The 115343-nt window shown below is 57.7% G+C and carries 100 protein-coding genes, 1 tRNA gene and 1 pseudogene (2 of these 102 only partly in view); 60 read left to right on the plus strand and 42 right to left on the minus strand.

Annotation, left to right across the window (positions count from 1 at the left end; translation table 11 throughout):
• From LKR43_RS10380 to LKR43_RS10410, 7 genes are all read right to left on the minus strand, one after another.
• Window positions 1-1867 carry the 5' portion of an ATP-binding cassette domain-containing protein gene (locus LKR43_RS10380; protein ID WP_227683987.1) on the minus strand. 68 nt of this gene lie to the left of the window's left edge, so only the first 1867 of its 1935 coding nucleotides appear in the window; it begins with the start codon at window positions 1865-1867; its stop codon lies beyond the left edge, outside the window.
• On the minus strand, window positions 1864-2760 hold the full coding sequence (gene prmB / locus LKR43_RS10385; RefSeq protein WP_227683988.1) for a 50S ribosomal protein L3 N(5)-glutamine methyltransferase: 897 nt from the start codon (window positions 2758-2760) through the stop codon (window positions 1864-1866). The genes LKR43_RS10380 and prmB overlap by 4 nt, the downstream gene beginning before the upstream one ends.
• A 12-nt stretch (window positions 2761-2772) precedes the next feature.
• Entirely contained in the window at window positions 2773-3909 is a 1137-nt protein-coding gene (gene dapE, locus LKR43_RS10390) for a succinyl-diaminopimelate desuccinylase (protein ID WP_227683989.1), read from the minus strand.
• A complete protein-coding gene (gene dapD, locus LKR43_RS10395; protein WP_227683990.1) occupies window positions 3909-4730 on the minus strand; it encodes a 2,3,4,5-tetrahydropyridine-2,6-dicarboxylate N-succinyltransferase in 822 nt (273 codons plus the stop codon). The genes dapE and dapD overlap by 1 nt, the downstream gene beginning before the upstream one ends.
• Window positions 4731-4760: 30 nt before the next feature.
• The gene (gene dapC / locus LKR43_RS10400) at window positions 4761-5957 is read right to left on the minus strand and encodes a succinyldiaminopimelate transaminase (RefSeq protein WP_227684108.1); all 1197 of its coding nucleotides are present in this window, start codon (window positions 5955-5957) and stop codon (window positions 4761-4763) included.
• 72 nt (window positions 5958-6029) lie between these two features.
• A tRNA-Leu gene (locus tag LKR43_RS10405) sits at window positions 6030-6114 on the minus strand.
• 83 nt (window positions 6115-6197) lie between these two features.
• A complete protein-coding gene (locus tag LKR43_RS10410) occupies window positions 6198-7820 on the minus strand; it encodes a PucR family transcriptional regulator (protein WP_227683991.1) in 1623 nt (540 codons plus the stop codon).
• Between the two features lie 147 nt (window positions 7821-7967).
• Here LKR43_RS10410 and LKR43_RS10415 point away from each other — a divergent pair, with 147 nt between their 5' ends.
• The 13 genes from LKR43_RS10415 (at window position 7968) to lon (ending at window position 22280) form a co-directional block, all read left to right on the plus strand.
• Entirely contained in the window at window positions 7968-9149 is a 1182-nt protein-coding gene (locus tag LKR43_RS10415) for a M20 family metallopeptidase (protein ID WP_227683992.1), read from the plus strand.
• Window positions 9150-9298: 149 nt separating this feature from the next.
• The gene (locus LKR43_RS10420; protein WP_227683993.1) at window positions 9299-10300 is read left to right on the plus strand and encodes a DctP family TRAP transporter solute-binding subunit; all 1002 of its coding nucleotides are present in this window, start codon (window positions 9299-9301) and stop codon (window positions 10298-10300) included.
• Window positions 10301-10363: 63 nt separating this feature from the next.
• Window positions 10364-10843 carry a TRAP transporter small permease gene (locus tag LKR43_RS10425; RefSeq protein ID WP_227683994.1) on the plus strand — a complete coding sequence of 160 codons (480 nt, stop codon included), beginning with the start codon at window positions 10364-10366 and terminating at the stop codon, window positions 10841-10843.
• 4 nt (window positions 10844-10847) lie between these two features.
• The gene (locus tag LKR43_RS10430) at window positions 10848-12122 is read left to right on the plus strand and encodes a TRAP transporter large permease (RefSeq protein ID WP_227683995.1); all 1275 of its coding nucleotides are present in this window, start codon (window positions 10848-10850) and stop codon (window positions 12120-12122) included.
• 19 nt (window positions 12123-12141) lie between these two features.
• On the plus strand, window positions 12142-12471 hold the full coding sequence (locus LKR43_RS10435) for a UxaA family hydrolase (RefSeq protein WP_227683996.1): 330 nt from the start codon (window positions 12142-12144) through the stop codon (window positions 12469-12471).
• Window positions 12464-13684 (plus strand): UxaA family hydrolase, encoded by a 1221-nt coding sequence (locus LKR43_RS10440; protein WP_227683997.1) that lies wholly within the window; start codon window positions 12464-12466, stop codon window positions 13682-13684. The genes LKR43_RS10435 and LKR43_RS10440 overlap by 8 nt, the downstream gene beginning before the upstream one ends.
• Window positions 13681-14499, plus strand: coding sequence for a sugar phosphate isomerase/epimerase (locus LKR43_RS10445; protein ID WP_227683998.1), 819 nt, complete (start codon window positions 13681-13683; stop codon window positions 14497-14499). The genes LKR43_RS10440 and LKR43_RS10445 overlap by 4 nt, the downstream gene beginning before the upstream one ends.
• Before the next feature lie 18 nt (window positions 14500-14517).
• Window positions 14518-15270: a fumarylacetoacetate hydrolase family protein gene (locus LKR43_RS10450; protein WP_227683999.1), complete on the plus strand. Its 753-nt coding sequence runs from the start codon at window positions 14518-14520 to the stop codon at window positions 15268-15270.
• 22 nt (window positions 15271-15292) lie between these two features.
• Window positions 15293-16150 (plus strand): alpha/beta hydrolase, encoded by an 858-nt coding sequence (locus tag LKR43_RS10455; RefSeq protein ID WP_227684000.1) that lies wholly within the window; start codon window positions 15293-15295, stop codon window positions 16148-16150.
• Between the two features lie 129 nt (window positions 16151-16279).
• On the plus strand, window positions 16280-17590 hold the full coding sequence (gene tig / locus LKR43_RS10460) for a trigger factor (protein WP_227684001.1): 1311 nt from the start codon (window positions 16280-16282) through the stop codon (window positions 17588-17590).
• Window positions 17591-18247, plus strand: coding sequence for an ATP-dependent Clp endopeptidase proteolytic subunit ClpP (clpP, locus tag LKR43_RS10465; protein WP_227684002.1), 657 nt, complete (start codon window positions 17591-17593; stop codon window positions 18245-18247).
• Between the two features lie 92 nt (window positions 18248-18339).
• The gene (gene clpX, locus LKR43_RS10470) at window positions 18340-19647 is read left to right on the plus strand and encodes an ATP-dependent Clp protease ATP-binding subunit ClpX (RefSeq protein ID WP_227684003.1); all 1308 of its coding nucleotides are present in this window, start codon (window positions 18340-18342) and stop codon (window positions 19645-19647) included.
• A gap of 155 nt (window positions 19648-19802) precedes the next feature.
• A complete protein-coding gene (gene lon / locus LKR43_RS10475; RefSeq protein ID WP_227684004.1) occupies window positions 19803-22280 on the plus strand; it encodes an endopeptidase La in 2478 nt (825 codons plus the stop codon).
• Window positions 22281-22382: 102 nt separating this feature from the next.
• Here lon and LKR43_RS10480 read toward each other — a convergent pair whose 3' ends face one another.
• The 3 genes from LKR43_RS10480 to LKR43_RS10490 all read right to left on the minus strand — a co-directional run bounded on the left by LKR43_RS10480 (window position 22383) and on the right by LKR43_RS10490 (window position 26099).
• The gene (locus LKR43_RS10480; RefSeq protein WP_227684005.1) at window positions 22383-23894 is read right to left on the minus strand and encodes a GGDEF domain-containing protein; all 1512 of its coding nucleotides are present in this window, start codon (window positions 23892-23894) and stop codon (window positions 22383-22385) included.
• A 213-nt stretch (window positions 23895-24107) separates the two neighbouring features.
• A complete protein-coding gene (gene lexA, locus LKR43_RS10485) occupies window positions 24108-24770 on the minus strand; it encodes a transcriptional repressor LexA (RefSeq protein WP_227684006.1) in 663 nt (220 codons plus the stop codon).
• A gap of 126 nt (window positions 24771-24896) precedes the next feature.
• Entirely contained in the window at window positions 24897-26099 is a 1203-nt protein-coding gene (locus LKR43_RS10490; protein WP_227684007.1) for an amino acid aminotransferase, read from the minus strand.
• A 75-nt stretch (window positions 26100-26174) separates the two neighbouring features.
• Here LKR43_RS10490 and uvrB point away from each other — a divergent pair, with 75 nt between their 5' ends.
• From uvrB to LKR43_RS10525, 7 genes are all read left to right on the plus strand, one after another.
• Window positions 26175-28199, plus strand: coding sequence for an excinuclease ABC subunit UvrB (gene uvrB / locus LKR43_RS10495; RefSeq protein WP_227684008.1), 2025 nt, complete (start codon window positions 26175-26177; stop codon window positions 28197-28199).
• Window positions 28200-28577: 378 nt separating this feature from the next.
• Window positions 28578-29069 (plus strand): low molecular weight protein-tyrosine-phosphatase, encoded by a 492-nt coding sequence (locus LKR43_RS10500; protein WP_227684009.1) that lies wholly within the window; start codon window positions 28578-28580, stop codon window positions 29067-29069.
• 228 nt (window positions 29070-29297) lie between these two features.
• Entirely contained in the window at window positions 29298-29813 is a 516-nt protein-coding gene (gene iscR, locus LKR43_RS10505) for a Fe-S cluster assembly transcriptional regulator IscR (RefSeq protein WP_227684010.1), read from the plus strand.
• Window positions 29814-29832: 19 nt separating this feature from the next.
• Window positions 29833-31044 (plus strand): IscS subfamily cysteine desulfurase, encoded by a 1212-nt coding sequence (locus tag LKR43_RS10510; RefSeq protein WP_227684011.1) that lies wholly within the window; start codon window positions 29833-29835, stop codon window positions 31042-31044.
• 19 nt (window positions 31045-31063) lie between these two features.
• On the plus strand, window positions 31064-31450 hold the full coding sequence (locus tag LKR43_RS10515) for an iron-sulfur cluster assembly scaffold protein (protein WP_227684012.1): 387 nt from the start codon (window positions 31064-31066) through the stop codon (window positions 31448-31450).
• Window positions 31451-31452: 2 nt separating this feature from the next.
• Window positions 31453-31776 (plus strand): iron-sulfur cluster assembly protein IscA, encoded by a 324-nt coding sequence (iscA, locus tag LKR43_RS10520; RefSeq protein WP_227684013.1) that lies wholly within the window; start codon window positions 31453-31455, stop codon window positions 31774-31776.
• A gap of 60 nt (window positions 31777-31836) precedes the next feature.
• Window positions 31837-32031 (plus strand): HigA family addiction module antitoxin, encoded by a 195-nt coding sequence (locus tag LKR43_RS10525; RefSeq protein ID WP_227684014.1) that lies wholly within the window; start codon window positions 31837-31839, stop codon window positions 32029-32031.
• Window positions 32032-32101: 70 nt separating this feature from the next.
• On the opposite strand, the gene LKR43_RS10530 is transcribed toward LKR43_RS10525, so the two are convergent.
• Window positions 32102-33070, minus strand: a complete 969-nt coding sequence (locus LKR43_RS10530) for a hypothetical protein (RefSeq protein WP_227684015.1) — start codon at window positions 33068-33070, stop codon at window positions 32102-32104.
• A gap of 176 nt (window positions 33071-33246) precedes the next feature.
• On the opposite strand from LKR43_RS10530, the gene LKR43_RS10535 reads away from it, so the two are divergent.
• Window positions 33247-34134: a methylglyoxal synthase gene (locus LKR43_RS10535; RefSeq protein WP_227684016.1), complete on the plus strand. Its 888-nt coding sequence runs from the start codon at window positions 33247-33249 to the stop codon at window positions 34132-34134.
• Window positions 34135-34160: 26 nt separating this feature from the next.
• On the opposite strand, the gene lysS is transcribed toward LKR43_RS10535, so the two are convergent.
• From lysS to prfB, 3 genes are all read right to left on the minus strand, one after another.
• Window positions 34161-35681 carry a lysine--tRNA ligase gene (gene lysS / locus LKR43_RS10540; protein ID WP_227684017.1) on the minus strand — a complete coding sequence of 507 codons (1521 nt, stop codon included), beginning with the start codon at window positions 35679-35681 and terminating at the stop codon, window positions 34161-34163.
• A gap of 12 nt (window positions 35682-35693) precedes the next feature.
• Complete coding sequence (locus LKR43_RS10545; RefSeq protein ID WP_227684018.1) at window positions 35694-36446, minus strand: SDR family oxidoreductase; 753 nt, start codon at window positions 36444-36446, stop codon at window positions 35694-35696.
• A 2-nt stretch (window positions 36447-36448) separates the two neighbouring features.
• Window positions 36449-37553 (minus strand): peptide chain release factor 2 gene (prfB, locus tag LKR43_RS10550; protein ID WP_227684019.1). Its coding sequence is split into 2 segments (ribosomal slippage): window positions 36449-37471 and window positions 37473-37553, totalling 1104 coding nucleotides; the frame shifts between segments, so codons are not numbered across the junction.
• A gap of 178 nt (window positions 37554-37731) precedes the next feature.
• On the opposite strand from prfB, the gene LKR43_RS10555 reads away from it, so the two are divergent.
• On the plus strand, window positions 37732-38805 hold the full coding sequence (locus LKR43_RS10555; protein WP_370632094.1) for a tellurite resistance/C4-dicarboxylate transporter family protein: 1074 nt from the start codon (window positions 37732-37734) through the stop codon (window positions 38803-38805).
• A 59-nt stretch (window positions 38806-38864) separates the two neighbouring features.
• Here LKR43_RS10555 and LKR43_RS10560 read toward each other — a convergent pair whose 3' ends face one another.
• The 7 genes from LKR43_RS10560 to LKR43_RS10590 all read right to left on the minus strand — a co-directional run bounded on the left by LKR43_RS10560 (window position 38865) and on the right by LKR43_RS10590 (window position 46172).
• Window positions 38865-40145, minus strand: coding sequence for a TRAP transporter large permease (locus LKR43_RS10560; protein WP_227684020.1), 1281 nt, complete (start codon window positions 40143-40145; stop codon window positions 38865-38867).
• On the minus strand, window positions 40142-40684 hold the full coding sequence (locus LKR43_RS10565; protein WP_227684021.1) for a TRAP transporter small permease: 543 nt from the start codon (window positions 40682-40684) through the stop codon (window positions 40142-40144). The genes LKR43_RS10560 and LKR43_RS10565 overlap by 4 nt, the downstream gene beginning before the upstream one ends.
• 54 nt (window positions 40685-40738) lie before the next feature.
• Entirely contained in the window at window positions 40739-41743 is a 1005-nt protein-coding gene (locus tag LKR43_RS10570) for a TRAP transporter substrate-binding protein (protein WP_227684022.1), read from the minus strand.
• 106 nt (window positions 41744-41849) lie between these two features.
• Window positions 41850-42710: an ABC transporter permease gene (locus LKR43_RS10575; protein WP_227684023.1), complete on the minus strand. Its 861-nt coding sequence runs from the start codon at window positions 42708-42710 to the stop codon at window positions 41850-41852.
• A 10-nt stretch (window positions 42711-42720) separates the two neighbouring features.
• Window positions 42721-43965 carry an ABC transporter permease gene (locus LKR43_RS10580; RefSeq protein ID WP_227684024.1) on the minus strand — a complete coding sequence of 415 codons (1245 nt, stop codon included), beginning with the start codon at window positions 43963-43965 and terminating at the stop codon, window positions 42721-42723.
• Window positions 43966-43983: 18 nt separating this feature from the next.
• On the minus strand, window positions 43984-45048 hold the full coding sequence (locus LKR43_RS10585; RefSeq protein ID WP_227684025.1) for an ABC transporter substrate-binding protein: 1065 nt from the start codon (window positions 45046-45048) through the stop codon (window positions 43984-43986).
• Between the two features lie 2 nt (window positions 45049-45050).
• Window positions 45051-46172, minus strand: a complete 1122-nt coding sequence (locus LKR43_RS10590) for an ABC transporter ATP-binding protein (RefSeq protein ID WP_227684026.1) — start codon at window positions 46170-46172, stop codon at window positions 45051-45053.
• Between the two features lie 104 nt (window positions 46173-46276).
• Between LKR43_RS10590 and LKR43_RS10595 the strand changes: the two genes are divergently transcribed.
• The gene (locus LKR43_RS10595) at window positions 46277-47533 is read left to right on the plus strand and encodes a DNA repair exonuclease (protein WP_227684027.1); all 1257 of its coding nucleotides are present in this window, start codon (window positions 46277-46279) and stop codon (window positions 47531-47533) included.
• A gap of 3 nt (window positions 47534-47536) precedes the next feature.
• Window positions 47537-51055, plus strand: coding sequence for a YhaN family protein (locus tag LKR43_RS10600; RefSeq protein WP_227684028.1), 3519 nt, complete (start codon window positions 47537-47539; stop codon window positions 51053-51055).
• Between the two features lie 15 nt (window positions 51056-51070).
• Here the strand turns inward: LKR43_RS10600 and LKR43_RS10605 are convergent, their stop codons facing one another.
• Window positions 51071-51634 (minus strand): hemerythrin domain-containing protein, encoded by a 564-nt coding sequence (locus LKR43_RS10605; RefSeq protein WP_227684029.1) that lies wholly within the window; start codon window positions 51632-51634, stop codon window positions 51071-51073.
• A 59-nt stretch (window positions 51635-51693) separates the two neighbouring features.
• Here LKR43_RS10605 and LKR43_RS10610 point away from each other — a divergent pair, with 59 nt between their 5' ends.
• From LKR43_RS10610 to LKR43_RS10635, 6 genes are all read left to right on the plus strand, one after another.
• Window positions 51694-52308 (plus strand): peroxidase-related enzyme, encoded by a 615-nt coding sequence (locus LKR43_RS10610; protein ID WP_227684030.1) that lies wholly within the window; start codon window positions 51694-51696, stop codon window positions 52306-52308.
• Window positions 52309-52491: 183 nt separating this feature from the next.
• Window positions 52492-53265, plus strand: coding sequence for an ABC transporter ATP-binding protein (locus LKR43_RS10615; protein WP_227684031.1), 774 nt, complete (start codon window positions 52492-52494; stop codon window positions 53263-53265).
• A complete protein-coding gene (locus tag LKR43_RS10620; protein ID WP_227684032.1) occupies window positions 53262-54257 on the plus strand; it encodes an ABC transporter substrate-binding protein in 996 nt (331 codons plus the stop codon). Before LKR43_RS10615 ends, LKR43_RS10620 begins: the two co-directional genes overlap by 4 nt.
• A gap of 110 nt (window positions 54258-54367) precedes the next feature.
• On the plus strand, window positions 54368-55141 hold the full coding sequence (locus LKR43_RS10625) for an ABC transporter permease (RefSeq protein WP_227684033.1): 774 nt from the start codon (window positions 54368-54370) through the stop codon (window positions 55139-55141).
• A gap of 2 nt (window positions 55142-55143) precedes the next feature.
• Entirely contained in the window at window positions 55144-55974 is an 831-nt protein-coding gene (locus LKR43_RS10630; RefSeq protein ID WP_227684034.1) for a transporter substrate-binding domain-containing protein, read from the plus strand.
• A gap of 86 nt (window positions 55975-56060) precedes the next feature.
• Window positions 56061-57434: a sodium-dependent transporter gene (locus LKR43_RS10635; RefSeq protein WP_227684035.1), complete on the plus strand. Its 1374-nt coding sequence runs from the start codon at window positions 56061-56063 to the stop codon at window positions 57432-57434.
• A gap of 26 nt (window positions 57435-57460) precedes the next feature.
• On the opposite strand, the gene epsC is transcribed toward LKR43_RS10635, so the two are convergent.
• Complete coding sequence (gene epsC / locus LKR43_RS10640; protein ID WP_227684036.1) at window positions 57461-58393, minus strand: serine O-acetyltransferase EpsC; 933 nt, start codon at window positions 58391-58393, stop codon at window positions 57461-57463.
• Window positions 58394-58501: 108 nt separating this feature from the next.
• Between epsC and LKR43_RS10645 the strand changes: the two genes are divergently transcribed.
• A complete protein-coding gene (locus LKR43_RS10645) occupies window positions 58502-58717 on the plus strand; it encodes a hypothetical protein (protein ID WP_227684037.1) in 216 nt (71 codons plus the stop codon).
• Between the two features lie 21 nt (window positions 58718-58738).
• Here LKR43_RS10645 and LKR43_RS10650 read toward each other — a convergent pair whose 3' ends face one another.
• Window positions 58739-59410: a helix-turn-helix domain-containing protein gene (locus LKR43_RS10650; protein ID WP_227684038.1), complete on the minus strand. Its 672-nt coding sequence runs from the start codon at window positions 59408-59410 to the stop codon at window positions 58739-58741.
• A 149-nt stretch (window positions 59411-59559) separates the two neighbouring features.
• On the opposite strand from LKR43_RS10650, the gene LKR43_RS16315 reads away from it, so the two are divergent.
• Window positions 59560-60501 carry a nuclear transport factor 2 family protein gene (locus LKR43_RS16315; protein WP_370632095.1) on the plus strand — a complete coding sequence of 314 codons (942 nt, stop codon included), beginning with the start codon at window positions 59560-59562 and terminating at the stop codon, window positions 60499-60501.
• An 8-nt stretch (window positions 60502-60509) separates the two neighbouring features.
• Here LKR43_RS16315 and LKR43_RS10665 read toward each other — a convergent pair whose 3' ends face one another.
• Window positions 60510-61490 carry a bile acid:sodium symporter family protein gene (locus LKR43_RS10665; RefSeq protein ID WP_227684039.1) on the minus strand — a complete coding sequence of 327 codons (981 nt, stop codon included), beginning with the start codon at window positions 61488-61490 and terminating at the stop codon, window positions 60510-60512.
• Between the two features lie 331 nt (window positions 61491-61821).
• Here LKR43_RS10665 and LKR43_RS10670 point away from each other — a divergent pair, with 331 nt between their 5' ends.
• Window positions 61822-62754, plus strand: a complete 933-nt coding sequence (locus tag LKR43_RS10670; RefSeq protein ID WP_227684040.1) for a DMT family transporter — start codon at window positions 61822-61824, stop codon at window positions 62752-62754.
• Here the strand turns inward: LKR43_RS10670 and recJ are convergent.
• Window positions 62723-64435, minus strand: a complete 1713-nt coding sequence (gene recJ / locus LKR43_RS10675) for a single-stranded-DNA-specific exonuclease RecJ (RefSeq protein ID WP_227684111.1) — start codon at window positions 64433-64435, stop codon at window positions 62723-62725. The two genes, LKR43_RS10670 and recJ, sit on opposite strands and share 32 nt — an antisense overlap.
• Window positions 64417-65358, minus strand: a complete 942-nt coding sequence (locus LKR43_RS10680; RefSeq protein ID WP_227684041.1) for a hypothetical protein — start codon at window positions 65356-65358, stop codon at window positions 64417-64419. The genes recJ and LKR43_RS10680 overlap by 19 nt, the downstream gene beginning before the upstream one ends.
• A 40-nt stretch (window positions 65359-65398) precedes the next feature.
• On the opposite strand from LKR43_RS10680, the gene LKR43_RS10685 reads away from it, so the two are divergent.
• The 3 genes from LKR43_RS10685 to LKR43_RS10695 are packed head-to-tail and all read left to right on the plus strand — an operon-like array spanning window position 65399 to window position 68248.
• On the plus strand, window positions 65399-66670 hold the full coding sequence (locus LKR43_RS10685) for a lipoprotein-releasing ABC transporter permease subunit (protein ID WP_227684042.1): 1272 nt from the start codon (window positions 65399-65401) through the stop codon (window positions 66668-66670).
• On the plus strand, window positions 66663-67379 hold the full coding sequence (gene lolD / locus LKR43_RS10690) for a lipoprotein-releasing ABC transporter ATP-binding protein LolD (RefSeq protein WP_227684043.1): 717 nt from the start codon (window positions 66663-66665) through the stop codon (window positions 67377-67379). Before LKR43_RS10685 ends, lolD begins: the two co-directional genes overlap by 8 nt.
• Window positions 67380-67426: 47 nt before the next feature.
• On the plus strand, window positions 67427-68248 hold the full coding sequence (locus LKR43_RS10695; RefSeq protein ID WP_227684044.1) for a TatD family hydrolase: 822 nt from the start codon (window positions 67427-67429) through the stop codon (window positions 68246-68248).
• A 6-nt stretch (window positions 68249-68254) separates the two neighbouring features.
• Here the strand turns inward: LKR43_RS10695 and LKR43_RS10700 are convergent, their stop codons facing one another.
• From LKR43_RS10700 to LKR43_RS10710, 3 genes are read right to left on the minus strand one after another with little or no spacing between them, the layout of a single operon-like run.
• Entirely contained in the window at window positions 68255-69226 is a 972-nt protein-coding gene (locus tag LKR43_RS10700; protein WP_227684045.1) for a tripartite tricarboxylate transporter substrate binding protein, read from the minus strand.
• 24 nt (window positions 69227-69250) lie between these two features.
• Entirely contained in the window at window positions 69251-69718 is a 468-nt protein-coding gene (locus LKR43_RS10705; protein ID WP_227684046.1) for a DUF3237 domain-containing protein, read from the minus strand.
• Window positions 69719-69752: 34 nt separating this feature from the next.
• A complete protein-coding gene (locus tag LKR43_RS10710; RefSeq protein ID WP_227684047.1) occupies window positions 69753-71006 on the minus strand; it encodes a flavin-dependent oxidoreductase in 1254 nt (417 codons plus the stop codon).
• Window positions 71007-71162: 156 nt separating this feature from the next.
• On the opposite strand from LKR43_RS10710, the gene LKR43_RS10715 reads away from it, so the two are divergent.
• Window positions 71163-71660, plus strand: a complete 498-nt coding sequence (locus LKR43_RS10715; RefSeq protein WP_227684048.1) for a MarR family winged helix-turn-helix transcriptional regulator — start codon at window positions 71163-71165, stop codon at window positions 71658-71660.
• A 35-nt stretch (window positions 71661-71695) separates the two neighbouring features.
• Here LKR43_RS10715 and LKR43_RS10720 read toward each other — a convergent pair whose 3' ends face one another.
• On the minus strand, window positions 71696-74194 hold the full coding sequence (locus tag LKR43_RS10720; protein WP_227684049.1) for a DNA internalization-related competence protein ComEC/Rec2: 2499 nt from the start codon (window positions 74192-74194) through the stop codon (window positions 71696-71698).
• Between the two features lie 209 nt (window positions 74195-74403).
• Here LKR43_RS10720 and LKR43_RS10725 point away from each other — a divergent pair, with 209 nt between their 5' ends.
• From LKR43_RS10725 to guaB, 18 genes are all read left to right on the plus strand, one after another.
• On the plus strand, window positions 74404-75672 hold the full coding sequence (locus tag LKR43_RS10725) for a nitrate/nitrite transporter (protein ID WP_227684050.1): 1269 nt from the start codon (window positions 74404-74406) through the stop codon (window positions 75670-75672).
• 54 nt (window positions 75673-75726) lie between these two features.
• Window positions 75727-77112, plus strand: coding sequence for a NarK family nitrate/nitrite MFS transporter (locus LKR43_RS10730; protein ID WP_227684051.1), 1386 nt, complete (start codon window positions 75727-75729; stop codon window positions 77110-77112).
• A gap of 158 nt (window positions 77113-77270) precedes the next feature.
• Window positions 77271-81014 carry a nitrate reductase subunit alpha gene (locus LKR43_RS10735; protein WP_227684052.1) on the plus strand — a complete coding sequence of 1248 codons (3744 nt, stop codon included), beginning with the start codon at window positions 77271-77273 and terminating at the stop codon, window positions 81012-81014.
• Window positions 81011-82582 (plus strand): nitrate reductase subunit beta, encoded by a 1572-nt coding sequence (gene narH / locus LKR43_RS10740; protein ID WP_227684053.1) that lies wholly within the window; start codon window positions 81011-81013, stop codon window positions 82580-82582. The genes LKR43_RS10735 and narH overlap by 4 nt, the downstream gene beginning before the upstream one ends.
• 9 nt (window positions 82583-82591) lie before the next feature.
• Complete coding sequence (narJ, locus tag LKR43_RS10745) at window positions 82592-83233, plus strand: nitrate reductase molybdenum cofactor assembly chaperone (RefSeq protein ID WP_227684054.1); 642 nt, start codon at window positions 82592-82594, stop codon at window positions 83231-83233.
• A gap of 17 nt (window positions 83234-83250) precedes the next feature.
• Window positions 83251-83934 carry a respiratory nitrate reductase subunit gamma gene (gene narI / locus LKR43_RS10750; protein ID WP_227684055.1) on the plus strand — a complete coding sequence of 228 codons (684 nt, stop codon included), beginning with the start codon at window positions 83251-83253 and terminating at the stop codon, window positions 83932-83934.
• A 25-nt stretch (window positions 83935-83959) separates the two neighbouring features.
• Window positions 83960-84706, plus strand: a complete 747-nt coding sequence (locus LKR43_RS10755; RefSeq protein ID WP_227684056.1) for a peptidylprolyl isomerase — start codon at window positions 83960-83962, stop codon at window positions 84704-84706.
• Window positions 84707-84796: 90 nt separating this feature from the next.
• Complete coding sequence (locus LKR43_RS10760; protein WP_227684057.1) at window positions 84797-86734, plus strand: type IV pili methyl-accepting chemotaxis transducer N-terminal domain-containing protein; 1938 nt, start codon at window positions 84797-84799, stop codon at window positions 86732-86734.
• 50 nt (window positions 86735-86784) lie between these two features.
• Window positions 86785-87444, plus strand: a complete 660-nt coding sequence (locus LKR43_RS10765; RefSeq protein WP_227684058.1) for a response regulator transcription factor — start codon at window positions 86785-86787, stop codon at window positions 87442-87444.
• Between the two features lie 144 nt (window positions 87445-87588).
• Entirely contained in the window at window positions 87589-88821 is a 1233-nt protein-coding gene (locus LKR43_RS10770) for a 3-methyl-2-oxobutanoate dehydrogenase (2-methylpropanoyl-transferring) subunit alpha (protein WP_227684059.1), read from the plus strand.
• A gap of 2 nt (window positions 88822-88823) precedes the next feature.
• The gene (locus LKR43_RS10775) at window positions 88824-89894 is read left to right on the plus strand and encodes an alpha-ketoacid dehydrogenase subunit beta (RefSeq protein ID WP_227684060.1); all 1071 of its coding nucleotides are present in this window, start codon (window positions 88824-88826) and stop codon (window positions 89892-89894) included.
• A gap of 2 nt (window positions 89895-89896) precedes the next feature.
• Complete coding sequence (locus LKR43_RS10780; RefSeq protein ID WP_227684061.1) at window positions 89897-91228, plus strand: dihydrolipoamide acetyltransferase family protein; 1332 nt, start codon at window positions 89897-89899, stop codon at window positions 91226-91228.
• A gap of 9 nt (window positions 91229-91237) precedes the next feature.
• A complete protein-coding gene (gene lpdA, locus LKR43_RS10785; protein ID WP_227684062.1) occupies window positions 91238-92653 on the plus strand; it encodes a dihydrolipoyl dehydrogenase in 1416 nt (471 codons plus the stop codon).
• Window positions 92654-92710: 57 nt separating this feature from the next.
• A complete protein-coding gene (locus tag LKR43_RS10790; RefSeq protein WP_370632096.1) occupies window positions 92711-93649 on the plus strand; it encodes an alpha/beta fold hydrolase in 939 nt (312 codons plus the stop codon).
• Window positions 93650-93766: 117 nt separating this feature from the next.
• The gene (locus LKR43_RS10795; protein ID WP_227684113.1) at window positions 93767-94597 is read left to right on the plus strand and encodes a 3',5'-nucleoside bisphosphate phosphatase; all 831 of its coding nucleotides are present in this window, start codon (window positions 93767-93769) and stop codon (window positions 94595-94597) included.
• 63 nt (window positions 94598-94660) lie between these two features.
• Window positions 94661-95221 (plus strand): transcription elongation factor GreB, encoded by a 561-nt coding sequence (gene greB / locus LKR43_RS10800; RefSeq protein WP_227684063.1) that lies wholly within the window; start codon window positions 94661-94663, stop codon window positions 95219-95221.
• A 75-nt stretch (window positions 95222-95296) separates the two neighbouring features.
• A complete protein-coding gene (purL, locus tag LKR43_RS10805) occupies window positions 95297-99370 on the plus strand; it encodes a phosphoribosylformylglycinamidine synthase (RefSeq protein WP_227684064.1) in 4074 nt (1357 codons plus the stop codon).
• A gap of 116 nt (window positions 99371-99486) precedes the next feature.
• A complete protein-coding gene (gene guaB, locus LKR43_RS10810) occupies window positions 99487-100947 on the plus strand; it encodes an IMP dehydrogenase (RefSeq protein WP_227684065.1) in 1461 nt (486 codons plus the stop codon).
• Between the two features lie 56 nt (window positions 100948-101003).
• On the opposite strand, the gene LKR43_RS10815 is transcribed toward guaB, so the two are convergent.
• A complete protein-coding gene (locus LKR43_RS10815) occupies window positions 101004-102161 on the minus strand; it encodes a YbfB/YjiJ family MFS transporter (protein ID WP_227684066.1) in 1158 nt (385 codons plus the stop codon).
• 107 nt (window positions 102162-102268) lie between these two features.
• On the opposite strand from LKR43_RS10815, the gene guaA reads away from it, so the two are divergent.
• The 3 genes from guaA (at window position 102269) to LKR43_RS10830 (ending at window position 105903) form a co-directional block, all read left to right on the plus strand.
• Complete coding sequence (gene guaA, locus LKR43_RS10820; protein WP_227684067.1) at window positions 102269-103855, plus strand: glutamine-hydrolyzing GMP synthase; 1587 nt, start codon at window positions 102269-102271, stop codon at window positions 103853-103855.
• A 295-nt stretch (window positions 103856-104150) separates the two neighbouring features.
• On the plus strand, window positions 104151-104972 hold the full coding sequence (locus LKR43_RS10825) for a type IV toxin-antitoxin system AbiEi family antitoxin domain-containing protein (RefSeq protein WP_227684068.1): 822 nt from the start codon (window positions 104151-104153) through the stop codon (window positions 104970-104972).
• Window positions 104956-105903 (plus strand): nucleotidyl transferase AbiEii/AbiGii toxin family protein, encoded by a 948-nt coding sequence (locus tag LKR43_RS10830; protein ID WP_227684069.1) that lies wholly within the window; start codon window positions 104956-104958, stop codon window positions 105901-105903. Before LKR43_RS10825 ends, LKR43_RS10830 begins: the two co-directional genes overlap by 17 nt.
• A gap of 16 nt (window positions 105904-105919) precedes the next feature.
• Here the strand turns inward: LKR43_RS10830 and LKR43_RS10835 are convergent, their stop codons facing one another.
• Window positions 105920-106546: a hypothetical protein gene (locus LKR43_RS10835; protein WP_227684116.1), complete on the minus strand. Its 627-nt coding sequence runs from the start codon at window positions 106544-106546 to the stop codon at window positions 105920-105922.
• On the opposite strand from LKR43_RS10835, the pseudogene LKR43_RS16320 reads away from it, so the two are divergent.
• Window positions 106517-106624, plus strand: a pseudogene (locus LKR43_RS16320) (PDDEXK nuclease domain-containing protein); the annotation flags it as partial. The gene LKR43_RS10835 and the pseudogene LKR43_RS16320 sit on opposite strands and share 30 nt — an antisense overlap.
• A 17-nt stretch (window positions 106625-106641) precedes the next feature.
• Here the strand turns inward: LKR43_RS16320 and LKR43_RS10845 are convergent.
• The 4 genes from LKR43_RS10845 to LKR43_RS10860 form a co-directional block, all read right to left on the minus strand.
• Window positions 106642-107148, minus strand: coding sequence for an arsenate reductase ArsC (locus LKR43_RS10845; RefSeq protein WP_227684070.1), 507 nt, complete (start codon window positions 107146-107148; stop codon window positions 106642-106644).
• Window positions 107145-107912, minus strand: a complete 768-nt coding sequence (arsH, locus tag LKR43_RS10850) for an arsenical resistance protein ArsH (protein WP_227684071.1) — start codon at window positions 107910-107912, stop codon at window positions 107145-107147. The genes LKR43_RS10845 and arsH overlap by 4 nt, the downstream gene beginning before the upstream one ends.
• 343 nt (window positions 107913-108255) lie before the next feature.
• Window positions 108256-108612 (minus strand): hypothetical protein, encoded by a 357-nt coding sequence (locus LKR43_RS10855; RefSeq protein WP_227684072.1) that lies wholly within the window; start codon window positions 108610-108612, stop codon window positions 108256-108258.
• A gap of 31 nt (window positions 108613-108643) precedes the next feature.
• Entirely contained in the window at window positions 108644-110371 is a 1728-nt protein-coding gene (locus tag LKR43_RS10860) for a M14 family zinc carboxypeptidase (protein ID WP_227684073.1), read from the minus strand.
• A 163-nt stretch (window positions 110372-110534) separates the two neighbouring features.
• Between LKR43_RS10860 and cadR the strand changes: the two genes are divergently transcribed.
• On the plus strand, window positions 110535-110963 hold the full coding sequence (cadR, locus tag LKR43_RS10865) for a Cd(II)/Pb(II)-responsive transcriptional regulator (RefSeq protein ID WP_255676034.1): 429 nt from the start codon (window positions 110535-110537) through the stop codon (window positions 110961-110963).
• A gap of 28 nt (window positions 110964-110991) precedes the next feature.
• On the opposite strand, the gene LKR43_RS10870 is transcribed toward cadR, so the two are convergent.
• The 5 genes from LKR43_RS10870 to LKR43_RS10890 form a co-directional block, all read right to left on the minus strand.
• A complete protein-coding gene (locus LKR43_RS10870) occupies window positions 110992-111888 on the minus strand; it encodes a sugar ABC transporter substrate-binding protein (RefSeq protein WP_227684074.1) in 897 nt (298 codons plus the stop codon).
• 61 nt (window positions 111889-111949) lie between these two features.
• Window positions 111950-113674 (minus strand): FAD-binding protein, encoded by a 1725-nt coding sequence (locus LKR43_RS10875; protein WP_227684075.1) that lies wholly within the window; start codon window positions 113672-113674, stop codon window positions 111950-111952.
• 35 nt (window positions 113675-113709) lie between these two features.
• Window positions 113710-114423 carry an SDR family oxidoreductase gene (locus tag LKR43_RS10880; protein WP_227684076.1) on the minus strand — a complete coding sequence of 238 codons (714 nt, stop codon included), beginning with the start codon at window positions 114421-114423 and terminating at the stop codon, window positions 113710-113712.
• A 65-nt stretch (window positions 114424-114488) separates the two neighbouring features.
• A complete protein-coding gene (locus tag LKR43_RS10885; RefSeq protein WP_227684077.1) occupies window positions 114489-114899 on the minus strand; it encodes a cupin domain-containing protein in 411 nt (136 codons plus the stop codon).
• Window positions 114900-114930: 31 nt separating this feature from the next.
• Window positions 114931-115343, minus strand: the final stretch of a protein-coding gene (locus tag LKR43_RS10890; RefSeq protein ID WP_227684078.1) for a thiamine pyrophosphate-binding protein. It continues 1366 nt past the right edge of the window; only the last 413 of its 1779 coding nucleotides appear in the window; its start codon lies off the right edge, out of view; it ends in the stop codon at window positions 114931-114933.

Here is a 115343-nt window from a genome sequence, read left to right on the forward strand (position 1 = left end):
TCTTGCTGAGGTCGCCGTGCTCTTCAAGCACCTTCAGGCGCTCATCACGGCGTGCGTCCGAATAGAAGTCCGGATCGGCAATCAAGGCATCAAGGGCCTGCAAACGCTGACCGGCGCGCTCCATGTCAGCTTCAACCTTCTTGAGCTTATTGTCCAGCGGTTTGCGCAGCGTAGCCAGGCGCTGCCGCTCCTCGGCCTCTTGGCGGCGCTGCGCCTTGCGATCAAGCACCGCCTCACCCGGACCGGCATCCTCAGTACTGCTGCGAGCGTCCGCCCGGGCCTGCGCTGTGCGCGCAGCCAGCCAGTCACGATAGTCTTCCAGATCACCGTCGAACTCCTGCACACGTCCGTCGGCCACAATCCAGAAACTATCCACCGTCGTGCGCAGCAGATGACGATCGTGTGAAACCAGCAACACACTGCCGGCAAACTCGGCCAGTGCGGTCGCCAGCGCTTCACGGGTGTCCACATCCAGGTGATTGCTGGGCTCATCCAGCAAGAGCAGATTCGGTTTTTGCCAGACGATCAGCGATAGCGCCAGACGTGCCTTTTCGCCGCCCGACATGGGTGCGATCTTGCTGATGACAGCGTCGCCACCAAAGCCAAAACCGCCCAGATAATTGCGTAATTCCTGCTCACGTGTTTGCGGTGACAGGCGCAGCAAATGCTGCAGTGGCGTGGCGTCCGGGTCCAGCATGTCCAGCTGATGCTGGGCAAAGTAGCCTATCTCCAGTCCCTTCGAGGCCTGGCGTTCGCCGGCCAGTGCGGGCAGTTCTTCGGCCAGTGTTTTGATCAGTGTACTTTTCCCGGCCCCGTTCACGCCCAGTACCCCGATACGGGCGCCGCCCCTGACCATCAGTTGTATGTTGCTGAGCACCGTGCGGGACTGGCCTTGTTCGTTGGTATAGCCGGTCGCGACGTTATCCAGAACCAGCAGGGGGTCAGGCATGCTGGTGGGTTCGGGGATACGTATGTCTATGCCTGATTCCACGTGCAGGGGAGCCAGGGTTTCCATTCGTGCGAGCGCCTTGACACGGCTTTGAGCCTGCTTGGCCTTGGTGGCCTTGGCCTTGAAGCGATCAATAAAGCTTTGCAGCCTGGCTGTTTCTCGTGTTTGCCTGTCCCAGGCCAGCCGGGTTTGACGCAGCCGCTCCGCCCGCTGGGTCAGGAAGTCCTCATAGCCGCCCCGATAGCGTACCAGTTTGGCGTGATCGAAATGCAGGATGATGGTTGCCACCGAATCCAGGAACTCGGTGTCGTGCGAAATGAGCAGCACAGTGCCCTGATAAGCGGCCAGCCAACGTTCCAGCCACAACATGGCATCAAGGTCCAGGTGGTTGGTCGGTTCGTCCAGCAACAGCAATTCGGATGGCGCCATCAAGGCCCGTGCCAGTGCCAGGCGCATCTGCCAGCCGCCCGAAAAACTGTTGACCGGGTTCATCCATTGGTCGGGCTTAAAGCCCAGGCCGGCCAGCAGTTGTTCCGCACGCGATGGCGCACTCCAGGCATCGGCCTCGACCAGCGCTGATTCAAGCTCGGCAATGCGGTGTCCGTCGGTCTCTGGTGTGGCGGCGCGTTGGGCCTGCAGGGCACGCAAATGCGTGTCTCCGTCAATGACGAATTCCCGGGCAGGCAGCTCGTTGTGGCTGATTTCCTGGTCGACGCTGGCAATGCGCCAGCCCGGCGGGATCAGCAGCGACCCCGCATCGATGTCCAGCCGGCCCTGCAAGGCGGCAAACAAGGTCGACTTGCCTGCACCGTTCTTGCCGACTATGCCGACACGCTCGCCGGGGTTAATAACAAAATCAGTGCCGTCGAGCAGCACCTTTGTGCCGCGACGGATCGTCAAACCAGTAGCACGAATCACGAAACCAGTTGCTCCCGTGTGAGCAGCAGGATTTGATCTTCGGTGTTCTCGGTGCTGAGCCAGACCGGTTCGAGGTCGGGAAAAGCGGCCAGGAAGTTCTGGTATTCGTGACCGATCTCGAGGACCAGAAGGCCTTCGGGTGCCATGAAAGCAGGTGCTTGCTGCAGCAGGCGGCGTACAAGATCCATACCGTCGTCACCGCCGGCCAGTGCCATGGTTGGTTCGTGGCGATACTCCTGGGGCAGATGCTCCATGGAGTGGTTGTTCACATAGGGCGGATTGCAAAGAATGACGTTGTACTCGCAACCGGGCAACTGTTCGAACAAGTCGCTGCAGTGCGTGGTGATGCGCCCGTCAAGACCCGAAAGTTCGATATTTTCATCGGCTACTTCCAAAGCATGCTCGGACAGGTCCACCGCGTCGACCTGGGCGTTCGGAAATGCCAGCGCGGCCAATACGGCCAGGCAGCCCGATCCGGTACACAAGTCGAGCACGAAATCGACGTCGTCGGGGTCGGCAACCCATGGGTTCAGGCTATCGGACAGCAGTTCGGATATGGGTGAGCGTGGAATAATGACGCGCTGATCGACTACAAAACGGTGGCCTTGCAGCCAGGCCTCGCCGGTGAGGTAGGCAGCCGGTACGTGCTCGGTAATGCGTCGCTCGAGCAGTTTCAGGTAGCGCTCGCGCTCGGCCGGCAGCACGCGCGCATCCAGAAATGGCTCGAGCATATCGAGCGGCAGGTGCAGGCTGTGCAGCAGCAAATAGACGGCTTCGTCCCAGGCATTATCGCTGCCGTGACCAAACGACAGTCGGGATGCGTTGAACTGGCTGACGGTGTAACGCAGCAAGTCGCGTACTGTACGCAGTTTTTTACTGGCGATGTGATGCATGGCAGCTCCTGGCTAGGCGGGTAAAAGCAATTCGAGCGTACGACGGTAGATGTTTTTCAGAGGCTCCAGTGTATCAAGTCGTATGTGCTCGTTCACTTGGTGGATGCTGGCATTGATGGGACCAAATTCCATGACCTGTGGGCATATTTTTGCAATGAAACGACCATCGGATGTGCCGCCGGTAGTGGAAAGCTGTGTGGTAACACCGGTTTCCTCGAGAATGGCTTGCGACAAGGCCGCACTGAGGGTGCCTTTGGGTGTCAGAAATGGCTCGCCACCTAGCGTCCACTCCAGATCATAGTCCAGGTTGTGCTTGTGCAATATGGTTGTGACACGCTCTTTCAATGTTGCGGGCGTGCTGGCGGTGGAAAAGCGGAAATTGAAGTCCAGCACTGCAGTGCCCGGCACGACATTGGTGGCGCCGGTTCCCGCATGCAGATTCGATATCTGAAAGGTGGTGGCCGGAAAGTACTCGTTGCCCTGGTCCCATTGCTCGGTGGTCAGGTCGACCACTGCAGGCGCCAGCAAATGTATGGGATTGCGCGCCAAGTGAGGGTAGGCCACATGGCCTTGCTTGCCCTTGATAGTGAGTTTGCCAGACAGGGAACCGCGTCGCCCGTTTTTTACGGTGTCGCCCAGACGGTCGGTTGAGGTCGGTTCACCCACAATGCAATAGTCCAGTTGTTCGCCACGCTCGGTCAGGGCCTGGCAGACCTTGACTGTGCCATCGACCGACGGACCCTCTTCATCGGCGGTAATCAGCAGGGCGATAGAGCCGGTGTGCTGCGGATGGCTGGCAGTGAACTCTTCAGCGGCAACCGTGAACGCACCAATCGAGCTTTTCATGTCGGCCGCGCCGCGGCCATACAGATTGCCGTCCCGCTCCGTCGGAGTAAAGGGTTCACTGTCCCAGCGCTCCAGCGGTCCTGTGGGCACGACATCGGTGTGTCCGGCAAATACCAGCAGGGGCGCGGTCGTGCCGCGCCGTGCCCATAAGTTCACGACATCACCGAAGACCAGGGTTTCGCACACGAAGCCTGCAGCTTCGAGTCGGTTGATCAGTGCTTGCTGACAGCCCTGGTCGTCGGGAGTTACCGATGGCCTGGCGATCAGGTCTTTGGTTAGCTGGAGCACACGGGAATCAGACATCAGGCTCTCAAAAGTTCGTTTATGCTGGTCTTCGAGCGCGTTTGCGCGTCGACACGTTTGACGATGACTGCGCAGGCCAGGCTGTGTGAGCCGTCGGCTGACGGCAGCGAGCCTGGCACCACCACGGAGCCGGACGGGATGCGCCCATAAGTGATGGTGCCGGTGATCCTGTCGTAGATTTTTGTGCTTTGTGACAGATACACGCCCATGGCCAGAACGGAGTTCTCTTCAACAATCACTCCTTCAACGACCTCAGAACGCGCACCAATGAAGCAGTTGTCTTCGATGATGGTGGGGTTGGCTTGCAGGGGTTCGAGCACACCGCCCAGGCCCACGCCGCCCGACAAGTGCACGTTCTTGCCAACTTGCGCGCACGAGCCCACTGTAGCCCAGGTGTCGACCATCGTGCCTTCGTCGACATAGGCGCCGACGTTTACATAAGAAGGCATCAGTACCACATTCTTTCCGATAAACGCGCCTTTTCGGGCAACGGCCGGAGGCACTACACGAAACCCGCCTTGCGCAAACGCGGCGGCATCATAACTCTGGAATTTGGTGTCGACCTTATCGTAGAACTGTAGCGGACCCTGGCCCTGTACCTTGTTGTCTTCCAGTCTGAACGAAAGCAGCACGGCCTTCTTGACCCACTGATGCACTACCCAGTCACCGGAAATTTTCTCGGCCACACGTAGCTGGCCGGCATCCAGTGCGGCCAGGGTTGCCTGTACTGCGTTGCGTACGGCGGTGTGTCCCGATGATGGGGAGAGGTCGGCACGGTTGTCCCATGCCTCCTCGATGGTGCTTTGCAGGTCTTTATTCATAGAAGTACTCGGTGAGGGTTGAGAAAAGCTTCAATACTTGTTTTTGACAAAATCGGCGATGCGCAAGGCCGCCTCGACGCATTGCTGCTTGGGTGCGACCAGGGCCAGGCGGATACGATTTGCACCCGGATTGACGCCATGGGCCTCGCGGGCCAGGAAGCTGCCCGGTAGCGCGGTGACGGCGGTGGCGCCGTACAGATCGCGTACAAAATCGGTATCGGGGCAGGGGGTTTGCGCCCAAAGATAGAATGAGGCGTCCGGACGAGCCACATCCAGAATCGGCTCCAGTATTGGCAGGACGGCGTCGAATTTCTCGCGATAAAGCTGCCGGTTCTCGAATACATGAGTTTCATCGTTCCAGGCGGCAATGCTGGTTTGCGATACCACCGGGCTCATGGCACTGCCGTGATAGGTTCGATACAGCAGGAACTGGGCAATCAGCTCGGCGTCGCCTGCGATAAAGCCCGAACGCAGGCCGGGCACATTCGATCGCTTGGACAGGCTGGAAAAGCATACCAGCCGGCGATAATCATCGCGCCCGAGCAGGCTGGCCGCTTGCAGTGCGCCCAGCGGCTTGTCGGCTTCATCGAAATAGATTTCTGAGTAACACTCATCAGAGGCGATGACGAAGCCGTGTTCGTCAGACAGTTCGAACAGCGTTTGCCATTCCTGCAGACCCATGACGTTGCCAGCCGGATTGCCGGGTGAGCATACAAACAGCAATTGCGTTCTGTGCCAGACATCTGCCGGTACGGCCGCCCAGTCATAGCCGAAATTGAGCTCGGCCTGAGAATTGATGTAATAGGGTTGCGCGCCTGCCAGCAAGCTTGCGCCTTCATAGATCTGATAAAACGGATTAGGGCAGACCGCGATGGCGTCGACCGTAGGATCGATGATGGTCTGGGCAAAGGAAAACAGCGCCTCGCGCGAACCCAGTGCCGGCAGTACCTGTGTCTCGGGATCGGGTGGTGTTATGCCGTAGCGCCGCGAAATCCAGTTTGAAATCGTTGATCGCAGCAGTGCATCACCCTTGGTGGGCGGGTAGACGGACAACCCTGCCATGGCATCTTGCATCGCCCGCGTGATCAGCGCAGGCGTGGCATGCTTGGGCTCGCCTATGGAAAGACTGATGGGAGTTAGTGCCGCTGGCGGAGAGCCGGACAGCGCGAGCAGCTGCCTTAACTTTTCAAAAGGGTAAGGATGCAGTGCGCTGAGTCGGGGGTTCATGTTTGCCGCAAGGTAGGGCAGCAGGCCGGCTGTATGGCGTGCTGCAATGCCGGCAAGCATGCATTGTAATGATGGTGCGAACGGAGAGACTCGAACTCTCACACCTCTCGGCGCCAGAACCTAAATCTGGTGCGTCTACCAATTCCGCCACGTTCGCAAAAGTAAGCCAAGCATTATAGCTTTTTTTTATGTATGCGCAATTTGGGTGAATGGCGCTGCCGCTTGTGACGGCAGGGAACATTACTGTGGATGGTGACGCTCGCTGGTCATATCGTGCAAAGCCAAGGCCAACTGGTACTGCAAACGGAGCCTTGGGTTGAGTATCTCGCGTCGCGTTAACGTGTATATTTGTGAGATTCGATAGCGTACAGTGTTGTGGTGCACATGCATCAGACGTGCGGTTTCACGATAATTCCCGTTGGTATCCAAAAAGGTGCGAAGCGTGTTTACCAGTCGGGCATTGCGTCGGGCATCATAAGACAGTAACGGTTCGAGCCAGTCGTCTACATAACGACCTACATCACTCTGCATGGCGGGATGCGACAGCAGGCGATAAAGTCCTGTTTCGTCATGCAGTTTGGCCTGGCATTTTTTTCCGGATTTCAGGCTATGATCCAGTGCGTATTCGGCTTGCTCGAACGCACGATCCAGATGAACGACCTCGGAAACCTGACTAATGCCGGCATTCCATTCCGGCGCTTCCTGGTGCATGCAGGCCTGGGCGATATAGTTTTCAAGATGACTGACGCCCCCGTCCAATTGAAAGTCAGACCCCATTGTCTCCGGTATAAGAAGCAGGAAACGGCTTCGGTCCAGGCCACTCACTAGCAAATGGTCAGTTTCCATTTTGGAGTGAAAGAAACTCGCAATGGCTCGAAATACGTGATCATTCAGATTATGAAACTTGATGATTGCAGCGATATACCTGTCATGTAAAGGTAAATCGCGCTCCCGCCCGCGCGCGATGTGGGCTTTACGTGCGACGCCTGACAGGTTTGAGTCGACCAATGTCAGCACGAACTCATTATGTTTTTCGCGAGCGATACTGATGTTGGCGCGTCGCTGCAATAGGCTCATCGATATAGCCTCACGTGCGTGGGTCAGGCAATACAGCAAAGATGGCTCAATGGGGCCGTCGGTTTCAACTGCGGCAATATAGGCTTGACTCTGGGGACTGTGGTCCAGCGCCGTGTACACGATACTGAAATCGGGAAAGCACCGCCGTATGACACCGGGGCATGGGCTGGTATGGTCGGTAGATGTAGTGGGTGCGTGCAGGGCTTGTATGACCTGGTCGGTTGCCAGTGCCGTATCGGGCAGCCAGAGTGTTAGCGCGTCGGCGGGGCTGGACAGCAGCACGGTATGCCCGATCATGGAATACAGCAAGGCCATCAGGCTGTCCAGACTGGCACCAGAGAATAACTGTGAGGTGAACTGACTACGGATCTCCTCCGAGCGGATCAACTGCCGGGCGTCGGTATCAAGGACGCGGGCAAATATGGGATTGATGACTTCGATCCAGGCAACGTGGTCCGGTACCTTGATGATGGGAAAGGCCAGTTCATTGGCACGCACGATCATGCTGTCGGGAAGCGTGGTCATGTATCGATGAAGCTTCACGCCAAGTCCCGCAACATTCCTGGCGACCAGTTCTTCAATCAGTGTCTTTAAGCCGTGACGTCGCTTGATCAGTGGGAAGGTCGAAGTCAGTGCCAGCTCTTGTCCTCGTAGCCATAGAGCCGCGTCAGGAGCGTCCAGTACCGTTACAGACTTGATGTTCCGGCCGAGTCCATCATGTCCTGCGATGATTTCGGCACCTCGTAATGCCTCTAATTCGAGAACGCTTTCAACAGTCAGCCACATGCCGGTGCCTCCAGAGACACAAAGGGAAGTTCAGTGATATTTTTGTACTCAGAGTACAAAAATATCATGTATTTCTATTTCATTGGCGAATAGTCCGCGAAGTATGGCGTCCCTATAATTTCTGTGATGGAGTGAGGGGACATAAAAATGAAAGCATTAGACATGCCGTCCTGCAACGCAGAGAGTGAAGAAGCCGTCAGGCTGCTGCAGGAAGCAGTACGCATTAATACAGTCAGCAAAGTGGGAGACGAGCATTCCCTCGCGCGCCTGCTGGCTGCAAGGCTGGAGCAGGACGGGATTTCGTATGAGATTCATGCGCTTGATGACCAACGGGCGAATCTGATCGCCCGGCTGCGGAGTGGCAGACCCGGGCCCTGTGTTGTACTGAGCGGGCATATGGACACGGTTCCGGTGGGTAGCGTACCGTGGCGACTCGGAGCGCTTGACGCTGTCATTGAAGACGGCAACATGTATGGCCGTGGCACGGTCGACATGAAAAGCGGACTTCTGGCGCTCACGTATGCCTTTCTGAGGTTTGCCCGACGTCCAGCTGACTCATGGTCCGGAGAATTGATACTCGCTGCAACGTCCACCGAGGAAACAGGCTCCGAAGGAGCCAAGGCGATGGTGGAGCAACAGCTTTTGCCGGCGTTCGATGCCATGATCATCGGCGAACCCACAGACTGCCGCCTGGTTGTTGCGCACAAGGGGGCACTATGGACCCGGGTTTGCAGCTGTGGCAAGGCATCGCACTCGTCCATGCCTGATAGGGGTATCAATGCTATCGACAAACTGTTTCCGTTTTATCAGCGCTTGTCAGAGGTGGATATGGAGAGCCGGCCACATGAGCTGCTGTCTCCGTCAACTTTGTCCGTAACGCTGATTAACGGTGGAAAGCAGGCGAATGTGATTCCCGATCGCTGTGAACTAACAATAGATATGCGGACCTTACCCGACCAAAGCCATGCAGGCCTGACCGGACAAATGAAAGCACTGGGCGAACGGATTATGGCAGAGGATGATACGACCGCACTGGAGTTCGAGACATTGCTCGATGTGCCCGCTGTATCTACCGATCCACAGGCTAGTATCGTATCCATTGCGAATAAGGTGCTTATCGAACAAGGCCTGGATCAGACTGAAGCAAAGCCTCGCGGTGCCCAGTACTTTACTGATGCCTCAGTATTGCAGGCGCTTGGAAAGAACATTATCGTGCTTGGTCCGGGCAAACCCGGGCTGGCGCACCAAGTGAACGAGCATGTCTCGATCGCCGATTATATTGCCTCGATCGATATCTACGAGAAGATACTTGACGATTATATGAAGTGAGCGTGAGCTTTCAGGTCAAATTTATGCCGAATATCTACGATTTTCGAGAATTGACCGGATTGAATTATTCCGTAAAGCGAGATGGCAGCATCAATGTGATGGTGTCAGAACTCGCTCAGTTGTTCTAACCATAGCTGGAGGAGATAACCATGCTACCAAAACGTATTTCGAAGTTAGTTCCCGGCATAACAGCCATGAGCCTGCTGGCCGTAAGCTGTGTATTTGCCTCAGCAGCCCAGGCGAAAATCACCTTGAAAGCTGGCCATATTTCTGCTGTCGACCATCCGTGGCATAAGGCGCTGGTTGGTATGGCAGAAGATGTCAAAACTGCGACAGATGGTGAAGTGATCATTCAGGTTTACCCAAGCTCGCAACTCGGAGGTGAACGTGAGATGGCCCAAGGCCTGGGGCTGGGTGTGCTCGAAATGGGATTATTCGGTACCGGCGCACTGCAAGCTCTTGATAAAAGGTTGATTATTGAAGAGCTGCCTTATGCCTGGCCAACTCGCGAACATGCTTATCGGGCACTGGATGGAAAGCTGGGCGATGCGTTGAGCGAAGTCCTTGCCGGCTTGAAGATCACAACCCTGAGCTGGTGGGAAAGCGGATATCGTCACATTACCAACTCGGTCCGACCCATCAATACGCCTGAAGATCTCAAGGGCATCAAGCTGCGTGTTCCCGAGGCGGAAATGCGTATTGACACATTCAAGGTTATGGGTGCTCTGCCTACCCCGATGCCATTTTCCGAAGTGTTTTCCGGTCTGCAGCAGAAAGTGGTAGATGGGCAGGAGAATCCGCTCGCCACCATATACGCATCCAAGTTCTATGAAGTGCAGGATCATCTGGCCTTATCGGGCCATATCTGGGGTTCTGCCGTGTTGACCATTTCCACCAGTGCCTGGAATCGTCTGTCTCCGGAGCAGCAGAAAATCATCCAGGACGCTGCTGAAAAATGGAAGCTGAAAGAGCGCGAGATGATTGCAAAAAGCGATGGCGAGGCACTTGAGAAGATCAAGGCAGCTGGCGTGGCAGTAACCGAGCCCGATCCCGTCCAATTCCAGCAAGCGGTACAGTCCGTTTGGGACAAATATGAAGATACCTTTGGCAAGGAGCTGATGGACTTGGTTCGCGAGTACGCCAAGTCCTGATGGGAAGGGGCGCGTCCGCAGGGTGCGCCTTTCTATCTTCACGAAACGAACTGAAGGATTGATATGCGTGCCTTGAGACTCGCGCTGTCGGGCCTGGTCAAATGGTTGCTGGTTGCCATGCTGATCGCCATGACAGTAGTGCTATTCGCTCAAATTGTTTTTCGCTATTTTTTCGAGATGCCATTGGTGTGGTCCGAGGAAATGGCATTGGTCCTGATGCTATGGATCACTTTTCTCGGTGCAGCATTGCTGTTGGAAAGCAAAGAGCACATCAGTATTGATTTTCTGGTGTATATGATGCCTGAGAGTCCAAGGCAGGTTATTGAAATTGTTGGCGCGGTTTTGATGCTGATACTCAATATCGCGCTCACGTATGGTTCGTATCTGGTCGTCGAGGCGACCGTGAATTCCATTACACCTGGAATGAAAATATCAGTGGGCTGGCATTACGGGGGCGCTATGGTGGGCGGTGCGCTGTTGACGCTGGTCTCAATAGAGCAGCTGTTTGCTAGTTTTTCGCGCCCTGCGCGTGCAGGGGTGTGATGCCATGGTTGCTGCAGTGCTTCTAATCACTTTGCTGATCCTGATCATGATGAACATACCGGTAGCCTTCGCTATCGGCATAACTTGTGTCGGCTACCTTCTGTTCAATGACATAAGCCTGGCCATTCTTGGTCAGAGGGTATCCCAGGGGATTTATTCCTATCCGTTCCTGGCGTTGCCCATGTTCGTGTTTGCCGGCGTATTGATGGAGTACGGGGGCATTACCCGGCGTCTGATGCGTCTGGCCAATGCAATGATCGGACATATTGCCGGTGGCCTTGCCGCCGTGACCGTACTGGGCAACGCCTTGTTTGGTACGTTGTGCGGCTCCGCAATCGGTGGGACGGCGGCTGTCGGTTCCATCATGATTCCGTCCATGAAGGAGAAAGGCTATCCCGCGTCTTTCTGTGCATCACTGCAGGGGTGCTGTGGCATTTTGTCATCGTTAATACCTCCCAGTCTGACGATGGTGATCATGGGCGTGACAGGCAATATCTCGATCGCTGACCTGCTCATCGGAGGTTTCCTTCCTGGCGTGCTTATGGCCGCCTTGCTAATGGCGGTTGCGGTCCTGATCAGCAAGAAGCGAGGGTACGGACAGGGTGGCCAGGTCCAGGTTGGGGAACTGGGCCGCGCCTTTGTGGGGGCGTTGCCACCACTCATGCTGCCTGTCATTATCCTGGGTGGCATATTTGGCGGAATTGTTACCGTTACCGAGGCCGCGGTGCTGGCAGTGGTCTATGCATTTTTCCTGTCTTGCGTTGTTTATCGCGAGATCCGTTTTATGGATTTGCCCAATGTGTGCATGAAAGTGCTGCGCATTGCTGTGCCCATTCAGTTGATTGTTGCGATTTCTGCGATGTTTGCCTGGATAGTCACGACCGAGCAGATCACGCAGAATTTTGTCACGCTGTTTACTCAGATGACGTCGGATCCGCTGATGTTCCTGATGCTGATCACGGTGTTTCTATTGCTGCTTGGTACCTTTATGGAGAGCAATGCGCTCATCATCATTCTGGTTCCTATTCTGATGCCTGTGGTAGAGCAATATGGCATAGACCCTGTGCACTTTGCCATTTTGTTTGTGACCAACCTGTGTGTAGGCGCGGTGACGCCACCATTGGGGGTAACCTTGATGACCGCATCGAAAATTGCTGGAATACGTTTGTCTGAAGCCTGCAGAAGCCTATGGCCGTTCCTGTTCTCCATGGTCGTTACGCTTATTCTGGTCATCTTGGTGCCTGGTTTATCGACCTGGTTGCCAGCACTAATGCATTAAGCAATGCAAGGAGACTACATTGAACTCGATTGACAAAGCTGCCATACAGATTCGTGATGTTGACCATGTCGCTACGGCGATTCACGAGCTGCTGCCTGGTGAGCTTGTAAAAATTCGTGGCGCCCTCGAAGAGTACGAGGTGCCTGTGCATGAGCTCATTCCGACAGGGCACAAGATCGCACTGCGTGACATTGCTTTAAACGAAGAAATTATCAAGTACGGCGAGGTTATCGGTTCGGCTACCTCTGCCATTGGCGCGGGACATCTGGTCCATGTGCATAACTGCCGCGGCTTGAAGGCCAGGCGCTTTTCAGGCCCTTCTCAGACGGGAGGCAAGCAAGATGGTTGATACTAAATTTATGGGATATCGCCGCAGCAACGGAGCCATAGGGATACGGAACCACGTGCTGATTATTCCCACCGTGTCATGCGTGAACCGGGTGGCCATGGACATTGCAAATAAGGCGGGTGGTGTTACTTTCATGCATCCATACGGCTGTACATTCGATGCCGAAGAAAATGCCATCACTGAGCATTCATATATAGGACACGGACTGCATCCCAACGTAGGTGCGGTGCTTGTGCTAAGTCTGGGCTGCGAGACAGCTTCTGCGTCACGAGTGGCCAGCGAAATTGCCAAGTCCGGCAAAAGGGTAGAAACGCTTATTGTCCAGCACGAGGGTGGCTCCCGCACAACCGGTGCGGCGGGGATAGCGCTGGTAAGGGAAATGCGTCGCGAGCTCGATGCCCAGCCTATGGAAGAAGGTGACCTGTCGGAGTTGTTGGTCGCGCTGGAATGCGGCTCATCCGATGCATTTTCAGGCTTGACGGCTAATCCTGCAGTGGGTGAAGCGGCTGACATCATAGTGTCTCATGGAGGGACAGTAATCCTGTCGGAAGTGACAGAAATGGTTGGGGCGGAGCAAGTGCTGGCGCGACGTGGAAAGTCTGATCAGATCAAACAAGAACTCCTCAGCCTGATTAAAAAATACGAGGTGGATCTGTCATTGTCCACTGAGGATGACAGCGGAATATTCATTTCCCCGGGTAATGTTGCCGGTGGCCTGACCACTATCGAAGAAAAGTCCCTGGGGTGTATCTACAAGGCGGGCACAAAAGCCATTACGCAGATCGTCGATTATGGCGAGGCTCCTACTGAAAGGGGCGTCATCATCATGGATACACCGGGATTTGATATTGCCTCGGTTACAGGAAAGGTGGCGGGTGGTGCGCACATGGTTCTGTTCACTACCGGAAAAGGAACTCCTACAGGCTCGTCCATTGCACCTGTCGTGAAGATCAGTTCAAACAATAAAACCTTCCGCCATTTGAGCGAAGACACCGATATTAGTGCGGGTGACGTACTTGAAGGTACCAAGACGCTCAAACAGGTGGGCGTCGAGATTGCAGACCTTGTGATGGAAATTGCCCGTGGCAAGGAGGCCAAGGGGGAGTATTTCAACATCCAGGAGTTTGCCATTCCCAATGTCAGCGTGGTCAAGAAGGAAGTGATCCATGCCAAGCTGGCTCAACAGAACGATTATCGATTTGTACAGTCATGAAACTTGCTTACATGTACGCGACACCAGATGTCCGGCACTCCAAAGTAACGGCGATCCAGGGTGATATCAAGCCCACGTTGGCAAAGATTCGTCAGGTGGGTTATGAAGGGGTGGAGCTTCTCGTCTGCGATCCTGCCCGCATTGATGCCAACGCACTCGAGGATGCCGCCAACCAAGAAGGTCTGGACGTGCCAGCCGTCTGTACGGGCGAGGTATATGGTGAGGCCGGCCTGTCGTTCGCTGATGCTGATCCTGAACGACGCCAGCGGGCTATCGACCGAATGAAGGCGGCGATGGCACTCGCCCAGCGTTTCGGTGCGGCGGTTAACGTCGGACGTTTGCGTGGGCGCTACCAGGACGGTGTTTCGCCTGAGCAGACTTTGGACTGGATCGCCCGGGCATTGGCTGAGTGCGCGCGCGAATACCCTGATACCCGCATCGTTATGGAGCCGGTGAATCACTTGTACGCTAATTGCCTTATGGGCACGAGTGACATGCTGGAATTTATCGACAGGGTGGCGTTGCCCAATGTGGGGATCATGCTGGATATGGTGCACATGCTGGTGGAGGGTGAAGATATAGAAAAATCCTTGCTCCAGGCGCAGCAACGCAACTGCCTTTGGCATTTTCACGTCAGTGATTCCGAACGTTTGCCGGTAGGTGACGGATCATACGATATTGCTGCGGTCTTCCAGGCACTTGAGAAGGCATCCTACGATCAGTACGTAACGGTCGAAACCTTCCAGATTCCCGATAGCGGGCATGCCATCCAGGCCAGTTTCAACGCCCTTCGTCCTTATTTCTATTCAACTTGATTTGCAAAAGGTATTTTCATGAAAGTCGCGCGGTTTTCTTCTATTGACGGTGTTGCCCATGGTGTTGTCGAAGGCGACAGTGTAAAAGTCTTGCGTGGAGGTCTGTTCGACGAGTTCGAATATACCGGAAAAGAATATCCGCTGGCCGATGTGCAGCTGTTAGCGCCGGTCGAGCCCGGCAAGCTAGTGTGTGTCGGGCTCAATTATCGGCTGCACGCCGAAGAGTCCGGTGTTCCCGTACCCGACGAGCCGATGCTGTTCATGTGCTCGCCCCAAGCTATTGTGGCCCAGGGAGACACTATTGTGCTGGACAATCATAGTGATCGCATCGACTTCGAGGCCGAGATTGCCATCGTGGTGGGGCGTGAAGGCAGGAACGTGCGTCGAAACGAGGCGAAAGACTATATTTTTGGATATACCTGCGCCAACGATGTATCGAACCGTGACCTTCAGCGTAAAGATGGCCAATTTACCCGGGCCAAGTCCTTCGATACATACAAACCTCTCGGACCCTGGATAGAAACCAGCCTTGATCCTGACAACGTTGCCATTCAGCTATGGCAAAACGGTGAACTGCGTCAGTCATCCAATACCAATGACATGATTTTCCCGATTGCGAGGATCGTGGAGTTCGTGTCGGGAATCATGACGCTAAAGCCCGGTGATGTCATCATCACCGGCACGCCGTCAGGCGTTGGTCCCATGAAAAAGGGCGACACTATCGAGCTCGAGATAGAAGGCATTGGTCGCCTAGTTAACAAAGTTGTCTGACTTCTAGCCAGAGAGGGTCAGCATGGTTGGACGTCGATTCGACGGCATGGATCGCGCCACCCTTGATCGTGAATACGACAACGTGGCGAAGATTGATCCGGACGCATTCAAGCGCGTGCTGGCCACTCTGGAGCAGAAAAGCGTCGCAGCGCGTGAGAGGTATGAAGCCGTGCTCGATGTGCCCTACGGCTCAGGCGAGCTGGAGCGCCTCGATATATTCCGTACCGGCCGTCAGGGCAGTAGGGTGAATGTCTTTTTTCACGGCGGCTATTGGCAAATGTTGGATAAGCAGGGTTTCAGCTATGTGGCCGATGGCCTGGTGCCACACGATATCGCCTCCGTCGTCGTTAACTATCCTTTGATGCCGCAGGCGAGTATGCATGATCTGGTTGCCGCCTGCGAGCGTGCGTTATGCTGGGTGCTGGGCAATATCGAACGCTTTGGCGGAGATCCGGAACGTGTCTCCATATCGGGACACTCAGCAGGAGCGCATTTGGTGGCGATGCTGCTGGCCGGAGGTGTTCAGGAGCCGAGATATGAACTCCCACGTCTGGCCAGCGCCTGCGCGATCAGCGGAATCTACGACCTTCAGCCAATACGGCTGTCCTTTGTCAACGACAATCTGGGGTTGACGAAGGAAGCTGCCAGGCAGTTCAGCCCGGTGCTGATGGATCGTCAGGTAAAGTGTCCTTTGTCCGTGCTGGTTGGTGGTGCAGAAGGCAGCGAATACCTGCGTCAATCGGTCGAGTTAGTCCAGGCATGGAGGCAATTGCCGAATATCCCTGCGCTGACGGTGCTCGAGGGCGAGAATCATTTCTCTCTCAGGTCGCAGCTGGGGGACGCCTCGAGCAGCGTGGTTGCGCGGCTGCTGGAGACCTGATATTTGCGCTTGCCGGGTATTCCAAATCTTTCCCGTTTTCTGGAAAATCACCCGTTTTTCGTGGTCAGGGCGAGTTTCCGGTAAAATGTCCTGTTCATTTCTTTAATTATTCATTTATATAGGTCCCTAATGCAGCCCGAGGTTGAAATTTTGTCTGGTCTGGAGCGCCGTGTAGATCTGGCCGTCTCGATCGCCGACGTAGAAAAAGAAGTCCAGGCGCAACTCAAACGCGTCGCTCGTACTGCCAAAGTTCAAGGTTTTCGCCCAGGCAAAGCTCCGCTTTCCCTGATCGAGCGTAGCCATGGGCCCGGCATCCGCTACGACGTAATCAATTCCGAAGTGGGTCGCTCGCTGGATAAGGTAATCGGTGAGTCCAAGTTGCGCGTGGCTGGTACGCCCAATCTGGAACCCAAGACCGAAGGCGTCGAAGAGGGCGTCATGGCTTTCACCGCCACCTTCGAGGTTTATCCCGAAGTGCAGGTGCCGGATCTGAAGGCTTTGAAGGTTACGCGTGCCAATGTGCAGGTCGGCGATGCCGAGGTTCAGCGCACCATCGATATCCTGCGCAAGCAGCGTGCCACCTACGAAGCACGTGAAGACCGCGCAGCGCAAGACGATGACCGCGTCACGCTGGACTTCACAGGTACTATCGACGGCGTTGCCTTCGAAGGCGGTTCCGCCGAGAAATTCCCCTTTGTCCTGGGTCAGGGCCGTATGTTGCCCGAGTTTGAAACCGCAGTGCGCGGCATGAAGGCCGGCGAATCCAAGACCTTCCCGCTGAACTTCCCTGAAGACTACGGCAGCAAGGAAGTGGCCGGTAAAACCGCCGAGTTCGCCATTACGGTTACTGAAGTGGCTGAGGCCATCCTGCCCGAACTCGACGCCGAGTTCGCAAAATCGCTGGGTCAGCCAGAAGGCGACATCGAAAAATTGCTGGCCGACGTGCGCAGCAACATCGAGCGTGAAGTCAAGGTACGCGCACAGGCCCGCAGCAAGGCCAGCGTCATGGATGCCCTGGTTGAAGCTTGCTCCTTTGATGTTCCCAAGGCTCTGGTCGATAACGACGCACAAGGTCGTGTTACTGCTGCCCGCGAAGAGCTCAAGCAGCGTGGCGTGCCCAATGCCGACTCCGTGCCAATTCCTGTCGAAGCCTTCACGGCCGAGTCCGAGCGTCGCGTGCGCCTGGGCTTGCTGGTGTCCGAACTGGTACAGGCTGCCGACCTTCAGGCCAAGCCCGAGCAGGTTCGCACCCGTATCGAAGAGTTCGCACAAAACTACGAGCAGCCTGCGCAAGTGGTCGCGTATTATCTGTCCGATCGTCAGCGTCGTGCCGAGATCGAAGCCATTGTGCTGGAAGACAACGTGGTCGAACACGTCATGTCCAATGCCCAGGTAACCGATGAAGATGTAGCTTTCGAAGAACTCATGGGGACTAACTAAATGTCACGTTTTACCGATTTTTACGCCTCAATGTACGGTGGTGACTCGGTGACCCCTACGGGGTTGGGCTACGTGCCCATTGTGATAGAGCAGTCCGGCCGCGGCGAGCGGTCTTACGATATCTACTCGCGCTTGTTGCGCGAGCGGGTCATTTTCTTTGTCGGGCCAGTTAACGACCACACCGCCAATCTGGTGGTGGCGCAGCTGTTGTTTCTCGAATCCGAGAACCCCGACAAGGACATTTCCCTGTATATCAACTCGCCCGGTGGCTCGGTGTATGCAGGCATGGCCATCTACGACACCATGCAGTTCATCAAACCCGAGATCTCCACCTTGTGCACCGGTATCGCGGCCAGTATGGGTGCATTCCTGCTGGCAGCCGGCACCAAGGGCAAGCGCTATACCTTGCCCAATTCGCGCATCATGATTCACCAGCCGTCTGGTGGTGCTCAGGGCCAGGCGTCCGATATCCAGATCCAGGCACGGGAAATTCTCGACCTGCGTGAACGGCTGAACGCAATTCTGGCCAAAAACACTGGCCAGTCCATCGAGCGCATAGCCGAGGACACCGAGCGTGATAATTTCATGTCGGCTGAAGATGCGGTATCGTATGGTTTGGTAGATAAAGTCCTGGTCTCACGCGCCGACGAGGCTTGATGCTGACAGGTGGCCGGTGAACGCTCCGGCGTTCACCGCTGATTATCCGGCAGGCAACATGGTTCTGCCAGCCGAACTTAACGAAGAGTTTTATGCCCGAAAAAAAAGGACCGACGGACGATAAAGCATTGCATTGCTCGTTCTGCAATAAAAGCCAGCACGAGGTACGCAAGCTTATCGCAGGGCCGTCGGTGTTCATTTGCGACGAATGTATCGACCTTTGCAACGATATCATTGTCGAAGAAAGCCAGGAAGCCGCTCGTGATGCGATCCGCAACGAGCTGCCTACACCTGAAGAGATCAAAGGTTTTCTTGACGGCTACGTCATTGGACAAGATAGCCCCAAGCGCACGCTGGCCGTGGCGGTCTACAACCACTACAAGCGTGTGCGTTATGGCGAGGTCAAGGGCGACGACGTCGAGCTCTCCAAAAGCAATATCCTGCTGATCGGCCCTACCGGCTCAGGCAAAACGCTGCTGGCCCAAACGCTGGCTCGCATGCTCGACGTACCCTTTGTCATGGCCGATGCCACGACGCTTACTGAAGCCGGGTATGTGGGTGAAGACGTCGAGAATATCGTTCAGAAGTTATTGCAGAACTGCAACTACGATGTCGACAAGGCGCAGCGCGCCATTATCTACATCGACGAAATCGACAAGATCTCTCGCAAAGCCGACAATCCGTCCATTACGCGCGATGTCTCGGGCGAGGGCGTGCAGCAGGCTTTGCTCAAGCTCATCGAAGGCACCGTGGCATCGGTGCCTCCACAGGGCGGGCGCAAGCATCCCAACCAGGACTTCGTTCAGGTCGACACGACCAATATTCTGTTCATTGTGGGCGGTGCCTTCGACGGACTCGACAAGGTCATCCGTGACCGCACCGAACGCTCGGGCATAGGTTTCTCGGCTTCCGTGCGTGCGAAAACAGAGCGTGGCGTGGGCGAGCTGTTCGCCGAAGTCGAGCCCGAAGACTTGATCAAGTTCGGACTTATTCCGGAACTGGTCGGTCGCTTGCCCGTGGTGGCCACGCTGGAAGAGCTGCAGGAAGAAACCCTGGTGCGTATTCTGACCGAACCGCGCAACTCGCTGATCAAGCAGTTTCAGAAACTGTTTGAAATGGAAGAGGTCGAGCTTGAAGTCCGGCCTGGCGCGCTCAAGGCCATTGCGCAGCGTGCCATCAAACGGCGCACGGGCGCGCGCGGGCTTCGTTCCATCGTCGAGCAGGCCTTGTTGGGCACCATGTATGAACTTCCTTCCAGGAAGAACGTCAAACGTGTTGTGCTCGACGAAAAGTCTATTACCGGCCAGGGTACGCCCATGCTGATTTACCAAGACGAAGCCGAAGCCGGCGACGAAAACAAGCAGAGTCCCGGTAAAAAATTAAAAAATGCCGCAGCCTAAGGGAGCTTGTAGATTACCCCTATGGAAAGCAGAGCAGGCGCTTTGTAGACTTGAAATACTGGCTATCGTCACTACATACATGCACAGGTAGTACTAAAAAAGGGAGGCCTAGGCTTCCCTTTTGCTAATTACAGGTCAACTTTAAGGAAATGACTATGTCTGCAAGCCAGATTCTTTCTTCGGAACCGACGGACTTGCCGCTGTTGCCTTTGCGCGACGTAGTGGTGTTTCCGCATATGGTGATTCCCCTGTTCGTAGGCCGTCCGCGTTCAATCAAGGCGCTGGAATTGGCCATGGAATCCGGCAATAACATCATGCTGGTGGCGCAGAAGTCGGCCAGCAAAGATGATCCCACCCCCGAGGATCTCTACAGCATTGGTTGCGTAGCCAGCATTCTGCAAATGCTCAAGCTGCCCGATGGCACCGTCAAGGTGTTGGTTGAAGGCTTGCAACGCGCAACCATACAATCTGTAACCGAGGCCGAAACTCATTTCACCGCCGTGGTTGTGCCGGTTGCACCCCCAGCCGATGAAACAGCCGAATCGGAAGCCTTGCGCCGCGCTGCGGTTGCTCAGTTCGAGCAGTACGTCAAGCTGAACAAGAAGATTCCCCAGGAAATTCTTACGTCGCTTACCGGCATCGACGATGCCGGCCGTCTGGCCGACACCATTTCTGCACACCTGCCGCTAAAGCTGGAACAGAAGCAGCAAATGCTCGAAGTCACCGGCACCTCAGAGCGGCTGGAAAACCTGCTGGCGCAGCTTGAGTCCGAAATCGACATCCTCCAGGTCGAAAAGCGCATACGCGGGCGCGTGAAGAAGCAAATGGAAAAGAGCCAGCGCGATTACTATCTGAATGAGCAGGTAAAAGCCATACAGAAAGAATTGGGCGAGGGCGAAGAGGGCGCCGACATCGAGGAACTCGAAAAGAAGATCGCCGCTGCCCAGTTGCCCAAGGAAGCTCAAAAGAAGGTCGATGCCGAGCTCAAGAAGCTGAAACTGATGTCGCCCATGTCGGCCGAAGCCACTGTCGTGCGCAACTACATCGACACGGTAATAGGGCTGCCTTGGCGCAAGAAAAGCCGCATCAACAATTCGATCTCGAACGCTGAAAGCGTACTGGATGCCGACCACTATGGCCTGGAGAAGGTCAAAGAGCGCATTATCGAGTATCTGGCCGTGCAGCAGCGGGTCGACAAGCTCAAGGCTCCCATCCTCTGCTTGGTCGGGCCTCCGGGCGTGGGCAAGACCTCGCTTGGGCAGTCCATCGCCCGTGCCACGAACCGCAAGTTCGTGCGCATGGCCCTGGGCGGTGTACGCGACGAAGCCGAGATCCGCGGGCATCGCCGTACCTACATAGGGTCCATGCCAGGCAAGATTCTGCAGAACATGAACAAGGTGGCTGTACGCAACCCCTTGTTCCTGCTCGATGAAATCGACAAGATGGGCGCCGACTTCCGGGGCGACCCCTCGTCGGCATTGCTCGAGGTGCTGGACCCCGAACAGAACCACACTTTCCAGGACCACTACATCGAAGTCGATTTCGACCTTTCCGATGTCATGTTCGTGGCGACCAGCAATACGCTGAACATTCCGCCGGCGCTGCTGGATCGCATGGAAGTGATTCGCCTGTCGGGCTACACCGAAGACGAAAAAGTGCATATTGCATTCGATCATCTGCTGCCCAAGCTCATGAAGAACAACGGTGTGCAGGAAGGCGAGATCACCATCGAAGAGTCGGCCATACGCGATATCGTGCGTTACTACACCCGTGAAGCAGGGGTGCGGGCGCTCGAGCGCGAAATCAGCAAGATCTGCCGCAAGGTCGTCAAGACGCTGCTGGCGGCCAATCCGTCCGCCACGAAGCTCAATCGCAACAAAGCGGCTGCTGCTGAACAGCCGGCCATACAGCGTATAACCGTCACTTCCGATAACCTCAGCGACTTCCTTGGCGTGCGCCGCTTCAATTTCGGCATGGCCGAGAAGGAAAACAAGGTCGGACAAGTCACAGGCCTGGCCTGGACCGAAGTGGGTGGCGATTTGCTTACCATCGAGGTCGCCGATATGCCGGGCAAGGGCGTAGTGCTGCGCACCGGATCGCTGGGCGATGTCATGAAGGAATCGGTCGAGGCTGCCCGCACCGTGGTTCGTGCGCGTGCCCAGAAATGGGGTATACCAAATACCGCATTTGAAAAACGCGATCTGCACGTGCACTTTCCTGAAGGCGCTACGCCCAAGGATGGCCCGTCAGCTGGCATTGCCATCACTACGGCCATGGTGTCTGCATTAACAGGTATTCCTGTGCGGGCCGACGTCGCCATGACGGGTGAAATTACTTTGCGTGGCGAGGTGCTCGGCATAGGCGGCCTCAAAGAGAAGCTGCTGGCTGCTCATCGCGGCGGGATCAAGGTTGTAATGATTCCCGAAGAGAACGTGAAAGATCTTGCCGATATCCCCGATAACGTCAAGAATCACCTGGAAATCATTCCAGTGCGCTGGATAGACCGTGTACTGGAAGTGGCCCTGCAGAGCCTGCCTACGCCGCTGTCAGACGAAGAAGTCGCCAGACTGGCAGCCGAGGCGGTCGCCAGTGCCAAGCCTGCAGAGTCTTCAGGTGGTCTGATGAAGCACTGATAATGCTGTAATGCTTACCTGGCTGGTCAGCCGGGTTGAAAGAGCCGGATACTGTGTTGCAGTATCCGGCTCTTCTTATTCCTGCCAGGCGCATGAATATGTCTAGATGACCGTGCTGCTTACCTGGTTCCTTCCCAGTTTCTTGGCGGTGTAAAGCTGAGCGTCTCCGTGGGCCATGAGTTTTTCTATTCCAGGATTCCCGCCGACTGTCGTTATTACACCAATGCTGACTGTCAATTGTGGCGGGTCGGTCCATGGATTGGGAAGCGCGAGCTCTGCGATGTTATGCGTGATGCGCTCTGCAACCTTTACGGCATTCTGGGCTGCGGTGTCCGGTAATAAACAGAGGAATTCGTCTCCACCATAACGAGCTGCCAGATCAGTAGCGCGGGTTGTGCTGTTATCCAAGACCTTGGCTACCGAGCATAAATATTTATCGCCAACGGTGTGTCCAAAGTGATCATTGATGCTTTTGAAATAATCGATATCGATGAAAAGCAGGCTGAGCGGAGAGGCTGTGCGTTGATTGCGTGCATATTCGTAGCTCAGCATCTGTTCAAAATGCCTGCGATTCGATAGCCCGGTCAAACTATCGGTAAGACTCAGGGCTTCCAGTTTCTCGTAAGCCGCCTGCAAAGCGTGTTGCTGCTGCCGGATGTGGCTGTTCTGGTCGGCCAGCAGGGCAGACAGCCGCCGATACCGAAGAAACGCTACATAAAAGCCGACTGCCAGTACAGCACCCGAGACGCTGGCCAGCTCCAACCAGAATTGTTGATCACGTTGTTGTTCATAGCGCTGAAAAAACTGGCGTTGTGCACCTTCGTGAATATGTATAGACGCCGATGCATCGATAACCGCCAGGTACTGGTCAGTTACCTGGACGAGCTGCTTGTGTTCCGCCGATGGGGAGAAATAGTAGCGATATGCCCTGGGGTTATTTTCAAGGGTGTATATGATCTCCAGGTCAAATAATTCCTGGTGGAATTGCTTTTCTATAAAAACAGTTTCGTTGTATACGGCAACGTCGATTGCCCCTTCCCGCAGTGCCTGGAACATCAGGTCACCGGTTGCTATGTCGTATGAATGAAGCTGAGACTCCGGCACGATCGCCTGGAGCGTGTGCTCGAGTGCAACTCCTTTAACTACCCCGACTTTGTAGTTGGCCAGATCATTAATGCTTTTTATGGAAAACGGTGATCCATGGCGTGCCAGGACTGCGTAATAGCTTTCATAATATGGTTCCGTAAACAGCCCGAGCTTCTCTCGCGCGGCTGTGCGGCTTATTGGCATAAAGACATCAACGTCTCCGGTTTGTACGTCCCGGATCTTTTCATGCACCGTTTTTGAATCGTTCACAAGCATCGTGAAGTCGATGCCAAGCTCATTGGCAATAAAGCAAAATATATCGGTGCTGATGCCACTGTAGCTTTGAGTGTCTTCATGGAATCGCGTAAGCGGCGGCGCACTCGCAGCGTATACCGTCAACTTAGGCATGGCGTGAAACTCAGCCAGTTGCTGTTCATCGACTGTTACGGGTTCCAGCAGCCGGATATTCTGCGCACCGTGGCAGGCAATCGCAGGGTTGGCAAACGCGACGGTGAACGCGACATTCAAGGCTGCAATGCCGCGCAACAGAGGGCGGGCCAGACTGTGTAAAGGCATAATGTTATAAAAACTAGCCTGGCGCTGTGTTGCGGAATCGGCGTAGTCGTACGGCGTGATCCGGACGAACCGCGCTCACGTTAAATCAATTTGGAAATTGATTTCAATTGTACATAATTAGCAACAACAGGGGGCCAATTGCCAATTGCCAATTACCAATTGCGATTAGTGCAGCGGTGTATTTCGAATCAGGCCGACCGCTATGCCTTCTATGGAAAATTCGTCGTTGGCGGTGACAATGATGGGCGCAAAGTCGGGATTTTCGGGCAGCAGTTCGATGTGGCTGCCGGCACGGGAAAAACGCTTGACGGTGACTTCTTCGCCTATGCGGGCGACGACGATCTGGCCATTGCGTGCATCGGGAGATTTTTTGACTGCGAGCAGGTCGCCATCGAGGATGCCGGCATTAAGCATGCTTAGGCCGCGCACGCGCAGGAGGTAGTCGGGGGTTTGACTGAACAGCGAGGGTTCTATGCCGATTTCGCGTTCGACGTGTTCGGCGGCAAGTATGGGGTTGCCGGCCGCGACCCGACCCACCAGGGGCACCAGCAACTGTGACAGTGCGGACGAAGCCTGCTGGATAAGGGTGGTGCCTGGCGAGGCGGGAATGAACGAATCGGTAAGGCGGATGCCGCGTGATGCACCTGCGGTCAGTTCAATGGCGCCTTTACGGGCCAGGGCCTTGATGTGGTCTTCAGCCGCATTGGCGGACTTGAACCCCAGCGCGCGGGCAATTTCGGCACGAGTGGGGGGAAAGCCGGTGCGCACGATTTCGCTGCGAATGAGTTCAAGAACTTGCTGCTGACGATCGGTAAGCTTGACGGCCATGGGTACCCTGACTGTGTTTATATACAGTCAGGATTTTGCAGTATTTCAGTGGAAAGATCAAGCGCCACACGAAGGCATGGGCTATTTGCCGGCACGCGGCGTGTGCGCACCGGCAGTAGTGCTGGTTCAGGCCAGCACTTTTGCGATGGCCGCGGCGACGTAGTCGATATTGCCGTTATTGAGCGCTGCGACGCAGATGCGGCCGCTGCTGACGGCGTAGACGCCATGCTCTTCGCGCAGGCGGTCGACCTGGTCTTTGGTGAGGCCCGAATAAGAGAACATACCGCGCTGGGCCAGCATGAAGTCAAAGTTCTGCGTGACTCCGTGGGCCTTGAGCTTTTCAACCATCTGTACGCGCATGGTGCGGATGCGTTCGCGCATGGTAGCCAGTTCCGTTGTCCAGAGGGTGTAGAGCTCGGGTGTGTTCAGAACCGTAGAAACCACTGTGCCACCGTGGGTGGGCGGGTTCGAGTAATTGGTGCGGATCACGCGCTTGAGCTGGCTGAGGACCCGGCCGCTTTCTTCGGTGCTGGAAGTGATCAGTGTAAGGGCGCCGACGCGCTCGCCATAGAGTGAGAACGATTTCGAGAATGACGAGCTGATGAGCATGGTCAGGTCAAGCTGGGCAAACAGGCGTACCACGGCAGCATCTTCTTCCAGGCCGTCGCCGAATCCCTGGTAGGCGATATCGAGAAACGGAACCAGGTTTCTGTTTTTGACGACTTCAGCGATTTGTTCCCATTGCTGGAAGGTGGGGTCAACGCCGGTGGGATTGTGGCAGCATGCGTGCAGGACGACGATGGTCTGTTCAGGCAAGGCTTGCAGCCCGGCCAGCATGCCTTCGAAGTTGAGCCCGCGGGTGGCTGCATCGTAGTAGGGGTAGGTTTCAACCACGAAGCCTGCGCGCTCGAACAGGGCGCGGTGGTTTTCCCAGCTGGGATCGCTGATGGCGACCTTGCTGTTGGGCAACAGCTGCCTGAGGAAGTCTGCACCAATTTTCAATGCGCCGGTACCACCCAGCGATTGGGCGGTCAGGACGCGGCCGCTGGCCAGCAAGGGCGAATCTTTGCCCAGCAGCAGGGTTTGAGCGCCTTTGTTGTAGCCCGGAATACCTTCGATAGGCAGGTAACCGCGGGCGGCGTGCGCCTGGATACGGGCCATTTCAGCCTGCTTGACGCACTCGAGCAACGGGAGGCGGCCCTCGTCGTCGTAGTAAACACCAACGCCGAGATTGACCTTCTGGGCGCGCGTATCGGCGTTATATTGTTCAACGAGACCAAGGATGGGGTCGCGCGGCGCAAGCTCGACCGATTCGAAAAGTGATTTCATTTGGGAGTTTGATGTGGGTAGAGAAAGAGGTAACAATAATGTGATAATAAGGGGTTTACCCTTAAAGTGTCCAGCATGATCGCAACAGCACCCGGTTTCGTCCAGTATCCAGACAGCCCGTTCCAGCTGTACCAGCCTTACCCGCCGGCCGGTGATCAGCCTGCGGCAATTGCAGCACTTACCGAGGGCATGAATGATGGTCTGATGTACCAGACGCTGCTGGGAGTGACTGGTTCCGGCAAGACCTACACCATGGCCAATGTCATTGCCCGCATGGGTCGTCCGGCCATCGTGCTGGCGCCCAACAAGACGCTGGCCGCACAGCTCTATGCAGAGATGCGGGAGTTTTTCCCCAACAATGCCGTTGAATATTTCGTGTCTTACTATGATTACTATCAGCCCGAGGCTTATGTCGCGGCGCGTGATTTGTTCATAGAAAAGGATTCGTCGATTAACGAGCACATCGAGCAAATGCGGCTTTCGGCCACCAAAAGCCTGCTCGAGCGGCGCGACACGGTCATTGTCGGTACGGTGTCCTGCATATATGGTATTGGCAATCCGGGCGATTACCACGCCATGGTGCTCACATTGCGTGCCGGCGACCGCATTGCGCGGCAAGAGCTACTGGGCCGGCTGGTTGCCATGCAATATGAGCGCAACGACGTCGAGTTCACCCGGGGGATTTTTCGGGCCCGTGGCGAAATCATTGATGTGTTCCCGGCCGAGCATGCCGAACTGGCCCTGCGTATTACTTTATTCGATGACGAGATCGAAACCTTGGAAATGTTCGATCCGCTGACCGGAAAAATCCGGCAGAAGGTACCGCGCTTTACGGTCTTTCCCAGTTCGCACTACGTTACGCCGCGTGAAACCGTGTTGCGGGCCATAGAAACCATCAAGCAGGAATTGCGCGAGCGCGCCGCCGAGCTGGTCGCAGATGGGAAGCTCGTTGAGGCACAGCGGCTTGAGCAACGTACCCGCTTTGACCTGGAAATGCTGCAGGAGCTTGGTTTTTGCAAGGGTATCGAAAATTACTCGCGTCACTTGTCAGGTGCGGCACCTGGCGAACCGCCGCCTACGCTGATCGATTATTTGCCCGCCGATGCCTTGATGTTCATCGATGAAAGCCATGTCACCATGGGGCAGCTCAGTGCCATGTATCGGGGCGACCGTTCACGCAAGTCGACACTGGTTCAGTTCGGTTTTCGCTTGCCTTCGGCCATGGACAACAGGCCTCTGAAGCTTGAGGAGTTCGAGCAGCGTATGCGCCAGTGTGTGTTCGTGTCGGCCACGCCGGCCGACTACGAAAAAGAGCACAGCGATAACGTTGTCGAACAGGTGGTCCGGCCCACCGGGCTGGTTGATCCGGTGGTGGAAGTGCGGCCGGCCCTGACGCAGGTCGACGATTTGCTGGGTGAAATCAAGCTGCGCGTTGCCGACCAGGAGAGGGTGCTGGTTACAACCCTGACCAAGCGCATGTCTGAAGACCTGACCGACTATCTGACGGAAAGTGGCCTGAAAGTTCGCTACCTGCATTCTGATATAGATACGGTCGAAAGGGTCGAAATCATACGCGACCTGCGCCTGGGCGTGTTCGACATCCTGGTGGGCATCAACTTGCTGCGTGAAGGGCTGGACATTCCCGAGGTTTCGCTGGTCGCCATTCTGGACGCGGACAAAGAAGGATTCCTGCGTTCGGAGCGCAGCCTTATCCAGACCATGGGCCGGGCGGCACGCAATCTGAATGGCAAGGCCATTCTGTATGCCGACCGTATTACCGACTCCATGCGTCGCGCCATGGACGAAACCGCCAGGCGCCGGGTCAAGCAACTGCAGTTCAACGAGGCTCATGGCATTACCGCACGCAGCGTCAGCAAGGCTGTGCGGGAAATGATCGATGGCGTCATGGCTGAACCAGAGCAGACCTCTGCCGCAGACCTGATTTCGCCCGACGTGCTGCGTGATGACAAGTCACTGGCCAGGGAAATCCGCCGTCTGGAAAAACTAATGATGGATCACGCCAGAAATCTGGAGTTTGAGCAGGCTGCTGCAGCGCGGGATGCCTTGAATCATCTTAAACAAAAAGCGCTGTTGTCCTGAGTGGGCGACGGCATGACGCGCCTGCAGCCTGGTTGGCCAGGCTATAAAAATGTTGGTATTCCCCAACATTTTTGAAGTTTTCATCATCCTGTCATCCGGCATATATTAGTTTGTCGGATGCAGATATTGCTTTTGCAATACCTAGGGTTTACCATTAATCCTTTATGGGATTTTTGCAAATCTTACATTCTTGTTGCACTGCATGAATATTGGCCTGACAGCCAGCCTGGCTTGGCGCACAGGCACATAAATATACAAAGAAAAACTGCTAAAGCCTTATGGTTTATAACTTTTTTTGCTTGTCAATATAGGCGGAAAAATATTGCGGTGCTGCAAAAATCCTTGCCTTACAACGGGTTTTCCCTCACACTCTCGGCTATGATGACTAAGGTACTTTTCGTTTGCATGGGTAATATCTGCCGCTCGCCGAGCGCAGAAGGTGTCTTTCGCCGTATGATCGACGAGGCGGGGCTCTCTGATGTGGTCGGCACCGATTCGGCTGGCACCCATAACTTTCACATTGGCGAAGCGCCTGATGCGCGCGCCCAGGCTGCTGCGCGCAAGCGCGGCTACGAGCTTTCGCATAGCGTCGCGCGCCAGATCTGTGCCGACGATTTTCGCGAGTTCGACCTGATCCTGTCTATGGATTGGGAAAATCTTTCCGCGCTGCAACAGCAGTGCCCCAAAGTATACCAGCACAAACTGATGCTGCTCATGCGCTTCGCCAACGAGTTCGAAGAGGCCACAGTGCCCGATCCCTACTATGGCGGCCCCGAGGGCTTTGGCAAGGTGCTGGATTATCTTGAAGATGCCTGTCAGGGCGTGCTCGAAATGGTGCGCAAGCGGGTCTTGCAGTATCAGGCAGCCTAAGCCTTTCTTGCATGCCATTCAAAAAACCGTGCTTCTTCGCACGGTTTTTTTTCGTCAGTTGTTTATGTACGCATCGGGTGCATATATCCGAGTGATTTGGTCGGAAATTTGTTATACTTGACCATATTGGTCGGATATAGGTCCGGCACCAATATCAGGTCAGACTGCAGGGCATGCCAGGGTGTGCGGCGGTTCAACCCAAACCAAGATTCAACCAAGGAAATCACCATGCGTTTAACAACCAAAGGACGTTTTGCGGTAACCGCCATGATAGACCTGGCGTTGCGGCAAAATAGCGGACCCGTCACATTGGCCGCCATCAGCGAGCGGCAAAATATCTCGCTGTCGTACCTGGAGCAATTGTTTGGCAAGCTGCGCCGGCACGAGCTGGTTGATAGCGTACGCGGCCCGGGTGGTGGCTATTCGCTAGCCACACTTGCGCGCAACATTACGGTGGCTGATATTATCTTCGCGGTCGATGAACCGCTCGATGCCACCAGTTGTGGCGGCAAGGAAAATTGCAATGTGGGCCGCAATGGCAGCAGCGGCAAATGCATGACCCACGAGCTTTGGTCCAATCTTAATCGTAAAATGATCGATTATCTTGATTCGGTCAGCCTGCAGGATCTGGCCGACCAGGAGCGCATGCGTCAGCTGCAGGAATCCTCGCGTTCAAAGTTGCCCCAATCCGCTACTATTCGAATTAACCGTTCACCCGACGCGCTCATCGCGTCCACCCAGTAACCTCATCAGGAATGACTCCATGGATACACGCCCCATTTATCTAGACTACTCGGCTACCACCCCGGTGGATCCTCGTGTTGTCCAGAAAATGGTGCCGTGGCTGTACGAGCGCTTCGGCAACGCGGCGTCCAACAGTCATGCTTACGGCTGGGATGCCGAAGAGGCCGTAGAGGCCGCCAGAAGCCAGGTCGCACAGCTGGTCAATGCCGATCCGCGTGAAATTGTCTGGACCTCCGGCGCCACCGAATCCAACAATCTGGCCATAAAGGGCACCGCGCAATTTCATGCCGGGCGCGGCAAGCACATCATCACGCTCAAAACCGAGCACAAGGCGGTGCTTGATACCTGCCGCGAGCTCGAGCGTGAAGGCTTCCAGGTCAGTTACCTCGACGTTCAGGAAAACGGCCTGCTGGATCTGAACGTACTGAAGTCAGCCTTGCAGGCCGACACCACACTGGTGTCCGTCATGCTGGTCAATAACGAAATCGGTGTCATTCAGGATATCGCTGCCATAGGTGACATTTGTCGCGAAAAGGGCGTCGTGTTTCATGTGGATGCGGCGCAGGCCACCGGTAAGGTTGCCATAGACCTGCAGGCACTCAATGTTGATCTTATGTCGTTTTCGGCGCACAAGACCTATGGTCCGAAAGGGGTGGGAGCCTTGTTCGTACGACGCAAGCCGCGCGCGCGTATTCAGGCCCAGATACACGGTGGCGGGCACGAACGCGGCATGCGTTCAGGCACTTTGCCTACGCACCAGATCGTCGGCATGGGCCATGCGTTCGTTCTCGCCGCCCTCGAGATGGCCACCGAGAACGAACGCATACGCGGTCTGCGTGACCGCTTGTGGGCAGGTTTGGCGCGCATTCCCGAAGTATTCCTGAATGGTGATCTTGAGCAGCGTGTACCGCATAACCTGAACGTCAGCTTCAGCCATATCGAAGGGGAAGCCCTGATCATGGGTCTCAAAGGCCTGGCCGTATCCAGCGGTTCGGCATGTACCTCGGCCAGCCTCGAACCGTCGCATGTCTTGCGAGCGCTGGGGCGCAGCGACGAGCTTGCTCACAGCTCCTTGCGTCTTTCGCTGGGGCGCTATACAACGGCTCAAGACATCGATGCAGCCATCGCACAAATTACGTCTCAGGTCGATCGCCTGCGCCAGTTGTCCCCGTTGTGGGAAATGGCCCAAGAGGGCGTAGACTTGAATTCGGTGCAATGGGCCTCATCTTAAAGTAAACGGGGTCAGCATCATGGCTTATAGCGACAAGGTTATCGATCATTACGAAAACCCCCGCAACGCGGGGGCATTTGCCATTACAGAGCCCCATGTGGGCACAGGAATGGTGGGGGCGCCCGCCAATGGCGAGGTCATGCGCTTGCAGATCAAGGTCGATCCCCAATCGGGTATCATTGATGATGCAAGGTTCAAGACCTACGGTTGTGGCTCGGCCATAGCGGCAACATCACTGGCCACCGTCTGGCTAAAGGGTAAAACACTAGACCAGGCGCTGGAAATCCGCCATGCGCAGATAGCACAAGAGCTGGCACTTCCGCCGGTAAAGATTCATTGTTCCATACTGGCGCAAGACGCCATCCAGGCAGCAGTACGGAACTACAGGGAAAAGTATCAGGAATAACTATGGGAATTACGCTTACACAACAAGCGGCTGACCATATCAGCCGTTATATCGAAAAACGCGGCAAAGGCCTGGGCCTGCGGCTGGGTGTCAAGACCACGGGTTGCTCGGGTCTGGCTTACAAGCTTGAATATGTCGATGAACCCAACTCTGAAGACATCCTTTGCGAGCAATTCGGCGTACGCGTTTATATCGATCCGAAAAGTTTGCCTTTCGTCGATGGAACACAGCTCGACTATGCCCGCGAAGGCCTGAACGAAGGGTTCAAGTTCATCAACCCCAACGAAAAAGCATCCTGCGGCTGCGGGGAATCGTTCACCGTTTAAAGCCGCCGGTCGGGGTGATTCCCTGGCGGTTCTGCAGCTGAAATACAACAAGGGTCGGCCATGCCGGCCCTTTTTCTTGTATGGGAAAGTCTGCGATTTACCTACATTTCAGCGGATATGGCGCTGCGGCTGGCTGCTGCCTTTGGAACCAGCGCCGAAATGTGGCTCAATATGCAAACCAAGTACGATCTCTGGCAGGCTGAGAGTGAGCCACGACCAGAGGTGCTGCCGTTTTGTGAGCCAGCTCACGCTTGATTTCAACTCGGCAATGATTTTTCCAGTATGGCGAAGTTACCCGCCGTTACGCTTCAATCCACGCCGGCCTCTATTTGAATACGTCTTCAATGCTCTGTGCATCAAGTACCTGTTCGGCCCAGCGGCTTAGTACGGCGTCGTCAGCCGCTACCAGCTTCACCTTTGCCCAGTCTGGCAATACCCCGAATTTGCGGGTGATCAGGGTGGATAGAAGCGCTGCAAAACCTTCTGCTTTGCCTTCCTGTCTTCCTTCCAGTTTCCCTTCTTCCCGCTCGCGCTTGAGGCGAACGCGTTCAATGCTGGTTACGTAGTTCATCCGGGTTTCCTCTTCAAGTTTTTGCACGGCGTCTTCAAAAGCCATTTCAAGCGGTTCGGGTAACGCCAGCATCGCATCGATGATGCGAAACAGCATGATCACATTATCGCGCTGATAGCCCCACAGGTACAGCCGTTTCACCAGTTCGGTCTTGCGCACAAGCCGATGTCGGTCGGCCCGCGTGGCATTTGCTTCCAGCTGGGTCAGCATCACGACGGCAAACGGGTTGGCCGGCGCCAGTCTGATCAGCTCATCCATGCGCGGACGCCAGTCTTCCAGGCGTGCGACCGGAAAGGTGAAGCGCAGACTGCAATCCCAGAATTGCTCCTGGTAGGACAGGTAAGGGGCTTGATCCTGTGCCGGGGCATCGGTCAGCACGGCCAGGCTGACCAGGTGCTCTGTGGGATACTTTTCATGCAGCCGGATGTAGTAGGTGTACATACGGTAGGAAAATGCTGGGTCGTTCCCCGCCTGGATTTCCACATGAATCCATAACAGGGTAGCCTGGCCATCAAGCAGTCGTACCGATACCAGTTTGTCGACATGGCGCCTGCCGCGCTTGGCGCTGCGCATCAGTGCCTGCAGTTCCTTGTCACGGAAAACAGGCGGTTCGCGCCAGTCGATTCGGGCATGCAGGTCGGGCCACAACAAGGCCATAAATTCTGGAAAATAGCCTTCGAGCGCTTCTTTCCAGGCGCTGTCGTAATCGGAAACCGTCGTCATGGCGTGCCTGCGGCAAAGTGGTGGAGCAACCACTATAGGCAGGGAATGCAGCGGAAAGTGGCCTGGGTGCAGGCTATGATCCCTTGCAGGAAGTACGTACCCATGTTCAGCGGCACCCTTGTCATCCCGGCAAGCTATGATAGTAATGCTTTCTTCATCTTCCACGAGCTTGCCACATGACTTCCATCCCTGTTTTGCGTTTCGGCCTGGCGGCCAATCGTTTGCATCATGAAACCTACGGTGCGGCACTGTTCCAGTGGCTGGAGCAGTCGGCGGCCGGCATACGCGAACTGGGTATGGAGTTCCATACCGTGGGGCGTACTTTCGACGCCATCGAGCGCTCGGGCCTGCTGGCCGGCCACCAGGGGCTGATTCGCTATCCTTTTGGCCGTGAAGGCGGCCTGATGAAGCTGGTGGCCAGGGTGACCGAGAGCCGGGACGACCAGGCGCCTTTTGACGGCGCAATCTATCTGATCGATCCGGTCGATCCTTCCTCCATATTCCCCGAGGCGCTGGCCTTAAAGCGTCAGTGCATTACGCATGGCCGGCCTTTTGTTTCCACGCTGATGGGTGCGATCGAGTGGGTGGAAATCGAACGTTTGTGCGCAGGCCTGACGCCAGATGCGGCCCTGAAGCCGCTATTCAATTTCTCAGACCAAACCCTGGCCCTGATTGCACACGATGCCCTGAAAGACGACATGGTTGCGTTTGCCGACCAGCACTTCCAGGTGTTGTCGCGTTTCGCCAGCAGGGTGGGTACGGGTACGACCAGCGGCCGCCTGAACGAGCTGGCCTGGTCGCGCGGCTGGCCCAAGGACACTCCGTGGGTGCAGCCTTATCTTAGCGGACCTTTGGGCGGAGACGCCCAGATTGCAGAGCTGGTGCTGGAGCGGCGCTGCCAGCGCGTGATCTTTTTTGAAGACCCGCACGTGGCGCGCCAGCACGAGGCCGATATTCAGCTGCTTGAACGCGCGGTGCGCGTGGTCACCGACAAGGCGGCCTGCATTGCCTCGCCGGCGGTGGCCCACAAGTGGGCCGGTGCTGTGCAGCCTTTGCAAGGCTAGCACGACGCACGGCAAAGGCGCCTGGTTTAGTCTTCGCGCCGCAGGTGTGGGAACAGGATGACGTCGCGTATGCTGGGGCTGTCGGTCAGCAGCATGACCAGACGGTCTATGCCTATGCCGCAGCCGCCTGTGGGGGGCATGCCGTATTCCAGCGCCCGTATATAGTCGGCGTCGTAATACATGGCTTCTTCATCGCCGGCATCCTTGGCTTCAACCTGGGCCAGAAAGCGTGCTGCCTGGTCTTCGGGGTCGTTCAGCTCTGAAAACCCGTTGGCGATTTCACGGCCGGTCATGAACAGTTCAAAACGTTCGGTGATGCCTTCCTGTGTATCGGAGGCGCGTGCCAGCGGTGACACTTCAACGGGGTAGTCGATGATGTAGGTGGGGTTCCACAGCTTGGCTTCGGCGGTTTCCTCGAACAGGGCCAGTTGCAGCGCGCCCACACCGGCGCGGGCCAGTACGGGGCCGTTCACGTCGGCACCCAGGCGTTTCAGCTCGGTGCGCAGGAAGTCAGTGTCGTGCAGTTGTTCCTGGGTGTAGCCCGGTGCGTACTTCATGATGGCCTGAACGATGGTCAGGCGGTCAAAGGGCTGGCTCAGGTCCAGTTCACGCTCCTGATAGGTCAGCACGGCACTGCCGCAGGCGGCAATGGCTGCTTCGCGGATCAATGTTTCGGTAAAGTCCATCAGCCAGCGGTAGTCGGTATAGGCTGCGTAGAACTCCATCATGGTGAATTCGGGGTTGTGACGCGGGCTGACGCCTTCGTTGCGGAAGTTGCGGTTCACTTCAAACACGCGGTCAAAGCCGCCCACCACCAGGCGCTTCAGGTAAAGCTCTGGTGCAATGCGCAGGAACATTTCCATGTCCAGGGCGTTGTGGTGGGTCACGAAGGGTTTGGCTGCCGCACCGCCGGGTATGGGATGCAGCATGGGGGTTTCGACCTCAAGAAAGCCGGCGTTGATCATGTGATGACGTATGCTGCCGATGGCCTTGCTGCGCGCAAGAAAGCTGCGGCGCGTTTCTTCGGTCATGATCAGGTCGACATAGCGCTGGCGATAGCGCAGTTCGGTATCGGCCACACCATGGAATTTGTCGGGCAGGGGTCGCAATGACTTGGTCAGCAGACGCACGGTGGTCGCGTGGACCGAAAGCTCGCCTTTGTTGGTCTTGAACATCTTGCCTTCGACCGCAATGATGTCGCCGATGTCCCAGGTTTTGAACTGGGCGTAGATGTCTTCGCCGATGGTGTTCCTGTCCAGAAAGATCTGGATGCGTCCCGAGCTGTCTTGCAGGGTGGCAAAACTGGCCTTGCCCATCACGCGCTTGAGCATCATGCGCCCGGCCACTTTCACTTGCTTATCAACCTCGGCCAGCGCTTCTTTTTCGAGCTCGTCGTAGGCGGCGTGCAGGGCGGCGGCCACGTTGTCGGGCTGGAAGTCGTTGGGGTAGGCCACGCCCTGTTCACGCAGTTTGGCCAGCTTGCTGCGGCGTTCGGCGATCAGGTGGTTTTCGTCAGTGGCGATGCTGGGTGGGGTTGGTTCGTTCATGATACTTATTAATTAGGCGTGATTTCTGATGTCGTCGAGCACGGTGGTGCCGAAGTCGTCGCTGGACAGGTAGCGCAAGATGCGGTCAGCCACGTCGCCGGGGGCGGCCAGTTGGCCCTGCTCATGCAATTGTGCAAAGCGCTCTACATTGGGGAAGTCGGTGCTGGCACTGCTGCGTATGGTTTCCTGCATGCCTGTGTCGATCACGCCAGGTGCCAGCGAAACGATACGTACACCATGATTCTCGGCGTCTATTACCCTGGTGTAGTGATCCAGCGCCGCCTTGGTGGCGCAATAAACGCCCCAGCCTGCGGTGGGATTGCGGCCGGCGCCCGATGAAATGTTGATGATGCGGCAGTCGGCCTGCAAAGGCTTGACGGCCTGCAGAAATGCCGCCGTAATCAGCATGACGCTGGTCACGTTCAGGCTGAAGGCCGCGGTAATGGCGGCGGCGCTGTCAAGATCGCCGGCCTGGTTGATGGGGTGTACGGTGCCCGCGTTGTTGATCAGTACATAACGCTGCGCGCCGGCAGGCAGGCCCGCCACCACTTGTTTGGCTACCCGCTCGGCAGCCGATGGGTTGGCCAGGTCGGATTGCACCTGCTGCAGTGTGCAGCCAATGGCAGCCGCTCGCTCGGCCAGCCTGGGGTCGTGGCTGCGGGCCACGGTGGTCAGGCGGGTGCCGTTCTGCATCAGGCCCAGGGCCAAAGCCTGGCCCAGCCCGCGCGAGGCGCCGGTTACGATGGCGACGGTGCTTGTTTCCATGGTTATACCCCTTGTTTCAGGCTGGCCTGTATGAATGGGTCAAGGTCGCCATCCAGCACTTTTTGCGTATTGGAAATTTCGACGTTGGTGCGCAAGTCTTTGATGCGGCTTTGGTCGAGCACATAAGAGCGAATCTGATGGCCCCAGCCCACATCGGTCTTGGCGTCTTCCATTTTCTGTTGTTCGGCCATGCGGTTGCGCATTTCAAGTTCGTAAAGGCGAGACTTCAGCATCTGCATGGCTTCGGCACGGTTGCGGTGCTGCGAGCGGTCGTTCTGGCACTGCACGACAATTCCGGTGGGCATGTGCGTAATGCGTACAGCCGAGTCGGTCTTGTTGATGTGCTGACCGCCGGCGCCGCTGGCGCGGTAGGTGTCTACGCGCAGGTCGGCCGGGTTGACCTCGATTTCAACCGAGTCGTCGACTTCGGGGTAGACGAACACGCTGGCAAATGAGGTGTGGCGGCCGTTGGCCGAGTCGAAGGGGCTTTTGCGCACCAGGCGATGCACGCCGGTTTCGGTACGCAGCAGGCCGAAGGCATATTCGCCTTCGATCTTGATGGTGGCCGATTTGATGCCGGCCACGTCGCCGTCAGACTCTTCCAGCACTTCGGTCTTGAAGTCTTTGTTTTCGCAGTAGCGCAAGTATTGGCGCAGCAAGATGGAAGCCCAGTCCTGGGCTTCGGTGCCGCCGGCGCCGGCTTGTATATCCATGAAGCAATTGAGTGGATCGGCCGGATTGGAAAACATGCGACGGAATTCCAGTTCTTCCAGGCGGGCGCCGATGGCGTCTGTGTCGTGTTCGACGGCAGCCAGGGTGGCGTCGTCGTCATCGTCGGCTGCCAGCTCGAACAGCTCTTGGGCGTCGGACAGGCCGGTGGCGATCTCGGTCAAGGTGTGGACGACGTTTTCCAGGCTTTTTTTCTCGCGCCCCAGATCCTGGGCGTGTTTGGGGTCGTTCCAGACGTCGGGATTTTCGAGTTCGGCGTTGACTACATGCAGGCGTTCAGCTTTGGCATCGTAGTCAAAGATACCTCCGGAGTGAGTCCTGACGCTCCGCGTAGTCTTCCAGGCGGGCGGCAAGTTGGTTCTGGCGTTCGGCTTCCATATTGATGATTCCTGATGGTGTGTTTGCGGGCTTTTGAGCGGCAATGTTTTTTATTAACCCGCTATTTTACCCTGTACTTGAGTGACAACACCGCGCGCCGGTTCTGGCCCTGTGCGGGCGGCGGCGATAGAATGCACCTTGGTCCAATACTATCGTGCCGCGAGGCACCCGCCTGTTCATGTCTACTCCGCCCACACAAAACCCGCCATTGGCGCCTAATGCCACGACAGACGGACGACCAACAGGGCTGGCAGGCATGTCGCCCGCCAATTTCGGCATGGTGATGGCAACGGGCATCGTTTCGCTGGCGGCCCACATGCTGGGGCACGAAAAATCGGCTCACGGGCTGTTCCTGCTGAATAACCTGCTGTTTGCGGCCTTGTGCGTGCTGACCGTGTTGCGCGCGTTGCGCCATACGCGTGTTTTTCTGGCCGACTTGTCAGATCATCTGCGTGGACCCGGTTTTTTCACCACGGTGGCTGCTTGCGCCGTGCTTGCTACGCAGTACATGGTACTGCTGGACGACAGTCATATCGGCATGCTGTTGTGGGCGGCGGCGCTGGTCATGTGGTTTGTGTTTACCTACGTTATTTTTACAGTGCTTACCGTCAAGCGTGACAAGCCTTCGCTTGACCGGGGCATCAACGGAGGCTGGTTGCTGGCGGTGGTGGCCACGCAGTCTATTGCGGTGTCCAGCATATTGCTGGGTGCCACCAGCCAGCAGCCTTACCGGCTTGAGCTGAACTTCCTGGCCTTGTCCATGTGGTTGTGGGGCGGCATGCTTTATATATGGCTGATGTCGCTCATTTTCTATCGCTACACGTATTTTCGGCTGGAACCCGACGACCTGACCCCACCGTACTGGATCAATATGGGCGCCATGGCCATTTCCACCCTGGCGGGCTCTTTACTGATAGAGCATTCGGCCGACGCGCCTTATTTGAGCACTCTGCGTCCGTTTATAAAAGGCTTTACGGTTTTCTATTGGGCGGCGGGCACTTGGTGGATACCCATGTTGCTGATCCTGGGCGTATGGCGCTATGTGTACCGGCGCTTTCCATTGCGTTACGACCCTTTGTACTGGGGTGCGGTGTTTCCGCTGGGCATGTATGCCGCCTGCACCTGGCATTTGAACCTGGCCATGGAGTTCGAGTTGCTGGCACGCTTGCCCGCCGTGTTCTTTACCCTGGCGTCGGTAGCCTGGGTATTGGCTTTTGTGGGCTTGTTGCGCAAGATAGCGCGGCGCGGGTGATGAGGCATCCGGTTGGTTTCAGGCCAGGCGGTCCTGGAGCCAACCGGATGGGATAGCGCTTAGAACAGTTTCAGTTCAGGCAGCCATAGCGAGATGGCCGGTATGTATGTAACCAGCCCCAGGAAGGACAGCAGGATCAGCAGCCATGGCGAAGCGGCGCGCACGACCTGGCCTATGGGCATCTTGGTGATGCCTGCGGTGACGAACAGGTTCAGGCCTATGGGCGGCGTGACCATGCCGATTTCCAGATTGACCACAATGATGATGCCCAGGTGGACCGGGTCTATGCCCAGCTGCATGGCGATGGGGAACAGAATCGGAGCCAGGATAAGGATGATGCCGGTAGGCTCCATGAACATGCCTGCGACCAGCAGCAGCAGGTTGACCACGATCAGGAACTGCCAGGCGGCCATGTCCCAGGCCACGATCTGTTCGGCGATGGCTTGCGGAATGCGCTCGGTGGTGAGCACGTGGGCAAACAGCAAGGCATTGACGATGATGAACATCAGCATGATGGTCACCTTCGACGCGTCGATCAGTACGTCGGGTACCTGGCGCATGCCAATGTCGCGATATACGAATACCGCAACAAAAAAGGCATAGACCGCCGAGACGGCCGCCGCTTCGGTGGGGGTGAAGATGCCACCGTAAATACCGCCAAGGATGATCACAATGAGCATCAGGCCCCAGAACGAATCGCGCGCAGCCACGGCGACTTCCTTGAGCGAGGCGCGTGGCTGGCGAGGCATGTTCTTGACGCGGGCGACGATATAAATGGCCAGCATCAGCAGGAAGCCCAACAGCAGGCCGGGTACGACGCCGGCCATGAAGAGCTTGCCGACAGAGGTTTCGGTGGCGGCGCCGTAGACCACCAAGACGATCGAGGGTGGAATAAGTATGCCCAGGGTGCCAGCGTTACAGATGACACCCGCGGCAAATGATTGTGTATAGCCGGAGCGAACCATGCCGGCAATCACGATGGAGCCGACTGCCACCACCGTGGCGGGCGAGGATCCTGAGACGGCAGCAAACAGGCAGCAGGCCAGGACTGATGCGATGGCCAGACCACCGTGCAGGTGACCCACTGCTGCGATGGCAAAGCGTATCATGCGCCGGGCCACACCACCGGTGGTCATGAATGCGCCGGCCAGCACGAAGAAGGGAATGGCCATGAGTGTGAAATGTTCTGAGGTTTCGAACATTTTCAGGGACAGCGAGGCCAGTGAATCGTGGCCGAACATCAGTATGGTGAGAATTGATGAAAGCCCCAGGGCCACGGCCACCGGCATGCCGATGAACATGAACACGAACAGCATGATGAAGAGCGCGCCGGTCGTCATGGTCTGGTCTCCGTGGAAGTGTCGTCGCTGGAATACTTGAGGGCGTCTTCAGCCTCGTCGCCCAGCAGATGCGCTTCTTTGCCTGTGGCCAGCTTGAACAGTATCTGGCCGAAACGGAACAGCAGCAGGACGAAGCCTATGGGCATGACCATGCGCGGTATCCATTGGTAGATGGGGATGTCTTGGGCCAGTATGCCGATGTCGTATATTTTTGAAACGTAGATCCAGCTACCGGTCAGGACAATGACGGTATACAGCAGGCACAGCGCGGTGGCGATAATGTTCAGGACATGGGCAACTGGCTTGGGCAGTACCTTGACCAGGGCATCGACCCCTATGTGGGTATTGACACGCACGCCATATGAAATGCCCAGGAAAATCAGGCCGGCGAACAGAAAAATGCTTAGTTCAAGCGCCCACACAAAGCTGTAGTTGAAGACGTACCGCGCGATGACCTGGACGAAGGTGACCAGGGTCATGGCGGCCAGAATCAGGCCGATAAGCCCTTCTTCCAGCCGCTCGTACCAGGCTGCTTTCATGTGTTTGCTCCGCACAAGGATGAAGGCCGCGCAAGCGCGGCCTTCAGGACTGTTTTATTGTTGATTGGACGACAGGGCAGACTTGATCAGGTCGGCACCGATGTCGCCTTCGAACTTTTTCCAGACGGGTTCCATGGCAGTACGCCATGCGGCAATGTCTTCCTTGCTGAGCGTTTGCACCTTGGCGGCGCCGGCTTCCTCGATGCGCTTGCGGTCGCGCTCGTTAAGCTGGGCAGCCAGGTCGTTCGCGTAGGTAGTGGCTTCTTCCATAGCCTGCGAAAGGCCTTTTTGAATGTCGTCGGGCAGGCCGTCCCACCATTTGGCGTTGGTGACCACCATGTAGTCGATCACGCCGTGGTTGGTATTGGCGATGGTTTTCTGGACTTCATGGAATTTTTGCGAATAGATATTGGACCAGGTGTTTTCCTGACCGTCGACCACACCGGTTTGCAAGGCTTGATAGACTTCGCTGAAAGCCAGTTTTTGAGGGTTGGCACCCAATTCGCGGAACTGTGCCTCGAGTACGTCGGAGTTCTGGATGCGGAACTTCAGACCCTTGATATCTTCGGGGCGCGTGAGTTTGTCTTGATTGGTGGACAACTGCTTCATGCCATTGTGCCAGTAGGCCAGGCCCTTCAGGCCACGATTGGTCATGGAGTTCAGCAGTGCCTTGCCGTCTTTGCTTTGCTGGAAGCGGTCAACTGCTGCCATGTCGTCGAACAGGAAGGGCAGGTCGAACAGCTGTACCTTCTTGGTGTAGCGGTCGAATTTTGAAAGGGACGGGGCGATGAACTGGACGTCGCCCAACAGTACGGCTTCCATTTCCTTGGCATCGCCGAACAGTTGTGAGCTGGGGAAGACTTGCACCGTGACTTTGCCAGGCAGGAGTTTTTCGGCGACTTCCTTGAACTTGATGGCTCCCTGGCCTTTGGGCGTTGCCTCGGCTACCACATGACTGAACTTGACGATAATGGGGTCCTGCGCCAGCGCCGATCCTGCAAAAGCCATGGCGAGGCATGCGCTGATGGTAGTTAGTACGCGTGTTGGGGTCTTGATCATTGTTTGTCTCCGTGTTGTGGTTGTCGCTCTGCAGGCCGACTAGATTGACACTTTAGACGCCTGTATCGTGGGTGTAAAGCTTGAGGTTTAAGGGTTTTACATAGGTTTATTCCGCGTCGTTACCCTTGCGAACACGCTCGGAGCGTCGGCGCAGGAGCTCCAGCGTGGCGAGAAACAATATAGATACGATGATCAGCAAGGTGGCCACGGCCAGGATGGTGGGGCTTATCTGTTCACGCAGGCCGGCGAACATCTGACGAGGTATGGTGCCCTGTTCAGGGCCGGCCAGAAACAGCACCAGCACAATCTCGTCGAATGACGTTACAAACGCAAAGAGCGCACCTGAAATGACGCCCGGCCGGATAAGCGGAATGATGACATCGCAGAAAACCCTGAACGGCGAGGCACCCATGCTTAGCCCGGCGTGGTACAAAGAACGGTCAAAGCCGCTGAGCGTGGCGGTGACTGTAATGATGACAAAGGGAACGCCCAGTGCGGCGTGGGCAATGATGATGCCGGTAAACGTGCCCACCAGGTTGAAACGCGTGTAGAAAAAGAACATGCCGGCGGCCACGATGATGAGCGGCACGATCATGGGCGAGAGCAGCAGTGCGGTAATCGTGCGCCGGAACGGCATGGTGTCGCTGGCCAGCCCCACAGCGGCCACCGTACCCAGCGTGGTGGCAATGATGGTGGCGCAAACTCCGATGAAGAAACTGTTGCGTATGGCCATAAGCCAGTTGTGGCTGTTGAAAATGGCTTCGTACCATTTCAGCGAGTAGGCTTCCGGATCAAGCCGCAGCATGCCAGGCGTAAAGCTGAAGAACGGTTCGGCGTTGAACGACAGCGGAATAATGACCAGTATGGGCAGCATCAGGAAGAACAGTACGGCCCAGGCGGTCAGCTTGAGCGCGTAGGCGCCGAGCTTGTGCCGCCAGGAGTAATAGGCCGGGTAGGTAGCGTCCATGGTGTATCCGTTAACCCAATTTGATGTTGCGCGCGCCTATCAGGCGATCGTAAGTCCAGTACAGCACCAGAATCAGCACCAGCAGCAGCGTGCCCAGCGCGGCGGCCAGGCCCCAGTTGTTCGAGCGCTGCATATGAAATGCGATGATGTTGGAAATCATTTGCCCGTCGGTGCCGCCGACCAGCGCGGGGGTTATGTAATAACCCACGGAAATGATGAAAACCAGCAGCGATCCGGCGCTCAGGCCGGGCAGCGTCAGGGGCAGGAAAATGCGTACGAAGGCCGAGAACGGCCGGCTGCCAAGCGATAGCGCAGCCCGCACAAAGCTTGGATCTATGCCTTTCATGACGCTGTACAGCGGCAGGATCATGAAGGGCAGCAAGATGTGCGTCATGGCAATGATGGTGGCAAAGCGCGTATACAGCATTTCAAGCGGGCTGTTGATCAGCCCGAGCGATTCGAATACGGAATTCAGCACACCGTTGGTCTGCAGCAGGGCTATCCACGACGTGGTACGCACCAGCAGCGAGGTCCAGAACGGCAACAGCACCAGGACCATCAGCATGCCGGCGATGCGTCGTGGCGCGTGGGCCAGGTAATAAGCCAGCGGATAGCCCAGGGCTATGCACAGCAGGGTAATAACCAAGGCTATACCCAGCGTCTTGGTGTATAGCTGTATATAGATGCTGGCAGATTCGCGCTGCTGGATTTCATTCTGCGCGTTGCGTTCAAGATCGAGAGCCGTCAGGTAATAGGTGTCGGTGTAGACCTGGCCCGTTACCTTTATGGCGCGCCATAGTTCGGGCTGGCCCCAACGTGGATCGGCCTCGGTAAGCAAGGTCTTGCCGTCCTTGATCAGCGTGTCGTCGGGCAACCTGCGAAACTTGCGCGCTGTGGAGTTGACCAGACTGGATGCGCCCGGATAGGCACGGTTGATGGCCGCAGCCAGCACGCCGGAGCGGCGCGATTCGGCCAGTTCCTTGAGTTCTTTTGCGAAGGTTGAAAAAACGACAGGATCGGGCAGTTCCGTTTTCTTCCAGCCCGATAGCTCTTGTACGGTTTTCGGGATGAGCTCGACCAGCGTGGGGTTATAGACACTGCGATACAGCATGGTGGCTATGGGTGCCACGAATGCAAAGAATATGAAAACGAGCAAGGGTACGACCAGCAACAGGCTGGCGCGCTTGCGGCGCTTCAAAGCCCGTATTTCAGCCCGGATTTCGTCGGCCGATAATGCTGCCTGCTGACTGGTCATACCCTGGATCCGCCTAACTTATTTCAATAGCCATTCGTTGAATTTTTCACCCAGCGATTCACCATAGTCGGCCCAGAAGATGCCGTCGGCCTTCAGACCTTTGTCGACGTGGGTGCTGGGCAGATGGTCGATTACGCTTTTATCAACCAGGGCCATGGATGATTTGCGGGGTGGGCCGTAAGCCACATCCTGGAAGCCTGCCAGAGCCTTGGTGCTGGTGGTGAAGCTGACGAAGTCAAGGGCCAGTTCAAGATTGGGTGTGCCTTTGACGATGCCCCAGGCGTCGAGATCGTACAGGTTGCCGTCCCAGACCATGGTGAAGGGCTTGCCTTCACGCTTGATGGCGTCAAAGAAGCGGCCATTGGCTGATTGCACCATGACGGCTCCACCGTCGTTCAGCAACTGAGGGGCTTGCGACCAGCTGTCGAACCAGACGATTTCGGACTTGATGGTGTCGAGCTTGGCAAAGGCCCGCTCCTGGCCTTCGGGGGTGGACAGGACCTTGTAGACGTCTTCTTCCTTGACGCCGTCGGCCAGCAGGGCCCATTCAAGATTGACCTGGGCACGCTTGCGCAACGCACGTTTGCCGGGGAATTTCTTCAGGTCGAACAGGTCTTCGATGGTGGAAGGAGCCTTGTCGCCTATGGTTTTGTTGTTATAGGCATAGACCGTGCTCCAGACGATTTCGCCCACACCGCACTCGTTCTCGAGGGCTGCAGGGATGAAGTCTTCCTCGGCCGGTGTGCCGTCGTCGCCCTTGAGCAGAATGTCGCGCGGGATGACCTCGAGCAGACCTTCAGCGCAGGCGCGCTCCAGATCGATGGTTTCGATGTCGACCACATCCCACTGGATCTTGCCGGCTTCGACCTGGGCCTTGATTTCAGCTACCCCGCCCGTGTAGTTCTCGAACAGGATCTGGGTGCCGGTCTTGGCCATATAGGGGTCGATCTGGTGCACCTTCTGTGCCGCGCCATAGGCACCGCCAAACGATACAACCGTCAGGCTTTTCTGCGCCTGCGCTGTGCCCCCGAACGCCAGGCCCAGCACCAGCGCCGGGCCCAACAGGGATGTGATTTTTTTCATGGCTATTCTCCTTGGACTGGGGATGAGTGGTTGCTGAAGGCGAAACAGTCGCTGGTCATCCAGGCCAGAACGGTTTCCTGGCCCTCGGTGAAATCGGGGGCCTTGGTATCGTTTAGTGTCTTGACGGTGACGTTGCTGCCGTCGGACAACTGAAAGTAATAGCGGATGAAGTCACCCACGTAATGGCGGGTGATGAATTTGGCTGAAATTTGATTGTCGTAGGTCTGATCGCTGGTTTTTATGACCAGCTTTTCGGGGCGTACCGAGATGATGCACTGGCTGTCGCCGGCCGTGCAGTTGCCGTTGCGCGCTTGCAGTGGTGTACCGCATTGCAGGGTTGCACCGACGGTTTCAGTGCCGGCGCCTTGCGACAGCGTGGCCGATATCAGGTTGTTCTCGCCGATGAAGCTGGCAACGAACGCGTTCGCGGGCCGTTCGTACAGGTCGTCGGGTGAGGCATATTGCTGGACCACGCCTTCGTTGAACACCGCAATGCGGCTGGACATGGTCAGTGCTTCGACCTGATCGTGCGTGACATAAATGACCGTGAAACCCAGTTTCTGATGCAGGCGGGTTATCTCGAACTGCATTTGCTCGCGCAGTTTTTTGTCGAGGGCGCCCAGGGGTTCGTCCATAAGGACCAGTGTGGGCTCGAAAATCAGCGCCCGGGCCAGTGCCACGCGCTGGCGCTGGCCGCCTGACAGCTGGCCGGGGTGACGGTCGCCAAAGTGGCTGAGTTCAATCAGCTTCAGGTAGTGTTCGACTTTTTCCTTGATCTCTTTTTTGGGCAGCTTGCGTACCGTTAGCGGGTAAGCCAGGTTCTGGGCAACCGTAAGATGAGGAAAGAGGGCATAGTTCTGGAAGACCATGCCGATATTGCGTTTGTAGGGAGCCGTATTGGTGATGGGCGTGCCGCCTACCGTTATAGTGCCGCTGGTGACGTTTTCAAAGCCCGCCAGCATCATGAGCACGGTGGTTTTGCCTGAACCTGAAGGGCCCAGCAGGGTGACAAATTCGCCTTGTTTGACGTCGAGGTTGAAATCCTTGACGACCAGTGTTTTCTGATCGTATGTCTTTTTGACGCCGGTAAATTTTAAAAATTCTTCCTGGCCTGCTTGTTCCATCGGCATTCCGGTTGTTCTTGCTGTGGTAAAGAGGGTTCACATTTAGAATAGCACCAGACCTAATAGTTTTAACCAAGGGTTTTCCCAGAAAAAAGGAATGTTTCGTGAGGTTTATCCATGCAGCCGACATCCATCTTGACAGTCCGCTGACCGGTCTGAGTGTTTATCAGGACGCACCGGCAGACAGGTTGCGCACGGCTACCCGCGAAGCGTTCACGCGTCTGGTTAGTCTGGCCATTGAAGCGTCGGTTGATTTCATGGTGATAGCCGGCGATCTTTATGATGGCAACTGGAAAGACCACAATACCGGCTTGTATTTCGTGGCCCAGATGGGCCGCCTTGAGCGGGCCGGCATCCCCGTCTATCTGCTTTACGGCAATCACGATGCTGAAAGCCAGATGACCCGCAAGCTGATGATGCCCGGCAATGTGCATGTGTTTCCCGCGAACAAGGCACACACGTATACGAACGATGAACTGAAGCTGGCGGTGCACGGGCGCAGCTTCAAGGTCGCAGCGACCACCGATAATCTGGCTGCGACGTATCCGCCGCCGGTGCCTGGCATGTTCAATATAGGTGTGCTGCATACCGCGCTCGAGGGCAATGCCGCCCATGCAAACTACGCGCCGTGCTCACTAGATGAGTTGCAGGCCAGGGGTTATCAGTATTGGGCCCTGGGCCATGTGCACGAGTACCGGATGTGGCCCGGCGACACCTGTGTCGTCTTTCCCGGCAATCTGCAGGGCCGCAATATTCGCGAAACCGGTCCGCGTGGTGCTGTCATGGTCAATGTCGATGCTCAGGGCCAGATCCAGGTCGAACGCCTGCTGGTCGATGTGCTGCGCTGGCACAGGCTCGAGGTCGATGTGTCGGCATGCGCATCGTTTGGGCAGGTAGTGCGCACCGTAGGCAGCTCCCTGCAAGATCTGCTCTTTGCTCACGACGCTGATTTGCTGCTGGTAGTTCGTGTTGTTATGCAGGGCGTCAGTGCCGTGCACGGCGAGCTGTTCGGCCAGGAAGGCCAGTTGCGTGCCGAAGTGCTGGGCCAGGTGGCGGCATTGGGACACGACCGCTTGTGGCTCGAGAAGGTCAAGCTGGCTACGCAAGCGCCGGCCGACGCCGATACCGGGCATGACCATATCGAAGCCCTTGCCGATTTACGTACGCTGCTGCTGCAGGCTGAATCCGATCCGGAATTTCTCGAAAGCCTGCAAAATGAACTTATGGGTCTGGTAGGCAAGGCGCCGCTGGAACTTCAAGACAGCGTGCCCTGGTTCGACGATATCCGTTCAGGCGACATGAGCCGCTTGCTGAAGGAAGTCGGCCCGGCCCTGATGGCTCATCTGAGCAAGGCGGAGTAGTACATGCGACTGCAAAACCTGGATCTGATCCGCTACGGAAAATTTACCGACCGCAGTCTTGAGCTGGCCAGGTCGTCTGATCATGACTTCCATTTGATACTGGGGCCGAACGAAGCAGGCAAGTCCACGCTGCGAGGGGCGATCCTGGACCTGTTGTTTGGCTTTCCGCCGCGCACACCACTGGACTTCGTGCATGCGAAGTCAGAACTGCGTTTGGGCGCTGTGCTGCAGCACGACGATCAAACCCTGGCCTTCATGCGGCTGAAGGGCAACAAGAATACTTTACGCGCACCCGACGAAACAATACTGCCGGACACCGCCTTGCAAGCCTTTCTGGGCGGCGCCAGCCGTGCTTTCTTTGACAAGATGTTCGGCCTGGATCACCCCAGGCTGGTTCAGGGCGGCAACAGCATCTTGAATGCCCAGGACGATGTAGGGCAGATTTTGTTCCAGTCAGCTGCCGGGCTGTCCAGCCTGGGGCGTGTGCGTGACGCGCTCGCCCAGGAAGCCGACAGTCTTTGGGCGCCTACCCGATCGGGCAAGCGCAGCTACTACGCCGCGCGTGCAGATATGGAAGCGGCGGTCGAGATACTGAAAAGTGCTACTGTGCATACCCGCAAGTGGGCCGACGCGCAAGAGCGTGTCCAGACTCTTGAGAAACAGCTGTTGACCCAGCGTGATTTGTTGATAAGCCAGCAGACCCGCCGCGACAGGCTTGAACGCATACGCCGGGTTAATCCGGTTATCCAGGAGCTGAACGACAGCATCGCACAACTGGCTGAGCTGGGTGATGTTGTGAGCTTGCCGGCCGATGCGGCCCGTATCCTGCTGGAGGCCGAGCGGGCCCAGGCCGTGGCACAGCAAGGGATTGAGTTCCGGCAGAAGGAGTTGCAGCGCCTCGAGGGCGCCATGCGTAATATCTACATTGAAGATACGTTGCTTGGGCTCGAAAAAGACATATCAGCCCTTGATGTCCTGCGTCACCAGTATGTCGGTCATCCTTCGGCCATGGCCCGGCAACAAGGACAGCTGCAACAGCTGGAGCAACAGGCTTTGCAGCAACTGGAAGCCCTGGGACTGCTGCAAGCGGGCGACCTGAAGGCCTTGACTGATGGATATGACCGAGAGCAGGCATTGCGCGCCGGCTTGCCTGCCTTGCCGTTGCGCAAGCATATGGAGCAGCTGCTGAGTGATCGGGCAAGCCTGGCCCAGGCGCTCGAAAACGCCAGTACTGTTCTGCGTGACCGCAAGGCAGATGTCGACACTATTCAAGCCAGGCTGGCCGGGCAGCCTGTGATCCAGGTCAGTACGGCGCTGCGCGAGGCGCTGGAGCGAGCCAAGGCGCTGGGTGATACCGATGCGGCCATTAAGAAGGCGATACGGCACACCCGGGAATGCCAGGCAGCGCTGGATCAAGCCATGGCCGGCCTGGGGCAGTGGACCAGATCGGCAGGAGAACTGGCGGCCATGGTCATGCCGTCGCCCCAGGTGCTGGCGGCGTGGCTGGCGGAGCGTCGCGATTTACAGGCCAAAGAAAGCTCGGCTGCAGATCGCCTGCGCGAACTGACCGCCGCAGCAGAAAAGTGCGAGTTACGCCTGAGCCAATACCGCGAGCAGCACAATCCCGCTACCCAGGAAGAGTTGATCCGGGCTCGTCGCCTGCGGGACGATACATGGCAGTCTATCAAGCAGGGCGCTGCGAGTCTGGCCGAGGCTGCTGAACCTTTCGAAGCCGCGCTGCGCGAAACCGACGATCTGGCTGATCGCCGCTACGGTAAGGCCCATGAGGTAGCGCAATTGCAAAGCCTTCAGCATCAATGGGAACAGGCCCGCCAGGATGAGCAGCAGGCACAATTGCGCCATACGCAAAATTGCCGGATGCTGGATGATTTCGATGAAAAATGGCGCGTCGCCAGTAGCGGGCTGGGTTTGTCGGGCCTGTCACTCGAGCAGGCGCCGGACTGGCAGTTGACACGGACCCGGGTACTTGAGGCCGGGCAGGCACTGGATCGCGCCTTGCACGATCAGCGCCTGCTGCAGGAAACGCAGCAGGCGGCGCAGGCTGAACTTACGCAAGCCTTGAACCAGTCTGACCAGACACCTGTGGTGGAGCCATCGTGCACTCTCGATGGCCTGCGCACGGCAGCAGAAGCCCGTATTCGCGAAGCAGATACCGTGGCGGCCCGGCATGAAGCCTGGCAAGCGCAGGTCATACAGGCCGGATTTGCGCTGGATGTCGCGCAGCAGACGCTTGATGAAACGCAGTCCCGCGATGAGCAGTGGAAACAGTCATGGACTGATGCCCTGTCCAAAGCAGGTTTGCCGGCTGATACGAGTCCGGGTGCGGCCCAAGGCGTGCTGTCCGTGATCACAGAGGTGGCTGGCCAGCTTGACCAGATGCGCAGGGTGCGCAGCGAAGGCCTGGAAGTCATGCAGGCAGCACTGCAGGATTTTGCCCGGGAAGCGGGCAGGCTGGCGCGGGCGGCAGGCCTGGAGCAGGCGCAGACTGAATCGGTGAGCCATACCCAGGCTTTTGAAATCAGCCAGGCGCTGAGCCACAGGCTGGCGCAAGCCAGCCGGGCACAGGAAGAATCGGCCAAGCTCGATCGTGCCATCCAGGCAGAGCGCGCCGAGATTCGTGCTGCTCAAGAGGCGCTGCTGCAATCGCAGGCCGCCGTTGCACCTATGCTTGAAAGGGCGGGGGTGGGCACGCTCGAGGCCCTGGGGCCGGTCATAGAAAAGGCCGACACGCATCGCCGTTTGCAGCAACGGGTCGAACAGGCGCGCGCCCGCTTGCTTCAAGAGGGTGACGGGTTGACGCCGGCACAGCTGCAGGCAGAGATCGACGATGTGGATGTGACCGATGTGGTCGGGCAATGGACGCTGCTGCAGGCCGATATCGAACAGGCAACTGCGGCCCGGAGCGATCTTGCCGTGCAGCTGGCCGAGGCCAAGCGTGTGCTGCACGCCATGACCGGTGCCGACGATGCAGCCAAGGCCGAGGCAGACCGCCAGGATGCGCTGGCCAGAATGAGCGACGCCGCCGAACGCTATGTCAAGGTGTATACCGCGACACGCCTGCTGCGCTGGTCCATAGACCGGTATCGCGAAGAAAAGCAAGGGCCCATGCTGGCGCGCGCCAGCGCGATATTTGCCCAGCTGACCCTGAATTCATTCGAGCGGCTTCGGGTTGATTTTGACCGTGATCCCATGGTGCTGGAGGGCCAGCGCAGCGACGGGCGTTGCGTGGGCATAGAAGGCCTGAGTGACGGCACGCGCGATCAGCTTTACCTGGCCTTGCGCCTGGCTGCACTGGAGCTGCATCTGGAGCAGGCACCTGCCTTGCCGTTCATCGCCGACGATCTTTTCATCAACTATGACGATGACCGAACCAAGGCCGGTTTGCGCGCCATGGCTGAACTGTCGCGGCATACCCAGGTGATTTTTCTTAGCCATCACGAAGCCTTGCTCGAGCCCGCGCGCCAGGTGTTCGGCGATCGGCTGAATGTAATCAGGCTATAGCCATTTCACGGTGCGTCAGCCGGGATGAATGTCGGCATCGCTGATGCCACGACGCCGGCGCATCGCCTGGCCTATGCGGGTGATGTCGGCGTCGCTGAGCAGGCGTGCCGCCATGGGCAGCAACTCTTCCTCTTCCAGCCTCATGTGCCGCTCGTACAGGTTGATGAAGGCTTCCAGCGTGTCGGCAGGCAGTTCGGCGGTCTGTCCGTCGGCTACTTGCAGCAGTATGGGGCGCAGCTTGCGCCAGCCCGCTTCCAGCTGGCGGTGGTCGTTGGTCAAACCTTCGGTCAGCCCTTTTATACAGACGGGATCGGAACCTGCCATGGATTCGAGCAGGGCGGGGAACAGGTCCTGTTCCTCGTCGGCGTGATGGTCCAGGGCGGATGTGTCGAAGTAGCGCATGATGCGGGCGGCGGCGTTGCGGGCGTCTTCATCGGCGCCGTGCTCACGCAGGTGAGGAGCGAGTCGCCGCAAGGTATTGCACTGCCGCTCTATTCGATGGTGGCAGGCACTGAGCATTTCCAGTGGTGCTTCCGTGCTGGCAGTGGGGCCCGAGAAACCGGGGAAGTCTGTGGCCATGGCATAGTCCCTGCATATGCATTAGTATCGTTCAATGATTATAAGGAATGGAGACCCTGATGCCGCAACCTGACCACGTGTCTGCCGTGGGCGTGCCTGATGCCGCCGGCCTTGATGAAGATATACAGACCGTTTTCGCCAAATGTACCGAGAAGCTGGGCCTGATCCCCAATGTGCTGGCGGCCTATAGTTTGCGGCCCAACAAGCTGCGTAATTTCATGGCGATGTATAACGAACTCATGCTGGCACCTTCAGGGCTGACCAAGCTTGAACGGGAAATGGTAGCGGTGGTCGTGTCCAGCGCTAATCATTGTTATTACTGCCTGGTTGCCCATGGGCAGGCGGTGCGCGCCTTGTCGGGTGACCCGCAGCTGGGCGAGATGCTGGTCATGAATTACCGGGTAGCCCCGCTGGATGCGCGCCAGCGTGCCATGCTGGATTTTGCCTGGAAACTTACCAAAACCCCTGAGCAGGTTATCGAGGCCGACAGGGCGGCACTGGTCGAGGTGGGCCTGAGCCCCGAAGACATATTCGATCTGGCCGACACCGTAGGTTTCTTCAATATGTCGAACCGCATGGCCATAGGCATAGACATGATTCCCAATCCCGAATACCACGGTATGGACCGGCCTGAGCCTTTCGCTGCGCCACCCCGAAAGCCCAAACCGGTGTGATTTGGCAACAGTAGGCCGGTCCCGGTTCCAAACCGCGATCGGGCTTGATTTCCGCAAATAGGCCTGTTGTCTGGGTCTGACCGCTATATATCCGGAAGATATAAGTAAAGACCATATAATTTCTTGTGATGCTGAAAGATGCTCAGTAAAGTTCGATATAACCAAATCGTAAATTGAGCACTTATGAAGCTGTCGTTTCAGAATATAGAAAAAGAATTCTCGGGCCTGCGGGTGATCGAGAATTTCAGCCGGGATATCGAATCCGGCGAGCTAGTCGCGCTGGTAGGCCCGTCAGGTTGCGGCAAATCCACGCTCTTGCACATCGCGGCAGGCCTGGAAACGCCCAGTGGCGGTGCAATACTGGCTGACGGCGCGCGAATTCAGGGGCCTCATCCCGAGCGCACGCTTATGTTCCAGGAAAACGCCCTGTATCCGTGGCTTACCCTGGCTCAGAACGTGGCACTGGCGCTCGAGTTCCAGAAAATGGACAAGAGCAAGGCATTTGTTCAGGCCGGCGAGTGGCTGGCCAAGGTCAATCTCAAGGGCTTCGAGAACTACTTCCCGCACCAGGTATCGGGTGGCATGCGCCAGCGCGCCGCCCTGGCTCGCGCCTTTATTTCTCATCCCAAAGCCTTGCTGCTGGACGAACCCTTTGGCGCTCTTGACGCGCTGACCCGCATGACTTTGCAAGACGCCTTGCGTCAGCTTATACGCGAAGCAGGGCCGACCGTGCTGTTGGTGACCCACGATGTGGACGAGGCCTTGTTCCTGGCCGACCGTATTCTGGTGTTCAGCCAGCGTCCGGCCACCGTGCTCAAGGAATTCAACCTGACCCAGCACGAAAAAACACATGATCTTTCGGAATTTGCCGCCATGCGCCGCGAAATTCTGGGCCTGCTGGGCATACATGCCGAGCACGAAGAAAACACTGCCATCCTAGAGGAAGTTGAAGCATGAAATTATCACGTCTGTTATTGCCCGTTCTTGCCGCGTTCGCGCTGGCATCGCCCGTCCTGGCTGCCGATAAGTTCAAGATCGGTTATTTGCGCGTCATGGACGATGCGCAAGCCATCGCTGCCTACGAGGGCGGCTTCTACAAGAAGCACGGTCTGGATGTCGAACTGGTCGAGTTCAAGTCCGGTACCGATCTGATCAAGGCCATCGTGGGCGGTCAGCTCGATACCGGCGTACTGGGCTTTACCAATGCGGCTTCCTGGTCGTCCAAGGGCGCTGATCTGAAAGTGGTCGGTGGTGCCCAGCATGGTTTCCACGCCATTGTCGTGCGTGACGACTCGGGTATCAAAGATGTTGCCGGCCTTAAAGGCCATACCCTGGCTTCCCAGAAAGAGGGCAGTACGGCCGATACCGTTCTTAAAGGTGTGGTGCTCAAGGAAGCGGGCCTGACGCCCGATGATCTGTCCATCATGGGCGTCAGCCCGCAGGTGGCTGTGCAATCGCTGGTAGGCAAGCGCGTCGATGCCGCTTTCCTGTTCGAGCCGCAGGCACGTATTGCGCAATTGGTTGCTCCCGTTACGCAAATCTACGAGGTCGGTGAGGTCTGGCCTTTTCCGTGCATGGTGGTGATTGCTTCGGGCGATACGGTCAAGAATCGCAAGGAAGAAGTCTGGAAATCGCTTGATGCCCAGCGTGAAGCCATTGAATTGCTGACCAACAATCCGGAAGAGGGCGCCAAGCTGATTGCCAGCTACTTCATTGCCGAGCCCACGCTCAAGACGCTTAAGCATGGCGACGTGCCCCGCAACGACATCATTCGTGATGCCATCAAGAGCCAGACTTTCAGCCCCAAGCTGACTGAAAAGGAACTGGATCGCATGCAGGAAATTGCCGATATCATGCAGGCCCAGGGTTCGCTGAAAACGCGTGATGGCAAGCCTTTCGACGTAAGCCAGATCATTGATCTGGAATGGCAGGAAGCACGCAAGCTGTAAAATTCCGCCTGCTCCGGCATCAGGCCGGAGCGCGGAACAGCGTCGTGCCGCTGTAGACATCCAGCCTATGATGGCCGGCCTGAACCGGCCATCATGTATTTTGAGCATTCATGAGTACACAGATTCGCCTTACCGGTTACAAGAAAAAACTAGCCATGGTGGTGGCCATTGCCGCTATTTTGCTGCTCTGGCAGATCGCCGCGTGGTCCTTGCCAGACTTTCTCATGCCGGGGGTGCCTTCCGTCCTGGTCCGCCTGTGGGAGGACATACAGTCATCAGATTTTCGCGCCGCCTTATCGGGCAGCCTGGTGCGCCTGGGTTTTGGCTATGGCTCTGCGTTGCTGTTCGGCGTAGGTTTCGGCCTGATAGGCGGTGTGCTGTTCTTCTTTCGTGAAGTGCTCAAGTCGGCCATCATTATCCTGCAGTCCATCCCGTCAATCGCATGGGTGCCGCTGTTCCTGATCATGATGGGATTTGGCAATATGCCCATTATCGTGGTCATTGCCCTGTCTGCATTTTTCCCGGCCGCCTTGTCGGTCATGAATGCCACGGAAAGCGTGCTTAATGTGCATGTGTCTGCTGCGCGGGTCATGGGCGCCAGCCGCTGGGACATGCTCAAGCGGGTTTATCTGCCGGCAGTCATGCCTGAATTGATCACGGGTGCACAACTGGCGTTTGGCAATGCCTGGCGTGCACTGATTTCGGCTGAAATGCTTATAGGCTTTGGCCAGGGGCTGGGCCGTTCGCTCGCCTATGCGGGTGAAACCGCCGACATGATGGGTGTGATGGCCAACATCCTGACCATCGCCATATTGGCCACCCTGATCGATCAGGTCATACTCGAAAACCTCAAGCGCAAGGTACTGCGCTACCAATACGTCTGACTATGAATACTCTGGCTGCCGCTAAACGCTCATTCTGTTCTGCTGCCACGCTGGCGCTGGGTGCGCTGGCCCTGCTGCCCATGCCGTCGCAGGCAGGCAATAGCGCGCAGCCGGGCCCTGCAGCTCCCACATTGCAGGTCGGCATGAGTTATGTCGTGCCACCTTTTGTGGGCGGGTCCAAGGTTCGTACTCCCGAAGCCATAGACACTGCGCTGGCGCAGGCGCTCGCCGGAAAGCTTGCGCTGGCCTTGCAGGCGGTACCGGCCCAGGCAGGCGGCAAAGAGATGCTGCTGGGTGAAGACCGACCCCGGGCGGTGCTGGTGCCGGCCTCCGACGTGCAATCCACCAGGCAGACAAGCGTGACAATTCCTACGGGCTACGAGCTTGCGCCCATGGCCATCATGCGTACCGATACCGATATCAAGTCCTGGAAGCAGCTGAAAGACCGCACTGTGTGCCTGTCAGAGGGCGGGCGGTATGTGGGCACGATGGCAGCGCGCTATGGTGCCCGCGAGATGATTTATCGTGCACCTGCCGACGCCTTGCTTGCATTGCGTACAGGCGAATGCGATGCTGCCGTGCACGACGAGACCATGCTCCGGTCTTTGCTGAAGCTGCCTGAATGGAAGAAGTTTTCCGCCAATCTCACGGTAAAGGACAAGGAGCCGCTGGTATTCGTGGCCGCAGCCGATGATCAGCCTGTGGTAAGCGCGCTCAAGCAATTGACCCGTGAATGGAAATCCCGGAAGGAACTCGCCGCACTGACCAAAACCAGAGCCAACGATATTGCCTTCGAAGTGTATCTGGATCAGGTCGTTGCCGACTGCCACTGAGCTATGCTCAGGATCTTGCTCGGGCTGGCGCTGCGCGGGCGTCCATTAAGTGCGAAAATTGCGCCTGAAACAAGCAAGCAGGCGTCATGAGTCAGAGCAATAATCGTATAAATTCAAAACGGGAAGGTTTTTCATCCAGCTTCGGGGTCCTGGCGGCAACGCTGGGGTCTGCCGTGGGGCTGGGCAATATCTGGAAGTTTCCTTCCCTGACTGGTGCCAATGGCGGCGCGAGTTTCCTGCTGATTTACCTGCTTTCCACGTTGATGATCGGATTGCCGGTCATGATTGCTGAAATCACGCTGGGCCGCAAGGCCAAGGCCAATCCCATCACTGCCTTGCGCACGCTGGCACCCGGCCGGCTACCCTGGTGGCTGATAGGCGTCTCCGGCATGGCGGCCGCATTTCTCATACTGTCGTTCTATTCCGAGGTCGTCGCCTGGGTCTTTGCCTATGTGCTCAAGGCCGTGAACGGATCCATCCTCAGCAGTGATCCCGCCGTAACGCTGGCTGCTTTCGACACCTTAAGTCGTGATCCTGTGCAGTCGCTGTTGTGGCAATGGGTGGTGCTGGTGTTCATTGGCGGTATTTTGCTGTGTGGCGTGACCAAGGGCATCGAGGCCATCACAAAGAAGCTCATGCCGCTGCTTTTTCTGTTGCTGCTGCTGTTGGGAGGCGCCAGCCTGACGCTGGACGGTGCCGCGCAAGGGCTGGGTTTCCTGTTCAATCCGGAATGGAGCAAGCTGAGCGCAAGCGTCGTGCTGACGGCCATGGGGCTCGCCTTCTTCAAGCTTTCGATCGGTATGGGCACCATGATGACCTACGGCAGCTATTTTCGGGACGATCAGAACATACCGGTCACGGCGTTTCGTGTCATGTGCGCAGATCTATGCGTTTCCTTGCTGGCAGGTATCGCGATTTTTCCCGCGGTATTCACTTTTGGTTTTGAGCCCTCGTCGGGTCCGTCACTGGTATTCATTACCATACCGGCAGTGTTTGCCCAGATGCCCATGGGGCACGTGCTGATGGTCATGTTCTTTGTGTTGACCGCAGTGGCAGCCACCGGCGCCATGCTCTCGTTGATGGAGGTTCCGGTCGTTATCCTGCATGAGCGGCTGGGCATATCACGCAGCAAAGCCATCATGGCAACACTGGTGTTGCTGATGGTGGCGGGCTCGGGTGCCGCGCTGTCGCACAGCACGCTGTCGGAATTCAAGGTGGCCGGCCTGACCATGTTTGATCTGGCCGACTATCTGTCTTCCAATATCTTGCTGCCCACAGGCGGCATTTTCATCGCTTTGTTCGTAGGCTGGTTTTGGGGCGTGGACCGCTTCATTCAGGCATTGTCCAACCAGGGGCAGCTGAGCAATGCCACAGTCGCCCGGGCCATTTTCTTTCTGTTGCGCTACGTATCGCCGGCTTTGATTCTGCTGGTAATGCTGCAGGGACTGGACCTGATCTGAAGGGGGTAACCCCCCTCGGGAGCCGGTTATTCGGCAGCGCCTTCGACAGCAGGATCGCAGGTGCGTGTGCCCTGGGACGCGGCCTGGGTTACATGGCTGCCTGCAGGCACGTCGTTAATCAGCCAGACGTTGCCACCTATGGTGCAACCCCGCCCAAGCGTGACCCTGCCCAATATGGTTGCGCCGGCATAGATAACGACATCGTCTTCGACGATGGGGTGACGGGGCAAGCCTTTCTCGATCTTGCCATTGGCGTCGGTGGGGAAGCGTTTGGCGCCCAGCGTGACGGCCTGATAAATACGCACACCCTTGCCAATGATGGCGGTTTCACCTATGACGACACCAGTGCCGTGATCGATGAAGAAACAGGGGCCGATCTGGGCTCCGGGGTGTATGTCGATGCCGGTTTTCGAATGGGCGAGCTCTGAGGTCATGCGAGCCAGCAAGGGCAGGTCTTGCTTGTAGAACTGGTGAGCGACCCGATGGTGGATCATGGCCAGGACACCCGGGTAGCACAACAGGACTTCATCAACACTGCGAGCGGCGGGGTCGCCCTGATAGGCGGCCAGTACATCGGAGTCGAGCAGGCGGCGCATTTCAGGCAAGGACGAGGCAAAAGCTTGTACCAGTGCAACGGCGCGGGTTTCAATCTCGTTATAGTCGAACTTTTCGTGACGCAGCTGATAACGCAGCTCAAGCCTTACTTGTGTCAGTAGTGCATGCAGCGCGGAGTCCAGCGTGTGGCCGATATAGAAGTCTTCGCTTTCCTGGCGCAGATCGAGTGGCCCCAGACGCATGGGAAACAGCACGCCCTTCAGGTCGTCAAGAATATTGCTGATGGCCTGCGGAGACGGAAACTCGCGACCGCCGGGTTCGCGTGAGCGCTGTTGGGATGCGCGCCATTCCTGACGAACTTCATTCAGGGAACTGACGATGGGGGTGATGTCGAAAACAGCCATAAAAACAGATTCTCCGGCCTGGATCGGTGGTTCGAGCTGCGCACGGGTATGACGCGTGAACATTAAACGCTAAGATCGCAGTAAGCGTTAGTGGGGGAGCAAACGATTATGATACCAATCTATTCGCCAAAATCAGAATCAGAAGCCGCAGTGATTGTTTCCTTGATGCAGGCTTACGAAATTCCCTTCCTGATGCAAGGGGGCGCTTTCAGTTCCATGTATCCGGGTCCGGTATCCAACAGTCTGAACGAGCAAATCCTGCTGGTGGATGAAGCCTATGCCGACATGGCAAGGCAGTTGCTGGAACCTTTTTTGCAGGCCTGAGCCAGGGCGGGCGGTTCGGTTTCAGGCACCGCTTTGCAGGGCCGGCGGCGGAAGCGCGAAAGCACAGAAAAAGGCGTCAAGCGCCGAGCGGTCGCCTGAATAATCGGCCATGCCTGCACTGACGACTTCGTCGATATCGGATTTGCCGTAGACCAGGCTCAGCATGCGCTGCGGACTGGTCGAGAGTGTGGCTGCAGGCCGCAAGGCGGGCCCACGCAATATTTCCAGCTCGCCATCCTTTATCGTGGCGCTGAATACTTCGTTGTCGAAATGCAATTGAATACACGCATCCACACCCGTTGCGGTGTCGGGCCTGAACATGGCCTTGAGCGATAGCACAACGGCGTCTATGCCCAGTGGAGCTCCGCGCACGAACGCAGGCGACCGCACACCCCAATGCGCCAGTTGCAGCAGGATGGGCTCAAGCGACTGACCCCACTCGGTCAATTCGTAAACCCATGCACTGGCGGGTTGTGGCAGTTTGCGTCGCTGCAGTACCTGGCCGGCTTCCAGTTCATTCAGGCGTTGCGTCAGGACGTTGGGACTGATGTTGGGCAGTCCGCTGCGCAAGCCCGAGAAACGTTTTGGCCCCAGCAGCAGCTCGCGCACAATCAGCAGTGCCCATCGATCGCCTATGAGATCGAGTGCATGGGCTGCGGCGCAGCCGTCGTCGTAGCTTCTTCTGGTTTGCATGGCAGCCATTCTACTATGTAAATCCTATTTACATTTTAGTTGGTTGTTTTTTAGGACTAACTAGTGATAAATTGCGGGCTTGGGCAGGCGCCAATGCAGGAATCACCGCAGACAGCAGCCACGCCTTGATCAGAACCAGGAGACTTATTATGGATGCAGCAGCAAATGCAGCACAGGCGCAGGTCAAGTCGGCAATATCCAGCTGGCTGACGGCAGTCCAGGCACGGGATGCCGATGCCATCATCGCGCACTACACACCCGATGTGGTCGCTTACGATGCGGTACTTCAACTTCAGTTCAAGGGGCAGCAAGCCTACAGGGATCACTGGAAACGCTGCTTTGAGATGTGCGGCGGATCCATGGTGTTTGAACCGGGGGAACTCGATATCCAGGTGTCGGGCGACCTGGCCAGCGTGCATGGCCTTATACGCTGTGGCGGCACAGATGAGCAGGGCAATGTACAGTCTTCCTGGATGCGCATGACCAGCAGCTATCGCAAGTCGAACGACCAGTGGCTGATAGCCCATGAACACTTTTCGGCACCCTTCGATATGATGAGCTGGAAAGCCTTGTTCGATCTGGATCCTGATGACCCGGACAAGATCAAGGTCGTTCCGGCCGGCATGAGTACAGTCACCCCGCATATGGTGTGTGCCAATGCGTCAGATGCCATTGATTTCTACAAACGGGCTTTTGGCGCCATCGAGATGGGCCGGATGGAAGGGCCCGATGGCAAGATTGCGCACGCCTATCTGCATATCGGCAATTCCGCCATCTTCCTGGTTGACGAGAACCCGCAGTGGGGAGCCCTGGGCCCGCAGACGCTCAAGGGTACACCCGTCAGCCTGCATCTCTATGTGCCGGATGCCGACGAGGCGGCAAAAAAGGCCGTGGCAGCGGGTGCCAGGCTGATTATGGACGTGCAGGATATGTTCTGGGGCGATCGCTATGGCATGCTGGAAGATCCGTTTGGTCATCGCTGGTCAGTTGCGACACATATTCAGGATCTCAGCCCTGAAGAGATCAAGAAGGCATCGGCTGTCATGATGACCGAAGGGGGGTGCGGGGGCGATGCCCCGCAGTCCGTGTAAGTGCCTGCCTATCGCGCTTGTGCTGCGCCCGTGACGGCGTCGTTGGCCTTTTCGTCGGAATCGTCATTTTTGAAGCGCTGAAACAGCGTTGCAACGAGTGGACCCGAGATGTTGTGCCATACGCTGAATATGGCGCTGGGCACGGCTGCCAACGGTGAAAAGTGTGCGTTGGCCAGTGCTGCGCCAAGGCCCGAGTTCTGCATGCCCACTTCTATCGACAGTGTCTTGCGCTGGGCAACCGACAACCCGGTCAGCTTGCCCAGCCAGTAGCCCAGCAACAAGCCCAGGCCATTATGCAGGACGACCACGGCAAAGATGATCAGGCCGGTGGTGGCGATTTTTTCCTGACTTACAGCTACCACGGCGGCGACGATAGCCACGATGGACACGACCGACACCAGAGGCAGCATGGCCACGCAAGCCTTGACCTTCTCGCGCAGCAGCGATTGGGCCACCAGGCCCAGCACGATGGGCAGAATTACAACCTGAACGATGGACCAGAACATGGCCGATGCGCTGACTTCCAGCCATTGGCTGGCCAGCAGATAGATCAGGGCAGGCGTAACGACCGGCGCCAGCAGGGTGGTGACTGAAGTGATGGCCACCGACAGAGCCACGTCGCCGCGCGCCAGGAAGGCCATGACGTTTGATGCCGTGCCGCCCGGGCAGCACCCGACAAGTATGACGCCTACCGCGATTTCAGGCGGCAGCTGCAGGGCGGTGCTGAGCAGCCAGGCCAGGCAGGGCATGATGATGAACTGGCCCAGTACGCCGATGGCGACGGTACCGGGGCGTTTGAAGGCTTCGGCAAAATCGCTTTTGGACAGAGTCAGCCCCATGCCGAACATGATGATTCCGAGCAGCGGGACGATATAGGGTGCGATCCAGGTGAATTGCTCGGAGGCGAAAAATGCAAGTATTGCAAAAAGCAATACCCAGATGGCGAATGTCTTGCCAACAAAAGCGCTCAGGCGGGCGATGGCCTGCATGGTTAATTTCCTTAACGGGTTTGGGCGGCCGTTCCACATCGCCTGCGATTCGCGCGGGAAATGCTTCAGGGCTGCCTGAAAAATAAATGGGGATACCGGTATGGTCGTTGCGGGGCAGACGCGAGGGGTGGAGCGTGCCGGCAAGTGCCGCGCAGATCATGCGCAGGGCAGAAATAACAAGGCCGGCAGTGTGTGCCGGCGTATAGCGGTAAACCCTGATTGTACTCGCATTTTGATACTGCTAAGTGGTTTCAGCGATGAGTCCTGCGTATCCAGGCCACGGTACAGGGCATAAGTCATAATACAGGGCCTGCTTGATTCCGAGTTTTTCATGAGCCTGTTGCCCAATCAGCTGAAAGCATACGCCTGCCTGGCGCTGTCCATGTCGCTGGTCGGCGCGTATGTGGCACTGACCAAACCCCTGGCGCTGGTGTTGCCGGTATTCCTGCTGGGCTGGCTGCGTTTTGGCATTGGTGCGGTTGCCATGCTGCGCTGGATACGCAAACCGGCCACTGAACCCGCCTTGTCTGCGCAAACGCGCTGGCTGATTTTTCTTGAATCGTTCCTGGGTAATTTCCTTTTTACGCTATGCATGGTGGTGGGGGTCAGCATGACCAGCGCCGTCTCGGCGGGTGTCATCATGTCTTGCATTCCCGCTACGGTTGCGGTGTTGAGTCGGGTGTTTTTGAAGGAAGCGATCAGCCCCAGAGTCTGGGCCGCCATAGCCTGCGGCGTGCTGGGAATTACTCTGTTGTCCTTCACTCAGGCTCCGCAAGAGCCCGGCGCCGATGCCGGTTTGCAACGTCAGTGGCTGGGTAATCTGCTGATTTTCGGGGCGGTGTTGTGCGAGGGTTCCTATGCCGTGATAGGCAAGAAGCTGACGGCTGTGCTCAGCCCCAAGCGCATCAGTGCGGTCATCAATTTATGGGGCTTTGCGCTGATGACGCCCATGGGCTTGTATACCGCGCTGCATTTTGACTTTACCGGCGTGGGGCTGGATATGTGGGTGCTGTTGCTGTTCTACGCGCTGGCCGCCAGCGTCTGGACGGTCTGGCTTTGGATGGTGGGCCTGAAATCCGTGCCGGCTTCCCAGGCCGGCGTCTTTACCGTCATGCTGCCCATCAGTGCCGCCATGGTCGGTGTTGTGTTTCTGGACGAAACTTTGGGCGGCATGCAGTTGCTGGCATTTGCCATTGCGCTGTTTGGCCTGCTGCTGGCTACCTTGCCAGCTTTCAGTATTCCGGCGCGCAGGCGTGTTCGATGATCAATTGTGCCGAGGTCACGCCGTTCCAGACATTCCGATCCAGCCTGTAGGCCACGTCGGCCTGCTCGGGCAGCATCTGGGCATGGTTGAACCAGATGGCATCAAAGCGCTGGTGGCCACGCTCGAGACTTAGCTTCAGGTGTTTTTCCTTGAGCAGACGCTGCTGGCGCACATAAAAGGTATCGCGAAAGATGGGCGCCGGAAAGCCGGCGCCCCAGACTTGTTGCTGAAGCAGGCCCGCGACCTCGGGATTGGCGTAGCCGGTTTCCAGTGAACCATCGGTTTCTATGATGGGGTCGAAGCTGGCCTTGCCGCTCATTTCCCTGACCGCGCTGTCGAATGACTGGATGAACAGATCATAGGCATCTTCCCGCAATGTCAGGCCGGCCGCCATGGCATGGCCGCCGAATTTCAGAATAATGCCCGGATTCCTTTTCGAAACCAGATCGAGCACATCGCGCAGGTGTACATCGGGTATCGACCGGCCCGAGCCGCGCAGTTCGCCCGTGTCGGAGCGGGCGAAGGCCAGGGTAGGGCGCCAATAGGTTTCCTTGAGCCGCGATGCCACCAGGCCCACCACGCCCTGATGCCAGTCGGGGTGGTAGACGCACACGCTGGCACCGATAACGGGATGGGCGCTTTCGACAGCGGCAAGGGCCTCTTCGCGCATGGTGGTTTCGATGCTGCGCCGCTCCTGGTTCATGGCTTCAAGCTGACGTGCAAGGTTCAGGGCTTCGCTTTCGTTGTCAGTGACCAGGCAATTGATGCCCAGGCTCATGTCTGCCAGACGGCCTGCCGCGTTGATGCGCGGTCCCAGGGCGAAGCCCAGATCAAAGCAACTGGCCTGGCGTGGTTCGCGTGCCGCTACGGCAAACAGCGCACGCATGCCGGCTTGCATGCGCCCGCTGCGCATTTTTTGCAGCCCTTGCGTTACCAGCAGGCGGTTGTTGGCGTCCAGCTTTACGACGTCAGCGACGGTGCCCAGGGCGACCAGGTCAGCCAGATTGTCCAGGCGCGGTCCACCATCGGCTGCGTAGACGCCTCGCTGCCTGAGTTCGGCGCGCAGGGCGAGCATCAGATAGAAGATCACGCCCACGCCGGCCAGATTCTTGGAAGGAAAGCCGCAGCCGGGCTGGTTGGGGTTAACAATGGCCAGTGCTTGCGGCAAGATGTCGCCGGGCAAGTGATGGTCGGTGATGACCACGTCCATACCAGCCTGCCTTGCTGCCTCGACGCCGTCCACGCTGGCGATACCGTTATCAACGGTAATCAGCATGTCGGGCTTGCCACCTGTGTGCTGAACGGCCAGCTCTACCACAGCGGGCGACAGGCCGTAGCCGGTTTCAAAACGATTGGGGACCAGGAAATCCACATTGGCACCCATGCTGCGCAGGGCGCGCAGTCCGACGGCACAAGCGGTGGCGCCATCGCAATCGTAGTCAGCCACGATAAGCAGCTTCTTTCCTGCCTGTATCGCGTCGGCCAATACTTTGGCCGCATGCTGTACTTGAGTGAGTTGGCCCGGAGGGATGAGTGCGCCCCAGGCCAGCCGTGTGTCGTCAGGATGCGATACGCCGCGGGCCGCCCAAAGACGCGAGAGCAAAGGATGTATGCCTGCGGCTTCCAGCGCCTTGGCTGCTGCAAAATTTGCCGGGCGCGTGCTTAGTTTTGGGGTGACCACCAGCGACTCCATGTGTTGCGGCTGCCAGGCAGCCATTGGGCCCATCGGCCCAGTGTTGTGGGGGGCGACAGTTCGACGATGCGATCTGCGCCGGTCAGAACCAGATCCGGCATTTTGCCGTTAGCCAGGGGGGCAAATACGCGCTTTTCCAGTTGCTCAAGGCTGGCCAGCCAGCCGCCCCAGTCCTGCTTTACGCTGAATTCCTGCAGATCGCCGTAATAGTGAGTGTCTGACAATGCCTGGGTGCCGGAAAGTTGCCGGGCTTGCGCGCCGCCGAACAGCCACAGACTGTTGATGGGAGCCAGACCTTGCTGGTAGCGCTGCTGGTTGACGGGGTGCTCGAACCACAGCATCTGGACTTCGTTGGACAGACGCCGCCAGGGGCGCGAGGCGATATCCTGCGGCCACCAGTCATTGACGGATGTGAGGGAAACCAGAGTAGGGCTGGCGCATGCCGGCGTATAGCCTTCCGGCAAGGTGATACGCCAATGGGAGGTGTCGGACGGGCTCAGGTGAAAGCCTGCTTCGGCAAACAGATCGAGCACGGATTCGTACAAGGCTACACTGTGTTCTGGTGTGACAGCCAGTTCGCTGGCGGGCAGCAAGGCCGCCCCATCGCGCGATGGCGATACATGAACCAGTTCGACGAGCCATACTGGCTGGTCTTGTTCTGCAACATCTTGCGCCCATAAAGGCCCCAGGCCTGTGGCAAAATTCTGCTCACCTTCGGCGCGAAAGCCGTGGGCCAGCAGTTGCCAATGTTCAAAGGGTGTGCAGCCGCTCTTGGCAGGGTCGGCCGGAATCATCCGCGCGCGCCCCTGCTGCAGCCAGCCCGACAGGGTGGGGGCACTGGTTTGCAGGTGGGAAGTCAGTTCGCGTGCTTCGCGAGGGTGGGGCAAAGCGCCAGGTAGTACGATACGCATTCCTGAATTGTAGTGTTTATGGGAAACGGTGACATTAAAGATGTCTTATGAATTATGGATAGGGGCCCGTTATGCCGGGCTGGCGCGTGCTGGACGACGTGGAGGGCGCGGCGACCGCTTCGTGTCGTTTATTGCCGCCAGTTCCATGGCAGGTATTGCGCTGGGTGTGGCGGCATTGATCGTGGTCTTGTCCGTCATGAATGGCTTTCAGACGCAGGTCAGGGATCGCATGCTGTCTGTGCTGCCCCACATAGAACTCTATGTGCCCCGCATGGCGCCCGACCAGGGCTTGTCCGACTGGCGTGAGATTGCCGCCACGGCCAGACAGAACCCTGAGGTTCAGGGGGCGGCGCCTTTTGTGGCGGCCCAGGGCATGATAGTACGTGGTTCGGCACTAAGCGGCGTACAGGTACGCGGCATAGATCCGGGGCTCGAGGGCGAAGTGTCCGATCTGGCAGGGCAGATGGTGTCGGGCAAGCTCGATACCCTCACGTCGGGCAGTTTTTCTGTGGTGCTCGGTAACCAGCTGGCCAGTACCCTGGGTGTAGCCGTGGGCGATACCGTGCTGATCATGGCGCCCCAGGGCTCTATTTCTCCGGCAGGATTCACACCGCGCATGCGGCAGTTCACTGTGACCGGTCTGTTTTCTTCCGGCCACTACGAGTACGATGCCTCGCTGGCCTTCATTCAGTATGAAGATGCCGCCAAGGTGTTTCGCGACAGTGGTGCCAGCGGCGTACGCTTGCGGATTGCCGACATGCACCAGGCTCCGCTGGTCGCCCAGCAGCTGCGCGATGTCCTGCCGTCATTTGTGCATGCACAAGACTGGACGCAGAACAACCGTACCTGGTTTGCAGCCGTGCAGACTGAAAAGCGCATGATGTTTCTGATCCTTGCTCTGATTGTTGCAGTCGCCGCGTTCAACTTGCTGTCGTCACTGGTGATGGCGGTCAAGGACAAGCGATCCGATATTGCGATATTGCGTACCCTGGGCGCCGGCCCCGGAGAAATCGCGCGTATCTTCCTGGTTCAGGGATCGCTCATCGGTGTGGTGGGAACCCTGCTGGGAGTCGGCTTTGGTGCCTTGCTTGCCTATAACATCGATGTCATTGTGCCGTTCATTGAACGCTTGCTGGGAATTCAGTTCCTTCCTCAGCAGATATATTTCATCAGCGAACTGCCGTCCAACCCGCAAATAACAGATATAGCGATTGTGGCAGCAACCTCTTTGGTGCTGTCCCTGCTGGCCACGCTGTACCCCAGCTGGCGTGCGTCCAGCCTGCAACCGGCACAGGTGCTGCGTCATGACTGATACCAAGGTAATTCACGCGCTCAGCGCACGCAATCTGGTCAAGACCTATCAAGAGGGCGGGCGGCAGGTACAGGTGCTGCGCGATGTCAGCCTGCATGTCGATCCGGGCGAAATGATCGCCATCGTCGGCGCGTCAGGGTCCGGCAAAAGCACCTTGCTGCACACACTGGGTTTGCTGGACGAAGCAACGTCGGGCACCGTGTTCATTAACGGCGAACCTGCTTCCGGCCTGAACGAAGCCCAGCGCAGCAAGTTGCGCAATCGCAGCCTCGGGTTTGTTTACCAGTTCCATCATCTGCTGCCTGAATTCAACGCACTCGATAATGTGGCGATGCCCCTGATCGTGCGTCGCGAGAGCCGAACCAAGGCCCGTGAGCAGGCACGAGTCGTGCTTGAGCAGGTGGGTCTGGCCGAACGGATCGATCACTATCCCGGGCAATTGTCAGGGGGTGAGCGTCAGCGCGTGGCGCTGGCACGGGCTTTGGTGACGCGCCCGACTTGTGTGCTGGCCGATGAGCCTACCGGCAACCTTGACCGATACACAGCGGAAAGCATGTTCGATTTGCTGGTCCGCGTCAATCGCGAGTTTGGAACCGCGTTTGTGATCGTGACGCATGATCCGGCGCTTGCCGCATTGGCGCACCGGCAGTTGAATATGGATAAAGGCCGTTTGGTTGATACGGAAACGCCGCCCATCACCGAGGCCTGAACAGCCACTGCGCCAGTGTTGCTCCGGGTGGCAGATAAAGGGGTTCTATGCTGATAGATACGCATTGCCATCTCGATGCTGCAGAGTTTTCCGAAGACCGACCGGCTGTCATCCAAAGGGCGCAGGAACAAGGAGTTAAGGCTATAGTCATCCCTGCTGTCTCGCGCTCCAATTTTGGTACCGTGCGTGACCTGGCCCATTCCTTCAGGGGCGGGGCGTACGCATTGGGCATACATCCGATATGCATACCGCAGGCGCAGGCATCCGATCTGGAAGTCCTGGAGTCGACGATTGTTCAGGCGATGGATGATCCACGCCTGGTCGCCATAGGAGAGATCGGTCTGGATTTTTTCCTGCCCCAGCTCAAGGAGCCCGCCGTGCGGGACAAGCAAGAGGTCTTCTATGCGGCCCAGCTGGATCTGGCGCAGCGCTATGGTTTGCCCGTGCTGCTGCATGTTCGACGCTCGCAAGATATCTTGCTCAAGCATTTGCGCAGGCGCGGGGCTATCGGCGGGATCGCACATGCCTTCAATGGCAGCTTCCAGCAGGCCGGTCAGTTCCTGGATCACGGGTTCGCACTGGGGTTTGGGGGCGCCATGACATTTACGCGGGCGCTGCAGATCAGGCGGCTGGCGGAACAATTGCCCCTTGAGGCTCTGGTGCTGGAAACCGATGCGCCGGATATTCCGCCTGCCTGGCTGGGCGGGCCCGGTCAGGCCACGGCCAGGAACGAGCCGGGCGAGGTGGCTGGTGTTGCCACCGAGATGGCCGGAATAAGAGGTCTGGCGCGTGCAGATCTGATCAAGGTTACGGCGGCGAATGCCAGGAGGGTGTTGCCGCGCCTGGGACTCGCCGCCATGAATGGCTGACGCAGGTTAGTTGATCTTGAAGCCGGTTTTCTTGACCACGTTGGCCCAGCGTTTTTGCTCGGAGACCAGCAGATCGCCCGTCGCCTTGCGATCAGAGGCCACAATCACGAATCCACTGCCCTCCAGCGTCTTGCGCACGCTGTCAGCCTGCAGTGCGGCAACAATTTTCTGGTTCAGTGTATCAAGGGCTGCATCGGGCGTGCCCTTGGGCGCGAAGAAGGCGAACCATGCGCCGAAATCAACGTCGGGCATGCCTTGCTCTTTGAACGTGGCTATGTCGCCCAGCATTTTGGTGCGCTCGGCACCGGTTATGGCCAGCGCGCCCATTTTTCCGCCTGCCAGCTGGGGCGCTGCCATGGCGGTGGTGACAAAAGCACCTTGTACCTGACCGCTGATGATGGCCGACACTGCATCGCCGGTAGAGCGGTAATGAACGGGTTCGATCTTGAAACCACCGGCTTCAGCCAGCATTTCCGCGCCGAAATGGCCGGGTGTGCCGGCGCCGAAGGTCGCAATGTTGAAGTGCTCTTTGCTGTTCTTGGCCGCTTCGACAAATTCCTTCAAGGTTTTGTACGGAGAGTCAGCGGGGGTGACCAGCACGAAGTTGGCACGTACGGCTTCGGTGATGGGATCGAATTGTTCCAAAGGCTTGTACGACAGCGTGGACGTGGTTTCGGGGGCGATACTGATGGAGCCGACTTCGCCCAACAGGATGTTGTAGCCGTTGGCAGGGCTGTTGGCCGCAGAGTAGGCGGCGATCTGCCCGCCTGCACCGGCCTTGTTCTCGACGACGACTGATTGGCCGATTTCCTTGGCCAATTGATCGCCTACAGTGCGTGCCACGATGTCTGGGCCGGTGCCGGCGGGAAACCCTACGGTCAGGCGGATGGGCTGCTCGGGGTAGGCAGCCAGGGTCGACGCGGAAAACAATGCGAGGCCGGCCGCTGCCAGCAGCTTGCCCAAGTGTAATGGTTTCATGGTGAGTCTCCTGTGTTTGTTTTATTAGCGAACAAGATAAAAATTCAGTTCCACCCGGTCGGGATAGCGTGCGCCGGTGCCCAGAAACAGATGGGTGTTGAGCCAATCCAGGCGTGGGGCCGCTGTTTCAAAGCGGGGATAGCTGCGAAAGTAAATGCGCGCCGGATCCACGGGTTTGCCGTGGGCCAGGGCCGCGATATCTTCGGCCGAACCTGTGCGTATACCCGTGTTTTCTACATAAACCGTCTCGCCCTGATCGGTTTCTATGACGTAACGGGCGTGAATATCGGTAAACGTGTGGGAACGTATGATCTGGAAATCGGCGCCGCCGGGCAGAATGCGCCCGGACAGCTTGCCGGTCACGACGCCACCGGTAATGGGAATGACGCGGCGTCTTCCGCCCGGCGTATGGCCCACTTCCTGCGGGGCAGCCACGTCAACAACAATGGTGGCCACATGCTCAAGCTCGGGGGGTAAGGCGGGAGTAGTCATTTGATTATTCCTTGCTGACAAGACTGGGGCGGCATCATTGCCGGGCTTTCAGCGCGGCCGGATCGAAACCGGCCAGGCGTTTGTAGCGTGCAGAGATCTCGTTGAGCTCGGCCTCGGAAACCACGTCGTGTATATGAGAGTAGCCTTCCGGCGCCCGTTCATGCGCCAGTTGCATCACTTGCTCAGGACCGTTCAGACGATTGCGCAAGACGATGCCGGCTGTGATGGGCAGGCGTTCGGCCTCGTATTCCTTAAGGGCCAGCTCAATGCTGGCTTTGCCCGGCGAGCGCAAGGTCTGCAGTCTGTCTGCCAGATAGCGCGCATCGAGTATGGCCTGCGCCGAGCCATTGGATCCTATGGGATACATGGGGTGAGCAGCATCGCCCAGCAAGGTAACGCGCTCATGTGTCCAGCGCGGCAGCGGGTCTTTGTCGACCAGCGGGAACTCGTAGATGGCTTCGGCACCGCTGATCACCGAGGGAATATCTATCCAGTCCCATTTCCAGGTGGCAAACCGGTCGGCGAACACGGAAGCGTCTACCACACGATTCCAGTCGGTGCTGGGCAGGTCGGGATCGGGTACGCGCAGCTCGGCAATCCAGTTGATGCGTGAGCGTCCCTGCTGGCGCATGGGTTCGGAAATGGGGTAGCAGACGAATTTCTGGTCCTGGTGGCCGGCCATGAACATGGTCTTGCCATCCAGATAGGGTTCGCTGTCGGTTACTGCACGCCATAGCATGCGTCCCGAAAAACGCAGGGCATCGCCTTGTGGATAAAAATGCCGGCGAACAGCCGAATGGATACCGTCTGCACCGATGAGCAGATCGCCGCGAACTTCAACCATATTGCCGGTGTTGCGATCGCGGAAGCCGGCGGTCACGCCGTCCGCATCCTGTTTGAGCGACTCAAAGGCCATGCCGGTATGGATACGGTCACTGCCCAGGCGCTGTATGGCGATGTCGGCCAACGACAGCTGAAGTTCGCCACGATGTATGGAAAGTTGCGGTACGGGATAGCCCGCTGCCAGGCCCCGTGGCTCTTTCCAGATAGGCTGGCCATGACGGTTGTAGTAGTGCAGGGCAGACGTGGTGATGGCTTTTGCAGCAAGCGTATCGAGCACGCCAAGCTGATTCAATTCATTGACGGCGTGGGGCAGCAGGTTGATACCAACGCCAAGCGGCTGCAAGCTGCGCACGCTTTCAAAGATATCGCACTCGATGCCACGTTGCTGCAGCATCAATCCCAGTGACAAGCCGCCTATGCCTGCGCCGACGATGATGACTTTCAAATCCACTCTCCTTTATTGTTATGTATCATAACAATGTGACAGGGGTTAACACCTATCAGGATTTACCCCTATTATTGATGCAGATTAAGGCGCAGAAACCCGAAGTTGATCCTATGCGTTTAAGCTGCACACCTTGCAACCCGATCAGGAACCGACTTGTCCAGAAAACCCAGTTCACGTCCCCAGCACAGACGGCCCGCACAGCGGGGCGAGTCCACCGGCGCCCAGGTTCCGGGAGTGGAGTACGGCTTGTTGGAAGATCTGATGGGCTATGCCTTGCGGCGTGCGCAAATTCGCATTTACCAGGACTTCCTGGACACGATGGAGTCGTGGTCCATTACACCGCCACGTTTTTCGGCCATGATCATCATCGACAACAACGCGGGAATGAAGTTGACCGAGCTGGCGGCAGCCATGGGCATTGCCCGGTCAGGTGCGGTTGAAGTGGTTAATTCGCTGGAGAAGCTGGGCTTCGTGAGCCGCACTGACTCAGAGGTGGACAAGCGTGCCCATGTGCTGGCCCTGACCAGCGTGGGGAAAAAGGCACTGACGGGCATTGCCCAGGCCATACAGGCGCACGATGCCAGGATCAGCGCCAGGCTGACGACCGCCGAGCAGACCGAGCTGCGGCGACTGCTGGGGCTGCTGGGCTGACTTTTTCGGGGCCCCGGTTTGGTCCGGCACGATTATTAATCGGCGGGAATCCGGCGCTGCCAATAACGGCGTGCCGCCATTCTTTCGCTGCGCACCTGCAAGCCTGCATGGCGTGAATACACGCTGACCGCGCCGTGTTGGTCGGTACGCCAGAACCGGGCACCGCCGGCTTCCCAGCGCGCTTGTATATCCTGGGCAGGATGGCCATAGCGATTCCACGCGCCGGCCTGCGCCACCACATGTGCCGGCAAGGTCTGCGCAATAAAAGCCGGGCTGGATGAGGTTTTGGACCCGTGATGCGCCGCCATGACGACATCGATTTGACCCAGACCCCTGTCGACCAGGGCTGATTCCTGCCGGCTGCCTATATCGCCGGTCAGCAAGGCGCTGTGGTGGCGGCCCCTTATGCGCAGTACACACGCCTGGGCATTGCGCGCCTGCTTCTGTGGTTTCGGCCTGGACCTCGCGCTATTGGCCGTGGGCCACAGAAATTCAAACGTTACACCATCAATATGCCAGTTCATGCCGTATTCGCATGCAGACATGGCAGGTGGCAGGGGCGGCAGCTGTCCGGGCATGCCCAGCAAGCCCGCCTCACGCTCCAGATAGTTCAGCAGGTCGAAGGAGCTGTAGGATTGGGCGACAGGCAGCGCTTCAAGTACGCTGCGCACACCGCCGGCATGATCGATATCGGCGTGTGAAACGATCAGCGCTCCCAGGCGACTGATGCCTTGCGAGCGCAGAAAGGGCCAGATCACACGCATGCCCGCATCAGAGCTGGTGCTGCTGCGCAAGCCCGTGTCGAACAACACGGCATGATGGCGGGTTTGCACCACGATGGCACTGCCTTGCCCGACGTCAAGGGCGTGCAGATTCCAGCCGCCCTCGGGCGGGCCGCCGGGTCGCCACAGCAATGCAGGCAGCATCAGCAGCCAGGCCATCCGCCGGCCTGGAAAGCCGTAGGGCAAGGTTGCCAGCATCAGGCCCAGTATGGCTACTAGCGTCAGCCACCAGGGCGTAGCCGCCACATTGAAGCTGGCCACCTTCAGTTCAGATAACCAGACCGTGGGAATCATGATGGCATGCAGTGCGGCGTGACCCAGCCAGGCGAAGGCAGATGCGACGGCCTCCAGCCCCGGTACTGCGGCTGCTCCTGCCAGCAGCAGGGCCAGCGGGGTGACCAGCAGGCTGATGACAGGAATGGCATAGGCGTTGACCAGCGGAGATGTCAGCGAAACCTCGTGGAAAATAATGGCCAGCAAAGGCATCAGCCCTGCGGTAATAGCAAGTTGCAAGCGGGATGCTGTCGACAGCATCCCGCGCAAGCGTTCGCGCTTGCCAGGGCGCGACCGGCCGACTGCGCTGCCGTACCAGCTGCTGCTGGCCATCAGTATGCAGACCGCGCCGAACGACAGCCAGAAGCCACTGGCACGCAATGCCCAGGGATCCAGCACTACCAGCACAAAGGCCACGACAGCCAGTAGCCTGAACGGCGTCATGTATATCCGTAAGAGATATGTTGCAGCGATCACGGCCAGCATGAAGAAGGTGCGTTGGGCGGGCACCCCCCAGCCCGCAAGCAGGCAGTACAGCCAGGCGATCAGCAAGGCAGCCATGGCCGCAGCCACCTGAGCGGGCAGGCGTTCGGCCAGGGCCGCACCACGCCAGCGCATGCGCCGCCACAGGAATAAGGTCGCCAAGCCGCCCAGGGCGGCAATCATGGTGATGTGCGAGCCGCTGATCGACACCAGATGCGTAATGCCAGTGCGGTTAAAGACTATCCAGTCGGAAGCCGGCACGCTGGCCTGGTCGCCTATGGCAAGCGCAAGCAGCACCGCGCCATAGCGCTTGTCCTGCAGATAGGGCTGCATGGCGGCGCGCACCCGGTATCTGGCCCTTTGCGCGACGACGGGCAAGCTTGCCCATGGCTCGTCATGCTGATATTTGGGTGTGCCACGCACATTGCCCAGGGCCCGGATGCCTTGGGCAAAGGCATGGGATTCATAGTCAAAGAGCTGCGGGTTTCGTGTGCCGTGCGGCGGCTTTAGCGTTAAGGCCATGCGCCATACCTGACCCGGAATCAGCTCGGGAAAATCGGCTGGTGTGCGATCGGCACGTCCATAGGGGCCAGCCCATTTTCCGGCGGACCACGACACCTGTATGCGTGACGGCACCCCGTCGGGTATGGAGGAAATCACTTCGGCTTCGAACTGGCGGCTGTCGGGCCCCAGCCTGGGCAGGCCGGCCACCCGCAGCACGACCCGCGAAACCTTGTTTTCATTATCGAAGTGCAGGGCATCGGCCAGACGGTGTTCAACGCGCACGATGGTCAGCAGCAAGCCTGCTATTGCCATCCAGAGCGGTGCCAGCAGTTGCCAGCGGCGCCGCACGGGCAAATACCTTCCCGCAAACGCCGTAAATACCGTTGCCGAGAAACACAGGCCCAGCAACCAGGCGCGGCCAGGCATCTGCGGCAGGCCATGCACAGCGCCGCTTGCCGCCACGAAGGCCAGCAGGCTCAGGCGTCCGGTCACAAGAAATTCCTTTAAATCTCACAGCGTAAGGGCGGTGGGGCGGGAAATTTGATCCGTGTGCCGTGCATAGCCATATCGGCTAGCACTCATGACAAATGACTAGTCCCATTGCTGCGGCGGCACTGTTCCACAGAGGAATAGTCCCGCAGGTCGCTGCCACCTATGCTTTAGTCATCTTCATCGTTGATTAGAAAAGGCAGCGCAAAACCATGAGCAGCGCGTCCAGTTCCGGCAAAGCAAATACCGTTCTGATTTCCAGCACCTTCGCCTTCACCGTCTGCTTTGCAGTGTGGATGATGTTTGCCGTGCTGGGTATTCCCATCAAAACCCAGCTGAATCTGTCCGAAACCCAGTTTGGTCTGCTGGCGGCCATGCCGGTACTGACTGGTTCGCTGGTGCGAGTACCTTTGGGTATCTGGACCGACCGCTATGGCGGGCGCATCGTATTTTTCCTGACCATGCTGGTGGCCGTGGTGCCGATATGGCTGATGGCTTATGCCACTGAATATTGGCAGTTCCTGGTGCTGGCCTTGTTCGTCGGTCTGGTCGGCGGGTCGTTCTCGGTCGGTACGCCTTATGTGGCGCGCTGGTTTCCCCGCAACAAGCAGGGCTTTGCCATGGGGGTGTTCGGGGCGGGGAACTCGGGTTCGGCCATTACCAAGTTTGTGGCGCCGGCGCTCATCATCGCCGCTGGCGGCGCCTGGACCATCGTTCCCAAGGTCTATGCGGCAGCACTGCTGGCAACGGCCTTGCTGTTCTGGGTGTTCTCGGCCACCTATCCCTCTCACAACATTGGCAAGAGCGTCGGCCTTAAAGAGCAGATGAAGGTGCTCAAAGACAGGCGGGTTTGGCGCTATTGCCAGTATTACTCGGTGGTGTTCGGCGGCTATGTCGCGCTGGCCCTGTGGATGACCAAGTACTACATCGGCGAGTACGGCTTCGATATTCAGGTCGCCGCCTTCCTGGCCGCCTGCTTCTCGTTGCCCGGTGGTGTGCTGCGCGCCCTGGGTGGCTGGATTTCCGACCGCTACGGGGCATACAAGACCACCTGGTGGGTCATGTGGGTGTGCTGGGTAGCGTTCTTTTTGCTCAGCTATCCCCAGACTGAATTCACGATACAGACGGCCACGGGGCCACAGACTTTCCATATTGCCCTGGGCCCTACATCCTTCACCGTGCTGATGTTTGTGGTGGGTATTGCCATGGCCATAGGCAAGGCGTCGGTGTTCAAGTTCATCTCTGATGAATTCACCGACAACATCGGCGCCGTCTCGGGCATTGTCGGCCTGGCGGGCGGCCTGGGCGGCTTTGTATTGCCGATTATGTTTGGCGCGCTGCTTGATATCACTGGCATTCGTTCCAGCAGCTTCATGTTGATGTACGGCACGGTTTGCGTGTCGCTGGTATGGATGCATTACAGCTTCCGGCCTTCACTGGGCCAGGGCAGCGAAGCCGGTGCACTGGGCAACACGGCCTGATTCTCCCGGGCGCCGCCTGGTGTCCGGCCTATTCTTTCTTCAGTGAGTGCAATCATGAGCAGTCAAGTCCTTACTCGTTGGGACCCCGAGAATGTGGTGTTCTGGAAATCTACCGGTTCACGGGTGGCGCACCGTAATCTGTGGATCTCGATCCCTGCGCTGATGCTGGCCTTCAGTATCTGGATGCTTTGGAGCGTGGTAGTGGTGAATCTGGACCGCGCCGGCTTCCAGTTTTCCAAGAATCAGCTGTTCTGGCTGACGGCGTTGCCAGCGCTGTCGGGCGCGACACTGCGCATCTTCTATTCCTTTCTGGTGCCCATCTTTGGTGGACGGCGCTGGACGGCTATTTCCACCGCGACCTTGCTGATACCCGCGCTGGGTATGGGTTTTGCGCTGCGCGACCCGTCCACGTCTTATCCCATGCTGCTGGCGCTTGCGCTGCTGTGCGGCCTGGGCGGCGGGAACTTCAGCTCCAGCATGGCCAACATCAGTTTCTTTTTTCCCAAGTCCAAGAAGGGGCTGGCCACTGGCCTGAATGCCGGCGTGGGTAATCTGGGTGTGTCGATTGCCCAGTTTGTCGTGCCGCTGGTCATTTCGGTGGGCGTGTTCGGCGCACTGGGTGGTGCGCCACAGACCTACACGGCCGATGGTGTCGAACATAGCCTCTGGCTGCAGAATGCCGGCTTTATCTGGGTGCCTGTCATATTGGCGGCGTCGATCGCAGCCTGGTTCGGCATGAATGATATTGCCGAGGCCAGGGCCTCGTTTGCCGATCAGGCGGTGATTTTCCGACGCAAGCACAATTGGCTGATGTGCTGGCTGTATGTGGGAACCTTCGGTTCATTCATCGGGTTTGCGGCAGGCTTTGCCATGCTGACCAAGACCCTGTTCCCCGCAGTCGATCCCATGGCCTACGCCTTCCTGGGCCCGCTGGTCGGCTCACTGACGCGTCCGCTGGGCGGCTGGGTATCCGACAAACTGGGCGGTGCGCGCGTTACCTATTACACCTTTCTGGGCATGATTGCTGCCGTCGTGGGTCTGCTGTTCTTTATTCCGGCCGATGGGCAGGCAGGTAATTTCTCCGGATTCCTGGCGCTCTTCGTCGTGCTGTTCGCCCTGACCGGCATAGGCAACGGCTCCGCTTTCCGCATGATACCGGTCATCTTCCTGACCGAGCGCCAGCGCGCCGCTCAGGGCCGGGGCGAAGAAGCAGCCCGGCAGGCCGTTATCGACGCCGGCAAGGAGTCGGCGGCCGTGCTGGGATTCTCCGGAGCCATAGGTGCCTATGGCGGCTTCTTCATCCCGAGAAGCTTTGGCACATCGATAGATCTTACCGGCGGGGTGTCTGCAGCCTTGTTCTGCTTCATTGCGTTTTATATCAGCTGCGTAGGCATTACCTGGTGGTTCTACTCACGCAAGAACGCTGCCATGCCATGCTGAAGGCCCGAGGTGACTAGTTCATATGGACTATGGCTGCTCGTCACTTTGCACTGGCCATATTCCCATACCGACGAATAGATCGTATCTCGATAAATAAATACAGTAACCACATACATAAAAGCTACAGCGCCGATCTCCTCGGCAGTACGGAGAAATGAATGAGCCACTTCCTCGACCGACTGAAATTCATGTCACGTGTCCAGTCCACCTTTTCGGGAGGGCATGGCGAAGTCGTCAATGAAGACCGCAAATGGGAAAACACCTATCGCAGCCGCTGGCAGCACGACAAAATCGTGCGTTCCACCCACGGTGTGAACTGCACGGGTTCCTGTTCCTGGAAAATCTATGTCAAGAACGGCCTGATTACCTGGGAAACGCAGCAAACCGACTATCCGCGCACCCGACCAGACCTTCCCAACCACGAACCCCGTGGTTGCCCGCGTGGCGCCTCGTACAGCTGGTATGTGTATTCGGCACAGCGCGTGAAATATCCCATGATACGCGGTCGCCTCATGGCCATGTGGCGCGAGGCGCGCAAAACCATGGACCCGGTCAGCGCGTGGGCATCGATCAGCCAAAACCCCGATAAGGCCAGGCACTACAAGTCCGTGCGTGGCCTGGGCGGCTTTGTGCGTGCCGACTGGGATACTGCCATGGAGATCGTCGCCGCCGCCAATGCCTACACCATAGACAAATTCGGCCCGGACCGCATCGTGGGCTTCTCTCCCATACCGGCCATGAGCATGGTCAGCTACGCCGCCGGTTCGCGTTACCTTAGCCTGATAGGCGGGGTATGCCTGAGCTTCTATGACTGGTATTGCGATCTGCCGCCCGCCAGCCCCCAGGTGTGGGGCGAGCAGACCGACGTTGCCGAATCGGCCGACTGGTACAACTCGACCTATCTGATGGTGTGGGGCTCTAACGTACCCCAGACGCGCACGCCCGATGCGCACTTCTATACCGAAGTCCGCTACAAGGGCACCAAAACGGTTGCGGTGTCCAGCGACTTTGGTGAAATGGTGAAGTTCGGCGATATATGGCTGGCGCCCAAGCAGGGTACCGATGCAGCGCTAGCCATGGCCATGGGTCACGTAATCCTGAAGGAATTCCACCTTTCCGGGCAGTCCGATTACTTCCGCGACTACGCTCGCCAGTACACCGACATGCCCATGCTGGTCATGCTCAGGCAGCACGAAGGCAAGCTCGTACCCGACCATTTCCTGCGGGCTTCGCACCTGAACAATGCGCTGGGCCAGGACAACAATCCTGAATGGAAGACCCTGCTGATAGACGAACTTACCGGTGAACTGGTGGTTCCCAACGGCACCATAGGCTTGCGCTGGGGCGAAGCAAGCGCCGGGTCGGGCGGCAAGGCAGGGCGCTGGAACCTCGAACTGAAGGATGCCGCCAGCGGTCAGGAAATCGTGCCCAGGCTCAGCCTGATCGACGGCTACGATTCCGTTGCCGATGTGGCCTTCCCGTATTTCGCGGGTGATCACGATGACGTCCTGATACGGCGTGTGCCGGTCAAAGAGCTGCTGCTGGCCGATGGCACCACCGCGCTGGTGGCCACGGTATACGATCTGCAAATGGCAAGCTACGGAGTCGATGCCGGCCTGGGCGGCCCGAACGTGGCCGCCGATTTCGATGACGACATCCCTTATACCCCTGCATGGCAGGAAAAATACACCACCGTCCCGCGCGAACGCGTGGTGCAGGTGGCCCGCGAGTTCGCCCAGAATGCCCACGACACCCACGGCAAATCCATGGTCATTGTCGGTGCCGGTCTTAACCACTGGTATCACATGGATATGGCGTATCGCGGCATCATCAATATGCTGGTCATGTGCGGTTGCGTGGGGCAAAGCGGAGGCGGCTGGGCCCACTATGTGGGGCAGGAGAAGCTGCGCCCGCAAACCGGCTGGGCACCGCTGGCATTTGCGCTTGACTGGTCCCGTCCGCCGCGCCAGATGAATGGCACATCTTTCTTCTACGCCCACAGCAATCAGTGGCGGCATGAAAAACTGGGGGTGGATGAGGTCCTGTCATCCACGGCCAATGCGGCTGACTATGACAAGCTCAGCATGATAGACCTGAACGCCAAATCCGAGCGCATGGGCTGGCTGCCTTCCGCACCCCAGCTGGAAACCAATCCGCTCGACGTTGTCGCTCAGGCGCAGGCACAGGGCGAAGACCCTGTAGCCTACACCGTCCAGGCCCTGAAAAGCGGCAAGCTCAACATGAGCTGCGACGATCCCGACAATCCGGCCAACTTTCCGCGCAATATGTTTGTATGGCGTTCGAACTTGCTGGGTTCCAGCGGCAAGGGGCACGAGTACCTGCTCAAGTACCTGCTTGGCACGCAGAATGCCGTATTCAGCGATGCAAGCCATGCCATCAAGCCTTCCGAGGTTCGTTTCCGTGAAGAGGGCGCACAGGGCAAGCTCGACCTGCTCACCGTGCTCGACTTTCGCATGAGTACCACCTGTCTTTATGGCGACATTGTTTTGCCTACGGCAACCTGGTACGAAAAAGACGACTTGAACACCTCCGACATGCATCCCTTCATTCACCCGCTCAGCGAGGCGGTGCAGCCTTTGTGGGAAAGCAAGAGCGACTGGGAAATCTACAAGCTGCTGGCGCAGAAATTCAGCGAGATCGGCGGCGAGCATCTGGGCACGCGCAACGATATCGTGCTGGCGCCGCTTATGCACGACACGCCCGGAGAGCTGGGCCAGCCATTTGAGCCGCAAGACTGGAAGCATGGCGAATGCGACCTTATCCCCGGCAAGACCGCGCCCACCATGACGGTTGTCGAGCGCAACTATCGGGACATCTATCGCAAGTTCACGTCGGTGGGTCCCTTGCTCGACAAGCTGGGCAACGGCGGCAAGGGTATAGGCTGGAACACCGGGCACGAGGTCAAGGAACTGGGCGGCATCAACAAGCTGGTGTCCGAGCCGGGCGTCAGCCTGGGCCGGCCCAGGCTGGATACAGCCATAGACGCGGCCGAAATGATCCTGACCTTTGCTCCCGAAACCAATGGTCATGTGTCGCTCAAGGCCTGGCGGGCCTTGTCCAAAATTACCGGTATTGATCACGATCACCTGGCACTGGGCCGCGAGCACGACAAGATCCGCTTTCGTGACATACAGGCGCAGCCGCGCAAGATTATTTCCTCGCCCACCTGGTCGGGTGTTGAAAGCGAAGAGGTCAGCTATAACGCGGGATACACCAATGTGCATGAGCTGATTCCCTGGCGCACGCTGACCGGTCGCCAGCAGTTCTACCAGGATCATCGCTGGATGCTGGATTTCGGCGAAGGCTTTTGCGTATACAAGCCCGCAGTCGACACCAAAACAGTGCAGCCCATGCTGAACCGCTATTCCAATGGCGAGCACGAACTGGTGCTGAACTGGATCACGCCGCACCAGAAGTGGGGCATACACAGCACCTATTCCGACAATCTGCGCATGCTCACGCTCAGTCGCGGCGGACCCCACGTCTGGGTTTCCGAGATCGAGGCGAAACAGGCTGGCCTGGTCGATAACGACTGGGTGGAAGTCTTCAACGTCAATGGTGTCGTGACTGCCAGGCTGGTGGTCAGTCAGCGCGTGCCGGTGGGCATGTGCCTGATGTACCACGCCCAGGAAAAAATCGTGAATGTGCCGGGTGCGCAAACCAGCGGCAAGCGTGGTGGCATACACAACTCGGTGACGCGTGCGGTGCTCAAGCCCACGCACATGATAGGAGGGTATGCCCAACAGGCCTACGGCTTTAATTACTACGGCACAGTGGGCAGCAATCGCGATGAGTTCGTGGTGCTCCGGAAAATGACAAAGATCGACTGGATGGAAGGTCCGCTCGAACAGGAAGCAATGGACGAAGGAGCAGAAAAATGAAGATCCGTGCACAAATCGGCATGGTGCTGAATCTGGACAAATGCATAGGCTGTCATACGTGCTCGGTCACGTGCAAGAATGTCTGGACCAGCCGCGACGGCGTTGAATATGCATGGTTCAACAATGTAGAAACCAAACCCGGTGTCGGCTATCCCAAGGAGTGGGAAAACCAGAAAAAATGGAAGGGCGGCTGGATCCGCAACGCTCAAGGCAAGCTGCAGCCGCGCCAGGGCGGCAAGCTGCGGATATTGGCCAACCTGTTCGCCAACCCGAATCTGCCCCAGGTCGACGATTACTACGAACCCTTCACTTACGACTACGAACATCTGCAGAACGCGCCGCTCAGCCAGACGCCTCCCACGGCGCGCCCCATCTCTGTACTTACGGGCCAGAAGATGGAAAAAATTACCTGGGGTCCCAACTGGGAGGATGATCTGGGCGGCGAGTTTGCCGAGCGCAGCAAGGATGCCTTGTTCGAGGGCGTGCAAAAGGAAATGTATTCCACGTTCGAGAATACCTTCATGATGTACCTGCCGCGCTTGTGCGAGCACTGTCTGAATCCGACCTGCGTGGCCAGCTGTCCTTCGGGCTCTATTTACAAGCGCGAAGACGACGGCATCGTCCTGGTCGACCAGGACAAGTGCCGGGGCTGGCGCATGTGCATTTCGGGCTGTCCTTATAAAAAGGTGTATTACAACTGGGAAAGCGGCAAGGCTGAAAAATGCACCTTCTGTTATCCGCGCATCGAGGCCGGGGAGCCCACGGTCTGCTCTGAAACCTGTGTAGGGCGCATCCGCTACCTGGGCGTGTTGCTGTACGACACCGATCAGATTGAGCGCGCGGCATCGACACCCGATGAGCAAGACCTTTACGAAGAGCAGCTGGGCGTCTTTCTTGATCCGCACTCGCCTGAAGTCATCGCCGAGGCCCGCAAGCAGGGCATACCCGAAAGCTGGCTTAAGGCCGCACGCAGTTCACCTGTGTACAAGATGGCGTGCGAATGGAAGGTGGCGTTTCCGCTGCACCCGGAATACCGTACGCTGCCCATGGTGTGGTATATCCCGCCGCTGTCGCCCATACAGTCGGCGGCTGAAGCCGGCCGCATGCCGCACACCACCTTCGGCGTCAATGGCGTGATCCCCGATGTGGACAGCCTGCGCATACCGGTGCGCTATCTGGCCAACCTGCTGACTGCCGGCAAAGAGGAACCCGTGGTGCATGCGCTCAAGCGGATGCTGGCCATGCGTGCCTACAAACGTTCCGAAACCGTGCATGGCGTAAGCGATACCTCGGTACTTGATGCCGTTGGGCTCGATGCCGCAACAGTCGAGGATATGTACCAGATCATGGCCATTGCCAACTACGAAGACCGGTTCGTCATTCCGACCAGCCACAAGGAAATGGTCGAAGACAGCTTTAACGAGAAAGGCAGCTGCGGTTTCACTTTCGGCAATGGCTGCTCCGGCGGCGTTTCCGAACCCGGTCTTTTCGGCCGCAAGCCGCAAGGCAGCAAGATCTTTACGGAAATGCCCAAGTCGCGCAAAAAGCCGACTGTGGTCGCCAGGTAGGAGTTCATCATGCTTCTTTATCGGATACTTTCCGCACTATTAGATTATCCGGAGCAGGACATGCTTGATGCCTTGCCCGAAATCGAAGAGGCACTGAAGGGCTGGCCCGACGCCGCCCGCCAGCTCAAACCCCTGATGCAATTCCTGGAGGCAGGCGACCTGATCGCCGTACAGGAAAACTATGTGGCTACCTTCGATCGCAGCCCGGCTCATTCCTTGCACTTGTTCGAGCATGTGCACGGCGAAAGCCGCGATCGCGGACAGGCCATGGTCGATCTGCTGCAGGAATATCGCAGCCACGGATTCGAGCCCGCAACCGCCGAGCTGCCTGATCATGTGCCGTTGTTTCTGGAGTACCTGAGCCTGCTTGAGCCCGAAGTGGCCGAACTGCTGCTGGGCGAAGCCATTCATGTGCTGGCCGCCATAGGCGACAGGCTGGGCCGCAATGACAGCCCCTACGCCGAGGTATTCACGGTGTTGCGCAGTCTGACCCAAGTCGAACCCCGGCCGCAGACTGAGCCGCCAGTGCGTGATATGGACGAAGCCATGGAAACCTTTGGCGTGGGCGCCGACGGCGTCGAACCCTTGCTGCGCCCATCGGTTACCGGTGAACACACCCTCAGATTCTATCCTCGCGCAGCAGCAGGCTGACTATTAAGGAATGCACCATGAATATGTTCAATCAATTCATTTTCGGTATTTATCCATATATAGCCCTGATCATATTCCTGTTGGGCAGCCTGCTGCGGTTTGAACGCGAGCAATACACCTGGAAAAGCGATAGCTCGCAACTGCTGTACCAGGGCAGGCTGCGCCAGGGCAGCGTGCTGTTCCATATTGGCATAATCGGCCTGTTCTTTGGCCATCTGGTGGGCCTGCTGACGCCGGTCATTGTCTGGGACACGCTGGGCGTGTCGCACAGCGTCAAGCAGATCGTTGCCATGGTTGCGGGCGGCGTTATGGGCACGATGTGTCTGATTGGCCTGCTTATTCTGCTGCACCGTCGCCTGACCGATCCGCGTATTGCTGCCGTTACCCGTACGGGCGACAAGATCCTGCTGGTCTGGATACTGCTTACGCTGCTGCTGGGCCTGTCCACAATAATCGTGTCGGCCGGCCACCTTGATGGCGACATGATGGTTCAGCTCATGCATTGGGCCCAGCATATTTTCACTTTCCGTGGCGATGCCGCTGCTTATGTCGCCGAAGCACCGGTACTGTTCAAGGCACATTTGTTCATGGGCATGACGCTGTTCGTGATCTTTCCGTTCACCCGCCTTGTTCACGTATGGAGCGGATTTGCCTCGGTGGGCTACCTGGGGCGCGCCTGGCAACTCGTTCGTCCACGCTAAGGCGGTTGCCAAACTGGAGTCCGGTATGACTGTAAAAGTAAATGGTATTGAACTGACCGATGCCCAGATGGAGCAGGAATTGCCACTGCATTCCGCAGCGGAGCATCCCGTGCAAAGCGCAATGACCGCCCTGGTGCTGAGCCGGGTGCTGCTCGACGAAGCCGCCAGGCTGGGCATAAGCGGTGCCGACGACGAGGCAACGATAGAAGCGTTGCTTGAACAGGAAACCAGTGCGCCGGTCGCCGACGAGGCGACCTGCCGGCGTTACTACGAACAGCATCCCGACCGGTACACGGTAGGGCGGTTGCTGGAAGTGGATCATATTCTGTTCCAGGTCACCCCCAGGGTCGACCTGAATGCCTTGCGCAGCCTGGCGCAAGACACCCTGAATCAGCTGATTGCCGAGCCTGCCCTGTTTGCCGAAAAGGCGCGGGCGCTGTCCAACTGTCCGTCTGGCGCGGTCGGCGGCAGTCTGGGCCAGCTGACGCGTGGCGATACCGTGCCAGAGTTCGAGCGCGTGGTATTTGCCATGCAGGAAAATCAGTTGTTGCCGCGCTTGCTGGAAACCCGTTACGGCCTTCATATCGTCAGGGTGAACCGGCGTGTCGAGGGCAGGCTGCAGCCTTACGATACCGTTGCGTCCGGCATTGCGCTTGCCCTGGCGGCGACCAGCCGCGACACCGCCTGGAAGCAGTATCTAAAGCTGCTGGTGGGCCGGGCTCATATCGAGGGCATGGATCTGCTAGGTGCCGACAGCCTGCTGGTGCAATAGACCATTTTGCGTGCAGTTTGTTGCGTTTGGTCAATACTTTCGAACATATCAGGTCGCCGATGCAGTCGCTGATGATGTAATGCCAATGAAATGAACGACACGACAGTGCTTTCCAATCAGCCTGCGCTACGCGACCGGCTCTCTACACGCATCATCGCCAGTTCGGCGGTTGCGCTGGTCGTCGTGTTGTCCATGATTGCCTGGACACTATGGCTGTCATGGCAAATGGAAGGCGCCGGCGCAGCCATCAACGATGCGGGCAGTCTGCGCATGCGTGCCAACCTGGTGGCGGTGGAACTTGCCAAAGCGCGTGAGGCGCCGGTCGGCAGCCATGGCGGGCACCTGCACGAACAAATCACGATTCAAGAGGGCATTCTGACGCAGTTGGTACGCGGGAACCCGGCCCGGCCGTTGTTTCTTCCGGAAGATCCTGCCGTGCTTGCGCAAATGGACAAGGTAGCGCATATGTGGGAGCAAGACATGGTGCCCGCAGCGCTGCAGTCTTTGAACCAGGTCAGCAGTTCCACCTATTTGCAGATCTTGCCCGACTTTGTCATGCAGGCCGATAAGCTGGTCAGCATGTTAGAGGCCGATAGCTCCAGCAAGCTGTCGCTGCTGCGCCTGACGCAAGGCATACTGAGCGTGATTGCAGGTATCGGCACGCTGACCATGATCTATCTGCTGTACTTGTGGATCATCTTTCCCATTCTCAGGCTGGGCGATGGCCTGCGCAGTATGGCGGCGCGCCAGTTCGGCGTGAGGCTGCCCGTTGAAACTCAGGACGAGTTCGGTGTTCTGGCCAGTGGCTTCAATCGTATGGCCGATGAGCTTGAAGACCTGTATGGCGATCTTGAAGCACGGGTGCTCGAGAAAACGGCGCAGCTTGCCGAACAGAACCAGGAGCTCGGAGCCCTATACGATATCACCGCCTTTCTGAACCAGCCCAACGAAATCGAAGATATGTGCGGGGGATTCCTGGATCGGGTCATCCAGCAGTTCGGAGCCGGCGGCGGCACCATACGTACCCTTGATCCCAAGGGGGAGCACCTTACCATGGTGGTTTCGCGCGGCCTGTCCGACGCGCACGATCGATCCGAGCATTGCATGAAGGTCGGCGGATGCTTCTGTGGAACAGCCACCCGCAACGGAATACTGTTTGTCGATGACATACAGAAAGCCCAGGTTCCCACAAACTTTCAATGCGCCAAAGAAGGCTTCCGCAGCCTGGCGGTCTTTCGCATACAGGCGCAAAAAGAAGTGCTGGGCTCATTTTCATTGCATTTCCGGGACACCCTTGCACTGAGCAATGCAGAGCGGCATCTGCTCGAAACGCTGGGCCAGCACTTGGGTGTTGCCCTGGAGAACCGCCGCTTGAGCGCCGTGGCCCGCAAGCTCGCCATGGTGCACGAACGTAACCTCATGGCACAGGGTCTGCACGACAGCATCGCGCAAGGCCTGAATTTTCTTAACCTGCAGCTGCAGTTGCTTGATCAGGCCGCCGGCCGCGGCGACCTGGTCGAGATCAACGACATCGTGCCTTTGCTGCGTGCCGGGGTCGATGAAAGCTACCAGGATGTACGCGAGTTGCTGGGTAATTTTCGCAGCCGGCTTGAACAGGGTGATTTGCTTACCGCCGTCGAGGCCACGGTTGTACGCTTCAGGCGTCAGAGCGGCATAGAGGTAGTACTGAACGCCGACGATCTGGCCGGCCCGCCGCTGCCTCCCGAGCAGCAGCTGCAGGTTATCTTCATACTGCAGGAAGCCTTGTCGAACGTGCGCAAGCACGCCCACGCGACCAAGGTGGAAATCAAGATTCAGAATCGGCACGACTTCGAACTATCGGTTTCTGATAACGGGGTTGGCTATGACCCCGAGGAAGTAGACCAACGAGCCGACGAACACTTTGGGCGGCGCATCATGCAAGAGCGGGCCAAGCGCATGAAGGCCGTACTTGAGCTGCACTCCAGTCCAGGCCAGGGTGCTTCCATCAGACTTTTGTTACGCGCCGAGGCAAGGCAGGCAGCCTGACCAGATGAATATTTTCCTGATTACATGAACCGCCATGTACATGAACCGCCATGACTATCCGCATACTGCTTATCGATGATCACAGTCTGTTCCGTTCCGGCGTACGCCTGTTGCTGCAACGCCAGTCAGACTTTGATATTGTGGGCGAGGCCTCCGACGGCCTCGAAGGCGTCAAGCGGGCCAAGGCCCTGACGCCCGATGTTATCTTGCTGGACCTGAACATGCCTGGCCTGTCGGGGCTGGATACCCTGCAGCTGCTGGTGCAGGATTCGCCCGGCAGTGCGGTGCTGATACTGACCGTTTCCGAAGAGGCCGAGGAACTGGGCCGGGCGCTGCGCGATGGCGCGAGCGGCTATTTGCTCAAGAACATTGATGCCGACGCCTTGACGACGGCAATACGTCGGGCTGCGGCCGGAAAACCCACCATTTCCGACAACATGACGACCAAGCTGGTCGAGCAGTTTCGCTCGCATGCGTCCACAGACACATCGGCCGAGCCTGAACACGCACGGCTGACTGCACGTGAACGTGAGATCATGCAGTGCCTGGCACGGGGTGAAAGCAACAAGATCATTGCCCGCAACCTTGACGTTGCCGAAAGCACGGTCAAGATTCACGTGCAGAACATACTCAAGAAATTGAATCTTTCCAGCCGGGTGCAGGTGGCGGTTTATGCGGTCGAGCATGGGTTGCACAGCGACGAGCCCTGAGCCGGTCCGCCGCTGTGGAACCGGTGCCGGCTGTTGGCCCGGCGCTTGCGAAAATGGCCCGAATCGGCGAAGATGTTTTAATCCGCCCACAAGGCGGAAAAGCAGAATATTTTACGAAAATTCCACAAGATATTTTCCAAGGCCATGAGACAAAACACACCACTTCGGCTGCACGTGCCCGAGCCTTCGGGGCGACCGGGGCATGCCACAGATTTTTCCTATTTGCGCCTGGCGCCTGCCGGGGCTGCCCGAAAACCCCCCATAAATACTTCAGCCATCGACACCACCGATCTGGCCGGCACACTCATACGCGTGCTCGACGATGACGGCAATGCGGTCGGGCCATGGGCCGAGCCCATTGCGCCGGAACTGCTGCGCAAGGGCCTGCAGGCCATGATCAAGACCCGCATATTCGACGCGCGCATGGTGATCGCACAGCGCCAGAAGAAAATGTCTTTCTATATGCAAAGCCTGGGCGAAGAGGCTATCGGTGTGGCGCAGATCCTGGCTTTGTCCAAAGGCGATATGTGTTTTCCGTCATATCGGCAGCAGAACCTGCTGATTGCTCAAGACGTGCCTCTGGTCGAGCTGATGTGCCAGCTGTTTTCCAACGACCTTGATCGCCTCAAAGGCCGGCAGCTGCCTGTCATGTATTCCATGCGCGAGCATGGATTCTTCAGTATTTCGGGTAATCTGGCCACCCAGTTTGTCCAGGCAGTGGGGTGGGCCATGGCGTCGGCCATCAAGGGCGACAGCAAAATCGCTTCGGCCTGGATAGGCGACGGCGCCACGGCGGCGGCCGACTTCCAGACTGCGCTTACCTTCGCCCATGTGTATCAGGCCCCGGTCGTGCTTAATGTCATCAACAATCAGTGGGCCATTTCCAGCTTCCAGGCGCTGGCGGGGGGCGAAAGCAATACTTTTGCCGCGCGCGGTGTAGGCAGCGGCATTGCCTCGCTGCGTGTCGATGGCAACGATTTTCTGGCCGTGCACGCGGTGTCGAAATGGGCGGTTGAGCGGGCCCGCAGCAACCTGGGTCCTACCCTGATTGAATGGGTATCGTATCGTGCGGGTCCGCACTCCACATCGGATGACCCTTCCAAATATCGGCCCGCCGACGACTGGGCCCGATTCCCGCTGGGCGACCCCATTAACCGTCTTAAGCAACATTTAATAAACCTTGGGGAATGGTCCGAGCAAGAGCATGCCCGTACCCAGAAAGAATTCGAGGCCGAAGTGATTGCCGCCCAGAAGCAGGCGGAAAGCCACGGCACCCTGGCCACAGGGCAAACCTCCAGCGTCGCAACCATGTTCGAGGATGTCTACAAAGACATGCCCTGGCATTTGCGCCGTCAACGTCAGAAACTGGGGGTTTGATCATGAAAAAAGACAACAAGCAAAATGCTGTCCCGATGACCATGATCCAGGCCTTGCGGTCGGCCATGGATGTCATGCTGGAACGCGACAACAACGTGGTGATTTTCGGCCAGGACGTCGGTTATTTCGGTGGCGTCTTCCGTTGCACCGAAGGGCTGCAGGCCAAGTACGGATCCAGCCGTGTTTTTGATGCGCCTATTTCAGAGGGCGGCATCGTGGGTGCTGCGGTGGGTATGGGCGCGTATGGTCTGCGCCCGGTGGTCGAGATCCAGTTTGCCGACTACTTTTATCCCGCCACCGACCAGATCGTGTCCGAGGCCGCGCGGCTGCGCTATCGGTCGGCCGGCGAATTCACCGCGCCGCTTACCATCCGTATGCCTTGCGGCGGCGGCATCTACGGCGGGCAAACGCACAGCCAAAGCCCCGAAGCCATGTTTACACACGTTAGTGGTCTGCGCACGGTCATGCCGTCCAACCCCTACGATGCCAAGGGTCTGCTGATCGCCGCCATCGAAAGCGATGATCCCGTCATCTTCCTTGAGCCCAAGCGCCTGTATAACGGGCCTTTCGACGGGCACCACGATCAGCCGGTCGTGCCCTGGTCCAAGCACCCCATGGGCAAGGTTCCCGAGGGTTATTACACCGTGCCCCTCGAGTCCGCGTCTGTGGTTCGCCCCGGTGCCGACCTTACTGTCATTACTTACGGCACCATGGTGTATGTGTCAGAAGTGGCGGCGCGCGAAAACGGCATAGACGCGGAAATCATTGATTTGCGCAGTCTTTGGCCACTTGATATCGACACTATCGCAGCGTCGGTCAGGAAAACCGGCCGCTGTGTCATATTGCACGAAGCCACGCAAACCAGTGGTTTCGGTGCCGAGATCACGGCCCTGATACAAGAGCACTGCTTCTATCATCTGGAAGCGCCCATTGAGCGTATCGCAGGCTGGGATACGCCTTATCCGCACGCCCATGAGTGGGCTTATTTCCCAAGTCCAGCGCGGGTCGCCGATGCCTATCGGCGCGTCATGAGTCCGGATTCCGCCGCAACAGTCGGCCAGGGGGGTGCATAATCATGGGCATACATCTTATAAAAATGCCTGATATCGGCGAAGGCATTGCCGAGGTCGAACTGGTTGAATGGCATGTCCAGCCCGGCGATGCTGTCGTTGAAGATCAGATTCTGGCCGATGTCATGACCGACAAGGCCACGGTGCAGGTGCCGTCGCCCGTCAATGGAACGGTCGAGTCACTGGGCGGCAAGGTGGGTGAGGTCATGGCGGTGGGCTCCGAACTCATTCGCCTGCAGGTCGATGGTGCGGGGAATATCGCGGCGAACGCCGGCGGCACCGGCGCTGCCCGTGCAGATGCCGTGGCAGAACCCGCAGCGAGCTCAAACCAGCAGCCCGAATCCGAGGCTGCATCACAGCCGCCCAAGCCCGCAAAACAGCCTGAACCGGTTCCTGACTCTGGCCGTTCTGTGGCGCCAACATCTGCCGTTATACCTACGGCTGCCCGTGCCCAAAGCGAGAAGCCGCTGGCTTCACCCGCGGTCAGAAAACGTGCATGGGATCTTGGCATCGAGCTGCAGTACGTCCCGGCAACCGGTGCCGCCGGCCAGATTACGCATACCGACCTCGACGCCTGGCTGGCGCGCGGAACGGCGGGTGCCGGGGCAACAGGCCGTGCCGCGGCCTATGCGTCACGCGACGACGAACAACAGGTTTCCGTCATCGGCCTGCGCCGCAAGATTGCAGAAAAAATGCAGGAATCCAAGCGCCGGATTCCGCATTTCACCTATGTCGAAGAAATCGATGTAACTGAGCTCGAAGCGTTGCGGGCACGCCTGAATGCACGGTGGGCCGGTGAGCGGGGCAAGCTGACCTTGCTGCCCTTGCTGGCCCGCGCGATCGTGCTGGCCTTGCGCGATTTTCCGCAAATCAACGCGCGCTACGATGACGACGCCGGGGTGGTGACCCGCTATGGTGCCGTGCATCTGGGCGTTGCAGCCCAGACCGAATCCGGCCTGATGGTACCTGTCGTGCGGCACGCTGAAGCGCTTGACCTTTGGGCCTGCGCAGCAGAAATAGCAAGGCTGGCCGAGGCGGCCCGTTCAGGTCGTGCGGCCCGCGACGAGTTATCGGGGTCCACCATTACCCTGAGCAGTCTGGGTGCTTTGGGCGGGGTGGTTTCAACCCCCGTGATTAACCACCCGGAAGTCGCCATTGTGGGTGTCAACCGTGTTGTTGAGCGTCCGGTCATTCTGGGCGGGGCAGTGGTGGCACGCAAGATGATGAATCTTTCATCGTCTTTTGACCATCGCGTGGTCGACGGCATGCATGCCGCCGAGTTTATTCAGAAGATTCGCGGATACCTCGAGTGTCCGGCCATGTTGTTCGTCGAGTAGGGCACAGGCATGCAAACAACAACTTTACTGATTATTGGCGGCGGGCCCGGTGGCTATGTCGCAGCCATACGTGCCGCCCAACTGGGCGTTCAAACAACTCTGGTCGAAGCAGGCAATGTGGGTGGTACCTGCCTGAATATCGGCTGCATTCCGTCCAAGGCTCTAATCCACGCGGCCGAAGAGTTCCATAAGCTCAGCGATTATGCGGGCGATTCACCTTTGGGAATCAGCCTGCAATCGCCCGGCGTCGATATCGTCCGCACGGTTGCCTGGAAGGATGGCATCGTCACAAAGCTCACCGGTGGTGTGGCCGCCTTGCTCAAGAAGCATGGTGTGCAGGTAGTCAAGGGCTGGGCGCGCATTATCGACGGCAAGACTGTCGAAGTTCAGCCTTCCGGAGGGCCCGATAACGCGACTGAAATGGGCCAGCCGCAGCGTTTCAGCTGTGAGCATTTGCTGCTGGCCACTGGTTCCGAGCCGGTCGAGTTGCCTTTTATGCCGTTTGGCGGACCGGTGATTTCGTCAACCCAGGCTTTGTCACCGGCCAGTCTGCCCAAGCAGATGGCTGTAGTCGGGGCCGGGTATATAGGGCTGGAACTGGGTATTACCTATGCAAAACTGGGTGTAAAGGTCAGCATCGTCGAGGCCCAGGATCGCATCCTGCCCGCTTACGACGCCGAACTGGTCAAGCCGGTTCAGGCGGCCTTGAAGAAACTGGGTGTGGCATTGCATTTGTCCCATCGAGTCAGCGGGCTGACTGAATCCGGTGATGGGCTGCGTATTGTCGCCGATCAGAACCCGGAAACGGTCCTGCCCGTCGAGCAAGTGCTGGTGGCGGTGGGGCGCCGGCCCCGCACGGCCGGCTATGGCCTTGAAACCCTGTTGCTGGAAATGAGCGGCAGCGCGCTGCGCATAGATGATCAATGTCGCACTTCGATGCGCAACGTATGGGCAATCGGCGACCTTACCGGCGAACCCATGCTGGCCCATCGAGCCATGGCACAAGGTGAAATAGTCGCCGAGCTTATTGCCGGCAAGCACCGCCGGTTCAGTCCCGCAGCCATCCCGGCAGTATGCTTTACCGATCCGGAAATCGTCGTGGCCGGCCTGGCACCCGACGAGGCGGCAAAGCAAGGGCTGGACGTGGTCAGTGCCGCATTCCCGTTTGCAGCCAATGGCCGCGCCATGACGCTCGAGTCCACCAATGGCTTTGTGCGTGTCGTGGCAAGGCGTGACAACCATCTGATCGTGGGCTGGCAGGCGGTGGGGCGGGGCGTATCCGAACTCAGTGCGGCATTTTCCCAGTCGCTGGAAATGCAAGCCCGGCTCGAAGACGTGGCTGGCACGATACACGCCCATCCGTCTTTAGGAGAAGCCATACAGGAAGCTGCCTTGCGTGCCCTGGGTCATGCCCTGCATATTTAGTTTTTCGGACGCTACAATCAGGCGACCAGGAACCTGAATCGAAGCAGAGCAAGCCCCATGACCGAAACGACACCTTCTTATGGCCCGCGTCAAAACTACGTAACGTGTGCCAGCCCGGCTGGCACCCATCGCATGGCCTATTGGGAATGGGGTGATCCCGCCAACGACAAGGTCTTGCTGTGCGTGCACGGCCTGACGCGCACGGGGAGGGACTTCGACCCTTTTGCCGCCAGGCTGGCCGCTGACTATCGTGTGGTTTGTCCCGACGTTGCGGGTCGTGGGCTTTCTGACTGGCTGATCAATCCGGCGTCCTACGCCGTGCCTCAATATGTTGCCGACATGCTCACCCTGATCGCCCGCCTGAATCCCAGGCAGCTGGACTGGGTTGGTACGTCCATGGGGGGGTTGATAGGAATGGCTCTGGCGGGAACGCTGGCTCTGTCGGCGCAATTGCAACCCAGACTGCCCCAGGCCGGGATGCCCGGATCCGAGTCGCTGCGGCTGGGCAAGATGATCCTGAACGATATCGGCCCCACCATTAGTTTGGCGGGACTGGAACGCATAGGCACCTACGTAGGCCAGCCCATGGCATTCGACTCGTTTGCCCTGGCGGTCGATTATGTGCGCAGTGTTTCGCTTGGCTTTGGCGAGCACGACCAGCAGGGCTGGGAAGCGCTGACGCAGCATGTTTTTACCGAAAGGAACGGGCAGTGGGTCAAGAATTACGACCTGCGTATTGCCGAACCGTTTGCCGGACAGTCCGAGGAAGTCGTGAAGGCGTCAGAAGCCTTGCTGTGGGGTGCTTACGAAAGTATCGCCGGGCCTGTTCTGATCGTGCGCGGCGAGACTTCCGATTTGCTTACCGCCGGGACGGCAGAGCAAATGCTGGCTCGCAATGCCCATGCCAGCCTGCATGTGGTGCCCAATGTCGGGCATGCGCCTACGTTGCGCACCGATGATCAGATCGACCCCCTGCGCGACTTCTTGCTGGCCTGACGGACGGGCTGATCCGGCAGGGCGGGCGTCGGTATGCGCATAGCGTACACTTTGGATCGAACTTGGTTAAACTCGTGAATAAGTATTACTTTTATTAAAATAAACCGGAGCAAGCCTATTAACGTCGATTTGCACTGCCACTCAACGATTTCCGACGGGGTGCTGACTCCTTCGCAGGTAGCTGAGCGTGCCCACGCCAACGGTGTACAACTATGGGCGCTCACCGACCATGACGAAGTGTCGGGCCTGGCGCAGGCGCGTGCCATGGCCAACGACCTGGGCATGAAATTCATTCCAGGCGTAGAGATTTCGGTGACGTGGGCACAGAATACGGTGCATATTGTCGGCTTGGGTATAGATGAAAACTGCCCGCGGCTGAATGAAGGGCTGACCGGCATACGCGCAGGGCGTACCATACGTGCCCGTGAAATGGCCGATAAGCTCGCGCAGATGGGCGTTCCCGATGCCTACGAAGGCGCATTGCCTTACGCCGCTAACCCCGCGCTGATCAGCCGGACGCATTTTGCCCGCTATCTGATCGCGCGAGGCTATTGCGACAGCATGCAAAAGGTTTTTGACACCTATCTGGGCGATGGCATGGCGGCAAGCGTTCCCGTGCATTGGTCCACGCTCGAGGAGGCCGTTGGCTGGATACTCGAAGCAGGCGGCCAAGCAGTCGTCGCCCATCCGGGGCGCTATAACTATACCCCGGTGCAGTTTGATGCCTTTTTCAGCCAGTTCAAGGATCTGGGCGGCACCGGTATCGAGGTAGTCACCGGTAGTCACCATCCCGACGAATACGTTGAATATGCCCGGGTAGCACGTCAATACGGTTTTCTCGCGTCCAGCGGCTCCGACTTCCATAGCCCCAAAGAGGGTAAGCTTGACCTGGGCAGCGTTCCTGCGCTGCCGTCCGGCCTGACCCCCATCTGGCACGATTGGATTTAATTCCCCTGGTCAGACCCGCAAAAAGGCGTGGTTTCCAGGGGGTGTTTGATATGGTCGATTCCCATGAATAAAGCATTTGTCAAAGAGTCTGATCACGACGATGACGACGACCTGGAACCTGCAGCAACGGCATTGCCGGCGGGCACCAAGAATTACATAACCACCGAAGGGTATAAACGTCTGCGTGCCGAACTGGTGCATCTGATGAACGAAGAAAGACCTGAAGTGGTTCAGGTCGTGTCCTGGGCTGCCTCTAACGGCGACAGGTCCGAAAACGGTGACTATCTGTACGGCAAGAAGCGGCTGCGTGAAATTGACAGGCGCATGCGCTTCCTGACCAAACGCCTGGAAATGGCCGAAGTGGTCGACCCGGCCACACAGCCCAACAGAGACCAGGTCTTCTTTGGGGCCACGGTTGAATATTCGGACAAGGCAGGCGAAACCTTCAAGGTAACCATCGTTGGCGTCGACGAGGCCGACCCCCTGCAGGGCAAGATCAGCTGGATTTCACCGGTTGCGCGTGCTTTGCTCAAGGCCCGCGAGGGAGATACGATCACGCTGCGCACGCCTGCAGGACTGGACGAGCTGGATATTCTGGAGATCACTTACCCTGATCCTCAGTAGCGTGGACGGACCTGCATCTACCTTTGCCGCAAACGGGTAAAATGGCATATTTCCCATCTTTCCTTGCGTTGCATCGTGACTCCTATCCAGTACTTTCTTGGCTCGCCGGTTTTGTCTTCTTTTCGCCGCGAGCGTCTGCTGCAGCGTTTTGCCGATCTGGGGCTGCCGGTTTCCGACATTCACGGCCAGTTCGAGCACTACGTCTGGACTGAAAATGCCCTAGAACAGCAAGCCCTCGACAAGCTGACTCAACTGCTGGACTACGGCGTTGCGCAAGCTGCCGGTGAAGGCAACAAGAACGCGTTGGTCCTGCGTGTGATTCCCCGGCTCGGCACAGTGTCGCCCTGGGCCAGCAAGGCGACCGACATTGCGCATAATTGCGGTCTGGCCGACGTGCGACGTATCGAACGCGGCATACGCTATACCATCACCCCGTCACGCGGACTGCTGGGCGTCAAAAAGCTTGATGAGGCGCAGCTTGCCAGCATCGCCGACTGCCTGCACGATCGCATGACTGAAACTGTGGTGGATGAAGCCTTTGATGGCACCGCATTGTTCACCTCGTTGCCCGGCAAGCCCATACAGACCATAGACGTCCTTGGTCAGGGGATGACGGCGCTTACACAAGCCAACAATACACTGGGCCTGGCGCTGTCCGACGACGAAATTGAATACCTGGATACCGCATTCAGACAGCTGGGCCGCAACCCGACCGATGTCGAGTTGATGATGTTTGCGCAGGCCAACAGCGAACACTGCCGCCACAAGATTTTCAACGCCCAGTGGGTCATAGACGGTCAGGAGCAAGCCAATACGCTGTTTGGCATGATACGGGCTACGCATGCTGCACAGCCCGAGGGCACCGTGGTTGCCTACTCTGACAATGCCGCCGTGATGGAAGGCGGCCCAACGACCCTGTTCCATGCGGGGCATGCGGGCGCCGAGCCCGTTTATGCATCCCACCAGGCTACCGTCCATACCTTGATGAAGGTGGAAACCCATAATCACCCTACGGCCATAGCGCCATTCCCCGGTGCCTCGACCGGTGCCGGCGGTGAAATACGTGATGAAGGTGCAACAGGCCGCGGCTCCAAGCCCAAGGCCGGCCTGACCGGTTTTACGGTCTCCAATCTGCAGTTCAAGGATGCCATCGAGCCCTGGGAAACCGATGTGCATGGCGCGCCCGACCGCATTGCCAGTCCGCTGGACATCATGCTCGATGGCCCCATAGGCGGGGCGGCATTCAACAACGAATTCGGGCGTCCCAATTTGTTGGGCTACTTCCGTACTTTCGAACAAACGGCGGATGATACCCGCTGGGGCTACCACAAGCCCATCATGATAGCGGGCGGCCTGGGTGCGATTGATTCGCGCCTTACTGCCAAAGATCCCATCCCGCCGGGTGCGCTGCTTATACAGCTGGGCGGGCCGGGCATGCGCATAGGCATGGGGGGCGGGGCGGCTTCAAGCATGAGCGTGGGCACCAACAGCGCCGAACTCGATTTTGATTCCGTTCAGCGCGGCAATCCCGAAATCGAAAGGCGTGCACAGGAAGTCATTGATCGGTGCTGGCAGCAGGGTGAGCGTAATCCCATTATCGCCATCCACGACGTGGGTGCCGGTGGCCTGTCCAACGCCTTTCCCGAACTCGTCAACGATGCGGGGCGGGGCGCGCTGTTCGAACTGGAACAGGTACACCTGGAAGAGTCGGGTTTGTCGGCCGCCGAGATCTGGAGCAATGAATCGCAGGAACGCTATGTTATGGCGATCCTGCCGGAAGACCTGCAGCGTTTTGACCTCATCGCAAGGCGGGAGCGCTGCCCTTACGCGGTAGTAGGCGTCGCTACTGAAGAACGCCAGCTGCGTGTCACTTTCGGTGAGGGTTTGCCAGGCTACGACGGCAACGTGGCGGTTGCTGCGCCGGCCAAGCCGGATGCCGCCACTGAGTTGCGTCCGGTCGATGTGCCCATCGATGTCATTCTGGGCAAACCGCCCCGCATGACACGGGACGTCCAGCGCGTTGCGACTGAACATAAGGCTCTCGATATTACCGGCATTGCACTGGACGACGCGATTGCGCGTGTACTGCGCCATCCCACCGTCGCCAGCAAGAACTTCCTGATCACCATAGGTGACCGTTCGGTAGGCGGATTGTCCAGCCGGGACCAAATGGTTGGCCCTTGGCAGATTCCGGTGGCCGATTGCGCCGTTACGCTGGCCGATTATGAAAGTGTGCGGGGCGAGGCCATGGCCATGGGTGAACGCACGCCTGTCGCCGTGATTGATGCGCCGGCCTCCGGACGCATGGCTGTAGCCGAGGCGTTGACCAATCTGGTAGCCGCCGATGTTGAATCCCTTAAAGATATCAAGCTGTCGGCCAACTGGATGGCCGCCTGCGGTGTGCCTGGGCAGGATGCAGCCCTGTACGACACGGTAGCCGCAACCAGCCAGTGGTGTCAGCAACTTGGCCTGTCTATACCGGTGGGCAAGGATTCACTATCCATGCGCACCGCCTGGGACCACAACGGCGAAGCGCGCGAGGTGATCGCGCCGGTTTCGCTGGTCATCACGGCCTTTGCTCCTGTGACCGACGTGCGTGCAACGCTTACGCCGCAGTTGCGCACCGACGTTGGCAATACGGCTTTGATACTTATCGATCTGGGTAAGGGGCGTCAGCGTCTGGGCGGTTCAGTGCTGGCGCATGCCTATAACCAGATGGGGCAGGAAGCTCCCGATCTGGATGACGCGCCGGCTCTGGTTGCCTTCTTCAACACAATACGCAATCTGGCAGCCCAGGGCTCCATCCTGGCCTACCACGACCGTTCCGATGGTGGCTTGCTGGCAACCGTGTGTGAAATGGCGTTCGCCGGCCACGTGGGGGTGTCCGTCAATCTGGACATGCTCACCATTGATCCCTTGGCTGCTGACTGGGGTGACTATAAAATACGCCCCGAGCAAGTCTCCGTGCAGCGTGATGAACTCACGCTCAAAGCCTTGTTCAACGAAGAAATCGGGGCTGTCATTCAGGTGGCCGCCGAGCAGCGCGACAGCGTCATGCAGCAACTGCGTCAGGCGGGCCTGTCGGCACATTCCCATGTGATCGGCAGTACGAATACCGTGGATGAAATCCAGTTTTATCGCGACGGCCAATGTATTTATCAGCAGCCGCGTGCCGACCTGGGCCAGCAGTGGGCCGAAGTCACGCGCCGCATTATGGCGCTGCGCGACAACCCGGCCTGCGCGCAAGCCGAATTCGATATCTGGCAGGATAAAAACGATCCGGGTCTTGCCGTGCGCGTCGATTTTGACCCGCAGGAAGACATTGCAGCGCCTTATATTGTTACGGGCAAGCGGCCTAAAGTCGCTATCTTGCGCGAGCAGGGCTGCAACAGCCAGGTCGAAATGGCCTGGGCGTTTGACAAGGCCGGCTTCGAGGCGCTCGACATCCACATGACGGATCTGCTTTCCGGACGTGCCAGACTGGACGACGTGCAAGGCATGGTGGCCGTAGGTGGCTTCAGCTATGGCGACGTTCTTGGCGCAGGCGAGGGCTGGGCACGTACGATACGTTTCAATGACCAGTTATCGGACCAGTTTGCCGCTTACTTTGCGCGTCCGGATACCTTTGCGCTGGGCGTATGCAATGGTTGCCAGATGATGGCAGCCCTGGCAGGCATGATTCCGGGCGCAGAGGCCTGGCCGCGCTTCACTCGCAACCAGTCTGAAAAGTACGAAGCCAGGTTGACTCTGGTCGAGGTCGCTGATTCGCCTTCGTTATTCCTGCAAGGGATGCAGGGAGCGCGCGTGCCTATCGCTGTGGCACACGGCGAAGGCTACGCCGATTTCTCCTTCCAGGGCAACCAGCCTGCGGTGCATGCCGCCTTGAGTTACGTCGATCACTACGGCCGGCAGACTGAACAGTATCCCTATAATCCCAATGGCAGCCCCCAGGGCCTTGCCGGCGTTACTACGGCCGACGGCCGTTTCACCATCATGATGCCGCACCCGGAACGGGTTACACGCAATGTGATGATGTCGTGGGCCCCGGAGCGTTGGGGCAATCAGGATAGCGGCGGCCACGATACGGTGCACGGCGGCTATAGCCCCTGGCTGCGCATGTTCCGCAATGCACGGGTGTGGCTGGGATAAGCCTGCTGTTACCGGGCGGGGGCGGCGGCAGTCGCTGCCGCCCCGCCATTCTTGCAGGGTATAGGTACAGACCCTAGGTTTAGGCGTATAATCTTGCTTTGCACGGAGCCTAGTTTATGCGTCTCATCAAAAAAGCGCTTACCTTCGACGATGTCTTGTTGGTACCGGCGTATTCTGAAATCCTGCCCCGCGACACCTCTTTGTCCACTCGCTTCACGCGCGATATCACCCTGAATATCCCCTTGGTATCGGCCGCCATGGATACCGTGACCGAGTCGCGCCTGGCCATTGCAATGGCCCAGGAAGGTGGCATTGGCATTATCCACAAGAATCTGAGCGCTGACGAGCAGGCGCGCGAAGTCGCCCGCGTCAAGCGCCACGAGTTCGGTATTGTGATTGATCCGGTCACTGTCACGCCCACCATGAAGGTGCGTGATGCGATCGATCTCCAGCGTCAGCACGGCTTTTCGGGCCTGCCCGTCGTCGAAGGCGGCAAGCTGGTGGGTATTGTCACCAACCGCGACCTGCGCTTTGAAGACCGCCTTGACGTCCCATTGCGCGACATCATGACGCCGCAAGACCGACTGATCACCATGGATGAAGGCGCCACGCTCGAAGAGGCCCAGGCGCTGATGCACAAGCACCGCCTTGAGCGCGTGCTGATCGTCAACAAGAATTTCCAGTTGCGTGGCTTGGCAACCGTCAAGGATATCGTCAAGAACACCGAACACCCCAATGCGTCCAAAGACAGCCAGGGGCAGTTGCGTGTCGGCGCTGCGGTCGGCGTGGGTGAGGGCACTGAAGAGCGTGTTGAAAAGCTGGCGGCTGCAGGTGTAGACGTCATCGTGGTCGACACCGCACACGGGCATACCGCCGGCGTAATAGAACGCGTGCGTTGGGTAAAGAAAAACTATCCCAAGATTCAGGTAATTGGCGGCAATATTGCTACCGCCGCCGCAGCCAAGGCACTTGTCGAGGCAGGTGCAGACTGCGTCAAGGTTGGCATAGGTCCCGGCTCCATTTGTACGACCCGTATCGTTGCCGGGGTAGGTGTACCGCAAATCACGGCTATTTCCGACGTTGCCCAGGCGCTTGAAGGCACGGGTGTACCGCTTATTGCCGATGGCGGCATACGCTATTCCGGCGACGTCTCCAAGGCGCTGGCAGCAGGTGCATCGGCCTGCATGATGGGTGGCATGTTCGCGGGAACCGAAGAGGCTCCTGGCGAAGTCGTGCTATTCCAGGGGCGCTCATACAAGTCTTATCGCGGCATGGGCAGCCTGGGCGCCATGGCCGATGGTTCGGCCGACCGCTACTTCCAGGATCCGGCCAACAACGTCGACAAGCTGGTTCCCGAAGGCATCGAAGGCCGCGTGCCTTATAAAGGCAGTGTCATTGCCATCATCTATCAGCTGGTTGGCGGCATACGTGCATCCATGGGCTACTGCGGCTGCGCCACTATCGAAGATATGCGTACCAAAGCCGAGTTCGTGGAAATCACAGCGGCGGGCGTGCGTGAGTCACACGTACACGACGTGCAGATCACCAAAGAAGCACCCAACTACCGGGCCGATTAAAAGGCCAATACGCAGTCTGGAAACTGCGGGTTCTGCATCGGGGGCGGGGCGCGAGCTTATGCTTGCGCCCCGTCTGGTATAAGCAGCCAGGTACTGCTGATTATCAGTCCTATGGTTGCCAGAACCAATGCAAAATCCAGGTCGGTATTGAACCAGGCGTGGCCAAGGCTGAAGAATACGGGGCCGATCAGCTGGCCTGCGGCGAACGCAGCAGTGAGTGCTGCAATAAGCTTCCTGGGGTGGCTGCCACCGCAAGCTTGTGCTTCCTGCATGCCAAGCATGGTAACGACCATGAAAGTTCCGCCTACGCAGAGCGCAGCAATAATAATGGCGGTCATGCCAGGCCACACTACCGGCAGCAATACACCTACTGCCATCACGAGCTGACAGACGGCCCAGAGCGTGCGGCGTCGCCAGTTCGCCAGCAGGGTGCTGGCCAGTGCCGTGGATACTGCAGCAGCCAGGCCCAGCGCGGGCCAGGCCAGTCCAAAAACGGCGGGATCGTCGATAAGCATGCGTGCCTGGGCAGGCAAGAAAGTGGCCGGCAATATATACCCAAAACCGAACAAACCGTAGCACAGCACCAGTTTCCAGTAGGTCGAACCAGACGCGCTGCCATGACTGCCTGCCGCTGCAGGGCCAGGCTGGGTTGTTGGTGTTTGCCATAAAGGGCGCGCAGCCAGCATGCCCATCAAACCCAAAACCGCCAGCAGCAGCCAGGCCTGTGACGATGGTATGGAAGCCAGACCCAGCCCCATGCACAACAGACCTGCCACGGCGATACCGCTGCCGACCCCGGCAAATACCAGACCGGCCCGTTTTGACTGGCCTAAAGCCGCCAGGCGGGACAGGCATAGCGCCGCGGTTCCGACCAGCACGCAAGCGCTGGCCACCCCGGCAACAAACCGCCATGCCAGCCATCCCGGCCATGAGTCGGTCAGCCCCATCAGTGCAGTGGTGATGACAACGAGCAGCAGCCCACCCCGCAACATGCTTGAAGGCGAGTAGCTGAGCATGCCTGCAGCCAGCGCGCCAACCAGATAGCCGAGATAATTGGCGCTGGCCAGCCAACCACCTTGGGCCAGTTCCAGACCGGCATCGTCTTGCATCATGGGCAGTAAAGGCGTAAAGGCAAAGCGGCCTATGCCCATTGCAACGGCCAAGGCAATGAAACCGGTGAATGCCAGTAAGACGGCGGAATGCTTGTGCTGCATTGATGCTCCCTGTTACGTGAAACTGTAGCCTTACTGGTGCCTTTAAGCCAGCGAAAACAGCGCCAATACGTTACATTAACGCCTTGAATTCTTTTTTTGTTTAAGCCATGCACCAGCGTATCCTTATTCTCGACTACGGTTCACAAGTTACCCAGCTCATAGCCAGGCGCGTCCGCGAAGCGGGCGTATATTGTGAAATTCATCCCGGTGATGTCGACGACGCCTTCATCCAGGCACAGCAAGGCTTGAAGGGCATTATTCTGTCGGGCAGCCATGCTTCCGCCTATGCCGAAGAGTCCATGAAGGTCCCGGCCCAGGTTTTCCAGGCCGGTGTGCCAGTGTTGGGCATCTGCTACGGCATGCAGTCCATGGCCGCACAGCTTGGCGGCAAAGTAGAGTGGTCGGATCATCGCGAATTCGGCTACGCCGAGGTGCGTGCACACGGCCATACCCGCCTGCTTGATGGTCTGCAGGATTTCAGCACCGCCGAAGGCCATGGCATGCTCAAAGTCTGGATGAGTCATGGCGACAAGGTCACCGCCTTGCCTCCAGGGTTCAAACTAATGGCATCGACGCCATCGTGCCCGATAGCCGGCATGGCAGATGAAACCCGTGGTTTTTATGCCCTGCAGTTCCATCCCGAAGTTACGCATACCCTTCAGGGCGAAGCCATGCTGGCCCGTTTCGTTACCGAAATCTGCGGATGCGATCGCGACTGGAACATGCCCGATTACATCGACGAAGCCGTCGCAAACATACGTGCCCAGGTTGGCAGCGACGAGGTCATCCTTGGCTTGTCCGGCGGTGTTGATTCCTCGGTGGCAGCCGCCCTGATCCACAAGGCTATCGGCGATCAGCTTACCTGCGTTTTCGTTGACCACGGCCTGTTGCGTCTGAACGAGGCCGAGCAGGTCATGGCCATGTTTGCGGGTCATTTCGGCATCAAGGTCATACACGTCGATGCCACCGACGATTTCATGGGGAAACTGGGCGGTGTGTCCGATCCCGAAGCCAAGCGCAAGATTATCGGCAAGGAATTCGTGGAAGTATTCCAAACCGAATCAGGCAAGCTCAGCAACGCTCGCTGGCTGGCACAAGGCACTATTTATCCAGACGTCATCGAGTCTGCCGCATCCAAAACCGGCAAGGCAGTAGCTATCAAGTCGCATCATAATGTTGGTGGATTGCCCGAAGACATGAACCTGCAGCTGCTCGAGCCCTTGCGCGAACTGTTCAAGGACGAAGTGCGCAAACTGGGTGTTGCCCTGGGTCTGCCGCCTGCCATGGTTTACAGGCATCCTTTCCCCGGGCCTGGCCTGGGGGTTCGTATCCTGGGCGAAGTCAAGAAAGAATACGCAGATTTGCTGCGTCGCGCCGATGCCATTTTTATTGAAGAGCTGCGCAACACCATAGACCACACCAGCGGGAAAAGCTGGTACGACCTGACCTCGCAAGCCTTTGCCGTATTCCTGCCGGTCAAATCGGTAGGGGTGATGGGTGACGGTCGAACCTATGACTACGTTGTAGCGCTGCGCGCGGTTCAGACCACCGACTTCATGACCGCAGACTGGGCCGAGCTGCCGTATTCCTTGCTGAAAAAAGTGTCATCGCGCATTATCAATGAAGTGCGCGGCATCAACAGGGTGACCTATGATGTGTCGAGCAAGCCGCCTGCGACTATTGAGTGGGAGTGAGGCTGATTTTATAGTTTATTGATTTAACTTAATAAATATAATGCCATTGATGGTGCATTTCACATCATTAATGGCCTTTTTTATGGTATCTGGAGACCATGCGCTGCAGATGCCGATACCATGATCGGATGGATGATGCCAGGCATGGTATCGGGAGAGCTCTCGCACGTGGGTTGTTGCTGGGCATTGCTCAGTTTATCTTTCTGATAAAAAGATCACTTTAAGTGATCTTTTTATGTATTTTACAAACTGGTTTTACTTGGCAAGAGTTCATAAAAACTGTATTTTACTCACTATGAGTGATCAAAATTCAGGAAAATTGAACTTGTTGCTAGCCGAGTTGGGTGACACCCGACTGATATCGAGTCGCTGGCTGCGGTCCCACGGCTACTCCAACAGCCTCGTCGCACGCTATGTGAGCAGCGGTTGGCTGGTGTCGCCTGCTCGTGGGGTTTACATGCGTAAAGGCGGTCACCTGCAGTGGGAGGGAGTGGTACGCAGCCTGCAGATCGGAGAGGGGGTTTCGCTACATGTCGGCGGCCGCTTCGCGTTGAGTCTGGCAGGGCACGAGCACTACTTGCGCCTTGGGGAAGCAGGAGCAATCACTCTGTATGGGCCCGCGCGGCCACCTGGTTGGCTCGGCAAACTTTCATTGGTGCAGTGTTTCGAGTTCCTGGGAAGAGGAGGATTCGATCTGCTTCCTTTGTCGTTCACAACAGAGACGCCGGAAGGGATGCTGTCCGAGCATGGGCTGGCTTGGCATCAGATCGCGCCAAGTACTGACGCCCTGGTCTGTTCCACACCTGAGAGGGCCATACTGGAGTTGTGCGATAGCGTTGTGGATGCAACGTTAGTCTACGAGGTAGATGCGCTGATGCAAGCCATGACCACGTTGCGTCCGCAGCGGGTCGGCCAGATGTTGCAGCACTGTCGCAGCATCAAGGCCAAACGCTTGTTCCTGGCGTTGGCCGAACGTCATCGTCATGCGTGGTTGCCTCATGTCCCATTGGATGGTGTTGATCTGGGTCGGGGCAAACGAGCACTGGTGCCTGGCGGACGCCTGCATCCCACTTACCAGATAACCTTGCCGGGAGATCTTGATGAGCACCTTGCTTGATCATTGGGACCGCCGTTATACCGATCGTGTACGGCTGTTGGTTGATATTCTGCCGGTACTTGGCCAGGAACTGCGTTTCGCGCTCAAGGGCGGCACGGCAATCAATCTGTTCGAGCATGATTTGCCTCGCCTGTCGGTGGATATTGATTTGGCGTGGTTGCCAGTGCATGACTATGCTGAAGACGCAAGGCTGATCGCGGAAGCTCTTGGGCGCTTGGCCGATATGCTGCGCGCCAGGCCACTGCAGCTGCAAGTGCAGTTATCGGCGGGCGATGGTGCAGGCGTTACGCGACTGGTAGCCAGCCGCGGTCGTGCCCGAGTGCAGATCGAGACAACGCCGGTCATGCGCGGCACGGTGCATCCGGCGCGAAATATGGTGGTTCGTCCGAGGGTTGAAGAGGTGTTTGGTTTTGCCTCGATGCAAGTATTGAGCTTTGCCGATCTCTACGCAGGCAAGCTGGCAGCCGCATTGTCGAGACAGCATCCGCGTGATCTTTTTGATGTTGGTTTATTGCTGGAGGACGAGCGGACAGATCAGGTGCTCTGGCGAACATTTCTCGTCTACCTGACCTGCAGTCCTAAACCTGCATGGGAAATGCTGGCGCCCCGTGTGCCAGCAGATTTTGCAGCCACCTTTGAAGCGCATTTCAAAGGTATGACGGCTGAGCCCGTCGATGCCGAAGCCTTGCTGGATGTTCACGAGCGCCTGCTGGCGCGTGTAGCCGAGTGGCTGGATGAATCATCGTGTACGTTTCTGCGGTCCGTGGAGAGCGAGCAGCCGAACTTCGGTCTGATCGGGCTTGCGCATGCGGAGGAATTGCCAGGGGTGCGGCGCAAGTTGCATAACTTGGCTAAGCGCACCGACGCCAAGCGGGTGGTGGATCGAGGTTTGCTGGAAGCAACTCTGGAGGAGATCGCTAGAGCCAGATGAGAGGCGCGTAAAACGGTCAGCGGGGTATGGTATTTTTCTTGGTACCAGCAAGATGCGTGCTTTCAATATTTTGATTTAAAACAGCTTTTTTTTTATTGATAACTGAGTGGGAATGATCCCGTGTCTGGTATGACCAGGCACCTGATGGCATGAAATGCCCTGAAGCCCGCGTAATTGCGGGCTTTTTTGTGATTTCGTCTGGCACGATCTGGCAATAGAAGGTATTGGCTACCGCTGTGAAACCGGAAGGCCAGGTAAAGCTGGGTGACTTATTGGCAGGTATCGGGCGCAAGGTGAAATTGACCGACGAAGAAATGGCTGTTTTTGAACGTGACCATTCACCTGCCCGCGCAGCGAGTTTTGAATGATCTTGCTGGATACGAACGTTATATCGGAGCAGTTTCGAGCCGTACCCGATGAAACGGTGATCGGCTGGTTGAATCGCCAGCCGCTGGAAACGCTTTATCTGGCATCCATGACTGTGGCCGAACTGCGCGCCGGTGTAGCCCTGATGCCCGCTGGCAAGCGCCGGACGGTGCTCAGTGACAGCATCGAACACCAGGTGTTGCCGGTATTTGTAGGCCGGGTGTTGCCGTTTGATATGGCGTGCACGCGTGCTATCGAGAATGCGCTGGTCAAACATGTCACGGAATTTCTGCTAGAACTGGGCGCTGGCTTCGCCTTTGTTGGACGGCAGGTATTGTTGGATGTGGGTGGCGATGGCCTGCGCGTCGGCGCTCATGGTTCTTGCTCAGTCTTGCCGATGCTCGACAGCTCGCGCTTGATGGCTGTGCGGTCGAGCATCGTTAGCGGCAGACTCACGAACAGGCGGACGCGGGTCATAATGTGCCGGAAGGTCTGCTCGAAGGCCCGGCGCTTCTCGTCGTCGGTGCCTTCGACGGCGGCCGGATCTTCAAACCCCCAATGCGCCGAGATCGGCTGACCTGGCCACACCGGGCAAACCTCGCCGGCGGCGTTGTCGCAGACAGTGATGATGAAGTCCATCTCTGGCGCGTCGGGCGTGGCGTACTCGTCCCAGCTCTTGCTGCGCAGGTTCTCGGTCGGGTACTTCACCGACTCTACCTTTTCGATGGCGAAGGGATTGACCTTGCCGGTCGGGTGACTGCCGGCGCTGTAGGCGTGGAAGCGGCCTTCTCCCATTGTGTTGATGAGGGCTTCTGCCATGATGCTGCGGGCCGAATTGCCGGTGCAGAGGATGAGGACGTTATAGGTTCTTTCGGTCATGATGTTTGGCTTTCTAGTAGTGGTTGGCGAGCAATGGCGATGGATGAAAGATCGGTGGTCCTGTCGAGGGCTAGGCCCGCCGCCTTTCGTTCGGAATAGCGGTCTGTCAGGGTTTCGCGGTGTGGCCGCAGCAGCACCGTGAAGCGCACCAGTTCTTCCATCACATCGGCTATTCGGTCGTAGTACGGCGAGGGCTTCATGCGGCCCGCCGCGTCGAACTCTTGGAACGCCTTGGCGATACTCGACTGGTTCGGGATGGTGAACATCCGCATCCAGCGGCCGAGCAGGCGCAGGGTGTTCACGGCGTTGAAGCTCTGCGATCCGCCGGATACCTGCATCACGGCCAGCGTGCGGCCTTGCGTCGGCCGGAGGCCGGCCATTTCAAGGGGCAGATGGTCAATCTGTGCCTTCATGAGGCCGGTAATCTGGCCGTGGCGTTCCGGGCTGCACCAGACTTGCCCCTCTGACCACTCGGACAGGGCGCGCAGCTCCTTGACCGCCGGGTGATCGTCGCCTTGCATCTGGTCGGGTAGCGGTAGGTCGGACGGGTCGAAGATGCGCGTTTCCGCACCGAAGAATTGCAGCAGCCGGGCTGCTTCTTCGACGGCCAGCCGCGAGAATGAGCGGGCGCGCAGCGAACCGTACAGAAGCAGGATACGAACCGGCGGCGCATCGGGTGCCAGCCCGAGCGCGGGCCGCTCGATGACAAAGGGCTTTTCCAAGGCGGGCAGGAAATCCGGGTCTGGAAGGTTGCGCAGTCTCATGCCGATACCTTCCCGGCATCCATGGTGCAAGACAGGTCGCACTCGTGCCCGCCGCAGTATTTTTCCGAGAGAAAAGCCGCTAGCGCGGCTACAGCATTTAATATTTTCATAATTCAATAATAGTAGAAATATAGGACATAATCAACGAGATATTTGAGTTGCAGACCTATCCCGGCAACAGAGGAGCCCATCGAAGTCGGGTTTCAAAAATGTCCGATGGTTGCGCGACCTTCCTGGCGAACTGTTCTGGCTCCGGCCCCGAGTCCGGCAGGGTGATCCAAAGCAGAAAGTGCCCGCCCCCGGTTCGAAGCGCGGTCCCGCCGTCACCGAACCGAGCGTGAAATCATGGCAGTGAGTCTTCCTGCATCGGCCACAGGGCCTGTTCCAGCAGCGGCAATTCCCGGCTGCTTTGAAGCACGCGCTTATACCAGGGAGGCTCATCCCTGAGGGGAAGGCTCACCAGCCTGGGAGCGCCAATAAGGGACAGGTTGTTGATCACGCGCGCCAGCAGGCCTTGGGCGGCGTGATCCCATGCCACATCGTTGTCCGCGAACAAAGTGAAGCCTGCGGCCTGGAAGCAAGCATCATGGTTTACCGGAGCCGGCCAGATCGCAAGGGACCGATGGCCGGGTGGAGTGAAATGCCGCGCATCATCAGACGGCAAGGCCGACCAGTGGATCTGGAGCGCGGATGGGGTCATGGCGTACGGGTTGCGGTTAGGCAGGCGTTCATCAAAATAGTCCTTGCAGCGCCTGGTAGGCGGCCAGAACGGTCTCCATTTGTGCCGTGTGGGCGCGAACGAAGTTTTCACCATAAATGGTTTCGTCCGGATATTCCGTAATCAGTGTAATGGGTACGCTATAACTGTCGTCCGCAGCGATCAGGCACGGAAATCCATTAACAATACGAAATCCCGAAGCCCCTGCGTGCCGTTCAAATAATTCAAGCTGCATATCGTTCCGCTGCTTCAGGCCGTCAATGGTGGCCAGGTGGCGGGTTACATGATCAAGCAGTTTTTCCACTTGCTGCGTCCAGGCTGGTTGATGTCGAACGACCAGGAAGAAGCCTTTGGGCAACGTCCACATTCCGAAGCAGCGCGGTATGTAACCAGAGAATGGTCGCGTCCATTCATGTGAGGGATAGCCGTGCAAATTCACATGGAGTTTCGCGTCAGTCAGTGCCTGTGCCTTGATGCGTATGGCTTTTTCACCCAGCTCCTGTGCACGGCGGTACTCAAGGTCATCGCCCATGGCGGTGTAGCGTGCAGCATGGTGCATGTGATTCGGGTTAACGGCACACAGGCGTCGATGCAGTTCATAACCGTCGGGATTCTCGAGCGGTGAGATGATGAAGTGTGCCGTGTCGCGGGTGATCAGCTGTCGGGCGGCACGCAGTGCGCCGACTACGCCGCTGGTTTCGTTGGCATGCTGGGCGCCGCTGATCATCATGGGCACATCGCTGCCTTTGATGTAGCGACCGTGAACGGTGCGGCCCGAGCGTGTTTGTGCGTGGTAGTGTTCACCACCCAGGCTGTCCAGTTCCCGCAGAACCTGCGCCGCAACTAGCGGTGCTTGTGCGGAGTCCAGCGGTTGGTTCGGGCCGCTGCTGTCTTTGGTGTGCAAGGCCTTCGTAACAACAAGCACAGAGGGCGCGCCTGCGTGGTATGAGATTTCAGGAACAATCTGCCCGGGCTGCAAACCGCGGTCACCCAATGGCCGGCCTGATTTCTTCTGGAAGAACTCCAGCAAAGAGAAATAGATATCTTCATGCAGGGCCTCGGTCAGGCTGATGGTTTCTTCAGCGTATGCCAACGAGCGGTCTGCTATCGGTAACTGCGCCGCAATGTTCAGTTCTTCGAAATAGGGCTCGGCATCGCCCCAGGCGTGGCCGGATATGGTTTTTATCGTGTCATGAAACAGCTGTTCAAGGTCGGTTTCCATGCGTTCGCTGCTTGCCTGGCCCTGATGCGAGATGCTCAGCCAGCCGGTGGGTGACAACAATATCTCGCCATCAATATCCTCATGCGTGTAATTTGGAGCAAACACGCGGTGGCTTGCTTCACGGCCGTCCTGGTAGGTGAGCCTGACCTGATAAGTAAGGTCGCAGGAATGGGTGGCGTAGAACTCAACGTTTGCGTCACCGACGAGCTTGGTAAGCGGGTAAGCTTCAAGAAGAAAGCGGTTGGGCGCACTGGCTTCGTGCACTGGGTAGCCTATGCTTGCCGCGGCAAGTGTTGCGGTATCGATCTCTTCCAGGAAGAAGTGTACGAGCGGCTTATAGGCACTGCGCAGCACGGCGTCTACGCCCGAGGTGCGAAGTGTGCTTTCGGCCGCTTTACGGCTTTCGTGATCGTCGAACAGCCAGGCCTGAATGCTTGCTCCGCGCATCGAGGGTGTGGCAAAGCGCGCGATAAGCTTATCAATGCTGCGCTGGTAGTGTTTTTCCAGAAGGGTGCTCATGCTGAAGTTCTGCCGTTGGAGTCCAGGTTGTCGCGTAATCAGTCCTGATCAGTCTAAACAAGTAGATTGTTCAATCAACAATCTTATTCGCTAAACGGATTTTGATATATTCAGCTTGAAAGGCTATAGTTACTTTAGTGTTTAAGTGCTGGAGAAGTACATCATGCCCATCAAGATTGGAGAGCTGGCCAAACGCACCGAAACTACGGTGGAAACCATACGCTTCTATGAGAAAGAAGGCTTGCTGCTGGAGCCGTCACGTAGCGAAGGCAACTATCGCCTGTATGGCAACGACCATATTGAAAGGCTGCGTTTTATAAGGCACTGTCGTACGCTGGATATGGCGCTGGACGAAATACGCATATTGCTGCGCTATCGGGATACCCCTGCAGAAGATTGTGGTGACGTCAACGCTTTGCTGGACGAGCATATCGGCGCAGTCGAAACACGCATCAATCAACTGCTGCACCTGAAGCAGCATCTGGTGACCTTGCGCCGGAAATGCACCAGCACGGCATCGACTGAGTCATGCGGAATACTGGGCGCCTTGGCGGATCATTCTTGTCACGAGGATGCGGCTGGTATCCACTGAAAATTTCGTCAGGGCTGTCGCCAGGCTATCAGGTCCTCGCCAGGACCTCGTCAAGGGTTGGGGTGCTGCGATCTTCGTAAGGCAGGTCATATTGATGAATATTATCGCGATTAATGATCTCGACCGGCAGTTGAACGCGTCGGGGCATTGACTCGCCCCTTAGGTGGCGAATAGCGATTTCTGTTGCCAGGTACGCCATGCGCATAGCGTTGAAATCCGCAGTTGCCAGCAAGGATCCGTTTTTCAAAGCGGGGATAGCTTCTGGGATGGCGTTCACGCCCACGACCAGCGCGTTCCTGTGCGTCTCCCTGAGTGCGTCGATGACTCCAAGAGCCATAATGTCGTTGGCAACCAGGCAGGCGTCGATTTGGGTTTCTTCATTGGCGGCAAACCATTTCTTGCTGTTGACGTAAGCTGTTGGGCGGACGTAGTCACCGATGACTGTGTCTATCAGGGTGATGTTCGGAAATGCCCGGGCAGCATCGTGAAAGCCGCGCAGTCGGTCCAGACTGGTAGAGGAGTCTACGTGGCCGCTGATGATCAGCACCTTCCCTTTTTCACTCATTTTTTGGTACAGATAGCCGGCAATTTCCAGCGCCAAATTGTAGTCGTCCGAGTTGACGAAAGAAACGCAAGGTACGGATTCGATCGGGCTGACCAGTGCCACGATAGGAATGGCGGCCTGATGCACTCGCTGAATGGCCGAATTTATCTTGGTTGGATGAACGGGTGATATCACGAACGCGTCTGGCTTTAGCGCGAGGGCTTCATCTATCAATTCAATTTGCTGTGCCACGCTATCAGGCTCTTGCGGCACGAAATGAAGTGCCTGTACGCCATAGCGCTGCGCGGCGCGGTCTGCTCCAAGGCGGGCGCCTGCATAAGCTGGGTTGGTCTTGTTCTTGGTAAAGACAGCTAGTTTCAAGAGAATGCTCCAGTTTTGAATAAATAGGGTATGAGGCATCGGGATGCCAAGCCTTGTTTGATCAGTTGTTGACGATGTGCATGGCTGAGAGATAGCCGTAGGTCATGGCAGGCCCGATCTGCGCGCCCGCGCCGGGATATTCACCGCCGAATATGGAGTCTGCGTCATTGCCACAAGCATATAGGCCTGGCAATGGCTTGCCGGCATGATCCAGCACTTGCGCCTGAGTGTTGATGGCAAGCCCAAGACTGGTGCCCAAAGGGGTTGGGTATAGCTTAACGGCGTAGAAGGGCGCCTTGCTGATTTCACCCAGACATGGATTGGGCTTGTGCTGTGGATCGCCATTGGCCCGTTCGTACGGCGTGTTACCTTTGTTGAAGTCCTCATCGTGTCCGGTACGTGAAAATCCGTTGTAACGTTCTACAGTTTCTTTCAGTGTGATGGAAGAGATGCCAAGCTTGTCCGCCAGGCCCTCCAGTGTCGGTGCTGGCAGCAGGTAGCCGTTCTTGATATGGCGCCGGATTGATAAGGCATGGGGCCGGATCATGCCCAGGCCGTACTTCCATAGAAAGCGTCGATCGCAGATCAGGATGGCGGGGATGGCGCAGCCATCGGTGCCTGCCTTGTACATAGCGCGAGTGAACTCATGGTAGGAGACCGCCTCGTTTACAAAGCGCCTCCCGGCCGAGTCGACGGCAATCAATCCGGGCTTGGGGCGATCCAGTACGATATGGGGATAGACAGCGGTTGATTGATCGTTACGCTGCGCGATAGAAGAAGGAAACCACAAAGCATTCTCGGCCGACCCTTTGCCCATCGCAGCGCCAGCATCCAGGGCAAGGTGTATGGTTTCACCCGTGCTGTCCGGGCAGGCTGGGGTGTATTGTGCGACGGGGCTGGGAAGGTACTGCTCACGCATGGCCTGGCTTGCCGGGAAGCCGCCGCCGGCCAGGATCACCCCCCGGCGTGCCCTGATTCTACTGAGCTTGTCACCAAGCATGACTTCGATGCCAGCTACGCTCCCGGAGACCATGATTAGGCGTAGTGTTCGAGCCCCAAGCCGGATGTCGACATGGCTATCAAGCAGACTCTTGTACAGACGCGCAGCCAGCGCATTACCCAGAACCAGCCGAGTACCTCGCCGGTAACGCAGCCTATCCATGCCATGGCGGGCCAGTAATCGGATACCCAGCCTTAAGGCGTCAAGAGACTTAAAGCCACGCAGCAATAATGCCGCCTCGCCGCGGGTCAGCATCATGCCGCCAAGAATGGTTAGTTCCGGAATGGGCGGGCGAAGCAGATTGAAGTTCCTGCCTAATAGCCGCCCGTCGAAAGGCAATGGCTCCATCGGGCGGCCACCCGTTCCCGCTCCTGGAATATCGTGGCGATAATCAGGCATTGCCGGGTAGGCCTTGAAGCGCACTTCAGTATGACGCTCAAGGTACGCCACCATTTTCGGGCCGTCCGTGATGAAGGCCTGGCGCAGGGCTGGGTCCGCTCGGTTTCCCACCAAAGCATCCAGATATTGGGCGGCCTTCCTGGCGTCATCGACCATGCCCATGTGATGCATATGGGGATTATTGGGTATCCAGGTGGTGCCGGAAGAGTATGCCGTTGTTCCACCGACGGTACCGCTTTTTTCAATCAGCAGGGTTTTCATGCCCTGCGTAGCTGCTACCAGGGCGGCTGTCATGCCCCCGGCGCCGGCTCCTAAAACGATGACATCAACGTCAGTATCCCATTGTTGGTCTCGCATGGACGAGCAGGGAGATGGGTTCTGGCTCATAAACCTGACTCCGGCAGGGGCATGGATAAACAGCCTTAGACCATGCCGCCGTTGGGTTGGAAAATTTGCCCATGCACCCAGGATGCGCGCTCTGATGCCAGAAAACTTACCACCTCGGCCACTTCTTGTGGCTGGCCGATGCGATTGAAGGGGCTCATGCCAGCAGCCTTGAGCTTGGCTTCATCGGTTTTTCCGGCGTTGAACAAGTCTGTCTCGACTGGCCCCGGCGCTACTGCATTGACGCGAATGTTGCGTATGGCCAACTCCTTGGCCATGGAGCGCACCAGGCTTTCCACTGCGGCCTTGGATGCTGTGTAGGGCCCGCCGCCGGGTACCGCATGACGGACCATGGAAGTCGTGATGGCGATGATGCTGCCGCCGTCCAGTGTGCTGCGTGCGGCTTCGCTCAGAATGTTGAACGCGCCAAACAAATTGACGTCCATCAGTTCCTGAAAAGACTTGTGTTCGAACTGGGCCAAAGGAGCAGGGGGTACGTTGATGCCGGCGTTGGCGACTACACAGCTGGGCATGGCGCCAAAATCATGTGCAACGTCCCTGAATACCTTGGCAACAGCCTGGGCGTCGCGTATGTCGACTTTATAGGCTTTGAGATTAGCTTGAGCTTCGTCAGTCACTGCAGTGCTTGCGTAGGTCCAGGCCACATTGAATCCGTCGCGCAGCAAACTGGTGACACAGGCCGCGCCAATGCCTCGGGAACCTCCAAATACAAGGGCTGTTTTCGTGCTCATTGACTTGACTCCTGAATTCTTAATAAGAGGCAACCAAAAGGCTGCCTGCTACTTGGCGCAGACGATTAAATATGAGATGCGTCATCGGTTGGCGGGCTGGTGATCACCAGGAATATCAGCGTCTCAGTCCCTGTGCAGTGAAACTCATGAACAACGCCAGGTGGAATGAAGGTGACATCGTTTGCGCGGACGAGTCGATGTTCACCATCCACAATCAACACACCTTCGCCGCTGAGTACGTGATAGATCTGCTCCTGAATCTTGTGTACGTGTGCCTCTACATGCGCACCGGGCTCATAGCAGGAAATTCTGTGGTCAAAGTAGCGGCTGCCGACGGTGGCTGGTGTAACGATTGCTTTGGACAGTGCCTGGTTGAAGTGTCCCGGATACTGTGTCCAAAGCAGTTCTCCCAGATTGCGCGTAACCGCCTTGCCGGCCATAGACGCCTGATCTACTGCGGATTTTGAAGTCTTCATGAAGTACGCCTTCGATGGGAGTGGATGGGTATCAGGCAATATATGGCTTGCCAAACATTGGTTCCGGACGACCTAGCGGGGGCAACTGCCAGGTACCGGTTGATGGTGGCCTCACCTCGGCGTCCACGTGCACGTCAATCACGCAGGGACGTCGGTTCTTGAGCGCGGCTTCTATGGCCCCTTGCAATTGCTGGGGATGGGTGACTGTCATGCCATCTGCGCCGCAGGCACGTGCCCAGGCGGCGAAGTCCGGGTTGTATTTTTCGCCGGTTTGACCATGATAGAAAGCCGTGCCTATCTCACGCCCATCGAATAGTCCATATTGGAGGTCGCGGATTGCGCCCCAGGCGAAGTTGTTCCAGACTATCCACACCACTGGCAGGTTGTATTCCACTGCTGTGCAAAGCACATAAGGCGTCATGGTGAAACCGCCGTCGCCCACCA

This window comes from Pusillimonas sp. MFBS29, assembly GCF_020687695.1.
Classification (GTDB): domain Bacteria; phylum Pseudomonadota; class Gammaproteobacteria; order Burkholderiales; family Burkholderiaceae_B; genus Pusillimonas_C.

Excerpts from the sequence above, each read along its gene's own strand:
- prmB (WP_227683988.1), bottom strand. The coding sequence starts at position 2,760 with ATGCATCACATCGCCAGTAAAAAACTGCGTACAGTACGCGACTTGCTG.
- dapE (WP_227683989.1), bottom strand. The coding sequence starts at position 3,909 with ATGTCTGATTCCCGTGTGCTCCAGCTAACCAAAGACCTGATCGCCAGG.
- dapD (WP_227683990.1), bottom strand. The coding sequence starts at position 4,730 with ATGAATAAAGACCTGCAAAGCACCATCGAGGAGGCATGGGACAACCGT.
- dapC (WP_227684108.1), bottom strand. The coding sequence starts at position 5,957 with ATGAACCCCCGACTCAGCGCACTGCATCCTTACCCTTTTGAAAAGTTA.
- LKR43_RS10410 (WP_227683991.1), bottom strand. The coding sequence starts at position 7,820 with ATGTGGCTGACTGTTGAAAGCGTTCTCGAATTAGAGGCATTACGAGGT.
- LKR43_RS10415 (WP_227683992.1), top strand. The coding sequence starts at position 7,968 with ATGAAAGCATTAGACATGCCGTCCTGCAACGCAGAGAGTGAAGAAGCC.
- LKR43_RS10420 (WP_227683993.1), top strand. The coding sequence starts at position 9,299 with ATGCTACCAAAACGTATTTCGAAGTTAGTTCCCGGCATAACAGCCATG.
- LKR43_RS10425 (WP_227683994.1), top strand. The coding sequence starts at position 10,364 with ATGCGTGCCTTGAGACTCGCGCTGTCGGGCCTGGTCAAATGGTTGCTG.
- LKR43_RS10430 (WP_227683995.1), top strand. The coding sequence starts at position 10,848 with ATGGTTGCTGCAGTGCTTCTAATCACTTTGCTGATCCTGATCATGATG.
- LKR43_RS10440 (WP_227683997.1), top strand. The coding sequence starts at position 12,464 with ATGGTTGATACTAAATTTATGGGATATCGCCGCAGCAACGGAGCCATA.
- LKR43_RS10445 (WP_227683998.1), top strand. The coding sequence starts at position 13,681 with ATGAAACTTGCTTACATGTACGCGACACCAGATGTCCGGCACTCCAAA.
- LKR43_RS10450 (WP_227683999.1), top strand. The coding sequence starts at position 14,518 with ATGAAAGTCGCGCGGTTTTCTTCTATTGACGGTGTTGCCCATGGTGTT.
- LKR43_RS10455 (WP_227684000.1), top strand. The coding sequence starts at position 15,293 with ATGGTTGGACGTCGATTCGACGGCATGGATCGCGCCACCCTTGATCGT.
- tig (WP_227684001.1), top strand. The coding sequence starts at position 16,280 with ATGCAGCCCGAGGTTGAAATTTTGTCTGGTCTGGAGCGCCGTGTAGAT.
- clpP (WP_227684002.1), top strand. The coding sequence starts at position 17,591 with ATGTCACGTTTTACCGATTTTTACGCCTCAATGTACGGTGGTGACTCG.
- clpX (WP_227684003.1), top strand. The coding sequence starts at position 18,340 with ATGCCCGAAAAAAAAGGACCGACGGACGATAAAGCATTGCATTGCTCG.
- lon (WP_227684004.1), top strand. The coding sequence starts at position 19,803 with ATGTCTGCAAGCCAGATTCTTTCTTCGGAACCGACGGACTTGCCGCTG.
- lexA (WP_227684006.1), bottom strand. The coding sequence starts at position 24,770 with ATGGCCGTCAAGCTTACCGATCGTCAGCAGCAAGTTCTTGAACTCATT.
- LKR43_RS10490 (WP_227684007.1), bottom strand. The coding sequence starts at position 26,099 with ATGAAATCACTTTTCGAATCGGTCGAGCTTGCGCCGCGCGACCCCATC.
- uvrB (WP_227684008.1), top strand. The coding sequence starts at position 26,175 with ATGATCGCAACAGCACCCGGTTTCGTCCAGTATCCAGACAGCCCGTTC.
- LKR43_RS10500 (WP_227684009.1), top strand. The coding sequence starts at position 28,578 with ATGATGACTAAGGTACTTTTCGTTTGCATGGGTAATATCTGCCGCTCG.
- iscR (WP_227684010.1), top strand. The coding sequence starts at position 29,298 with ATGCGTTTAACAACCAAAGGACGTTTTGCGGTAACCGCCATGATAGAC.
- LKR43_RS10510 (WP_227684011.1), top strand. The coding sequence starts at position 29,833 with ATGGATACACGCCCCATTTATCTAGACTACTCGGCTACCACCCCGGTG.
- LKR43_RS10515 (WP_227684012.1), top strand. The coding sequence starts at position 31,064 with ATGGCTTATAGCGACAAGGTTATCGATCATTACGAAAACCCCCGCAAC.
- iscA (WP_227684013.1), top strand. The coding sequence starts at position 31,453 with ATGGGAATTACGCTTACACAACAAGCGGCTGACCATATCAGCCGTTAT.
- LKR43_RS10525 (WP_227684014.1), top strand. The coding sequence starts at position 31,837 with ATGCCGGCCCTTTTTCTTGTATGGGAAAGTCTGCGATTTACCTACATT.
- LKR43_RS10530 (WP_227684015.1), bottom strand. The coding sequence starts at position 33,070 with ATGACGACGGTTTCCGATTACGACAGCGCCTGGAAAGAAGCGCTCGAA.
- LKR43_RS10535 (WP_227684016.1), top strand. The coding sequence starts at position 33,247 with ATGACTTCCATCCCTGTTTTGCGTTTCGGCCTGGCGGCCAATCGTTTG.
- lysS (WP_227684017.1), bottom strand. The coding sequence starts at position 35,681 with ATGAACGAACCAACCCCACCCAGCATCGCCACTGACGAAAACCACCTG.
- LKR43_RS10545 (WP_227684018.1), bottom strand. The coding sequence starts at position 36,446 with ATGGAAACAAGCACCGTCGCCATCGTAACCGGCGCCTCGCGCGGGCTG.
- LKR43_RS10555 (WP_370632094.1), top strand. The coding sequence starts at position 37,732 with ATGTCTACTCCGCCCACACAAAACCCGCCATTGGCGCCTAATGCCACG.
- LKR43_RS10560 (WP_227684020.1), bottom strand. The coding sequence starts at position 40,145 with ATGACGACCGGCGCGCTCTTCATCATGCTGTTCGTGTTCATGTTCATC.
- LKR43_RS10565 (WP_227684021.1), bottom strand. The coding sequence starts at position 40,684 with ATGAAAGCAGCCTGGTACGAGCGGCTGGAAGAAGGGCTTATCGGCCTG.
- LKR43_RS10570 (WP_227684022.1), bottom strand. The coding sequence starts at position 41,743 with ATGATCAAGACCCCAACACGCGTACTAACTACCATCAGCGCATGCCTC.
- LKR43_RS10575 (WP_227684023.1), bottom strand. The coding sequence starts at position 42,710 with ATGGACGCTACCTACCCGGCCTATTACTCCTGGCGGCACAAGCTCGGC.
- LKR43_RS10580 (WP_227684024.1), bottom strand. The coding sequence starts at position 43,965 with ATGACCAGTCAGCAGGCAGCATTATCGGCCGACGAAATCCGGGCTGAA.
- LKR43_RS10585 (WP_227684025.1), bottom strand. The coding sequence starts at position 45,048 with ATGAAAAAAATCACATCCCTGTTGGGCCCGGCGCTGGTGCTGGGCCTG.
- LKR43_RS10590 (WP_227684026.1), bottom strand. The coding sequence starts at position 46,172 with ATGGAACAAGCAGGCCAGGAAGAATTTTTAAAATTTACCGGCGTCAAA.
- LKR43_RS10600 (WP_227684028.1), top strand. The coding sequence starts at position 47,537 with ATGCGACTGCAAAACCTGGATCTGATCCGCTACGGAAAATTTACCGAC.
- LKR43_RS10605 (WP_227684029.1), bottom strand. The coding sequence starts at position 51,634 with ATGGCCACAGACTTCCCCGGTTTCTCGGGCCCCACTGCCAGCACGGAA.
- LKR43_RS10610 (WP_227684030.1), top strand. The coding sequence starts at position 51,694 with ATGCCGCAACCTGACCACGTGTCTGCCGTGGGCGTGCCTGATGCCGCC.
- LKR43_RS10615 (WP_227684031.1), top strand. The coding sequence starts at position 52,492 with ATGAAGCTGTCGTTTCAGAATATAGAAAAAGAATTCTCGGGCCTGCGG.
- LKR43_RS10620 (WP_227684032.1), top strand. The coding sequence starts at position 53,262 with ATGAAATTATCACGTCTGTTATTGCCCGTTCTTGCCGCGTTCGCGCTG.
- LKR43_RS10625 (WP_227684033.1), top strand. The coding sequence starts at position 54,368 with ATGAGTACACAGATTCGCCTTACCGGTTACAAGAAAAAACTAGCCATG.
- LKR43_RS10630 (WP_227684034.1), top strand. The coding sequence starts at position 55,144 with ATGAATACTCTGGCTGCCGCTAAACGCTCATTCTGTTCTGCTGCCACG.
- LKR43_RS10635 (WP_227684035.1), top strand. The coding sequence starts at position 56,061 with ATGAGTCAGAGCAATAATCGTATAAATTCAAAACGGGAAGGTTTTTCA.
- epsC (WP_227684036.1), bottom strand. The coding sequence starts at position 58,393 with ATGGCTGTTTTCGACATCACCCCCATCGTCAGTTCCCTGAATGAAGTT.
- LKR43_RS10645 (WP_227684037.1), top strand. The coding sequence starts at position 58,502 with ATGATACCAATCTATTCGCCAAAATCAGAATCAGAAGCCGCAGTGATT.
- LKR43_RS10650 (WP_227684038.1), bottom strand. The coding sequence starts at position 59,410 with ATGCAAACCAGAAGAAGCTACGACGACGGCTGCGCCGCAGCCCATGCA.
- LKR43_RS16315 (WP_370632095.1), top strand. The coding sequence starts at position 59,560 with ATGGATGCAGCAGCAAATGCAGCACAGGCGCAGGTCAAGTCGGCAATA.
- LKR43_RS10665 (WP_227684039.1), bottom strand. The coding sequence starts at position 61,490 with ATGCAGGCCATCGCCCGCCTGAGCGCTTTTGTTGGCAAGACATTCGCC.
- LKR43_RS10670 (WP_227684040.1), top strand. The coding sequence starts at position 61,822 with ATGAGCCTGTTGCCCAATCAGCTGAAAGCATACGCCTGCCTGGCGCTG.
- LKR43_RS10680 (WP_227684041.1), bottom strand. The coding sequence starts at position 65,358 with ATGCGTATCGTACTACCTGGCGCTTTGCCCCACCCTCGCGAAGCACGC.
- LKR43_RS10685 (WP_227684042.1), top strand. The coding sequence starts at position 65,399 with ATGTCTTATGAATTATGGATAGGGGCCCGTTATGCCGGGCTGGCGCGT.
- lolD (WP_227684043.1), top strand. The coding sequence starts at position 66,663 with ATGACTGATACCAAGGTAATTCACGCGCTCAGCGCACGCAATCTGGTC.
- LKR43_RS10695 (WP_227684044.1), top strand. The coding sequence starts at position 67,427 with ATGCTGATAGATACGCATTGCCATCTCGATGCTGCAGAGTTTTCCGAA.
- LKR43_RS10700 (WP_227684045.1), bottom strand. The coding sequence starts at position 69,226 with ATGAAACCATTACACTTGGGCAAGCTGCTGGCAGCGGCCGGCCTCGCA.
- LKR43_RS10705 (WP_227684046.1), bottom strand. The coding sequence starts at position 69,718 with ATGACTACTCCCGCCTTACCCCCCGAGCTTGAGCATGTGGCCACCATT.
- LKR43_RS10725 (WP_227684050.1), top strand. The coding sequence starts at position 74,404 with ATGAGCAGCGCGTCCAGTTCCGGCAAAGCAAATACCGTTCTGATTTCC.
- LKR43_RS10730 (WP_227684051.1), top strand. The coding sequence starts at position 75,727 with ATGAGCAGTCAAGTCCTTACTCGTTGGGACCCCGAGAATGTGGTGTTC.
- LKR43_RS10735 (WP_227684052.1), top strand. The coding sequence starts at position 77,271 with ATGAGCCACTTCCTCGACCGACTGAAATTCATGTCACGTGTCCAGTCC.
- narH (WP_227684053.1), top strand. The coding sequence starts at position 81,011 with ATGAAGATCCGTGCACAAATCGGCATGGTGCTGAATCTGGACAAATGC.
- narJ (WP_227684054.1), top strand. The coding sequence starts at position 82,592 with ATGCTTCTTTATCGGATACTTTCCGCACTATTAGATTATCCGGAGCAG.
- narI (WP_227684055.1), top strand. The coding sequence starts at position 83,251 with ATGAATATGTTCAATCAATTCATTTTCGGTATTTATCCATATATAGCC.
- LKR43_RS10755 (WP_227684056.1), top strand. The coding sequence starts at position 83,960 with ATGACTGTAAAAGTAAATGGTATTGAACTGACCGATGCCCAGATGGAG.
- LKR43_RS10760 (WP_227684057.1), top strand. The coding sequence starts at position 84,797 with ATGAACGACACGACAGTGCTTTCCAATCAGCCTGCGCTACGCGACCGG.
- LKR43_RS10765 (WP_227684058.1), top strand. The coding sequence starts at position 86,785 with ATGACTATCCGCATACTGCTTATCGATGATCACAGTCTGTTCCGTTCC.
- LKR43_RS10770 (WP_227684059.1), top strand. The coding sequence starts at position 87,589 with ATGAGACAAAACACACCACTTCGGCTGCACGTGCCCGAGCCTTCGGGG.
- LKR43_RS10775 (WP_227684060.1), top strand. The coding sequence starts at position 88,824 with ATGAAAAAAGACAACAAGCAAAATGCTGTCCCGATGACCATGATCCAG.
- LKR43_RS10780 (WP_227684061.1), top strand. The coding sequence starts at position 89,897 with ATGGGCATACATCTTATAAAAATGCCTGATATCGGCGAAGGCATTGCC.
- lpdA (WP_227684062.1), top strand. The coding sequence starts at position 91,238 with ATGCAAACAACAACTTTACTGATTATTGGCGGCGGGCCCGGTGGCTAT.
- LKR43_RS10790 (WP_370632096.1), top strand. The coding sequence starts at position 92,711 with ATGACCGAAACGACACCTTCTTATGGCCCGCGTCAAAACTACGTAACG.
- greB (WP_227684063.1), top strand. The coding sequence starts at position 94,661 with ATGAATAAAGCATTTGTCAAAGAGTCTGATCACGACGATGACGACGAC.
- guaB (WP_227684065.1), top strand. The coding sequence starts at position 99,487 with ATGCGTCTCATCAAAAAAGCGCTTACCTTCGACGATGTCTTGTTGGTA.
- LKR43_RS10815 (WP_227684066.1), bottom strand. The coding sequence starts at position 102,161 with ATGCAGCACAAGCATTCCGCCGTCTTACTGGCATTCACCGGTTTCATT.
- guaA (WP_227684067.1), top strand. The coding sequence starts at position 102,269 with ATGCACCAGCGTATCCTTATTCTCGACTACGGTTCACAAGTTACCCAG.
- LKR43_RS10825 (WP_227684068.1), top strand. The coding sequence starts at position 104,151 with ATGAGTGATCAAAATTCAGGAAAATTGAACTTGTTGCTAGCCGAGTTG.
- LKR43_RS10830 (WP_227684069.1), top strand. The coding sequence starts at position 104,956 with ATGAGCACCTTGCTTGATCATTGGGACCGCCGTTATACCGATCGTGTA.
- LKR43_RS10835 (WP_227684116.1), bottom strand. The coding sequence starts at position 106,546 with ATGTTTGACCAGCGCATTCTCGATAGCACGCGTGCACGCCATATCAAA.
- LKR43_RS10845 (WP_227684070.1), bottom strand. The coding sequence starts at position 107,148 with ATGACCGAAAGAACCTATAACGTCCTCATCCTCTGCACCGGCAATTCG.
- arsH (WP_227684071.1), bottom strand. The coding sequence starts at position 107,912 with ATGAGACTGCGCAACCTTCCAGACCCGGATTTCCTGCCCGCCTTGGAA.
- LKR43_RS10855 (WP_227684072.1), bottom strand. The coding sequence starts at position 108,612 with ATGACCCCATCCGCGCTCCAGATCCACTGGTCGGCCTTGCCGTCTGAT.
- LKR43_RS10860 (WP_227684073.1), bottom strand. The coding sequence starts at position 110,371 with ATGAGCACCCTTCTGGAAAAACACTACCAGCGCAGCATTGATAAGCTT.
- cadR (WP_255676034.1), top strand. The coding sequence starts at position 110,535 with ATGCCCATCAAGATTGGAGAGCTGGCCAAACGCACCGAAACTACGGTG.
- LKR43_RS10875 (WP_227684075.1), bottom strand. The coding sequence starts at position 113,674 with ATGAGCCAGAACCCATCTCCCTGCTCGTCCATGCGAGACCAACAATGG.
- LKR43_RS10880 (WP_227684076.1), bottom strand. The coding sequence starts at position 114,423 with ATGAGCACGAAAACAGCCCTTGTATTTGGAGGTTCCCGAGGCATTGGC.
- LKR43_RS10885 (WP_227684077.1), bottom strand. The coding sequence starts at position 114,899 with ATGAAGACTTCAAAATCCGCAGTAGATCAGGCGTCTATGGCCGGCAAG.